Annotated in this window: 106 protein-coding genes, 1 tRNA gene and 2 pseudogenes (2 of these 109 cut by a window edge); 63 read left to right on the plus strand and 46 right to left on the minus strand. The window is 69.7% G+C overall.

Annotated elements, in window-relative coordinates:
- From FZN60_RS13495 to FZN60_RS13545, 11 genes are all read left to right on the plus strand, one after another.
- On the plus strand, positions 1-328 hold the 3' portion of the coding sequence (locus FZN60_RS13495) for a phage late control D family protein (RefSeq protein ID WP_158874013.1). Its footprint begins 734 nt before the window's first position; 328 of the gene's 1,062 nt are visible here — the last part of the coding sequence; its start codon lies beyond the left edge, outside the window; the stop codon is at positions 326-328.
- Between the two features lie 103 nt (positions 329-431).
- On the plus strand, positions 432-743 hold the full coding sequence (locus FZN60_RS13500; RefSeq protein WP_158874014.1) for a hypothetical protein: 312 nt from the start codon (positions 432-434) through the stop codon (positions 741-743).
- Positions 740-2,260, plus strand: a complete 1,521-nt coding sequence (locus FZN60_RS13505) for a hypothetical protein (RefSeq protein WP_158874015.1) — start codon at positions 740-742, stop codon at positions 2,258-2,260. Before FZN60_RS13500 ends, FZN60_RS13505 begins: the two co-directional genes overlap by 4 nt.
- A complete protein-coding gene (locus FZN60_RS13510) occupies positions 2,257-2,598 on the plus strand; it encodes a hypothetical protein (protein ID WP_158874016.1) in 342 nt (113 codons plus the stop codon). Before FZN60_RS13505 ends, FZN60_RS13510 begins: the two co-directional genes overlap by 4 nt.
- 46 nt (positions 2,599-2,644) lie before the next feature.
- Positions 2,645-3,427, plus strand: a complete 783-nt coding sequence (locus FZN60_RS13515; protein WP_158874017.1) for a phage tail fiber protein — start codon at positions 2,645-2,647, stop codon at positions 3,425-3,427.
- 97 nt (positions 3,428-3,524) lie between these two features.
- Positions 3,525-4,247 (plus strand): peptidoglycan-binding protein, encoded by a 723-nt coding sequence (locus tag FZN60_RS13520; RefSeq protein ID WP_158874018.1) that lies wholly within the window; start codon positions 3,525-3,527, stop codon positions 4,245-4,247.
- Positions 4,248-4,249: 2 nt separating this feature from the next.
- The gene (locus tag FZN60_RS13525) at positions 4,250-4,603 is read left to right on the plus strand and encodes a ubiquitination-like system serine protease family protein (protein ID WP_158874019.1); all 354 of its coding nucleotides are present in this window, start codon (positions 4,250-4,252) and stop codon (positions 4,601-4,603) included.
- Between the two features lie 57 nt (positions 4,604-4,660).
- A complete protein-coding gene (locus FZN60_RS13530; RefSeq protein ID WP_158874020.1) occupies positions 4,661-5,350 on the plus strand; it encodes a hypothetical protein in 690 nt (229 codons plus the stop codon).
- Positions 5,351-5,352: 2 nt separating this feature from the next.
- Positions 5,353-5,493: a hypothetical protein gene (locus FZN60_RS13535; protein ID WP_158874021.1), complete on the plus strand. Its 141-nt coding sequence runs from the start codon at positions 5,353-5,355 to the stop codon at positions 5,491-5,493.
- Entirely contained in the window at positions 5,490-5,717 is a 228-nt protein-coding gene (locus tag FZN60_RS13540; protein ID WP_158874022.1) for a hypothetical protein, read from the plus strand. Before FZN60_RS13535 ends, FZN60_RS13540 begins: the two co-directional genes overlap by 4 nt.
- A gap of 2 nt (positions 5,718-5,719) precedes the next feature.
- Entirely contained in the window at positions 5,720-6,235 is a 516-nt protein-coding gene (locus FZN60_RS13545; RefSeq protein WP_158874023.1) for a hypothetical protein, read from the plus strand.
- 46 nt (positions 6,236-6,281) lie between these two features.
- Here the strand turns inward: FZN60_RS13545 and FZN60_RS13550 are convergent, their stop codons facing one another.
- On the minus strand, positions 6,282-6,599 hold the full coding sequence (locus FZN60_RS13550) for a helix-turn-helix domain-containing protein (RefSeq protein ID WP_158874024.1): 318 nt from the start codon (positions 6,597-6,599) through the stop codon (positions 6,282-6,284).
- A gap of 477 nt (positions 6,600-7,076) precedes the next feature.
- Here FZN60_RS13550 and FZN60_RS13555 point away from each other — a divergent pair, with 477 nt between their 5' ends.
- From FZN60_RS13555 to FZN60_RS29285, 4 genes are all read left to right on the plus strand, one after another.
- Positions 7,077-7,454: a response regulator gene (locus tag FZN60_RS13555; protein WP_158874025.1), complete on the plus strand. Its 378-nt coding sequence runs from the start codon at positions 7,077-7,079 to the stop codon at positions 7,452-7,454.
- Positions 7,455-7,600: 146 nt separating this feature from the next.
- Positions 7,601-8,080: a MarR family winged helix-turn-helix transcriptional regulator gene (locus FZN60_RS13560; protein ID WP_158874026.1), complete on the plus strand. Its 480-nt coding sequence runs from the start codon at positions 7,601-7,603 to the stop codon at positions 8,078-8,080.
- A 67-nt stretch (positions 8,081-8,147) separates the two neighbouring features.
- Positions 8,148-8,345 carry a hypothetical protein gene (locus tag FZN60_RS13565; protein ID WP_158874027.1) on the plus strand — a complete coding sequence of 66 codons (198 nt, stop codon included), beginning with the start codon at positions 8,148-8,150 and terminating at the stop codon, positions 8,343-8,345.
- Between the two features lie 163 nt (positions 8,346-8,508).
- Positions 8,509-8,706, plus strand: coding sequence for a DUF3572 family protein (locus tag FZN60_RS29285; RefSeq protein WP_369413042.1), 198 nt, complete (start codon positions 8,509-8,511; stop codon positions 8,704-8,706).
- 189 nt (positions 8,707-8,895) lie between these two features.
- Here the strand turns inward: FZN60_RS29285 and FZN60_RS13575 are convergent, their stop codons facing one another.
- Positions 8,896-9,333, minus strand: coding sequence for a hypothetical protein (locus tag FZN60_RS13575; RefSeq protein WP_158874028.1), 438 nt, complete (start codon positions 9,331-9,333; stop codon positions 8,896-8,898).
- Between the two features lie 352 nt (positions 9,334-9,685).
- On the opposite strand from FZN60_RS13575, the gene FZN60_RS13580 reads away from it, so the two are divergent.
- Positions 9,686-10,480 carry a Crp/Fnr family transcriptional regulator gene (locus tag FZN60_RS13580; RefSeq protein ID WP_158874029.1) on the plus strand — a complete coding sequence of 265 codons (795 nt, stop codon included), beginning with the start codon at positions 9,686-9,688 and terminating at the stop codon, positions 10,478-10,480.
- A 130-nt stretch (positions 10,481-10,610) separates the two neighbouring features.
- On the opposite strand, the gene FZN60_RS13585 is transcribed toward FZN60_RS13580, so the two are convergent.
- The 5 genes from FZN60_RS13585 to FZN60_RS13605 all read right to left on the minus strand — a co-directional run bounded on the left by FZN60_RS13585 (position 10,611) and on the right by FZN60_RS13605 (position 13,608).
- Entirely contained in the window at positions 10,611-10,928 is a 318-nt protein-coding gene (locus FZN60_RS13585) for a GntR family transcriptional regulator (protein WP_158874030.1), read from the minus strand.
- A 29-nt stretch (positions 10,929-10,957) separates the two neighbouring features.
- Positions 10,958-12,094, minus strand: coding sequence for a polysaccharide lyase family 7 protein (locus FZN60_RS13590; protein ID WP_158874031.1), 1,137 nt, complete (start codon positions 12,092-12,094; stop codon positions 10,958-10,960).
- A 124-nt stretch (positions 12,095-12,218) separates the two neighbouring features.
- Positions 12,219-12,695: a DUF995 domain-containing protein gene (locus FZN60_RS13595; RefSeq protein ID WP_158874032.1), complete on the minus strand. Its 477-nt coding sequence runs from the start codon at positions 12,693-12,695 to the stop codon at positions 12,219-12,221.
- 421 nt (positions 12,696-13,116) lie between these two features.
- On the minus strand, positions 13,117-13,374 hold the full coding sequence (locus FZN60_RS13600; RefSeq protein ID WP_158874033.1) for a hypothetical protein: 258 nt from the start codon (positions 13,372-13,374) through the stop codon (positions 13,117-13,119).
- Positions 13,375-13,392: 18 nt separating this feature from the next.
- Positions 13,393-13,608, minus strand: coding sequence for a hypothetical protein (locus FZN60_RS13605; RefSeq protein ID WP_158874034.1), 216 nt, complete (start codon positions 13,606-13,608; stop codon positions 13,393-13,395).
- 118 nt (positions 13,609-13,726) lie between these two features.
- On the opposite strand from FZN60_RS13605, the gene FZN60_RS13610 reads away from it, so the two are divergent.
- Complete coding sequence (locus FZN60_RS13610) at positions 13,727-14,047, plus strand: DUF3572 domain-containing protein (protein WP_158874035.1); 321 nt, start codon at positions 13,727-13,729, stop codon at positions 14,045-14,047.
- A 102-nt stretch (positions 14,048-14,149) separates the two neighbouring features.
- On the opposite strand, the gene FZN60_RS13615 is transcribed toward FZN60_RS13610, so the two are convergent.
- The 8 genes from FZN60_RS13615 to FZN60_RS13650 form a co-directional block, all read right to left on the minus strand.
- A tRNA-Gly gene (locus FZN60_RS13615) sits at positions 14,150-14,224 on the minus strand.
- 80 nt (positions 14,225-14,304) lie between these two features.
- Positions 14,305-14,490, minus strand: a complete 186-nt coding sequence (locus FZN60_RS13620; RefSeq protein WP_158874036.1) for a hypothetical protein — start codon at positions 14,488-14,490, stop codon at positions 14,305-14,307.
- Positions 14,487-15,179, minus strand: coding sequence for an acyl-homoserine-lactone synthase (locus FZN60_RS13625; protein WP_158874037.1), 693 nt, complete (start codon positions 15,177-15,179; stop codon positions 14,487-14,489). Before FZN60_RS13625 ends, FZN60_RS13620 begins: the two co-directional genes overlap by 4 nt.
- Before the next feature lie 90 nt (positions 15,180-15,269).
- On the minus strand, positions 15,270-15,992 hold the full coding sequence (locus FZN60_RS13630; protein ID WP_158874038.1) for a LuxR family transcriptional regulator: 723 nt from the start codon (positions 15,990-15,992) through the stop codon (positions 15,270-15,272).
- Positions 15,993-16,152: 160 nt separating this feature from the next.
- Entirely contained in the window at positions 16,153-17,265 is a 1,113-nt protein-coding gene (locus FZN60_RS13635; RefSeq protein ID WP_158874039.1) for an FAD-binding oxidoreductase, read from the minus strand.
- Between the two features lie 34 nt (positions 17,266-17,299).
- Positions 17,300-18,547 carry an aromatic ring-hydroxylating oxygenase subunit alpha gene (locus FZN60_RS13640; protein ID WP_158874137.1) on the minus strand — a complete coding sequence of 416 codons (1,248 nt, stop codon included), beginning with the start codon at positions 18,545-18,547 and terminating at the stop codon, positions 17,300-17,302.
- Between the two features lie 163 nt (positions 18,548-18,710).
- Positions 18,711-19,523: a polyphosphate kinase 2 family protein gene (locus FZN60_RS13645; protein ID WP_246726780.1), complete on the minus strand. Its 813-nt coding sequence runs from the start codon at positions 19,521-19,523 to the stop codon at positions 18,711-18,713.
- Positions 19,520-21,499, minus strand: a complete 1,980-nt coding sequence (locus FZN60_RS13650) for a glycosyltransferase family 2 protein (RefSeq protein ID WP_158874040.1) — start codon at positions 21,497-21,499, stop codon at positions 19,520-19,522. The genes FZN60_RS13645 and FZN60_RS13650 overlap by 4 nt, the downstream gene beginning before the upstream one ends.
- A 33-nt stretch (positions 21,500-21,532) precedes the next feature.
- Here FZN60_RS13650 and FZN60_RS13655 point away from each other — a divergent pair, with 33 nt between their 5' ends.
- Positions 21,533-22,399: a transporter substrate-binding domain-containing protein gene (locus tag FZN60_RS13655; RefSeq protein WP_158874041.1), complete on the plus strand. Its 867-nt coding sequence runs from the start codon at positions 21,533-21,535 to the stop codon at positions 22,397-22,399.
- A gap of 86 nt (positions 22,400-22,485) precedes the next feature.
- Positions 22,486-24,129 (plus strand): lysine--tRNA ligase, encoded by a 1,644-nt coding sequence (locus FZN60_RS13660; RefSeq protein WP_158874042.1) that lies wholly within the window; start codon positions 22,486-22,488, stop codon positions 24,127-24,129.
- Positions 24,130-24,145: 16 nt separating this feature from the next.
- Here FZN60_RS13660 and FZN60_RS13665 read toward each other — a convergent pair whose 3' ends face one another.
- From FZN60_RS13665 to FZN60_RS29420, 3 genes and pseudogenes are all read right to left on the minus strand, one after another.
- Positions 24,146-24,838, minus strand: coding sequence for a thermonuclease family protein (locus tag FZN60_RS13665; RefSeq protein ID WP_158874043.1), 693 nt, complete (start codon positions 24,836-24,838; stop codon positions 24,146-24,148).
- A gap of 42 nt (positions 24,839-24,880) precedes the next feature.
- Positions 24,881-25,255: pseudogene (locus tag FZN60_RS29415) on the minus strand (S24 family peptidase); the annotation flags it as partial.
- Between the two features lie 75 nt (positions 25,256-25,330).
- Positions 25,331-25,561: pseudogene (locus FZN60_RS29420) on the minus strand (helix-turn-helix domain-containing protein); the annotation flags it as partial.
- Between the two features lie 201 nt (positions 25,562-25,762).
- On the opposite strand from FZN60_RS29420, the gene FZN60_RS13675 reads away from it, so the two are divergent.
- Both FZN60_RS13675 and FZN60_RS13680 read left to right on the plus strand, forming a co-directional pair.
- A complete protein-coding gene (locus tag FZN60_RS13675) occupies positions 25,763-26,818 on the plus strand; it encodes a YihY/virulence factor BrkB family protein (RefSeq protein ID WP_158874045.1) in 1,056 nt (351 codons plus the stop codon).
- A gap of 82 nt (positions 26,819-26,900) precedes the next feature.
- Complete coding sequence (locus FZN60_RS13680; RefSeq protein WP_158874046.1) at positions 26,901-28,280, plus strand: L-serine ammonia-lyase; 1,380 nt, start codon at positions 26,901-26,903, stop codon at positions 28,278-28,280.
- A gap of 108 nt (positions 28,281-28,388) precedes the next feature.
- On the opposite strand, the gene FZN60_RS13685 is transcribed toward FZN60_RS13680, so the two are convergent.
- Positions 28,389-29,597, minus strand: coding sequence for a hypothetical protein (locus FZN60_RS13685; protein WP_158874047.1), 1,209 nt, complete (start codon positions 29,595-29,597; stop codon positions 28,389-28,391).
- A 319-nt stretch (positions 29,598-29,916) separates the two neighbouring features.
- The gene (locus FZN60_RS13690) at positions 29,917-32,121 is read right to left on the minus strand and encodes a 3-hydroxyacyl-CoA dehydrogenase NAD-binding domain-containing protein (protein ID WP_158874048.1); all 2,205 of its coding nucleotides are present in this window, start codon (positions 32,119-32,121) and stop codon (positions 29,917-29,919) included.
- Between the two features lie 179 nt (positions 32,122-32,300).
- Here FZN60_RS13690 and FZN60_RS13695 point away from each other — a divergent pair, with 179 nt between their 5' ends.
- Positions 32,301-33,056, plus strand: coding sequence for an EAL domain-containing protein (locus tag FZN60_RS13695; protein WP_199266560.1), 756 nt, complete (start codon positions 32,301-32,303; stop codon positions 33,054-33,056).
- A gap of 26 nt (positions 33,057-33,082) precedes the next feature.
- Here the strand turns inward: FZN60_RS13695 and FZN60_RS13700 are convergent, their stop codons facing one another.
- The 3 genes from FZN60_RS13700 to FZN60_RS13710 all read right to left on the minus strand — a co-directional run bounded on the left by FZN60_RS13700 (position 33,083) and on the right by FZN60_RS13710 (position 36,706).
- Positions 33,083-34,291, minus strand: a complete 1,209-nt coding sequence (locus FZN60_RS13700; protein WP_158874049.1) for an acetyl-CoA C-acetyltransferase — start codon at positions 34,289-34,291, stop codon at positions 33,083-33,085.
- Positions 34,292-34,372: 81 nt separating this feature from the next.
- Complete coding sequence (locus tag FZN60_RS13705; protein WP_158874050.1) at positions 34,373-36,166, minus strand: acyl-CoA dehydrogenase C-terminal domain-containing protein; 1,794 nt, start codon at positions 36,164-36,166, stop codon at positions 34,373-34,375.
- A gap of 123 nt (positions 36,167-36,289) precedes the next feature.
- Positions 36,290-36,706, minus strand: coding sequence for a MerR family transcriptional regulator (locus FZN60_RS13710; RefSeq protein WP_246726782.1), 417 nt, complete (start codon positions 36,704-36,706; stop codon positions 36,290-36,292).
- 292 nt (positions 36,707-36,998) lie between these two features.
- On the opposite strand from FZN60_RS13710, the gene FZN60_RS13715 reads away from it, so the two are divergent.
- The 4 genes from FZN60_RS13715 to FZN60_RS13730 all read left to right on the plus strand — a co-directional run bounded on the left by FZN60_RS13715 (position 36,999) and on the right by FZN60_RS13730 (position 43,048).
- The gene (locus tag FZN60_RS13715; RefSeq protein WP_158874052.1) at positions 36,999-40,661 is read left to right on the plus strand and encodes a peptidoglycan-binding protein; all 3,663 of its coding nucleotides are present in this window, start codon (positions 36,999-37,001) and stop codon (positions 40,659-40,661) included.
- Positions 40,662-40,786: 125 nt separating this feature from the next.
- Positions 40,787-41,710 carry a sulfite exporter TauE/SafE family protein gene (locus tag FZN60_RS13720; protein WP_158874053.1) on the plus strand — a complete coding sequence of 308 codons (924 nt, stop codon included), beginning with the start codon at positions 40,787-40,789 and terminating at the stop codon, positions 41,708-41,710.
- Positions 41,707-42,543, plus strand: a complete 837-nt coding sequence (locus FZN60_RS13725) for a TIGR02186 family protein (RefSeq protein ID WP_158874054.1) — start codon at positions 41,707-41,709, stop codon at positions 42,541-42,543. The genes FZN60_RS13720 and FZN60_RS13725 overlap by 4 nt, the downstream gene beginning before the upstream one ends.
- 4 nt (positions 42,544-42,547) lie before the next feature.
- Complete coding sequence (locus FZN60_RS13730; RefSeq protein ID WP_158874055.1) at positions 42,548-43,048, plus strand: DUF3429 domain-containing protein; 501 nt, start codon at positions 42,548-42,550, stop codon at positions 43,046-43,048.
- Here the strand turns inward: FZN60_RS13730 and pdeM are convergent.
- From pdeM to FZN60_RS13750, 4 genes are all read right to left on the minus strand, one after another.
- Positions 43,045-43,767, minus strand: a complete 723-nt coding sequence (gene pdeM / locus FZN60_RS13735) for a ligase-associated DNA damage response endonuclease PdeM (protein ID WP_158874056.1) — start codon at positions 43,765-43,767, stop codon at positions 43,045-43,047. The two genes, FZN60_RS13730 and pdeM, sit on opposite strands and share 4 nt — an antisense overlap.
- 84 nt (positions 43,768-43,851) lie before the next feature.
- Positions 43,852-46,449, minus strand: coding sequence for a ligase-associated DNA damage response DEXH box helicase (locus tag FZN60_RS13740; protein ID WP_158874057.1), 2,598 nt, complete (start codon positions 46,447-46,449; stop codon positions 43,852-43,854).
- A 31-nt stretch (positions 46,450-46,480) separates the two neighbouring features.
- Positions 46,481-47,131, minus strand: coding sequence for a YitT family protein (locus tag FZN60_RS13745; RefSeq protein ID WP_422570305.1), 651 nt, complete (start codon positions 47,129-47,131; stop codon positions 46,481-46,483).
- A gap of 141 nt (positions 47,132-47,272) precedes the next feature.
- Positions 47,273-48,187, minus strand: coding sequence for a class I SAM-dependent DNA methyltransferase (locus FZN60_RS13750; RefSeq protein WP_158874058.1), 915 nt, complete (start codon positions 48,185-48,187; stop codon positions 47,273-47,275).
- Between the two features lie 79 nt (positions 48,188-48,266).
- On the opposite strand from FZN60_RS13750, the gene FZN60_RS13755 reads away from it, so the two are divergent.
- Complete coding sequence (locus tag FZN60_RS13755; protein ID WP_158874141.1) at positions 48,267-49,295, plus strand: ligase-associated DNA damage response exonuclease; 1,029 nt, start codon at positions 48,267-48,269, stop codon at positions 49,293-49,295.
- A 160-nt stretch (positions 49,296-49,455) separates the two neighbouring features.
- Here the strand turns inward: FZN60_RS13755 and fae are convergent, their stop codons facing one another.
- The 7 genes from fae to FZN60_RS13790 all read right to left on the minus strand — a co-directional run bounded on the left by fae (position 49,456) and on the right by FZN60_RS13790 (position 56,044).
- On the minus strand, positions 49,456-49,965 hold the full coding sequence (gene fae, locus FZN60_RS13760; protein WP_158874059.1) for a formaldehyde-activating enzyme: 510 nt from the start codon (positions 49,963-49,965) through the stop codon (positions 49,456-49,458).
- Between the two features lie 256 nt (positions 49,966-50,221).
- A complete protein-coding gene (locus FZN60_RS13765) occupies positions 50,222-51,085 on the minus strand; it encodes a triphosphoribosyl-dephospho-CoA synthase (RefSeq protein ID WP_158874060.1) in 864 nt (287 codons plus the stop codon).
- Positions 51,082-52,002, minus strand: a complete 921-nt coding sequence (locus tag FZN60_RS13770) for an ATP-grasp domain-containing protein (protein ID WP_158874061.1) — start codon at positions 52,000-52,002, stop codon at positions 51,082-51,084. Before FZN60_RS13770 ends, FZN60_RS13765 begins: the two co-directional genes overlap by 4 nt.
- Positions 52,003-52,005: 3 nt before the next feature.
- The gene (gene mch / locus FZN60_RS13775; protein WP_158874062.1) at positions 52,006-52,980 is read right to left on the minus strand and encodes a methenyltetrahydromethanopterin cyclohydrolase; all 975 of its coding nucleotides are present in this window, start codon (positions 52,978-52,980) and stop codon (positions 52,006-52,008) included.
- The gene (locus FZN60_RS13780) at positions 52,977-54,107 is read right to left on the minus strand and encodes an ATP-grasp domain-containing protein (protein WP_158874063.1); all 1,131 of its coding nucleotides are present in this window, start codon (positions 54,105-54,107) and stop codon (positions 52,977-52,979) included. The genes mch and FZN60_RS13780 overlap by 4 nt, the downstream gene beginning before the upstream one ends.
- The gene (locus FZN60_RS13785) at positions 54,104-55,000 is read right to left on the minus strand and encodes a methylene-tetrahydromethanopterin dehydrogenase N-terminal domain-containing protein (RefSeq protein ID WP_158874064.1); all 897 of its coding nucleotides are present in this window, start codon (positions 54,998-55,000) and stop codon (positions 54,104-54,106) included. The genes FZN60_RS13780 and FZN60_RS13785 overlap by 4 nt, the downstream gene beginning before the upstream one ends.
- 54 nt (positions 55,001-55,054) lie before the next feature.
- Positions 55,055-56,044: a beta-ribofuranosylaminobenzene 5'-phosphate synthase family protein gene (locus FZN60_RS13790; protein ID WP_158874065.1), complete on the minus strand. Its 990-nt coding sequence runs from the start codon at positions 56,042-56,044 to the stop codon at positions 55,055-55,057.
- A 70-nt stretch (positions 56,045-56,114) separates the two neighbouring features.
- On the opposite strand from FZN60_RS13790, the gene FZN60_RS13795 reads away from it, so the two are divergent.
- The 8 genes from FZN60_RS13795 (at position 56,115) to FZN60_RS13830 (ending at position 62,500) form a co-directional block, all read left to right on the plus strand.
- Complete coding sequence (locus FZN60_RS13795; protein ID WP_158874066.1) at positions 56,115-56,483, plus strand: 4a-hydroxytetrahydrobiopterin dehydratase; 369 nt, start codon at positions 56,115-56,117, stop codon at positions 56,481-56,483.
- 77 nt (positions 56,484-56,560) lie between these two features.
- Positions 56,561-57,607, plus strand: coding sequence for a molybdopterin-binding domain-containing protein (locus FZN60_RS13800; protein ID WP_158874067.1), 1,047 nt, complete (start codon positions 56,561-56,563; stop codon positions 57,605-57,607).
- Positions 57,604-59,241 (plus strand): formylmethanofuran dehydrogenase subunit A, encoded by a 1,638-nt coding sequence (locus tag FZN60_RS13805; protein WP_158874068.1) that lies wholly within the window; start codon positions 57,604-57,606, stop codon positions 59,239-59,241. The genes FZN60_RS13800 and FZN60_RS13805 overlap by 4 nt, the downstream gene beginning before the upstream one ends.
- Positions 59,229-60,149: a formylmethanofuran--tetrahydromethanopterin N-formyltransferase gene (gene fhcD, locus FZN60_RS13810; protein ID WP_246726793.1), complete on the plus strand. Its 921-nt coding sequence runs from the start codon at positions 59,229-59,231 to the stop codon at positions 60,147-60,149. Before FZN60_RS13805 ends, fhcD begins: the two co-directional genes overlap by 13 nt.
- Entirely contained in the window at positions 60,146-60,955 is an 810-nt protein-coding gene (locus FZN60_RS13815; RefSeq protein ID WP_158874069.1) for a formylmethanofuran dehydrogenase subunit C, read from the plus strand. The genes fhcD and FZN60_RS13815 overlap by 4 nt, the downstream gene beginning before the upstream one ends.
- A gap of 165 nt (positions 60,956-61,120) precedes the next feature.
- Complete coding sequence (locus FZN60_RS13820; protein WP_158874070.1) at positions 61,121-61,330, plus strand: hypothetical protein; 210 nt, start codon at positions 61,121-61,123, stop codon at positions 61,328-61,330.
- A complete protein-coding gene (locus FZN60_RS13825; RefSeq protein ID WP_199266564.1) occupies positions 61,273-62,151 on the plus strand; it encodes an urease accessory protein UreD in 879 nt (292 codons plus the stop codon). The genes FZN60_RS13820 and FZN60_RS13825 overlap by 58 nt, the downstream gene beginning before the upstream one ends.
- A gap of 46 nt (positions 62,152-62,197) precedes the next feature.
- A complete protein-coding gene (locus tag FZN60_RS13830; protein WP_158874072.1) occupies positions 62,198-62,500 on the plus strand; it encodes an urease subunit gamma in 303 nt (100 codons plus the stop codon).
- Positions 62,501-62,509: 9 nt separating this feature from the next.
- On the opposite strand, the gene FZN60_RS13835 is transcribed toward FZN60_RS13830, so the two are convergent.
- Positions 62,510-62,770 carry a hypothetical protein gene (locus FZN60_RS13835; RefSeq protein WP_158874073.1) on the minus strand — a complete coding sequence of 87 codons (261 nt, stop codon included), beginning with the start codon at positions 62,768-62,770 and terminating at the stop codon, positions 62,510-62,512.
- A gap of 335 nt (positions 62,771-63,105) precedes the next feature.
- Here FZN60_RS13835 and FZN60_RS29150 point away from each other — a divergent pair, with 335 nt between their 5' ends.
- The 4 genes from FZN60_RS29150 to FZN60_RS13850 are packed head-to-tail and all read left to right on the plus strand — an operon-like array spanning position 63,106 to position 64,848.
- Positions 63,106-63,231 (plus strand): hypothetical protein, encoded by a 126-nt coding sequence (locus FZN60_RS29150; protein ID WP_255475985.1) that lies wholly within the window; start codon positions 63,106-63,108, stop codon positions 63,229-63,231.
- A 25-nt stretch (positions 63,232-63,256) separates the two neighbouring features.
- Positions 63,257-63,565 carry an urease subunit beta gene (locus tag FZN60_RS13840; protein WP_158874074.1) on the plus strand — a complete coding sequence of 103 codons (309 nt, stop codon included), beginning with the start codon at positions 63,257-63,259 and terminating at the stop codon, positions 63,563-63,565.
- Between the two features lie 30 nt (positions 63,566-63,595).
- On the plus strand, positions 63,596-64,438 hold the full coding sequence (locus tag FZN60_RS13845) for a cyclase family protein (RefSeq protein WP_158874075.1): 843 nt from the start codon (positions 63,596-63,598) through the stop codon (positions 64,436-64,438).
- Positions 64,439-64,449: 11 nt separating this feature from the next.
- Positions 64,450-64,848 (plus strand): carboxymuconolactone decarboxylase family protein, encoded by a 399-nt coding sequence (locus FZN60_RS13850; protein WP_158874076.1) that lies wholly within the window; start codon positions 64,450-64,452, stop codon positions 64,846-64,848.
- 18 nt (positions 64,849-64,866) lie between these two features.
- Here the strand turns inward: FZN60_RS13850 and map are convergent, their stop codons facing one another.
- The 4 genes from map to FZN60_RS13870 all read right to left on the minus strand — a co-directional run bounded on the left by map (position 64,867) and on the right by FZN60_RS13870 (position 67,183).
- Positions 64,867-65,646 carry a type I methionyl aminopeptidase gene (map, locus tag FZN60_RS13855; RefSeq protein WP_158874077.1) on the minus strand — a complete coding sequence of 260 codons (780 nt, stop codon included), beginning with the start codon at positions 65,644-65,646 and terminating at the stop codon, positions 64,867-64,869.
- 1 nt (position 65,647) lies between these two features.
- On the minus strand, positions 65,648-65,854 hold the full coding sequence (locus FZN60_RS13860; protein WP_158874078.1) for a ParD-like family protein: 207 nt from the start codon (positions 65,852-65,854) through the stop codon (positions 65,648-65,650).
- A gap of 175 nt (positions 65,855-66,029) precedes the next feature.
- Entirely contained in the window at positions 66,030-66,623 is a 594-nt protein-coding gene (locus FZN60_RS13865; protein WP_158874079.1) for a hypothetical protein, read from the minus strand.
- 86 nt (positions 66,624-66,709) lie between these two features.
- On the minus strand, positions 66,710-67,183 hold the full coding sequence (locus FZN60_RS13870) for a hypothetical protein (protein WP_158874080.1): 474 nt from the start codon (positions 67,181-67,183) through the stop codon (positions 66,710-66,712).
- Between the two features lie 139 nt (positions 67,184-67,322).
- Between FZN60_RS13870 and ureC the strand changes: the two genes are divergently transcribed.
- From ureC to FZN60_RS13900, 6 genes are all read left to right on the plus strand, one after another.
- On the plus strand, positions 67,323-69,035 hold the full coding sequence (gene ureC, locus FZN60_RS13875; RefSeq protein WP_158874081.1) for an urease subunit alpha: 1,713 nt from the start codon (positions 67,323-67,325) through the stop codon (positions 69,033-69,035).
- Positions 69,036-69,045: 10 nt separating this feature from the next.
- Positions 69,046-69,510, plus strand: coding sequence for a DUF29 domain-containing protein (locus FZN60_RS13880; protein ID WP_158874082.1), 465 nt, complete (start codon positions 69,046-69,048; stop codon positions 69,508-69,510).
- 74 nt (positions 69,511-69,584) lie between these two features.
- The gene (locus FZN60_RS13885) at positions 69,585-70,088 is read left to right on the plus strand and encodes an urease accessory protein UreE (RefSeq protein ID WP_158874083.1); all 504 of its coding nucleotides are present in this window, start codon (positions 69,585-69,587) and stop codon (positions 70,086-70,088) included.
- Positions 70,003-70,752, plus strand: a complete 750-nt coding sequence (locus FZN60_RS13890) for an urease accessory protein UreF (protein WP_246726794.1) — start codon at positions 70,003-70,005, stop codon at positions 70,750-70,752. Before FZN60_RS13885 ends, FZN60_RS13890 begins: the two co-directional genes overlap by 86 nt.
- Entirely contained in the window at positions 70,749-71,381 is a 633-nt protein-coding gene (ureG, locus tag FZN60_RS13895) for an urease accessory protein UreG (protein ID WP_158874084.1), read from the plus strand. Before FZN60_RS13890 ends, ureG begins: the two co-directional genes overlap by 4 nt.
- Positions 71,382-71,389: 8 nt before the next feature.
- Positions 71,390-72,724, plus strand: a complete 1,335-nt coding sequence (locus FZN60_RS13900) for an 8-oxoguanine deaminase (RefSeq protein WP_246726795.1) — start codon at positions 71,390-71,392, stop codon at positions 72,722-72,724.
- Positions 72,725-73,037: 313 nt separating this feature from the next.
- On the opposite strand, the gene FZN60_RS13905 is transcribed toward FZN60_RS13900, so the two are convergent.
- The 3 genes from FZN60_RS13905 to puuE all read right to left on the minus strand — a co-directional run bounded on the left by FZN60_RS13905 (position 73,038) and on the right by puuE (position 77,730).
- The gene (locus FZN60_RS13905) at positions 73,038-75,695 is read right to left on the minus strand and encodes a PQQ-binding-like beta-propeller repeat protein (protein ID WP_158874085.1); all 2,658 of its coding nucleotides are present in this window, start codon (positions 75,693-75,695) and stop codon (positions 73,038-73,040) included.
- A gap of 113 nt (positions 75,696-75,808) precedes the next feature.
- Positions 75,809-76,312, minus strand: coding sequence for an ureidoglycolate lyase (locus FZN60_RS13910; RefSeq protein WP_158874086.1), 504 nt, complete (start codon positions 76,310-76,312; stop codon positions 75,809-75,811).
- Positions 76,309-77,730: an allantoinase PuuE gene (puuE, locus tag FZN60_RS13915; protein WP_158874087.1), complete on the minus strand. Its 1,422-nt coding sequence runs from the start codon at positions 77,728-77,730 to the stop codon at positions 76,309-76,311. Before puuE ends, FZN60_RS13910 begins: the two co-directional genes overlap by 4 nt.
- 194 nt (positions 77,731-77,924) lie before the next feature.
- Between puuE and uraH the strand changes: the two genes are divergently transcribed.
- From uraH to glgB, 15 genes are all read left to right on the plus strand, one after another.
- Positions 77,925-78,299, plus strand: a complete 375-nt coding sequence (gene uraH, locus FZN60_RS13920) for a hydroxyisourate hydrolase (RefSeq protein ID WP_158874088.1) — start codon at positions 77,925-77,927, stop codon at positions 78,297-78,299.
- 7 nt (positions 78,300-78,306) lie between these two features.
- On the plus strand, positions 78,307-79,770 hold the full coding sequence (xdhA, locus tag FZN60_RS13925; RefSeq protein WP_158874089.1) for a xanthine dehydrogenase small subunit: 1,464 nt from the start codon (positions 78,307-78,309) through the stop codon (positions 79,768-79,770).
- Positions 79,770-82,166, plus strand: coding sequence for a xanthine dehydrogenase molybdopterin binding subunit (xdhB, locus tag FZN60_RS13930; protein ID WP_158874090.1), 2,397 nt, complete (start codon positions 79,770-79,772; stop codon positions 82,164-82,166). Before xdhA ends, xdhB begins: the two co-directional genes overlap by 1 nt.
- Positions 82,167-82,374: 208 nt before the next feature.
- Positions 82,375-83,280, plus strand: coding sequence for a xanthine dehydrogenase accessory protein XdhC (xdhC, locus tag FZN60_RS13935; RefSeq protein ID WP_158874091.1), 906 nt, complete (start codon positions 82,375-82,377; stop codon positions 83,278-83,280).
- Positions 83,264-84,805 (plus strand): ABC transporter ATP-binding protein, encoded by a 1,542-nt coding sequence (locus tag FZN60_RS13940; protein ID WP_158874092.1) that lies wholly within the window; start codon positions 83,264-83,266, stop codon positions 84,803-84,805. The genes xdhC and FZN60_RS13940 overlap by 17 nt, the downstream gene beginning before the upstream one ends.
- Entirely contained in the window at positions 84,805-85,932 is a 1,128-nt protein-coding gene (locus FZN60_RS13945; protein WP_158874093.1) for an ABC transporter permease, read from the plus strand. The genes FZN60_RS13940 and FZN60_RS13945 overlap by 1 nt, the downstream gene beginning before the upstream one ends.
- The gene (locus FZN60_RS13950) at positions 85,929-86,855 is read left to right on the plus strand and encodes an ABC transporter permease (protein ID WP_158874094.1); all 927 of its coding nucleotides are present in this window, start codon (positions 85,929-85,931) and stop codon (positions 86,853-86,855) included. The genes FZN60_RS13945 and FZN60_RS13950 overlap by 4 nt, the downstream gene beginning before the upstream one ends.
- A 68-nt stretch (positions 86,856-86,923) precedes the next feature.
- Positions 86,924-88,015 carry a BMP family ABC transporter substrate-binding protein gene (locus tag FZN60_RS13955; RefSeq protein WP_158874095.1) on the plus strand — a complete coding sequence of 364 codons (1,092 nt, stop codon included), beginning with the start codon at positions 86,924-86,926 and terminating at the stop codon, positions 88,013-88,015.
- Between the two features lie 68 nt (positions 88,016-88,083).
- The gene (locus FZN60_RS13960) at positions 88,084-88,731 is read left to right on the plus strand and encodes a YdcF family protein (RefSeq protein WP_158874096.1); all 648 of its coding nucleotides are present in this window, start codon (positions 88,084-88,086) and stop codon (positions 88,729-88,731) included.
- A 220-nt stretch (positions 88,732-88,951) separates the two neighbouring features.
- On the plus strand, positions 88,952-90,205 hold the full coding sequence (locus FZN60_RS13965; protein WP_158874097.1) for a urate hydroxylase PuuD: 1,254 nt from the start codon (positions 88,952-88,954) through the stop codon (positions 90,203-90,205).
- Positions 90,202-91,626: a guanine deaminase gene (gene guaD, locus FZN60_RS13970; protein WP_158874098.1), complete on the plus strand. Its 1,425-nt coding sequence runs from the start codon at positions 90,202-90,204 to the stop codon at positions 91,624-91,626. Before FZN60_RS13965 ends, guaD begins: the two co-directional genes overlap by 4 nt.
- A 117-nt stretch (positions 91,627-91,743) precedes the next feature.
- The gene (locus FZN60_RS13975) at positions 91,744-92,592 is read left to right on the plus strand and encodes a fumarylacetoacetate hydrolase family protein (protein ID WP_158874099.1); all 849 of its coding nucleotides are present in this window, start codon (positions 91,744-91,746) and stop codon (positions 92,590-92,592) included.
- Positions 92,593-92,728: 136 nt separating this feature from the next.
- Positions 92,729-94,765 carry an alpha-1,4-glucan--maltose-1-phosphate maltosyltransferase gene (locus FZN60_RS13980; protein ID WP_158874100.1) on the plus strand — a complete coding sequence of 679 codons (2,037 nt, stop codon included), beginning with the start codon at positions 92,729-92,731 and terminating at the stop codon, positions 94,763-94,765.
- 18 nt (positions 94,766-94,783) lie between these two features.
- On the plus strand, positions 94,784-98,122 hold the full coding sequence (gene treS / locus FZN60_RS13985; protein ID WP_158874101.1) for a maltose alpha-D-glucosyltransferase: 3,339 nt from the start codon (positions 94,784-94,786) through the stop codon (positions 98,120-98,122).
- Positions 98,122-100,383 carry a 1,4-alpha-glucan branching protein GlgB gene (gene glgB, locus FZN60_RS13990; protein ID WP_158874102.1) on the plus strand — a complete coding sequence of 754 codons (2,262 nt, stop codon included), beginning with the start codon at positions 98,122-98,124 and terminating at the stop codon, positions 100,381-100,383. The genes treS and glgB overlap by 1 nt, the downstream gene beginning before the upstream one ends.
- On the opposite strand, the gene FZN60_RS13995 is transcribed toward glgB, so the two are convergent.
- From FZN60_RS13995 to FZN60_RS14010, 4 genes are all read right to left on the minus strand, one after another.
- Positions 100,325-101,542 (minus strand): GGDEF domain-containing protein, encoded by a 1,218-nt coding sequence (locus FZN60_RS13995; RefSeq protein WP_158874103.1) that lies wholly within the window; start codon positions 101,540-101,542, stop codon positions 100,325-100,327. The two genes, glgB and FZN60_RS13995, sit on opposite strands and share 59 nt — an antisense overlap.
- A gap of 68 nt (positions 101,543-101,610) precedes the next feature.
- Complete coding sequence (locus FZN60_RS14000) at positions 101,611-102,552, minus strand: transglutaminase family protein (protein ID WP_246726799.1); 942 nt, start codon at positions 102,550-102,552, stop codon at positions 101,611-101,613.
- Positions 102,549-104,996 (minus strand): circularly permuted type 2 ATP-grasp protein, encoded by a 2,448-nt coding sequence (locus tag FZN60_RS14005; RefSeq protein WP_246726801.1) that lies wholly within the window; start codon positions 104,994-104,996, stop codon positions 102,549-102,551. Before FZN60_RS14005 ends, FZN60_RS14000 begins: the two co-directional genes overlap by 4 nt.
- Before the next feature lie 16 nt (positions 104,997-105,012).
- The gene (locus tag FZN60_RS14010; protein ID WP_158874104.1) at positions 105,013-108,435 is read right to left on the minus strand and encodes a transglutaminase family protein; all 3,423 of its coding nucleotides are present in this window, start codon (positions 108,433-108,435) and stop codon (positions 105,013-105,015) included.
- Between the two features lie 328 nt (positions 108,436-108,763).
- Here FZN60_RS14010 and FZN60_RS14015 point away from each other — a divergent pair, with 328 nt between their 5' ends.
- The 3 genes from FZN60_RS14015 to malQ all read left to right on the plus strand — a co-directional run.
- Positions 108,764-109,921 carry a zinc-binding metallopeptidase family protein gene (locus FZN60_RS14015; RefSeq protein WP_158874105.1) on the plus strand — a complete coding sequence of 386 codons (1,158 nt, stop codon included), beginning with the start codon at positions 108,764-108,766 and terminating at the stop codon, positions 109,919-109,921.
- A gap of 313 nt (positions 109,922-110,234) precedes the next feature.
- On the plus strand, positions 110,235-112,142 hold the full coding sequence (gene treZ, locus FZN60_RS14020) for a malto-oligosyltrehalose trehalohydrolase (RefSeq protein ID WP_158874106.1): 1,908 nt from the start codon (positions 110,235-110,237) through the stop codon (positions 112,140-112,142).
- Positions 112,135-112,233, plus strand: partial view of a 4-alpha-glucanotransferase gene (gene malQ, locus FZN60_RS14025; protein ID WP_158874107.1) — the start only. 1,770 nt of this gene lie beyond the right edge of the window; the window shows 99 of its 1,869 coding nt (coding positions 1-99); its start codon is at positions 112,135-112,137; its stop codon lies beyond the right edge, outside the window. The genes treZ and malQ overlap by 8 nt, the downstream gene beginning before the upstream one ends.

A 112,233-nucleotide genomic window follows, 5' to 3' on the forward strand; every position in this document is an offset into this window, starting at 1 on the left:
CGGCGAGCCCTTCGCCGACGAGAAGGAAGCGCGCCGCGCCGCAAAGGCGAAGGCGCGCGACCTGAAGCGCAACGGCGGATCGTTCTCCTGCCAGATCGTCGGCAACCCGCAGGCTCGCGCCGGGGCGCCTTTGACTTTCGCGGGCGTGCGGCTCGGCGCAGACGGACGGCCGTTCATCATCGAGAGCGCACGGCACGCCTTCTCGAAGAGCGGCTACACGACCTATCTCGACGGCAAGCTGCAGGCGGATCCGGCCGGCGACGCCCGCGCGATCGAAGCGGCGCGAACGACCGGCAGCGTGCCGGTGCCGACGACCGCGCCGCGCTAATCCACAAGCCTTCCACCGGCTCTCCACCGTCCGATCACAAGCTTTCCACCGAGCCCGCCCGGCAGCCGCCGCGGTGGGCTTTTCATTTCGCGAGGGACCGTTCGTGGTCGCATACAGCAAGACGACCGATCGCCTGTTCCGCGGCAGCGACTTCTCGATCGAGATCACCTACCAGCCGCCGGAGGGCGAGAGCCGGGACGGCATGGCGATCTCGGCCGCACTGGTCGCGCCGCGGCTGACGCCGACGCCGGCGAGCTCGGTCACCTTCGATCCGGCCTCAGGCGCGATCGTCGCCATCTGGGAAGAGGCGGCGACCGCCAAGCTCTCGGCCGACATCGTCTACGAGGCGCGCTTCACTCGCGCCGTCGATGGCGCGACGCGCGTCTTCTACGTGCGCCGGGTGCAGGTCCAGTGAGCGTTGAGACCGTCCTCGAGACGATCGTCGTCTCGGAAGTTTTCCGCGAGGCGGGTGCGCCGGAAGCGGTGGTCGAGCAGCTCGTGCGGACCGAGGTCGTCACCGAGACGTCCGGCCGGCCCGGCGAGCCCGGCGTGTCGGTGGTCGACGTCGACGCCGTGCAGGCGGGCGACGGCACCGTGACGCTCACCTTCACCATGTCGGACGGCGAGACGCACGTCGTCACGTTCCGGGCCGGTGAAGGCGGCACCCTGCCGGATGAGCTGCAGCTTGCCGGACAGGCATTCGGGCGCGCTCTGGCGGCTGCGGCGCTCTCGGCCTCGTTGGACCTGTCGGGACGTGCGGCGGCTTCCGCGATCGCGACGGCGCCGGTCTCGGTCGAGCTGGCGCTGGCCGGAACGGCTGCGGGAAAAGCGGTGACGACCGCGCCCCTCGCCGCCTCGCTCGCGCTCTCCGGCGCCGCAGCAGGGCGGGCGTCGGCTCAGGCGCAGGCTACCTCCGCGCTGGAACTCTCCGGCTCCGCCGCCGGCCGTGCGCAAGCCTCCGGCGGGCTGACGATCGGCGACGAGCTGACGCTCGGCGGCGCTGCCGTGGGCCGGGGTTCGGCGACGGCTGCCGCACTCCTCGAGCTGACGGTTGCCGGCACGGCCCCGGGGCGAGCTGGCGCGTCGGGCGCGCTCGCGGCGGCGCTCGACGTATCCGGCACGGCAAGCGGGCGCGCCGCGGCCGTGGGCGCGCTGGCCGCCTCGATCGCGCTCGCCGGCGCGGCGACGGGGCAGGGCAGGGCGACCGGCGCGGCAACGCTCACCGCGCCGGCCACCTTCAACGTCCTGGCGCTCGGCCCCTCCATGTGGATCGACGCGTCGGATGCCGCCTCGCTCTCGCTCGTCGACGGCAAGGTTCAGCAGGCCTCGGACAAGAGCGGCAACGCTAGGCACGCCATGCAGGCGACGGCCGCAAACCAGCCGAGCTATTTGGCGAGCCATACCGTCGCGAACAACAAGCCGGCCTTCTTCAACACGTCTGCCACCGGTCGACTGGAAAATGATGCCGGCATCACTGTCCCGATTGAGGAAATCTACATCGTTGCGGCGTTCGCGACCGGAGCGGAAGCCGTCTTCAACACCTCGTCGGTCGGCTGGGGCGACGGGTACGCGGCGCTTTTCTCCGGCTACGGCTCCAACGGCATGCCGCGGCAGATGGGCCTCGTCAACACGGGCGACTTCATCAGCTCGAATGCCTTCGCCATGGGCGGCTTCCGGAACCGGGAAACGACGGTTCGCGGAACCGGCGGCACAGGCGTCCCGTCCATGTTGCCGCTTCCCCTTTCCGTCTTGCGCTTCCAGCGTCAGGCGAGTGCGCCGCTTGATAGCCGCCGCTGTCTGATGGCGCAGGGTGCGCAACGCGCCTGGAACGGCCCCTACTGCGAGGCCGTCGCCTTTCCGGCTGCGCTCTCGGATGCCGATCGAGGCCGGCTCATCGAACACCTGATCGCTAAATGGGGGATCGTGGCGTGACGCTCTTTCTGGTGTTCGACACGCTCGCCGCGGCCGATGCCGCCGAGCGCATCGTCTTTGAGCGCGGCGCGCAGATCGCGGCCTTGAACGGCTACACCCTCGATGAGGCCGGCGGCATCGTCGGCATGACCCCCGCCGGCGAGGTCGCCCTCGAGGCAGCGCGCACGACGCGCTGGGACGTGCCGCGCCAGCGCCTCGACGGGCGGTGGGTGTTCACCCACCCGCAGCACCATCCAGCGGCGCGCGAGCCCGCCTGGCTCTTCTTCGTCATGCAGGGGCTCGACGCTCCGGCCGAGCAAGAGGCGGCCACCTGGTGGCCCGTCACCGACGAGGCGTGACGCCTCGATCTCGATCCCCCTCGACCCCACCAAGAAAGGGTTCCGCATGTCCGCCTTCTCGAACTACATGGAGCAAGCCATCTGCAACTGGCTGCGCGGCACGGCCATGCCGGCGGCGCCGGCCGCCCTCTACGTCGGCCTCTTCAACGGCAGCCCGATCGACACCGGCTTGGGCGGCAGCGAGGTCACGACGCAGATCCGCGCGGCAGGTCGCCTCGCGGCCGCCTTCTCCGCGCCGGCCAACAGCGAGATCCGCAACTCTGCCGTCGTCAACTTCGGCAGCACGGCGAGCGGCACGACGATCTCGCACTTCGGCGTCTTCGACGCGGCCTCGGGCGGCAACCTCCTGATGCACGGCGCGCTGACGGACGGGGCGATGACCGTTGGCGCGCAGACGGGCGTGAGCTTCGCGGCCAACATCCTCGCGATCACCCTGTCCGGCTTCTCGGACTTCCTGAAGGCCGCCATTCTCAACTGGATGCGCGGAACGGCCATGCCCTCGCCGCCGGCATCGATCTATGTCGGCCTCTTCAACGGCAACCCGACCGATGCAGGCTCGGCCGGGACCGAGGTCACAACGCAGATCCGCGCGGCGGGGCGCGTTCTCGGCGCCGTCTCCGCGCCGACCGACGGCGTCATCCGGAACACGGCCGCTGTCGACTTCGGCAAAGCCGCCAACGCCACGCCGCTCTCGCACTTCGGCATCTTCGACGCGGCATCCGCCGGCAACTTCCTCATGCCCGGCCCGCTCGACGGCGGCGCCAAGACGGTCGGTGCGCAGACTGCCGTGAACTGGCCGGCCAACAGCCTGACCCTCTCCGTCGAGTAAGCGCCGCCGCACCTCACGCGTCCCTGTCCCCATCCACTGCGATCCCAAGCCCGCCCGGCAGCCGCCGCGGCGGGCTTCGCTTTTCCAGGAGCACACCATGACGTTCGAGAAGTGGCTGCAGAGCCGCCTCACCGCCCACGGCTTCCCGTGCGGCCTCATCGACGGGAACATCAGCCCCGTCACCATCGCGGCGCTGAAGGCCTTCGAGAAGGCCAAGGGCCTGAAGGTCGATGGTGTCGCCGACCCGCTGGTGGTTGAGGCTCTGCGCGCGTCGTCCTCGACCGTGCCGGCCGCGATCGCGGCAACCCTCCCGCCGCGCGACGTTGCCGAGGGCGTTGCGGCGCCGGCGGCCGCGCAGGTCTGGCCGCGGCAGAAGGACTGCCTGTCCTTCTACGGCCCGGTCGGCGAGAGCCAGGTGCGCGTGACGCTGCCGTTCGAGATGAAGCTCGCCTGGGACAAGGGCACGCGCGTGCGCGCCATGACGCTGCACTCGAAGGTCGCCGACAGTGCCGAGCGCGCCTTCGTGCGGATCGCCGCGACCTATTCCGAGAAGGAGCGCGCCGAGCTCGGCATCGATCTCTTCGGCGGCTCTCTGAACGTGCGCCGGATGCGCGGCGGCTCGGCCTACTCGATGCACTCGTGGGGCATCGCGATCGACTTCGACCCGAAGCGCAACGGGCTGAACACGCCCTTCGCGAAGGCCCGGCTCGGCCAGCCGGACGCGGTGCCGTTCTGGGAGGCCTGGGAAGCGGAGGGGTGGGTCAGCCTCGGCCGAGCCTGGGGTCGCGACGCGATGCACGTGCAGGCCGCAAGGCTCTGACGATGGCCGCGCGCGGCGTCCTGCGCACGACCGACGACGGGCGGCTGTTCTTCCACTGCCCGGGCTGCAGCGCGCTGCACGGCGTTGGGGCCGGCGAGGGCGCTGGCCCGCGCTGGATGTGGAACGGCTCCTTCGACAAGCCGACCTTCACGCCGTCCGTCATGGTCGAGGGTGTCCAGCCGCTCACCGACGAGGAGCACGCCCGCGTCATGGCGGGCGAGACGATCGAGCCGCGCCCGCTCGTCTGCCACTCCTTCGTGATGGTCGGGCGCATGCACTTCCTCGACGACTGCACCCACGCGCTGGCCGGCGAGATCGTCGACCTGCCGCGCCTCGACATCGGCCAAGACGGCTGATCATCCGCCGGCGCGCCGCGCCCGTCTCCATCCCCCTCAGAAACCAGGAACCATCCCATGCACGTCTCCCGCCTCGCGGGCGCGCTCGCGCTCGCATGCCTTCTCGCCGCTGCGCCTTCAGTCGCGCTCGCCGCCGAGATAGACCTCACGCCGATCGCCTCCTACGGCCTCGACATCCTCTTCGGCGTCCTCGCCACCGCCGCGGTCGGCGCCTTCGGTATCCTTGCCGCGCTGATCCAGAAGAAGACCGGCATCGACCTCGCCATCCTCCAGACCCGCGACAACGCCACGCTCCACGCTGGCATCGCCCGCGTCGTCGAGGCGATCGAGACGAGCGCCCGCGAGCGCCTCTTTGGGCCGGACGGGCGCATCACCGTCGACGTCCGCAACCCGATGGTGGCCGAGGCCGCCGGCAAGCTCGCCGCCCGCTCGCCCGACCTCCTCAAGCGCATCGGCGTCGATGAGGCAACCCTGCGCGAGCTCGTCGCCGAGCGCATCAACGCCTCCGGCTGGATGTTCGATCAGCTCGTCGTCGGCGAGACGGAGACGCTGAAGCCGGCCGTTGACACCGGCGCCATCGACGCGGCGATCGAGAAGGTCGGCCGCCTCGGCGACGAGCTGCGCAAGCTGCCGCCCCTGCCGCTGACCGCTGGCGAACTGCAGGATCCGGAAGAGCAGACCGCGCGCCTCGTGCGCCAGGCGCCGCCGCTCCCGGCCGGTGCTGCCGTCGGCATGCCGGGCGTCTGATCATGAGCGCCGGCCGCCTCGCGACCTGCGCCGTCGCGCTCCTTCTCACCTCGACCGGGCTGGGGCTCGCGATCGTGCATCCCGGAGCGGCCGTCGCCTGGACGCTGTCCACCACCATCATGTCCGTGAGGCGCCTGCCGTGACCGTCGAAGCCGTTCTCCGCGTCCTGGCGCTTCTCGCGCTCGGCGCCCTCTACGTGTCCGACCACGGCATGAACCTGTGGGCCAAGCCCGTCGGCTCCGAGGTCTACCTGATGCTCATCGCCGTCGCGCTCGGCGTCGACGTGAACTGGGCGCGCTCCGTCTTCAAGGCCGTGATCACCGGCATGCTGAAGGTCGGACCCGTCGACGAAGGGAAGGGGGAGTGACCATGCCCGCTATCCTCCGGTCGGTGCGCCGCGCCGCCGCGCGCGCCTCGGCGACGTTCTTCCGCATCCTCGTGATCTTCTCACTTCTGCTCTTCTGCTGGGACGCCTTCTGGCGCTTCGCCGTCCAGGTCGCGCCGGCATCGTTCTGGTTCGAGATCGATCGCGTCGAAATCCTGCCGCCCGGCGACGTCGTCATCGTCTGGCGGCGCAGCCACGTCGGCGACTTGCCGGTGGTGTCCGTCGTCGAGCTGCTCGGCGAGGATGGATCGCAGCCCTGCGCTTCGAGCGGCCGGCGCGTCATCGAGCGCGACACCGACCGCGCCGTCGTGCCGATAGACCGTCTCCTGCCGGATTGCCGTTGGGATCAGCTGCCCGATGGCGCCTACAGCCTGATGGTGACGGCAAGCCTTCCGGCCGGCAGCGCGACCGACAAGTCGATCACCGTCCAGTCGGCGAACGCCGTCCTCGTGCAGGGCGGTGCGATCGTCGGTGCGACGTCGCCAGCATCATCTCCGTGATCTCGCGATCCTGCTGAGGGTTGCGAGCGGCTTCGCAAGCCCTCGGCTAAGCCGATCTCGCCATCGCTATGACCAGTTCGCGGAAGGCTTTTGCGAAATTTGGAGGAAGCGAGCGGAACGCTGCCACGATCAGGTGCTCGTCGTGATCTATCGCCTGCGGTGAACGGCCGCGCTCTTCGATGGAGAAGAACGCCAACACGGGCAGGTCGAGCGCACGAGCCAATTTGGAGAGCCGAGCCACGGCTATGCGGTTGTGCCCGCTCTCGTACTTCTGCAGCTGCTGGTAAGTGACACCGATTTCGTCGGCGAGAGCGATCTGGCTGAGGCCCTTGGAGATGCGAGCCTCGCGTACTCGCGTTGCCATAGCTCGATCCAGGTCGGACGCCCGCGAATTCGTTGTTGTACCGTCAGAGCGCAAGAGACATCCATCTTAGTTCGCGAGTCGCAAATGCCATGGCGCTTCGATGGCCGTCCATCATCCAATGGGTAGGTGAATGCCGATCCCCGCACGCGACGTGCGACCTGATGACCTCCCGCTCGCGCGACCGTTCCAGCAGCATGGTGACGCGGCTGCGTGCTTCGTCTGAGATCCCGCCCAGCCTTCCTCACCGGCAGCGAAGCCCGGTAGGTCCCTTCCGCTCTGTGGATTTCGTCAGCTCGCCTCGCCGTGACGCTTGGAGTGCTTCTCGCAGGATCAGCCTGCCGGTCGTTCCAACCAGGCGGCAGCTGCGGAACGACGGAATGCCAACCTCGTTCGCAGCGACGTCAGTGAGGTGTCTCGTTCAAAGAAGTGCACTAAGTAGCTTCGCGCCCACGGTTTCTTGAAGGATCGGGAACGTCATTGGCCTTCGAAGCCCAAAACCTTGAAGGTAAGCGCATTCTCGTGGTGGAGGACGACTACATCCAAGCCACGAGCTTGGCCGAGGCCATCCAGCACCGAGGCGGCCATGTGATCGGACCTGTTTCTGACGTCGCGACCGCTCTCGAGATCATCGCGAAGGAGGGGCTTCCCGATGTCGCTGTCCTAGACATCAGCCTCGGAGACGAAGCGTCTTTTCCTGTCGCGGCCCGTCTGCGCGAGCATGGCGTACCGATGCTGTTCGTCACCGGCTATGATGACTGGTTTATGCCGGATGACCTCGACGACATCGCTGTGTATCAGAAACCGATGGACGCGGAGAATGTTGTACGGTTGCTGCTTCCGCTTCGGCGGGGCTGACAGTCGAGGCAAGAAAGCCATGATCAACCAGCGGCTCAGAAAGAAGTCGCGAGTTGAATATTGACGAAGTCCGGCTAGCTGGCTCATTATCAGCCAGCGGAAGCAATACGCTGAAGCCTTATTGGTGGTCGCCGTCGGAGGCGCCTATGCGTAAGCATGTCAAAGCCGGCAGCCAGGATGTGCCAGGGGGACCTGACAGTGTCGTGGCGGTGCTTCTATCCATGTCGCGCTCCTTTCGGCAACTCATGCAGTTGAAGCTGGCCGCGATCGACGTCGTGGTCGGGCAGGACTCGCTCCTGGATCTCCTGAGGCTGGAGGACACCATGACCGTCACCCTCGTGGCGCGAACGCTCAACGTCCGGCCATCCACGATCTCGAAGATGGCCGATATAATGGTCGCTCAAGGATGGGTCGTGCGGGAGTCTGATGACGACGATGGAAGACGAACCCGCCTGCGGCTGACGCCGATTGGCCTGGAGAGGCAGGCCAAGGTTCGTGAGATCCGGACGGATCTGGAGGCTGAGGTGTTAGCTGGACTGAAGACATCGAACGTGCAGGCGGATGTAGCAGCGACGCTCGATCTAGTGGCCGCGGTTCTCAGCGGACGCTTGTCGCGGCTTCGTTGACGATCTCCGACGATTTCATCGCTTACAGCTCTGCGCATCCAGCACCTGGCGCAACACCGATCGCGCCGTGGTGCCGATCGACCGGCTGCTTCCCGATTGTCGGTGGGACGCTCTACCGGACGGCGCCTACAGCCTGATGGTGACGGCGAGCCTGCCGGCCGGCAGCGCGACCGACAAGTCGATCACCGTCCAGTCGGCGAACGCCATCCTCGTCCAGGACGGCGCGATCGTAGGCGCGACGGCGCCGGCCGAGGACCGGCTGTAGACCGTCGCGGGCGCATCGTTCATGTCTTGTTCTGGGTCGGATACTCCGAGATCATTCCGGCCCCAACGGTGATTCGAGGTGGACGATGCTGGAACTGACGAACCTGAAGAAGGCGAGTGCTGGCGTCGACCCGCAGGCGGTCGGCATCTAGGCGCTGAACTTTATCGCCGAGGACCCGAAGCTCTTCAAGCGCTTCCTCGACCTGTCAGGCCTGGAGGTCGGCCAGCTGCGCGCCGAGGCGACGAAGCGGGCCTTTTTCGCCGGGTTACTCGACTTCATCCTCTCCTACGAGCCGACAACGATGGAACTTCGCCAGCCGCGCCGGGCTCGACCCCGCTTCCGTGCAGATCGCGCGCGATAAGTTGACTCTAGCCGGGCGCGAGGCCGATGTCGGCTAATTTGCCGGGCGACAGGGTGCTCTTCTTCTGAGGCGAGCTTTCGCGGGATGTGTGATGGGAAGGACGAGGTCAGGCGCCGGTCAGCCGCGCCAAGCCCTTATCTCCTGGTTATCCACAATTCTGTTGGGCTTCTGGTGTGAATCAGTGCAAATCTATGTCTGGCTTCTGGATGACGAATGCTGCTCAGGTGCGTCTTTCTGACGGTTGTGACTTGATGTCGCGAGCAGATGAACGACGATCCCTGCCTTTCGCGAAAGACCGATAAGATCAAGGCTGCTTGGATTGCCGACGAAAGCAAGTACTACGTCGGGACGCCCAAGCTCGATTATGTTTTCATTGCGTTCCAGACCAGCGGGCATCCACTCGAACGAGAACTCTTCTGTTGACACCTTGTTTGCCACGGCCCAGCCGTCCGCATAGCTACCGACGTCGGAGCCCCGACCTTCGTGGATGATGGTCAGATGAAGTTCGTTGTTCAGCAGGGCTGCCTCCTGCCGAAGATTGGCTGCAAGCTCGTCAAGGGCGTCCAAAACGGCTGCCCAAGGCGTATTGTGGCTGCCACCACAGACAAGCACACGCTTGAAGATCATCGGCCGTGCGCTCCGTCCTTGCCGCTCGGTCTGAGCCAAGCTCCATCCAATCACAATGCGGAGAGAATGTGTTTGATCGGAATTGATGGGGTGTGCCAAATTGGAACGGGCAGCGATGATAATGCGCCGTCCCGGTCATTTTTTCTTGTATTTGAACGCGATGACGGGAGAATCACCGTTAGGCGTATTGTGGCTGCCAACGCAACTGCCCAAACGGTATCGTTGATCTTTTCTAAGTTTGGTGAGCAAATCATTAATTGAGATCAACCCGTGCAGCCGATTACCTTCGAGCACGTTCGTAGCTGGGGACATCAAACGGCGGCCGGGCCCCTGAGCCGGGCGAGGGGTTATCATGCTAACGGAAGCTGCAAGGCTCCTTACGGGAAGGCTGGAGCGCCTCGGCACCTTGAGTGTTGCCGACAAGCAAGCCGTTCAAATGCTCGTTCAGCATCCCGCCGTGCATGAAGCAAGAACGGACGTCTTTTGCGATGGGGATCAGCGTCGAGAGCTTCACCTCGTCCTGTCAGGCTTCTTCTGCCGATACAAGCTTTTAGCAGATGGTTCGAGGCAAATCCTCGCGATCCTTCTCCCAGGCGATCTGTGCGATCCAAACCTGTTTTCGAATGCGCCTTACGACTTCAGCGTGGGAGCGTTGGCTCGCGGTTGTACAGCGGCTCTGTCGCGGCCTCCGCTGCATGAACTGTTTCGCCGGCCGGCCCTCGCTCGAGCGTTTTCCTTGACGAGACACTTCGATGACGCGCTGTCGCGCGAATGGCTTGTTAACGTTGGGCGCCGCGGCACAGAGCAGCGTCTCGTGCGTCTCCTAAGTGAACTTACGTGGCGCTTGGAGGCTTTTGGGTTGTCGACGGGCAATAAGGTCACGCTTCCGCTGGTACAAGCTGATCTAGCTGATTCCATCGGCGTCACGCATGTCCATCTTTGCCGCACCTTGAAGCAGCTGCAGTCGGAGGGGCTTCTCCGAACCGAGCGTGGACGAATCGTCATCAGCGACGTTGCTGGCTTGAGGAAGGCAGTTGGCGAATGGCCATCCTACTTAGCTGGCTTGATCAGTGTCGCGACGCCTTTGCAAGAGCCGGTCGCGCCCCGAAGGCAATTGGAAGCCTTCGTCGAGCCGCTGGCGATCTGAGAGAGAGGTAGGCTCCGAATTTCTTGGCGCACTTGCTTCCCTCAAGCGGGGGGGGGGCAGCGCAATGAGCAGGCGACCAAGGCGGTTGATGTCGGCGTCGGCGGTCCGATGCGCCGCCATTATCGCGGCTTCAACCTCCAGCGCGCGGCAAACGTCGAGCGTGGTGCGGCGAGCGGCTCGCCGGATCCGGCTCGATCGAGAGCGGCAGATGGATCGTCACAGCCGACACGGGCTTGAGAAGAAATGAGCCCGAGCCACGCCGCGTTTCGACGACGCCGAGCGCCTGGAAGTGGCGCATGACCTCGCGCACGGTGGAGCGGCCGATGCCGGACGCCCCCATCACCTCGATTGCCCCGCGCATGTGGCTCGTCGGCGCCGTGCTCCTCGCGTTCGCGCCCGTGCTGGTGCTCGCTGCCGCGGCCTTGTCGGCGTCGACCAGAGGCTGCACGAGTGTGCCCGCTTTAAACGTGCCGACGCTCAGGTAAGGTCGAGGAGGGCAGAGACGGCGTGACGGTGCTCGGGCGACTCGGAGAAGCCGATCAGCACGTCGCCGCGGTCCGCCGGCCCGTCTAGGACGTTCAGCCAGTAAGCCTTCCCCGCGGCTTCCGCGTTTCGCCCAAGAACGTTGCGGTAGAGAAGGCCGATGAAGGCGTCGTCCGTCAGGCCGCCATAGGTCGCCGAGAATTCCGGCGACGCAACGAAGCGATCAGCGACATCGGCCGCCGCCATGCCCCGATCCATCGCGGCGGTCCAGAATGCGAGTCCCGCAGCTTCAGGCGCCCGGTCGAAGGTGGCGTGATAGAGGCGCGTCGTAATGTCAGCATGAATGCCGGACCGCGGCGGGGACGGCGGAGATGAGGGAGGCGCATCAGTGAGACCTCCGAGGCCCTTGCCGTCTTGGTGGCTGAAGTCGAGGCCGTGGAAGGAGGCCTGGCCGATCCCCGAGCCCTGCGTCTCGTTGACGCCGAGATAAACGCCAGCCTTGAAGTAAAACGCGTCGGACTGCCAGACCGGGTTGATGCGGCTGACCGAGGTGTAGATGTCGCCGTCTGCGAAGATCGACACCTCGAGCTGGTCGCCCTGCGCGTCGATCTTGTAGGAGAAGGTCTCGCCCAGGCTGATGCTGGGTGCCTTGCCCGCCGCATTCTTGAACAGGAACGTCGTCTCGGCGTTGCCGGAGCCGGCCTGGTCGTTGACGAAGTGGACGCTGTTCTTCTCCCAATATAGGCGCACGAGCTCGTCGTCCTGCCCATGGATCTGGCCCACCACCACGCGCCCCGCCGAGCCGTCCGCCCGGGTCGGCACGGCATCCACCGACAGGGTGGCGGTCATTGTGCCGCCTTCGGCAAGGCTCCAGGCGGCGCGCTCGGAGCCGTTCATCTCGCGAAGCTCGGAGCGGGCATATTTTGAGCCGCTCGTCGTCGCTCCCTCCGCCATAGCGCGGAACACCATGGCGCCGTCCGCCCGGTCGAAAAAGTAGTTCGCATTCTCGTAGCCGATGAGGCTCTTCACCTCGACTGCCGTGCCGGTAATGCCTCCCTTCGAGTCCACGGGAAGCGTCAGCTTCCAGTTGGCGAGGTCGAAATGTGCGCTCGGGACAGTGTCGGTACTCAACGGAATCCAGCCGATCCGACCTGGGGAATGCCCGCGAGCGGTGGATTGGGGCAGGACGTCGAGCTCGGGGCTGCAGGTCACCCCGACAGTGGCAGAGGCGCGTTAACGCGTGGTGAAGTGCTCGTCAGCGCCGCGCGAGGGCGCGCTCGATGACTGGGCTTATCCGATTGCCAACGGACACACGGCCCGCCTCCTTTGAGCCGCCAAAGACGCTGTACCACTCGCTGCGGTCGTCGTGCTGTTTCCAGATCACGCTGCCGACGCGGCGATGACTCCAGCATGAGCGATGCCTGCTTGCGCCGCCAGCGATCCGCTGCCAGCGGATGTCAACGCACAGACGACCCTTGCCATCGATGCGCCAGCTTCCGGTGCCCACCCGCTCGTCTGGTGCGTTCTCATATGCCTGGAGCGCACCGGACGGAGCAAAGTAGATTCCGGTCGGCCGCTCCTTCCACGCCCAGGTTCTGCCGGCGTAGATCTGGCGAATCTCTGCCGGATCAACGGCACGAGACAGGTTGGGCAACTGTGCCGACCAAGCTGAGGCCGACAAGAGCGCTGACGCAAGGAAGCTCGTTCCAGCAAGGTAACCCGCGAAGCTCATATGCATCCTCCTATTCGCTTCCGATCAGAGGGAGCGCCAGGGGGCGGCAAATCAATCGTCCAAGTTAATCCAAATCTATCCATCCGCGAAAAAGTCTTCTTTGCCGCCCTCAGCTCGGCACGGCCCTGATACGGTATCGAACCCGCGGCAGCAGGCCGCACCACGGTCGCTCGTAACGATCCGTCGTCTTCGGCTCGCACCGGGTCGCTTCATCCTCAACTAATCTGCTCGCCGCCGGCGCGAAACTCGGGCGCCTGTGGGTGTGGCGGAATGCGTGAAGGACGACGCGGTTTGAACGCTCAAAAGCCCCGCTATCCCGTGATCTTGGGCTTCGGTCGCCATCCGGGCATCGCCGCTGAGAGCGGTTCCGCCGAGGCGATGTTGGGCAGCGCGAGTGCCAAGCATAGGAGAGCGGCGCGGATCATTCGTCCGAGAACTCCTTCGGCAACTCGCCGAACTTGGCGAGGAGCACGGGTTCGTTCTGCAGCTCGCCGCTCTCGTCGTCCAGGTCCATCTGCAAGGCGATGAAGCCGACGATCTTGGCGTTGAAGTTGTCGCGACCGCGCTCGGCGCGACGGCGAGCATCGTCGGCCGTCTTGAACGGGAAGGGCGTGCCCGGCCGGAAGCCCTTGCCCTTCTTCTCGAACCCTTGCGCCATGTAGACGGTCTTCGTGGCCATGCGATCCTCCCTTTTGTGTCAGCGGTGCGCGGGCAGGCCGCGGCGGGCGTAGCCGTACGAGACGGCGCCGTTCAGCCGCTCCACCTCGCCCTCGAGCCAGGCGTTGCGGATCAAGAGCTCCCAAACGGCCGCACGCACGTCGCCGCCACAAGCCTGCGCCGCCGCGTCGATGCTGGCCCCAACGTCGATGTCGGCGGGCGGCGGGCTGGAGGAGCGGACGGCAGCGTTCGACATGGGGCAGGGCTCCTGATTCGGCCCGGACATCATGGCACGTCCGCCGTTGATGTTCACGTCTTGTTCTTGTCGTCGCTTCCGACCATCATCACGCGGAGACGGCGATTCGAGGTGTGCCATGCTGGAATTGACGAACATGAGGAAGGTCGCCGGCGCAGGTGTGGACCCGCAGGCGGTCGGCATCGAAGCGCTGAACTTTCTCTCCGAGGACCCGAAGCTCTTCCAGCGCTTCCTCGATATGTCGGGCCTGGAGGTCGAGCAGCTGCGCGCCGAGGCTGCCAAGCCTGCCTTCTTCGCCGGGCTCCTCGACTTCATCCTCGCCTACGAGCCAACGACGATGGACTTTGCCGGCCGCGCCGGGCTCGACCCCGCTGCCGTGCAGATCGCGCGCGATAAGCTGGCGCCGGAGAGGGGGCAATTGGACGGATTGGACGGATGACGATTGTTCGCGGTGGTTCGTGGCTGCCCAGCCTTATCCGTCCAATATCCGTCCAATTTTCGGGACGGTTGGATCAGGAAGCCAGCAAAGCCTTGATTTTGTTGGAGCGGGCGATGGGAATCGAACCCACGACATTCAGCTTGGGAAGCTGACGTTCTACCTCTGAACTACGCCCGCATCCCGAGGTGGGCAAACCGTAGCGGAGCCCGCCTGCTCATGCAAGCGGGCTCCGGCGCAAAGATACGGGCGGATCGGCGTCAGGCTTCGGGCAGCTTGGCCCGGGCCGCGCGGATCGTATCGGCCAGCCCCTGCAGGTCCAGTCGTTCGGCTTCGGCCATGAGGTAGCTCAGCATCACGCCCATGGCGTGGAGGTCCGCGTCGCGGTTTCCCTGCTCCAGAGTCGAGGGCTCCGCACGGAGCTTGCGCGGGAACTGAAGGATCACAGAAAGGCCTCCGGAACGGGATGTTGGTCGATGCGGCGCGGCTGGGATGCAGGGGCCGGATCCGTGTCCACGAAGCGCAGAACGGGTCCGCGGCGGCGGATCTGCGTCCCTTCGATGCCCGTCGCCGCCCGGACGCCTTCGAGAGCCTCCGGGGCGCAGCGAAACATGGCGGCCACGCAACTCGTTCCGGCGATGGTCTGCGGCAGGCCGAGGACCTCGACGTCCCAGCCGAAATCCGCCCATCGCGGCAGCCAGTAGGTTTCCTGAACGCCGCCGATGGCGCTGATGCCCTCGTCGAGGCAGTATTCCATCACGGCCGCCACCATCGCGCCCGCGACGCCCTGATGGCCGCGGCGGCGGCTGGCGGGCACCACGAACATGCGCGTCCAATCCGCCTGGTGCCGAGCGCCGGGCAGGCCGCGCGAGGCAAGGGTCGGAAAAACCTCCGACAGGAGATTGGGCCGATGGCAGGGCACGAGGCGGGTGCCGGCGACGAGGCTTCCCTCGTGGTACCCGAGGAGGTGGAAGGCGTCGTCCGTGTCGAACTGGTCGGTCTCGAGACCGAGCTCGTTCGGGGGGAACCAGCCCTTCTCCAGCGTGTAGCACCGGTAGCGCCACCGGAAATAATCGTCGAGCGCGCTTTCGTAGAGGTGGCGGTTGGTCGCGCAAACAACATGGACGTCCAGCATGGTCGGCCTCCGCGGCTTTGCTTGCCGCGAAGGTGACCTAGAGGCACGGGAGCAGCCACTCCCCCGAACGGGGGAGTTGCCCGCCGCCGGTCAGCTGGCGATGATGCCGAGGCGACAGCCTTCGGCCACCGCCTGCGCCATGGTCGCGACGTCGAGCTTGGTCCGCAGCGTTCGCCGGTAGGTGCGCACCGTTTCCAGGCCGATGCCGAGGATTTGCGAGGTTTCCCAGGCCGACTTGCCCGCCGCCGCCCAGTGCAGGCACTCGCGCTCGCGCGTCGTCAGCTCCGGAAGGTCCCGAAGCGGCTGAAAGGCCGCGCGCGCGGCGCCGGCCGCGAAGACGCTCATGACGTGAAGCGCCGCCAGTTCCCGGTCCGAGGATTGCGCCGGCCGGTCGGTGGCGAAGGCGCAGGCCTGCTGCCAACTGTCCGACGAGAACATCGGCACGATGAAGCCGTCCACGAGACCGCAGCTCTGCGCCTCGTCCATCACGCGCAACGCAGAACGATCCTCCGCGCCGATCGCCAGATCGCTCCAGCGATAAGGCTCGGTGGTGCGCATCGCCGCTTGGCCGACGCGATCGTGGTGGAAGTGCTCTTCGGCCGTGTAGCGCTCGTACCAGGCCTCCGGCCAGGCGTTGAGCATCACGAAGGGCTCCAGCCGCTGATTGGGCAGCGGCAGGCCGGTCAGGATGAAATAGGGATAGCCGAGCGAGGCGCTGGTGATCCGCAGCCGGTCGAGAATGGCGGACGGGTCACGCAGCCGCTTCACGTCGTCGATGAAGTCGAAGGCGACATGCTCGATCTGCAAGGTCAAAGTACCGGTCCTTGGTTCGACGAGCGCGATTCGAAGACGCCTCCGCCTTTACAAGCCTTTACCCGATGACCGAGGAGGGAAGGAACCGCCCTGCGCTGGCAGGTCTGCAACCTTGAGTATACTTATATTATAACGTATTACTTATAGTTTCGCGATCGTCTCAGGCGTCCACCGAAATCGCGCCGGTCGGGCGCGAGCAGCAGGCCAGGATGTAGCCTTCCTCGATCTCCTCGTCGAGGATGCCGCCATTGTGGCTCATCTCCACGGGACCGGCGGCCATGACCTTGCAGGTGCCGCAAAGGCCGGACTCGCAGGCGGCGGGAATGCGAACGCCGGCACCGCGCGCGGCCTGGAGCACGGTCTGGCCGGGTATGGCGCGTGCCTCGCGATCGCTGAGGGTGAAGCGGATCGGCGCGCCGGCCGGGGCGGCCTGCGCTTGCGCGGCGGTGACCGGCGCGGGCTCGCCGGCACCCGTCGCGCCGAAGCTTTCCTGATGGTAGCGAGCCATGGGAAAGCCGCGCGCTTCGAGGAGCGCGCGCACCGAATCCATGAAGCCTTCCGGACCGCAGCAGAAGACGTCGCGGCCGTCGAGGTCGGGCGCGAGGAGCGACAAGCGCGTGTCGTCGAGCCGGCCGACCGGCCCCGCCCAGCCGCGTCGGCCGCCGCCCTTGGGACCCGCGCCCTGCGAGACCAGGAAGCCGAGGCGCAGGTTCGGCATGCCGGCGTCGATCAGCTCCAATTCGTGGTGGAAGAGGATGTCCTCCGGCCGGCGGGCGACGTGGAGGTAGACGACGTCGGCCTCCGGCGCGCAGTCGGCGAGCCAGCGCAGCATCGACATCATCGGCGTCGCGCCGGAGCCGGCCGACACGAAGAGGTAGCCGCGGGCAGCGGGATCCGCCGCCGAGAGCGTGAAACGACCGGCAGGGGCGAGCGCCTTCAGTGCCATGCCGGGCCGCAGATGCTCGATCATCCAGCGCGAGGCCTGGCTCGCGCCCTGAGCCTTGACGGTGACCTCGACCGCGAAGGGGCGCGAGGGCGTCGAGGAGAGGGTGTAGGTCCGGTGGAGCGGCCCCGCGGCAAGCGGCAGTTCCAGGGTGACGAACTGGCCCGGCTCGTAGGCGAAGAAGCCGCCGCCCTCGGCGCGGAACAGGAAGCTCGCCGCATCGGCCGAATGGGACGTGCGGCCCATGCAGACGAGGCGCTGCGCCCTCGCATCGAACGGCTTGGCTCGGTCGAGCCGAAGGGCGCCGGGGGCGATCGTCGTCGCGGTCATGACAAGCGGCTCCGCCGGTTTTCGGGCGCTGGGATCAGGCGACGCTGCGCAGCGCCGGCGCGGCGCCTTCGGTGAGGCGGTCCTGCGCGAAGCGCGCGTACCAGTCGACGAACTGCATCACCGCGCCTTCGTGGACCGGCGAGTAGGGGCCGGGCTGGTAGGCGGGCGAGCGGATGCCGAAGGCGTTCTCCTCGACGATGCGCCGGTCCTGGTCGTTGGTCTCGGTCCAGACGTGGATGAGGCGCTCGAGGTCGTAGTCGACGCCTTCCACCGCGTCCTTGTGGACGAGCCACTTCGTGGTGACGGCCGTCTCGTTGGCCGAGAGCGGCAGGACGCGGAAGGTGACGGCGTGGTCGGTGAGGACGTGGTTCCAGGTTCCCGGATAATGGTAGAGGAGGAGCGCGCCGATGTTCTTCGCCGTGACCGTGTCCGAGAGGAGGCGGTTGACCGCCTCGGTGCCCTCGATCGTGTAGCTGACGGCGTCGCCGAGAAGCGGCGTGCGCGTGGTGCGGAACTGGCCGTCCGGGTCGATGCGGAAGCGGGCGGGCAGCCCTTCCGCCTCGCAGGCTTCCCAATGGGCGAGGATTTCAGGGTCGGATTCGGCGCTCTGGACGCCGGTGGCGACGGGCGCCTCGGGGAAGGTCTTGCAGAGCTCGGGGTGGTTGCCCGCGCAGTGATAGCACTCGCGGTTGTTCTCCCAGACGAGCTTCCAGTTGCCCTTCTCGATGATGGTCGACTCGTAGGCGATCTTGGCCTCGGTGAGGCGGTGGGGCGCGAAGTAGGGCTCCATCGCGGCGCGGAAGGGCGCAAAGTCGGCCGGCTGATCGGCGAGGCAGATGAAGATGTAGCCGGCGACGCTCTCGCAGGCGATCGGCTTCAGGCCGAAGCCGGACGGGTCGAAGTCCGGCCCCATCTGGCGGGCGAAGAGGAGGCGGCCGTCGAGCTCGTAGGTCCACTGGTGGTAGGGGCAGACGAGCCGGGCGGCGGTGCCCTTGTGTTGCGTGCAGACGCGGCTGCCGCGGTGGCGGCAGGCGTTGTGGAAGGCGCGGATGCCGCCCTGGCGGTCGCGCACGATCACGACCGGGTAGTCGCCGACCTGGAGGGTCATGTAGCTCCCCGCCTTGGGCAGCTCGCAGTCGTGGCCGGCGAACAGCCAGTCGCGATACCAGATCAGCTCGAGATCGAGCTTGTAGAAGTCGGCATCGACGTAGAAGGGCCGATCGAGGCTGTAGCCCTCGCGCCGATCGCGAAGCCGCTTCAGCATGTCGTCGCGCGCGTCCACCATCTCGATCAATCCCTGCTGTTCTCGTGCGGAGCGTCCGGGGCGCGGGGGGCTTCGTCGCCGCCGGCCGCCACGTCCCTCGGACGAGCCGGATCAAACCACCAAGGCCGCACCTCGGCGCGCGGGAAAGCGACACGCCTTGACGCGGTGCGACATGGCGCCGTCAGTCGCCCCCGCGCTCCTTCTCCTTCAGCTTCTCGAAGCGCTCCACCAGCTCCTCGTCGCGCGGGCGCGGTGACAGGTCGAGGCCCTCCGACAGGCGGTCGGCGATCGCGGAAAGGGCGGTGACGCGGGCATAGTTCTTGCTGTTGGCTGGGATCACGAGCCAGGGCGCGTTGTCGGTGTGGGTCTTCTCCAGCATCTCGTCGGCGGCGGCCTCGTAGTCGTCCCAGCGCTCACGGTTGCGGAAGTCCTCGTAGGACAGCTTCCACCGCTTCAAGGGGTCGTTGAGGCGCTTCTCGAAGCGCTTCATCTGCTCGTCGGGCGTGATGGCGAGGAAGATCTTGGCCATGCGCGCCCCCGCGTCGGTCAGGAGCTTCTCGAACTCGGCGATCTCGCGATAGGAGCGCTTCCACTCCTCCTTCGTGGCGAAGCCCTCGACGCGCTCGACGAGCACGCGGCCATACCAGGAGCGGTCGAAGACGCAGATCTCTCCCTTTTCCGGCAGGCGCTCCCAGAAGCGGGCGAGATAGTGGCGCTTGAGGTCGCGCGGCTCGGGCGCGGCGATCGGCCAGACGCGGAAGCCGCGCGGATCCATGACGGCCGACATGCGGCGGATGGTGCCGCCCTTGCCGGCGGCGTCCCACCCTTCCATCACGACCACGCCCGTCGCGCCGTGGCGCAGATAGGCCTGCTGGATCTTCTGGAACTGCTCCTGGATGGCGGCGATCTTCGGCTCGCTTTCCTCGGACGACAGGCGCTTGTCCATGTCGAGGTCGGCGAGCTTGGGCGGCGATGTGGTCTTGTTCTTCGTCACGGCGCGGCTGTCTCCTCGGATGGATGCGGCCTTCTTATCTGCCGCAGCCGCGACGCCCGCAAAGGGCGCAGGCGCCCGGCGGCGCCGTGCGGCGTCTTTTCCCAGCGATGCGGCGCGAAGACGAGCTGTCCCGCGGCGCGAGCCGTGACGAGGCCGACGAGCAGCCAGTAAGCCGGAAGGAGAAGGATGCGCCGGACGAAGCCCATGCGCCCCGCCGGCGGCAAGGAACGCCAGGCGAGAAGCCCGAAGGCGAGCGGGGCGCCGACGATGTTGGCGATGTCGAGAAGGAGAAGGGCGAGCTGCAGTCCGTCCAGCGCTTCGCCCGACAGGAGGTCGCGCAGCCCGAGCCCGACGAGGAGCAGCGAGAGCGGCTGGATCAGGGCCGAAAGCAGCATGCCGACGAAGAGCAGGACGAAGACGGCGCTGCCGCGCGGGCCGAGGTCGACGAAAAGGCGGCTCGGGGCGCGCAGGTGGACGAGCAGCGTCTGCATCCAGCCCTTCATCCAGCGGGTCCGCTGGTTGCGCCAGACCGGCCAGGATTCGGGCGCTTCCTCGTCGGTCGGGGTCTCGATCACGCCGATCCGGTAGCCGGCCCGCGCGATGCGGATGCCGAGGTCGGCATCCTCAGTGACGTTGTGCGGGTCCCAGCCGCCGACGGCGTCGAGGACGACGCGGCGAAAATGGTTCGAGGTGCCGCCGAGCGGCAGCGGCAGGCCGCGCCGGGCGAGAAACGGCAGGAGGCCTCGAAACAGCGCGGCGTATTCCAGCGCGAAGAGGTCGGCGAGCCAGCCGCGTCCCCGGACCAGGACGGCGAGCGGCGCCTGGAGGCAGGCGAGCTCGGACGGCCCCGCATCGAAGGCGGCGAAAGCGGCCCGCAGCTGGGCAGGATGGGGCCGGTCCTCCGCGTCGAACACGGTGACGAGGCTGCCGCGCGCGAGCGGCAGGGCGAAGCTCAGCGCCTTCGGCTTGGTGCGCGGCTCGCAAGGTGGAACGGCGACCAGCTCCATGTGCGGGCGGCGGGCGATCGCCCGGCGCACCGCCTCGACGGTCTCGGCATCGTCGGCCTCGCAGATCAGCTTCACGTCGAGGCGCGTGCGCGGCCAGTCGAGGCGATCGAGGGCGGCAGCCAGCGCGGCGACGACGCCGGCCTCGCGGTAGAGCGGCACGAGAACGCTGTAGATCGGGGGCGCCGGCGGGAGAGGCGGCAGCCGCGGCGGCCTGCGGGAGGGCGGCTTCGCCTCCATCGCGGCCTTGAAGCGCAGGAGGATGGTCGCGCAGAAGAGGAGGGACAGCGAGGCGTGGAGGGAAAGGAGCGCGGGACCGGGCGCATGGACGGCGGCGAGGGCAACGAGGCCGGCGGCAAGCGTCAGCGCCGCGGCCTGGGACGCGCCGACGACCGTTCGCGCCGACTGGTGCGGCCGGTCGGCCGAAAGGCCGAGCCAGGCATCTCGCAGGCGATGGGCCTGCGTATGCCTGCCCTGGGCCTCGGCGATCTCCGCGCGGCTCGCCAGGGCAAGGCGGTCGCGAAGGGCCGGGTCGCGGCGGATCGCGGCGTCGAGCTCGTCGAGGGTTTCGAGGAGCGGCATGCAGACCATGCGCGGGGCGAGGCTTCGGCTGCAGAGGCGCAGGAGCCGCAGCGGCTGCGCTCCGACGGGCAGGGGCTCGAAGGCGACGATGTCCTCGCCCGGTCCCGGCGGCGCGACGGAGCAGCCGAGGCGTACGGCGCAGGCGGCGAGGTAATCCGCCTCGCCGATCGTCTCGTCGGCGATCAGCTCGGCCGCGGCGTCGCTGCCGTTGCGGCTGGCGCGGCCGAGCGCGGTGAGATAGGACCGCTTGTCGATGCCGAGCGCTGCCAGGACGTCGGCCCGCGCCGAGGACGGGACGGCCGGGCTCGAGCCCGCGGGCGCGCCGGCCAGGGCGCCGAGCCATTCGAAGGATGGAGCGGAGCCGCCGGTCAGATCGCGCACGCCCGGCATGCTAGGCGGCGCTTGTCGGGGAGCAACGAACCCATGGGCGACAGACTCGCGTCCTGGTTGATGGCGGTCGTGCTGGCCGCGGGCCTCGTCGGCCCCGCCGCGCCGGCGCTCGCGCAGGCCCAGGCGCAGGACGTGCCGCTGCCCAATTTCGTCGACCAGCGCCAGCGCGCCACGCGCCCGCCTCTCCCCGAGCGCGAGCGCTACCGCTTCCTGACCAGCAGCGACTTTCCGCCCTTCAACTTCATCGACGGGCGCGGCCGGCTGACCGGCTTCAACGTCGACCTCGTGCGGGCGCTGTGCGAGGAGCTGAACATCCTCGACCGCTGCCAGATCGAGGCCAAGCCCTTCAACGAGCTGGTGGACGCGCTGAACAAGGGGGAGGGCGAGGCGATCGTCGCGGGTCTCGCGGTCACCGCCGCGAACCGGCAGACGCTGGCCTTCACCGATTCCTACTTCCGCTTTCCCGCCCGCTTCGTCGCACGCAAGGACACGGCGCTCGTCGAGCCGATGGCCGACGCCGTGGCCGGCAAGCCCGTGGCGGTGGTGGCGGGAACGGCCCATGCGGCGATGCTGCGCACCTTCTTCCCCGAAGCCGAGGCGAAGGCCTTCGACACGCGCGAGGCGGCGCTGGACGCGCTCAAGCGCGGCGAGGTCGAGGCCATGTTCGGCGACGGGGTGAGCTTGTCCTTCTGGCTCGGCAGCGACGCGGCGGCGAACTGCTGCGCCTTCGCCGGCGGGCCGTACCTGTCCGACCGCTTCCTCGGGGAAGGGCTCGCCATCGCGGTGAAGCGCGAGAACGCCGACCTGGCGCGGGCGATGGACTACGCGATGGGACAGATCGTGGGGAAGAAGGTCTTCTCCGAGCTTCTCCTGCGCTACTTCCCGATCAGCGCCTTTTGACGCCGAGGGGCGAGGTTCGTTGACGCAGGGAGCGTGAGTGCCTACCGAGGGCCCGTCCGGTCCGTCGAATTCGGTTGCGCCCTGCCATGTCCCAGTCCTCCGTTCTCCTCGATCCCGCCCTCGTCGAGGCCGCCCGCGCGTCCAACGCCTGGCCCTTCGAGGAAGCGCGCAAGATCGTGGCGCGGCTGGAGAAGCATCCGAAGGACACCGTCCTCTTCGAGACCGGCTACGGCCCCTCGGGCCTGCCGCATATCGGCACCTTCGGCGAGGTGGCGCGCACGACCATGGTGCGCAACGCCTTCCGTATTCTGACGCAGGACCAGGTGCCGACGCGGCTCCTCTGCTTTTCCGACGACCTGGACGGGATGCGCAAGATCCCGGACAACGTGCCGGACCGGGCTGCCCTCGAGCCCTTCCTCCACAAGCCGCTGTCGGCCGTGCCGAACCCCTTCGGCGGGGATTATGCGAGCTTCGCGGACCACAACAACGCGATGCTCTGCCGCTTCCTCGACACCTTCGGCTTCGACTACGAGTTCGCCAGCGCGACCGACTACTACCGGAGCGGCCGCTTCGACGCGGTGCTGCTGCGCGCGGCCGAGCGCTACGACGACATCATGGCCGTGATGCTGCCGACGCTCGGCCCCGAGCGGCAGGCGACCTACAGCCCCTTCCTGCCGATCTCGCCGACGACCGGCCGCGTGCTCTACGTGCCGATGCGGGCCGTCGACGCGAAGGCCGGCACCGTCACCTTCGAAGACGAGGACGGCACGGAAACGACGCTGCCGGTGATCGGCGGCCACGTGAAGCTCCAGTGGAAGCCGGACTTCGGCATGCGCTGGGCGGCGCTGGACGTCGACTTCGAGATGTTCGGCAAGGACCACCAGACCAACGCGGTCATCTACGACCAAATCTGCGCGATCCTCGGCGGGCGCCCGCCCGAGCACTTCGTCTACGAGCTCTTCCTCGACGCGGAAGGGGCGAAGATCTCGAAGTCCAAGGGTAACGGCCTGACGATCGAGGAATGGCTCGCCTACGCCTCGCCCGAGAGCCTGAGCCTCTACATGTTCAACAAGCCGCGCGCGGCCAAGCGCCTGCACTTCGACGTCATCCCGCGCGCCGTCGAGGACTACTACGCCTTCGCCGGCGCCTTCGACCGGCAGGACGAGAAGGCGCGGCTCCAGAACCCGGTCTTCCACATCCACGGCGGCGAGCCGCCGGTGAAGGGCATCGCCGTGCCCTTCGCGCTGCTCCTCAACCTCGTCTCGGCGTCGAACGCGGCCGACGCCAAGACGCTCTGGGGCTACATCTCGCGCTATGCGCCCGGCACCACGCCGGAAAGCGACCCGGAGCTCGACCGGCTGGTCGGCTACGCGCTGCGCTATTTCAAGGACTTCGTCCTGCCCGCCAAGCGCTTCCAGTCGCCGGACGAGGTCGAGCGGCAAGCACTGGAAGCCTTGGACGCCAAGCTTGCGAGCCTGCCGGAGGGCTCCAGCGCCGAGGCGATCCAGGATGCGATCCTCGACGTCGCGCGCCCCATCCCGCGCTACCAGGATCCGAAGAAGACCGGACCGGACGGCGGACCGGGTGTCTCGGGCGAGTGGTTCTCGGCGCTCTACCGGACCCTGCTCGGCCAGGAGAAGGGCCCGCGCTTCGGCTCCTTCGCGGCGCTCTACGGGATCGGGAACACGCGGGCCCTGATCCGCGACGCGCTGGAGGGGCGGCTCGGCTGAGGCGCCGCCGCTCCGCCTAGCGCCACATCCCCGTTCGCGCCTCGCGCGCCTTCGCTTCGGCCTCGGCATAGGGGCCGTCGGGGGCGGCCTCGGCCCAGCCGTTGCGCACCAGCCAGTCGCCGATGTCCTCGCCGGCGCCGACGGTGCAGGCGCTGGTGAGGTCCTCCTCGGCGGTGCCGAAGCCGTCCGGAGCCTCGCAGCGGATGGCGCGGCCGCGAAGAAACGCCCGCAGCGAGGTCAGCGCTTGGCGGCCGCAGGGCCAGGCCTCGCCGCCGGCCGAGGTGCAGGTGCGATCGAGCGAGGGCGGCGCGATGTCCGGCAGGGTGACGGTGCCGCGTCCGACGCGGATCGTGCCGACATCCACCGCGACCGGCCGGCTGAGAAGGCGCAGGCGCACCTCGCGGTCGGTCTCCTCGGGCTTTTGCGGGGCGGTCTCGGGCAGGCGGGGCGGCAGGCGCACCAGCGCACCGCCGGCCTCCGGCGTGCGCTGGACGCCCTCTTCGGGCGAAACGTTCCGGCCGGCGGGCGCTGCTGTCTGTGAAGCCTCCGGACTCGGCGCGGCCTCGGGTGCCGGCGCGAGGGCGGCGAGGCGCTCGGCTTCGGCCTGGAGGCGCGCCTCGCGGGCGAGATGGTTGGCGATTCCGGCGAAAACGGCGACGAGCACGAGGACGCCCCCGAGAGCGGCGAGGCTCTGGCTGATCCTGTTCACGCGTCCCTCCGCTGGCGTCCCCGGCCGCCAACTAGCGCGAAATTACTGGCTTGCCCACAGGACCCGGGCCAGCCATTCGACGTCTTCCGCCGCGAAGAGGCGGGGCGGGAAGTCCGGGTTGACCGAGGACAGCTCGATCGTCTTGGCGGTGCGGCGCTCCAGCGTCTTCACCATGACCTCGCCCGAGCGGACCCGGGCCACCACACGGTCGCCGCGCCGCACCGAAGCGCCGGGGGCGACGATCAGGATGTCGCCCTCCTTGTAGAGCGGCTTCATGGACTCGCCCGCGACTTCGATCGCGTAGACCGGCTCGCCGCCGGTGGCGGGCAGGGTGATCTCTTCCCAGCCCTGTCCGGCAGGAAAGCCCGCATCGTCGAAGTAGCCGCCCGATCCCGCCTGGGCGAGACCGACGAGCGGCACCGTGACGGCCGGCCCGCCGCGAAGCGCGGCGAGCGGCAGCGCGGCAGGGGAGGCGGGAGCGGTATCGCGGCCCTCGCCGCGGATCAGGGCGGAAAAGTCGTCGAGCGTCGCGCCCGTCGATTCCATCACCTTGTGGATCGACTCGGTGGAGGGCCAGCGCGGACGGCCGTCATTGCCCGTGCGCTTGGACTTGTTGAAGGTCGTGGGATCGAGGCCGGCGCGGCGGGCGAGGCCGGAGGGCGACAGGCCGTGACGGTCGGCCAGGGCATCGAGCGCGGCCCAAATGCGATCGTGGGAGAACATCGAGCCTGTCCGTGGGTGCGCGCCGACGCGGCGGAAGGAATATTATCCTGTTGCCGTTTTAGGTCGACCACATCTTTCTGTCCAGCGCCGCGACCCGAAGGGTTGGCGGGATTGTGTTGAAAAGGCGGCACGCCACCTTTCTCGGCAGCGCTTCGCCTTTATCTCAGCGCGTGCGGCGACAGTTCGGGACGATTGGCGACGATGGCCTTGCGGTTTGCACCCTATACCTCGGAGGAAACGCGCAAGCGCGCGAGCGAGCCCGGGCGCGGCCGGGACGCGGAGGGACCCTTCGACATCCCCCTGAGGGGATGGAAGGACATCGCGATGCGGCTCTACTCGTCCTTCTTCGAGGACCGTGTGATGCTGATCGCGGCGGGGGCGACTTTCTACCTCCTCCTGGCGCTGTTTCCCGCGCTCGCCGTGTTCGTTTCGCTCTACGGCTTCGTCAACGATCCCGCGACGATCTCCGACCACATCGCCTTCATCGGCCAGTTCCTTCCCCAGGCCGGCACCGAGCTCCTGGAGCAGCAGCTCGACAAGCTGGTGAGCCAGGATCCCGCCTCGCTGTCCGTCGGCTTCGTCAGCGGCCTCCTGTTCGCGCTGTGGAGCGCCAACAACGGCATCAAGACGCTGTTCGAGGCGATGAACGTCGCCTATGGCGAGCAGGAGCAGCGCTCCTTCCTGAAGCTCAACCTCGTCGCCTTCTGCTTCACGATGGCCTCGATCTTCGTCGGCATCGTGCTCATCACCACGGTCGGCGTCGTGCCGGCGATCATGTCGGTCCTGGGGCTCCAGACCTTCACGGACTCGCTGATCGCCGCCTTCCGCTGGCCGGTCGCCTTCGCGCTCATCGTGGTGGCGATCGCGATGATCTACCGATACGGGCCGAGCCGGCGGCGGGCGCGCTGGTCCTGGGTGATCTTCGGCGCGCTTCTCACCTCGGTCGTCTGGCTCGCGGCCTCGATCGGCTTTTCCTGGTACCTGCGCTCCTTCGCCAACTACAACGCCACCTACGGCTCGCTCGGGGCGGTGGTCGGCTTCATGATGTGGGTCTGGGTGTCCTCGTTGATCTTCATCATCGGCGCCGAGATCAACGCCGAGATGGAGCACCAGACGGCCGTCGACACGGTGAACAAGCCGGAGCAGCCGATCGGCTCGCGCGGCGCGCGCGTCGCCGACACGATCGGCAAGAGCACGCGTAAGGACAAGGCGCCGACCGCCGAGCGGCGCGGGCTCTTCGGCAAGCGTCGGCACTGAACGCCCTGGCGACGTCGCAAACGCGAAACCGCGCGGAGGCGAGACGAGGATAGGATCGCGGGCGAGCTCCAGGGGAGACCCCATGTCCGTCAGCGCCTTCGACCTCTTCAAGATCGGCATCGGCCCGTCCTCCTCCCATACCGTCGGACCGATGTGGGCGGCGCGGCGCTGGCTCGACCGGCTCGCCGCACGCAGCGTCAAGGGACAGGTCGCACACGTCTCGGCGCGGCTCTACGGCTCGCTGGCGCTGACCGGCAAGGGCCACGCGACGGACAAGGCGGTGATCCTCGGACTCGCCGGCCTGCGCCCCGACACGCTCGACCCGGACGATGCCGAGGATCTCTACGGCTTCATCCGCGACAAGGGCGAGCTGCAGCTCGACCGGCAGCAGCGCGTGCCCTTCCGCGAGGGGCAGGAGCTTCTCTTCCTCATGCGCGAGAAGCTGCCGCACCACCCCAACGGCATGCGCTTCTCGGCCTTCGACAAGGATGGCCTGCTTCTCGACGAGGCCGATTACTACTCGGTCGGCGGCGGCTTCGTGGTCTCGGCGGAGGATGCTGCAGGGGAAGCGCCGGTGCTGTCCAACGCGCGCGCGCCCTACGAATTCCGCTCGGGCGCGGAGCTCCTGGCGATCGCGGAGCGCGAAAATCTGTCGATCGCGCAGATCGTGCTCGCCAACGAGGAAACCTGGCGCTCAAGGACGGAGGTGCGCGAGGGGCTTCTCGCGATCCGCCAGGCGATGTTCGACTCGATCGAGCGGGGATGCCGGATGGACGGCATCCTTCCGGGCGGCCTGAAGGTGCGCCGGCGGGCGAAGCAGCTCCACACGGAGCTGCTGAAGCGCCCCGAGCAGGCGCTGCGCGATCCCCTGACGACGCTCGACTGGGTGAACCTCTACGCGCTCGCCGTGAACGAGGAGAACGCCGCCGGCGGACGCGTCGTGACGGCCCCGACCAACGGCGCGGCCGGGGTCATCCCGGCGGTGCTGGCCTATTACGAGCGCTTCGTCCATGGCGCGAGCGAGACGGGCGTCGTCGACTTCCTCGCGACCGCCGCGGCGCTCGGCGCGCTCTACAAGCAGAACGCCTCGATCTCGGCGGCGGAGATGGGCTGCCAGGGGGAGGTGGGGGTCGCCTGCTCGATGGCGGCGGGAGCGCTCTGCGCCGTTCTCGGCGGGAGCCCCGCGCAGGTCGAGAACGCCGCCGAGATCGCGATGGAGCACAATCTCGGCCTCACCTGCGATCCGATCGGCGGTCTCGTCCAGATTCCCTGCATCGAGCGCAACACGATGGGGGCGGTGAAGGCGATCAACGCGGCGCGCCTGGCGCTGCGCGGCGACGGCACGCACTTCGTCTCGCTCGACAGCGTCATCGAGACCATGCGTCAGACCGGCGTCGACATGAGCGAGAAGTACAAGGAAACGGCGCTCGGCGGCCTCGCGGTGAACGTGACCTTGTGCTGACCGGGCGAGGCGCGGCGCGGCGCCAGGTCAGCCCGCGGCCGTGAGCCTTCCGTTTCGCCGCCCTTGCGGATGGCGGCGAAAAGGCGCGGTTCTGAGCGAGGCTCCGCGCTATTGCGACGTCGAAACGAAGTCCTTGAAGACGAAGCCGCGGCGGCCGTCCGGGGTGACGACCTCGCACCACAGCTCGCAGGCGATCACCTGAATCGCGCTGCCGCCGGCGACGGTGCCGAGGATCGCCGCGCCCCGCTCGCCGCTCGCCCGCAGGTTCACCGGAGAAACGATGCGGCCCGACCGTCCGCCTTGAGGCGGGGGGAGGGACGCCGTCTCGGTCGCCTGCGCCGGGGCATCCGCCGGCGGCTGCGGCTCGGAAACAGGTGCCGGCGCGGCGACGAGTTCGTCCGCGGCGGGCGCCGGGGGCTCGGAATCCGCCGCGGTGGAAGCGGGGGCGGGCTCGGGCTCGACAGGTGCAGCGACGCTCGGCGCGGGCGGCGGCGCGGCCGGCGCGGTCGCGACGACCGGCGGGGGCTCGACGCGGGTCGGCGCCGGCAGGGGGGCGGTCTCGGTCTCATCGTCGGCCGGGCCCGTATCGATCACCCGCATGGCGGGCGCGGCGGGGTGCTCAGGCGCGGCGGTCACCGGGGCCGGCGCTTGGCTGGCTGCAACCGGCTGCGAGGCCGCGGGCGGGGGAAGGCTCTCGCGCAGCGCGTCGGCCAGCTCGGCGTCGTCGTCGGCCGGGGCGGCGGACTGCGCCTCGGGAGCCGCGTCGGCCGTCCAGCGCTCCATCCAGCGGGCCTGTGGAGCGGTGCCCGTGGTGGTGGCGTCGACCGCTGGATTGCTCGGGGCGGGGAGAGGCGACGGCGTGGCGGGTGCTTGCGGAGCGGGTGTCTCGGTGCCTGACGCGCGCACGGGCGCTGCATCCGGCGAGGCATCGCTGGCCGTTTCCATCGTCGCGTTCACGGCCGGCTCGACGGACGCCACCTGCTGCTCCACCGGCGCGACGCTCTCGCCGCCCGGCATGAAGAGGAGCGCGAGTACGCTGCCGCCGGCGATCAGCGATACGGCCGCGACCGTGCCGTAGAGCGCCATTCGCAGGCGCGAAGGGCGGGCATCGGCGGGAAACAGGTCGGCATGGGTGATCGGCTGGCGCTGCGTGACGTGGGCCACGCTGTCGGACAGCCGGCCGTCGGCCTGCCGCCAACGGTCCGCCGCGGCCCGGGCGAGACCGGACTCGATCTCCGGGGGCGCGCTAGAGTTGCGGTCCCCCTTTGTCGAATGCGGTTCGGATTCGAACCGCACCGATCCCTTCCTCTCTGCCATGTCGACCTTCCCGCCTCGACGTCGTCGCCAATCGACGCCAAAAAATCCCCTATCTCCGCAACAACATCACGAAGAGGGAAATTTGGTGGCGACCCTTTGCCTTCGACGCATTCTGTCCCAGATCGGCACGGATTCGCCAGGACGTTCTCTGCCTTATGCGCGAGCAGGCGAGATACGCGCAAGGCTTCCTTCAAGTTGCCCATCCCGGAAGCAGATTGTGGAGCGATCCGCCACGTTCCGGTGGTAGGTCGCACCCTGCGGTAGCGGAACCGGATCCGATGGTCCCGCCGACGGCAGGGCAGCCATGCTGCAGTGCGGTTCAGGCGGCGCGGGCCTCCTCCCGGGCGCCGAATCGGCCGTAGAAGGTCTCGTCGCGCTCCGCCATCTCCCGCAGCAGCGGGATCGGGCGGAAGTGCTCGCCGTGCTTGTCGGCCAGACGATCGCAGAGCGCGACGAAGCGCCTCAGCCCCATCCCGTCGATATAGGACAGCGTGCCGCCGGTATGGGGCGCGTAGCCGAAGCCGAGGATGGAGCCGACGTCGGCCTCGCGCGGATCGGTGACGACGCCTTCCGCGACGGTGCGGGCCGCCTCCAGCGCCATGGTGACGAGGAAGCGTGATTTCAGCTCCGCGAAGTCGACCTCCTCCGGCTTCTTCTGCGGGAAAAGGTCCTTGAGACCGACCCAGAGGTGCTTCTTGGCCGGCTTCTCGGGATAGTCGTAGAAGCCCTTGCCGGCCTTGCGGCCGAGACGACCTTCGTTGACCAGCCGTTCCACCAGGGCGAAGTGACGCGGATCGACGGCGTCCTTGCCCAGGTCGCGCATGGTCGCCTTCATGATCTTGTGGGACAGGTCGACCGCCGTCTCGTCGTTGAGGGCCAGAGGGCCGACCGGCATGCCGGCGAACTTGGCGGCGTTCTCGATCATCGCGGCCGGCACGCCCTCGACCAGCATGTCGTAGGCCTCCGAGATATAGCGAAGGAAGCAGCGGTTGGCGAAGAAGCCGCGGGTGTCGTTGACGACGATCGGCGTCTTCTTGATCGCGCGCACGAAGTCGAGCGCGACGGCGAGGGCCTCGTCGCCCGTTTCCTTGCCGAGGATCACCTCGGTCAGCATCATCCGATCCACCGGCGAGAAGAAGTGGATGCCGATGAATCGGGCCTTGTCGGGGACGGTTTCCGCGAGGCTGGTGATCGGGATGGTGGACGTGTTGGAGGCGTAGATCGCGCCCTCTTTCAGGACCGCCGCGACCTGCTTCGTCACGGCGTTCTTCACCTCGCGGTCCTCGAAGACGGCCTCGACCACGAGGTCGCAGGCCGAGAGCGCGGCGTAGTCGGGCGTGGCGGTGATGCGGCCGAGAAGCGCGCGCGCCTCCTCCTGCGTCATGCGCCCCTTGGCGACGAGCCCTTCCGCGAGCGTCTGGGAATGCTGGCGACCCTTGTCGGCGGCGGCCTGATCGCGGTCGAGGAGAACGACGTCGAGGCCGCTCTTGGCCGCCACATAGCCGATGCCGGCGCCCATGAAGCCGGCGCCGACGATGCCGACGCACCTGAGCTTGGTCGGGGGAACGTTCGCGGGACGTCGCGCGCCCTTGTTGAGCGCCTGCATGGAGACGAAGAGCGAGCGGATCATCATCCGCGCTTCCGTCGTCTGGATCACTTGCGTGAAGTAGCGCTGCTCGACGCGCAGCGCCGCGTCCATCGGCAGCAGAAGGCCCTCGTAGACGCACTTCACGACCGCGCGTGCGGCCGGGTAGTTGTCGGCGGTTTCCTTGCGGTAGAGCGAGGCGACGGCGGGCCAGACCTGGGCCCCGGCCGGCGAGTAGACCGGGCCGGAGGGCAGCTTGAAGCCCTTCTCGTCCCAGGGCTTGACCGGCGAGAGGCCGGCCTTGAGGAGCGCCTTCGCCTTGTCGACCAGCTCGCCCGCCGGCACAACAGCGTCGACGAGCTTCATCTTCAGCGCCTTGTCGGGCGAGAGCGTCGTGCCCTGGAGGAGGAGCTGCAGCGCTTCCTGCGTGCCGGTCATGCGCGCGACGCGCTGCGTGCCGCCGGCGCCGGGGAAGATGCCGACCTTGATCTCCGGCAGGCCCATGGCCGCGGTGTCGCTGACGACGCGGGCGTGGCAGGCCAGCGCCAGCTCGAAGCCGCCGCCCATGCAGGTGCCGTTGATCGCGGCGACGAAGGGCTTCCCGCAGGTCTCGATCTTGCGCCACAGCCAGGACATGCGACCGACGCCCTCGAAGAGCGCCTTGATCGCCTCGTCCGGGTTGTCGCGCTTCTTCGCCTCGAAGGCGGCGAACATGCCCGACAGCATCTTCAGGTCCGCGCCGCCGGTGAAGGAGCCTGTCTTGCCGGAGGTGAAGACCGCACCAGTTACCTTGCCGTCGGCGACGAGCGCGTCGACGATGCCGTCGATCTCGTCCATCACTTCGGCCGTGAAGACATTCATCGACCGGTCCGGCATATCCCAGACGACCAGAGCAACGCCGTCGCCATCGATCTCGACGGAAAGGTTCGTCGTGTTCATTTCACTTCTCCCATGGGCGCGATTCGTAAGCGATACTTTGCGTCGCGCGGGCCGGCGTAGTCGCGACGCGATTTTTCGTGGCCGGCCATTTCGGCTAGGATGCCGCGATTAAAGGGCCGATAAGGTTCTAAACCTAAAGTGGGGTCCGATTTTCTCTTCAACCCGACGGACCTGCCCCCATGGATCGAACCTGCCCCGGCTGCCAGGACGGCGCCAAGCTCGACTTCGACTTCTCCATGGCTTTCCAGCCGATCTTCGACGTCGGCGAGAACCGCATCTGGGGTTACGAGTCGCTCGTGCGCGGCCTGAACGGCGAAGGCGCGGGCGCGATCCTGTCGCGCGTGGCCGACAGCCAGAAGTACCGCTTCGATCAGGCCTGCCGCATCAAGGCGATCGAGCTCGCCTCGCGCCTGTTTCCGGCCGGCGAGCAGCGCCAGCTCTCGATCAACTTCCTGCCCAACGCCGTCTACGAGCCGGCGGCCTGCCTTCGCGCCACGCTCGCCGCCGCCAAGCGCTCCGGCTTCCCGAAGAGCTCGATCATGTTCGAGTTCACCGAGAACGAGATGGTGCAGGACACAGCCCATCTCAGGAACATCATCGCCGAATATCGCCGCCACGGATTCATCACGGCGATCGACGACTTCGGCGCCGGCTATGCCGGGCTCGGGCTTCTCGCCGACTTCCAGCCGGACCTCATCAAGATCGACATGAAGCTCGTGCGCGGCATCGACACGAGCCGGGCGCGCCAGTCGATCGTCGCCGGCATGATGCACGTCGCGCGCGACCTCGACATCCGCGTGCTGGCGGAGGGCATCGAAACCGAGAACGAATACCGGGTGCTGCGCGCGGCCGGCGTCAACCTGTTCCAGGGCTACTGGTTCGCCAAGCCCGCCTTCGAGGCCCTGCCGGACCTCGACATGGCGAAGGCGGCGTGAGGCCCGCCGGCGCATGAGACGGGGGCTCACACCCGCTCGATGATCGTCGCCGTGCCCATGCCGGCGCCGATGCACAGGGTGACGAGGGCGGTCTGCTTGTTCGTGCGCTCCAGCTCGTCGAGGACGGTTCCGAGGATCATCGCGCCCGTCGCCCCCAGCGGATGGCCCATGGCGATGGCGCCGCCATTGACGTTGATCCGGTCGGACGGGATGTCGAAGGCCTGGATGTAGCGCAGCACGACGGCGGCGAAGGCCTCGTTCAGCTCGAAGAGGTCGATGTCCGAGAGCGCCATGCCCGACCGCTTCAGGAGCTTCTCGGTGACGTCCACCGGCCCGGTCAGCATGAGCGCCGGATCGGAGCCGATCGAGGCGAAGGCGCGGATGCGGGCGCGCGGCTTCAGGCCGAGGGTCTCGCCGCCGGCCTTGGAGCCGAGAAGCACGGCCGCCGCGCCGTCGACGATGCCCGACGAGTTGCCGGCATGGTGGACGTGGTTGACCGCCTCGATCTCGGGATGGGCCTGGCTCGCCACGGCGTCGTAGCCGCCCATCTCGCCCATGACGGCGAAGGAGGCGTTGAGCGAGCCGAGCGACTGCATGTCGGTGCCCGGGCGCATGTGCTCGTCGCGGTCGAGGATCAGGAGGCCGTTCTGGTCCTTGACCGGCACCACGGAGCGGGCGAAGCGGCCCTCGCTCCAGGCGGCGGCCGCGCGCTTCTGGGACTCGACGGCATAGGCGTCGACGTCGTCTCGGCTGAAGCCGTACTTCGTGGCGATGAGGTCGGCCGAGACGCCCTGCGGCATGAAGTAGGCGGGAATGCCGACCGAGGGGTCCATCACCCAGGCGCCGCCCGACATGCCCATGCCGACGCGCGACATGGACTCGACGCCGCCCGCGATCACCAGCTCGTCGGAGCCCGCCGCGATCTTCGCCGCGCCGAGGTTGATCGCGTCGAGGCCCGAGGCGCAGAAGCGCGAGATCTGCATGCCGGGCGCGGCGAAGGCGTAGCCCGCCTCGAAGGCGGCGGCCTTGGGGATGACCGAGCCGGCCTCGCCGACGGGATCGACGCAGCCGAAGATGATGTCGTCGACTTGGCTTGTCGGGATGCCGTTGCGCTCGCGCAGGGCTTCGAGGACCTTGGCGCCGAGCCGCACGGCCGGCACCTCGTGCAGCGAGCCGTCTTTCTTGCCGCGCCCGCGCGGCGTGCGCACGTGATCGTAGATAAAGGCGTCGGTCATGGGCTTGGCCTCCCGGTCGGTCGGATGTCGTGGTGCGGCGCGCGGCTCGACCCGTCAGGGTAAGGCGCCCGCGCGAAAAGTTCAGAACGCCTCGGCGTCGAGCGCCATGAGGGAGCCGGCTCCCGACGCGATGCGGGCGAGGTGGGCGCCGGTCTCGGGCATGATGCGATCAGCGAAGAAGCGGGCGGTGGCGAGCTTGGCCCGCATGAAGTCGGCGTCGCCCCGGCCTTCCTCGAGGGCGTTTCCGGCAGCCTGGGCGGAGACGGCCCAGACGTAGCCCAGCGCCACCAGGCCGAAGAGGTGCATCATGTCGTTGGAGGCGGCGCCGGCATTGTCGGGATCGACCTTGGCGTTCTCCATCAGCCAGCCGAGCGCTTGTCGGAGGTCGCCCATGCCGCGCTTCAGGCTCTTCAGGAGCGGAGCCAGACGCTCGTCGTTCGCGTGCTCCTCGCAGAAGCCGGCGGCGAGCCGGAGGAAGTCCTGGACGGCGCGGCCGTTGTTCAGCGTGAGCTTGCGGCCGACGAGGTCGAGGGCCTGGATGCCGTTGGCGCCCTCGTAGATCTGGGCGATGCGCGCGTCGCGCACGAACTGCTCCATGCCCCATTCACGGATATAGCCGTGGCCGCCATAGACCTGCTGGGCCATCACGGCGTTCTCGAAGCCCTTGTCGGTGAGGACACCCTTGATGATCGGGGTCATCAGCCCCATCCAGTCGTCGCCGTCCTGCCGGACGCCCATATCCGCGGCACGATGGGCGAGGTCGCCCTGGAAGGCGGTCCAGAGGATCAGCGCCCGGCCGCCCTCGTTGAAGGCGCGCATGGTCATCAGCATGCGGCGGATGTCGGGATGGACGATCAGCGGGTCGGCGGGCTTGTCGGGCGCCTTGCGGCCGGTGAGCGAGCGGCCCTGCAGACGGTCGCGGGCATAGGTGACGGCGTTCTGGTAGGCGATCTCGGAGACCGCGAGCCCTTGCAGGCCGACGCCGAGGCGGGCCTCGTTCATCATGGTGAACATGGCCTTGAGGCCGCTGTTCGCCTCGCCGACGAGCCATCCGACCGCCCCGTCATAGTTCATGACGCAGGTGGCGTTGCCGTGGATCCCCATCTTCTCCTCGATGGCGCCGCAGGAGAGGGCGTTGCGCGCGCCCGGATTTCCGTCGGCGTCGGGGAGGAACTTCGGCACGACGAAGAGCGAGATGCCCTTCACGCCCGCCGGCGCGCCCTCAATGCGGGCGAGGACGAGGTGGACGATGTTCTCCGCGAGGTCGTGCTCGCCGGCGGAGATGAAGATCTTCTGGCCCGTGACGCGGAACGAGCCGTCCTCGGCCGGCACCGCCATGGTGCGCAGGAGGCCGAGATCCGTGCCGCAATGGGGCTCGGTGAGGTTCATCGTGCCGGTCCACGAACCCTCGATCATCTTCGGAAGGTAGAGCGCCTTCTGCTCGTCGCTTCCGTGGCTCTCGATCGCCGCGACCGCGCCGCGGGTGAGGCCGGGATACATGGCGAAGGCCATGTTGGCGGCGGAGAAGAACTCGTTGACCGCGGTGCCGATCACGTGGGGCAGGCCCTGGCCGCCGAACGCCTCCGATGCCGACAAGCCGCCCCAGCCGCCCTCGCGGAACAGGGCGTAGGCCTCGCGGAAACCGGCGGGTGTCGTGACGGAGCCGTCGGCGTGGCGGGTGCAGCCCTCGCGGTCGCCGATCTGGTTGAGCGGTTGAAGGACGTCCGAGGCGATGCGGCCGGCCTCGGTCAGGATCGCCTCGACGACGTCGGCGGTGAGATCGGAGGCGCCGGGAAGGCCGGCCTGCCCGGGCAGGCCGATGACCTCGTTCAGCACGAACAGCGTGTCGGCGACGGGCGCGGCGTAGGTCGGCATGGTCTCGCTCTCCCCAACGATGCGGCTGATGTAGATGCCTTTGACGTAAACGTCAACGAGGCGGTGCGCGCATCCGCCGGGCGCCACATCTTCTGCCGCGCCCGGAACCATCGTTCGGGTCGATCAGTTCGTCTGGGCGAGCCGCTCGCGAAGGAACTCGATCGAGGTTTCCATCGCCTGGATCGAGGCTTCGATCTCGCGCTGCTGGTCGACGAGGATCTGCTGCTGTTCCTCGAAGCGCTCCAACGCCACTTCGAGCTGCCGCCGCTTGCCGTTCGGCTGGTCGTAGATCTCGATCATCTGCTTGGCTTCGGTCAGCGAGAAGCCGAGAAGCTTGGCAAGCAGCACCATGCGAAGCCGCGCCCGGTCGCGGCGGGAATAAAGACGGGTCGTGCCGCGGCGCTCGGGATTGAGCAGTCCGCGATCCTCGTAGAAGCGCAGCGTGCGCAGGGTCACGCCGAACTCTCGCGCGAGGTCGCCGATCTTGAAGACCTCCCGCGTTTCGCTCTCGTCAACGCCTCGGCCCAGGAGGAAATCCACGTCGACGGATTCGGATAACTCAGCTTCCTCGACCGCTTGTGCTCGAGACATTCTTTTTGACTCCACCATGTTGGGGGGTGGTTGGACGAGCGAGATTCGCTCGTCGTGGGATTGGTTAAGGATATTGCTCGTCCTCCCCTCGTTGCAAGCCGCTACGTCAGCCCCCGCTCCAGCCTCGCTCCCGGTTCCCTTTCTAAATCGTAAACACGCATCGGCTCTGTTTATCGACCGTTAACCCTCTGGATCGGGGTTCGGGTTCGCGACGGGCCAACTACGGATCACGGGGGTCGGCATGGGCGAACGAACGGCACTGAAGCGCGGCAGCGCGCTCGCGGAGGGCGATGCCGGATCCTCGCTTGAAGCTTTGAGCCGGACCCTCGAAGCCCTCGAGTCGCGCCTCGCGGGCGCGATGCGCCCGCGCCCCGCATCCGTCGAGATGCGCGGTCTCCCCGTCGAGGCGCCCGCGCCCGCGCGGCCCTCGCTCGCCGATGCCGTGTCGCAGATCGTGATGCGCCGGCAGATGCTCGACGGCGTCGGCGCGCCCGAGCCGGAAGCGCCCGCGCGCAGCTTCGCCGCCGAGGTCGACGAGCTCCGCCGGGAGGACGCCTCCCTCACGGCCGCTGCCGACATCGCCGAGGAACTGCGGGAGCTGCGGGGGGAGATCCAGGCCCAGCGCGCGGCGCTGCGCCCCTCCGACATGCGCCTCGACACGCTGCGCCAGGGCTATAACGGCCTGCGCGAGGCGGTGGGCGGGCCCTCGGCTCCGACCGGCGCCCAGCGCGAGATCGCCGTTCTGGAGGCCGCGCTCGCCGAGCTGGCGGCCGAGGGAGCGGACGAGGGCACCATCTCGGCGCTGCGCTCGGAGCTGTCGGGCATCCGCGAGATCGTGTCCGCTCCGCCTGCCGCTTCGACGCCCGCGGCCGTGCGCCCCGCCGACGAGAAGCGCAGCGTGCCCCAGGAACTGGAGCGCCTGCGGGCATCCTTCGGGGGCGATCCGGCCGTCCGCGCCGCGGCGACCGAGGAGCGGCTGTCCTCGCTCCTGACGTCCGAGATGAACCAGCTGCGCGAGAAGATCGAGACGCTGGCCAGCGAACGCAGCCTGCGCGCCGTCGAGGAGCGTTGGCAGGCGATGGAGGGCCGCTTCGCCTCGCGCGACATCGAGGCGACGATCACGGCCATGGCCGAGCGCATGGCGCAGCTCGAGACCGCGCTCGCCCGCCTGCCGGAAACCCTGCCGATCGGAACCCTGCAGGCCCGCATCGAGAGCCTCGCCGCGGCGATCGACACCGCCCTGCTGCAGCCCCAGCCCGAGCCCGACGACGCCCATTTCGTGGCCCTCGAAGAGCGGCTCGAGGAAATCTCGCGCGCGATCGTCGCCGTCGGCCAGCGCCCGGCGCCGATGCTCGACATGGCGCCGATCGAGCGCATCGAAACGCGCATGTCGGCGCTCTCGTCGCGGCTCGACGCCCTGTCCGACTCCGTCGGCACGGGCGAGCTGTCGGAGCGGGTCGAGGAGATCGCCCTGCGCCTCGACGCCATGGCCGCCGAGGACCGCTCGGCCCTGCTGGCCGAGCGGCTGGAGCGCTTCGGCGAGGCGATGCAGCGTCTCCTCCATGAGCAGGAGCAGGCCAAGGCCGGCTCGGCGGCGATCGAAGAGCGGCTGTTGAGCCTGTCCGAGCGCCTCGACCAGGAGATCGCCGAGCGCGTCGATCCGGCGCTGGTGCGCTCGCTGGAGGACCAGATCTCGCGCCTGTCGATCCAGCTCTCGACGGTCGGCGAGATCGGCGTGGTGCCGAGCGCCATGGACGAGCAGGTCGACGAGCGCCTGTCCGCGATCGAGCGGCGGCTCGACGAGAACCGCGACGCGGTGATCGCGACGGCGCGCGCCGCCGCCGACGAGGCCGTCGCACGTCTGATGGAGGCCGGCGAGCGGCGGCAGAGCGAGCACGTCGCCCAGCTCTCCGAGGCGCTGCGGTCCCTGGAGGCGCTGTCCGTCCAGAACGACAAGCGCATGGCCGGCGTCGTGGACGCGGTTCACGAGACGCTTCTCAAGATCGTCGAGCGCCTCGACCAGATCGAGGACGAGATGGCGGGCGCCATGCGCGCCGTCGAGGAGCCTGCTCCCGTCGAGCAGGCGCCCTTCGTGCTGGCCCACCCGCCGGAAACCGCGCGCCCCGCCGAGACGTCCTTTGGCCCCGCGGCCGAGGACGAGCCGGCCACCGGTGGGCTCATGGGCGCCTTCTCGCGCCGCTTCTCCTCCATGCGCAACGCTTCGGCGAGCGAGATCATCGCCGCCGCGCCGGCGCCCGAAAGCCCGCGCGGTCCGGTCGACTTCGCCTCGACCGACGCCGACGACGCCGACGACGAGCCGCTGAGCCCGGCCGAGGCCAACCGTCCGCTGGATATCGGCTCCGGCACGCCCGACATCGCGGCGCTGATCAGCCGGGTTCGCGCCCAGCAGCGCGCCGCCGACACCGTACCGGAACAGACGGGGGGCAAGGCCGACTTCATCGCAGCCGCGCGCCGCCACGCCATGGCCGCCGCCGCCGAGGTCGACAGCCTGCGCTCCGACGAGCAGCTCTCGCGCCTCGGCTACGGCCGGGTGGGCGACGTCGTGTCGCGCCGGCGCAAGCCGATCCTCATGGCGGTCGGCGCGGTCCTGCTCGCGCTGATGGCGATGCCGCTTGGCGTCAAGCTGATCCGCGATCTGTCGACGGCGCCCGCCGGCGAGCGGATCGCCGAGGTCGCGGCCGAGGCCGAAGGCAAGGCGGTCGCCGAGATCGCGCCGCCGGCCGCCCCCGAGACTCCCGCGGCCGAAATGCCCGCGCCGGCCGAGACGACCGTCGCGGCGGCGGAGCCCGCGGCGCCCGTCGCCCCGGCCGCCGAGCTGATGCAGCCGACCGCGTCGCGCCCCGCCGAGGTGGTCGCGCCCGGCTTCGACCTGACCGAGGGGCCGGCTGCCGACGCGCCGTTGCCCGCCGAGCCCGCCGCGGTCGCGCCTCCGTCCGAGGTCGCCGCTGCCGCTGCTGCCGAGCCGGCCGCGGTCCCCACCCGGCAGGGACCTGACCTCGCCGCGCTGGCCGCAGCGCCGCTGCCCGCCATGCCGGAGAAGATCGGCCCGGCCGCGCTGACCGCGGCCGCTGAGAACGGCAATTCGGTGGCGATGTTCGAGATCGGCCTTCGCCTCATGGAAGGCGCCACCGGCGAGCCGAAGCCGGCCGAGGCTGTGCGCTGGTTCGAGCAGGCGGCGGGCCGCGGCTTCGCCCCGGCGCAGTACAGCCTCGGCACGCTCTTCGAGAAGGGCAACGGCGTCGCGCGCGACACGGTCGCGGCCCGCGACTGGTACACGCTTGCGGCGGACCAGGGCAACGTTCGCGCCATGCACAATCTCGCCGTGCTCTACGCGACCGGCGTCGACGGCGTGTCGCAGCCGGAAACGGCGGCCAAGTGGTTCGCGCAGGCTGCCGATTACGGCATGCGCGACAGCCAGTACAATCTCGGCATCCTCTACGCCCGCGGCGCCGGCGTGCCGCAGGACATGGTGCAGTCCTACAAGTGGTTCGCCATCGTCGCGGCGAGCGGCGACAAGGACGCCGCCGACAAGCGCGACGAGGTTCACCAGTCGCTGAGCCCCGAGCAGCGCACGCAGGCCGAGGCGGCCGTCGCCGCCTGGTCGCCGAAGAGCCGCGTCGAGTCCGCCAACACGGTGGACGTGCCGCAGGAGTGGAGCGAAGCCTCGGTGGACACCACCGCCTCCGTCGACATGACGCGGGCCGTTCGCAACATCCAGATCATCCTCGGCAAGCTCGGCTACGACGCCGGCTCGCCGGACGGCAAGGTCGGCGTCCGCACGACGGAGGCGATCCGCTCCTTCCAGTCCGACAGCGGCCTGGAGGCGACGGGCGAGATCGACGAGACGCTGATCCGCGCTCTTCTCGCCCGCAAGGACGCCTGACGGCCGAGCGATCGTCGGAATACACGGAAGGGTCGCGAATTTCGGTTCGCGGCCCTTCTTTCGTTTGACTCGGCGCGACGCTTCGGGCCAATCGGAAGCTGCCTCGCCGGAAGCCGAGATCGCCCGTGAACCTCTATCTCCCGATCGCGGAACTGTCGGTCAACGTCTTCGTCATCATGGGAATGGGCGCGGCCGTCGGCTTCCTGTCGGGGATGTTCGGGGTGGGCGGCGGCTTCCTGATCACGCCGCTCCTGATCTTCTACAACATCCCGCCCGCGGTCGCCGTGGCAACGGGCGCCAACCAGGTCATTGCCTCCTCCTTCTCGGGCGCGCTCGCCTATTACAAGCGCCGGGCGATCGACTTCCGGCTCGGCTCGGTGCTCCTCGCGGGGGGGCTCGCGGGATCCGGGGCGGGCGTCTGGCTCTTCACCGCGCTCCGGCGGATCGGCCAGCTCGACCTCGTCGTGTCGATCACCTACGTCGTCTTCCTGGGCGGCGTCGGCGGGCTGATGCTGGTGGAGAGCATCCAGTCCATGCGCCGCTCGAAGGGCGGCGGATCGGGAGACGTGCGCCGGCCGGGCAAGCACAACTGGATCCACGGCCTGCCGCTGAAGATGCGCTTCCACGCGTCCAAGCTCTACATCTCGGTGATCCCCGTCCTCGGCCTCGGCTTCCTGATCGGCATGCTGGCGGCGGTGATGGGCGTCGGCGGCGGCTTCATCATGATCCCGGCGATGATCTACCTCCTGCGCGTGCCGACGAACGTCGTGATCGGCACCTCCCTATTTCAGATCATCTTCACCGCCGCGGCCACCACCATCCTCCAGGCCGGCACCAACATGACGATCGACATGGTGCTGGCCTTTCTCCTGATGGTCGGCGGGGTCGTGGGCGCGCAGTTCGGCGCGCAGGCGGGGCGCAAGCTGCGCGGCGACCAGCTGCGGCTGCTTCTCGCGCTTCTGGTTCTCGGCGTCGGCGCGCGCCTCGGCTTCGAGCTGTTCATCCCGCCCGACGAGCCCTTCTCGATCACCCGTCCGGTGGCGCTGTGAGGCGCGGCTTCCTTCTCGCCGCGGCGGCGGCGCTCGCCGTCCTCGCCGCGCCGGGCGCGCGCGCGCAGGCGCCCGCTCCCAATGCCCCGGCGGCGCCTGCCGCGCCGGTCGTCAACAACACCGAAACCTTCGAGATCGGCCTCTCCACCGACCGGATCGGCATCGACTCCGCCTTCACCGGCACGCGGCTCGTGATCTTCGGCGCGCTCGACAACGTCGATTCGCGCATCCTGCGCGAGCAGCGCTACGACATCGTCGTGGTGCTGGTGGGCCCGCGTCGGCCGGTCGTCGTGCGCGAGAAGGAGAGCTTCTTCGGCCTGTGGCTGAACCGCGGCTCGGAAGCCTTCAACGCCGCCCCGATGTCCTACGCGCTCGCCTCCTCCCGGCCGCTCGGCGACATCGCGCCGGGCACGGTCCTGGAGCGGCTGGGGCTCGGCATCGACAACCTGCGCCTGCAGATCGATCCGGACGGCGAGGAGGTCGACCGCACCAATCGCGACCGCTACGCCGAGGCGCTGCGCCGGGTGAACCGCTCGACGGGCCTCTACAACCAGTCGAGCGGCACGATCGAGTTCGTTTCCTCGACGCTGTTCCGCGCCGAGCTGTCGCTGCCGGCCGACCTGCCGACCGGGCAGCATACGGCGCGCGCCTTTCTGTTCCGCCAGGGCGCGCTGATCCGCGAGGATTCCGAGACCCTGTTCGTCGTGAAGACGGGCTTCGAGAGCGTCCTCTCTACCTTCGCGCTGCGCCAGGGCTATCTCTACGGCGTCGCGGCCGTTCTTCTCGCCATCGTCACGGGCTGGTTCGGGCGCATCATCTTCAAGCGGGACTGACCCCATGGCTTCACGCGCGACCGGCACCCTGGACGAAGCGCGGTTCCGGGAACCGGATGCGCCGCGCTCGAGCCTGGAGCGCGCCGCCTGGTGGCTCGGCCTCGCGGGGCTGATCCCCTTCTTCGGCATGGCGGGGCTGCTGCTTTATGCCGGCCGCGACTTCATCGCCTTTCCGCAGCTGGTGCTGGCGCTGTCCGGCTACGGCGCGACGATCCTCGCCTTTCTCGGCGGCATCCGCTGGGGCGCGGCGATCGCGACCGGACACCCAACTGGCGGCGGCGTGCTCGCTCTCTCGGTGCTGCCCTCGCTCGCCGGCTGGCTGATCCTCTTCGCGCCGGCGCCCTGGAGCTTCATCGCCTTCGCTGCGGTCTTCGCGTGCCAAGGCGCCTGGGACATCGCCGCCGCGCGGCGGGGCACGCTGCCGCCCTGGTTCGGCCGGCTGCGGCTGGTGCTGACCGCCGGCGCGGTGCTCGCGATGCTCGTCGCCGCGGCGCGGACCTTCTAGCCGCGGCTGAGGCTCGAGAAGGGGATCGGGTAGATCCGCTCGCGCCCGATGACGTGGGCCAGCGCCGCCCCCTCCTGAAAGAGGCCGGCAAAGGCCTTGTCGAGGACGTTGAGCCCGCCCGTGGTGACGCCGAAGGAGGGCATCACCATGCGCTCGCCATCGCCCGCGAAGCAGGCCGCTCGAACGCCCCGACCGCCACCGGTGACCCGCGCGACGGGGTGGAGGTGGCCTGCGACCTCGCCGGGGCAGGCGCCCGGCGTCGGCTCGTGGCGGAAGACGAGGCGGCCGATGACGGCTTCGGCCGACGATTGGCCGCCGAGGCCTTGCGGCGGCGGCTCGGGATCGTGGTTGCCGGCGATCCAGATCCAGGCGCGGTTGCGCATGAGGTCGGCCAGCATCTCCAGGAAGACCGGCGGCATCAGCGCGGCGCCGCGGCGGTCGTGGAAGCTGTCGCCCAGGCACAGGACGGCGCGCGGGGCATGGCGCTCCACGGCGGCTTTGAGGAGCTGCAGCGTCGCCAGGGTGTCATAGGGCGGCAGCAGCGCGCCCCGGCGAGCGAAGGCCGCGCCCTTTTCCAGGTGCAGGTCGGACACGACGAGGAGGCCCTGGTCGGGGGCGTAGAGCACGCCCGACGGGTCGAGCCGCACCGTCTCGCCGTTGATCTCCGTGTCCACGCAAGTCTTCTCCGCCGCGAGGAAGCGCCGCCGCAAGCCGCTCATGCCCGTCCGTTCTGATTCCGCTTTTGTTCGCTCTACCGGAATCGCGGATTCATGGCGACCGCAAGGCGGCGGAGGGCCGCAGGCTCACGTCCATTTGGTCGAGTAGAACTTGTTCTTTTCGCTCAGCGCCTTCTCCACCAGAGCGGCTTCGGCTGCGACCGACAGGAGCTCGTCCGAGCCTTCGCCGTCGATGCGCTCGCGCCCGGCCTCCAGCATGATCGGGACGGCGAGGGGGGAGATCTCCTCCAGGTCCTGGTGGCGGATGTGGTGGCGGATGCGGGCGAGGAGGTCGGACACGCGCGCGACGTCGAGGAGGCCCGTCGCCGCATCCGCCCAGGTCGCTTTCAGGAGGACGTGGTCGGGCTCGTGGGCGCGCAGCACGTCGTAGACGAGGTCGGAGGAGACCGTGACCTGCCGGCCGGTCTTTTCCTGGCCGGGAAAGCGCTTCGGCACCAAGCCGGCGATCACGGCGCACTGGCGGAAGGAGCGCTTCAGCATCCAGGAATCCGCCATCCAGGCTTCCAGGTCGTCGCCGAGCATGTCCTCGTCGAACAGCGCGTCGAGCGAGATGCGATCGCTCGCGATCATCGCGCCCATGTCGCCTCGGCCCCAGATCGACAGCGCGTAGTCCGTCGCGACGAAGCCGAGGGGCTTGGCGCCCGCGCGCTCCAGGCGGCGCGTCAGCAGCATGCCGAGCGTCTGGTGGGCGAGGCGGCCCTCGAAGGGATAGGCCACCATGAAGAAGCGGTTGCCGACCGGGAAGGTCTCGATGAGGAGCTCGTCCGCGCCGGGGATCGCGGACTTGCGGCTCTGGATGGCGAGCCAGTCGCGCACCTGATCCGGCAGCGCGCCCCAGCGCGCGGGATCGGCGAGCATCGCGCGCACCTGGGCGGCGAGGTAGGTGGTCAGCGGGAACTTCGAGCCGCCGTAATAGGGGACCTTCGCCTCGTCGTCCTGCGTCTTGGTGACGAGGCATTCCATCTCGTGGATGCCCTGGAAGGCGAGAACCTGTCCCGCGAAGAGGAAGGTGTCGCCGGGCGACAGCGTTTCGAGGAAGTTCTCCTCGATCTTGCCGAGCACCGGCCCGCCGCGCTTGATCGCCGACGTCGTCTTACGGCGGATGAGGCGCACGGACAGGGTTTCCGATTCGATGATCGTGCCGGCGTTCATCCGGTAGTTCTGCGCAATCCGCGGATGGGTCACGCGCCAGGTGCCGTCCTCGGTGAGACGGATCTTGGCGTATTGCTCGTAGACCCGCAGCGCGTAGCCGCCGGTCGCGACGAAGTCGATCACCTGGTCGAAGGTCGGCCGGTCGAGGTCGCGATAAGGGAGCGCCGTGCACACCTCCGCGAAGAGGTCGTCGGCGCGGAAGGGCTCGGCCACCGCCATGCCGAGGACGTGCTGGGCGAGGACGTCGAGGCAACCCGCCCGCATCGGCGGCGAGTCCTGGTGGCCGAGATAGTTGGCGTCGAGCGCCACCTGGCACTCCATGACCTCGAAGCGGTTGGCGGGGACGAGGATCGCCTTGGAGGGCTCGTCCATGCGGTGGTTGGCGCGCCCGATGCGCTGCGCGAGCCGCGAGGCGCCCTTGGGCGCGCCGACATGGACGACGAGGTCGACGTCGCCCCAGTCGATGCCGAGGTCCAGCGTCGAGGTCGCGACCACCGCGCGCAGCTCGTTCCTCGACATCGCCGCCTCGACGCGCTTTCGTTGGCCAAGATCGAGCGAGCCGTGGTGGAGCGCGATCGGCAGCGTGTCCTCGTTGATCCGCCACAGCTCCTGGAACAGGAGTTCGGCCTGGGAGCGCGTGTTGACGAAGAGCAGCGTCGTCTTGTGCGCTTTGATCGCCTCGTAGATCTCGGGCATGGCGTAGCGCGCCATGTGGCCCTGCCAGGGCACGCGCGCTTCCGATGCCAGGATCGAGATGTCGGGCTTGGCGCCGCCCTCGACGGTGATGAGGTCGGAGAGCGGCTGGACGAGTTCGCCGTGTTCGTCGGCCTCCTCCGTCTCGGCCATCGAGACCTGCGGCACCAGCCAGGCGCGCAGCTCGTCCGGGTCGGACACGGTCGCGGAGAGGCCGACGGTCTTCAGGCCCGGCGCGAGGCGGCGCAGGCGCGCGAGACCGAGCGCGAGGAGGTGCCCGCGCTTGGACGCGACGAGCGAGTGCAGCTCGTCGAAGACGACGGTTTCGAGATCGGCGAAGAAGTCGCGCGCGTCCTTGGCGGCGATGAGGAGCGCGAGCTGCTCGGGGGTCGTGAGCAGGATGTCCGGGGGTTTGAGCTTCTGGCGCTGGCGGCGAACCTGGGACGTGTCGCCGGTGCGGGTCTCGACTGATATCTTCAGGCCGATGCCGTCGACGGGCGTCTGCAGGTTGCGCTCGATATCGGCGGCAAGGGCTTTGAGCGGCGAGACATAGAGCGTGTGGACGCCGCGCGGGCGCGTGCCTGGGGCGGCGCGCTTGCGGCGCGCGAGCGAGACGAGCGAGGGCAGGAAACCGGCGAGCGTCTTGCCCGCTCCCGTCGGCGCGATGAGGAGAACGGAGCGCCCGGCCTCGGCTCGGGCCAGGAGGTCGAGCTGGTGGTCGCGTGGCGCCCAACCCTTCGCCTCGAACCAGGCCCGAAAGCGCGGCGGCAGGATGTCGGAGGCGGTCGCCGGAGAAGGGGGGCGGTCGAGGACGTTCACGCAGGAGAAGTAAGTCGCGAGGGTGCGTCCCTCAAGCCGCGAGGTAGCGGTCGGTGCGGTGGTTGATGGCCAGGAAAAGGTTGAGGACGAGCGCGCCGAGCACGGAATAAGCGACCGCGCGGGGCGAGACGGCGGCGAAGGCGGTGACGAGGACGACCATGTCGACGGCGAGCTGGGTCAGGCCGGCGCGCCAGCCGAACTTGTCCTGGAGAAAGATCGCGAGGATGCCGACGCCGCCCGCCGAGGCCCGGTGGCGGAAAAGGGCGAGGAGGCCGAACCCGAGAAGCAGGCCGCCGAGGCATGCCCCGAAAAGCGGGTCGATATAGGCGAGGCGCAAAAGGTCGGCGGACAGGCCCGTCATCAGCGAGAGGAGGGCGACCGCGAAGGCGGTCTTGATCGTGAAGGCCCGGCCCATGCGGCCGATCGCGAGGGCGTAGAAGGGCAGGTTCAGGACAAAGAAGACGAGGCCGAAATTCCAGCCGGTGAGGTAGTGGGCGACGAAGGCGAGGCCGGCCATGCCGCCGGTGAGGAAGCCGAGCGAGCCCAGGATCGCGATGCCGACGGCGGTCAGCGTCACGCCCGCGACGACGCCGAGCGCGTCTTCCCAGGGGCTGTGGCGCGTGGCGGTCGCGGCCCAGTTGCCGAACCGGTGGGCGCGGCGCGTGGCGCGCAGGTCCGCCACTTCGCTGGCGTCCGGCCCGGCGACGGGCGTGGCCCGCGCGGCATCCTCGGTGCTGATCGACACCAATGCTTCGTCCTTCTCGCAGATGCGAAGATGATATCGCGGGGCGAAGGCCGCGCAAGCGCGACTTCGCGGGGGCTGCTATGCCTTGGCGAAGAGCATGACGGCGCCGCCGACGGGCTCCCCCCGGTCGCGGCGCAGGGTCTCGCGGACGTCGGACAGGAGGCGGAGCCCCCGTTCGGCCGCCCGTTCGGCAAGGCGGGCGGGCGCGTGGGCGTAGCGGAGCGAGGGTCGGAGCTCGAAGGACTCGGTTCCGGCCGAGGCCTCCACGGTGCAGGCGAAGAGGCCGGCGGGCGCGAGAAGGGAGCTCGCGCGGGCGAGAACGGGCGCGAGGTCGCCGAGATAGGTGAGGACGTCCGCCGCGGCGACGAGGTCGAAGGGGCCGGGCTCGTGCGCGATCGGCTCGGCGATGTCGCCGAGATGGAGGGCGTCGTAGATCGCCTTGCGGCGCGCCTCGGCCAGCATGCCGGCGGACAGGTCGACGCCGACGAGGCGGGTGCAGAGTGGGCGCAGGCGCTCGCCCATGAGGCCGGTGCCGCAGCCGAGGTCGAGCGCGGCGGCAAAGCGCGCGTCGGGTCGAGCGGCGCGGATGGCGTCGAGGAGGAGGTCGGGGGCGCGGTAGCCGAGCTTGCCGACGAGCGAGTCCTCGAAGCGACCGGCATACTGGTCGAAGAGCCCGGCGACGAAGGCGGGCGGCGGTGCGGCGGGGGCCTCGCGATAGCCCAGGGCGGCGAGCTTGAGGCCGGCGCCGTAAGCGTCGGCAGGGTGGGCGGCCAGAACGGTCTCGTACTCGGACGCCGCCGCGTCCCGCTCGCCGGAGCGCTCCAGCCACTCGCCGAGGCGCATCCGGCCGGCATGCCAGCCGGGCGCGATGTCGATCGCCTGGCGCATCAGGTCGGCGGCTGCCGCGAAGTCGCCCTCCGCCGCGAGCCCTTCCGCGTAAGCCGCGCGGCGGTCGGCGAGGGGGTCGTCGGGGCGGTGGCTGTCGGCGGGCATGGAACGGGCGGCTCGGCTGCGGGAACGTGCCGCTCCCATGCGCCTTGGGGGCGCGGCGGACAAGCCTATCTTCACGCCCATGCGCTTCGAAGACCTTCTCCGTCCGACCCCCAAGGGCCTCTACTGCCCGCCCGGCGACTTCTTCATCGACCCCGTTCGGCCGGTGGAGCGCGCCCTCGTCACCCATGGGCACGCCGACCACGCGCGGCCCGGCAACGAGAAGGTGCTCGCCACGCGCCGGACGCTCGACATCATGGGCATCCGCTACGGCGCGGACTTCGCGAGGGAAAGGCAGGTCGCCGAATGGGGCGAGCGGATCTCGATCAACGGCGTGACGGTGAGCTTCCACCCGGCGGGGCATGTGCTGGGCTCGGCGCAGATCCTCGTCGAGAAGGGCGACGTGCGGATCGTCGCGAGCGGCGACTACAAGCGCCGACGCGACCCGACGGCGGAAGGCTTCGAGCCGGTGCCCTGCGACGTCTTCATCACCGAGGCGACCTTCGCGCTGCCCGTCTTCCGCCATCCGGCGACGCACGAGGAGGTGCAGAAGCTCATCCGCTCGGTGAAGCAGTTTCCCGAGCGCGCCCACCTCGTCGGCGCCTACGCGCTCGGCAAGGCGCAGCGGGTGATCGCGCACCTGCGCGAGGAAGGCTACGACCGGCCGATCTACATCCACGGCGCCCTGAAGAAGCTCTGCGACTATTACGAGAGCGAGGGCATCGACCTCGGCGAGTTGCGGCCCGCGACGATCGCCAGGGGCAAGGCGGAGGAAGGCGAGGCGAAGAGCGCCTTCGCCGGCGCCATCGTCGTGGGGCCCCCGTCCGCCTTCGCCGACAAGTGGGCGCGGCGCTTTCCCGACCCGGTCTCGTGCTTCGCGTCAGGCTGGATGCGCGTGCGCCAGCGGGCCCGCCAGCGCGGCGTCGAGCTGCCGCTGGTGGTGTCGGACCATTGCGACTGGGACGAGCTGATCGAGACGATCCTGGAGATCGGCCCGCAGGAGGTCTGGGTGACGCACGGGCGCGAGGAAGCGCTGGTGCGCTGGTGCGGCTTGCGCCAGATCCGGGCCCGGCCGCTGCATCTCGTGGGATACGAGGACGAGGCGGAATGAAGCGCAGAGCAGCGGGAGCCCGAAAACGCGAAAAAGGGGCCGGAGCCCCTTTCCCGCTCGATGCGGCGGCGTCCTACTGGAAGCCGAACTTGGCGGCCAATCGCCGGAGAAGGCCAGCGGGCATCGCCGGCTTCTCGTCCTCCCCGGGATGGTTTCGTGTCTAGGCGCCGGCGAAGGGGTGGGCGACGGAGCCCTTCTTGGCAACGACTTCCGCGGCGGTCGGCGTGCCCTTGATCGCGCGCTCCAGGGCCTCGTAGGTGGCCTGGTAGTTGTAGTCGCGGATCTTGGCGTCGTCCTCGGCTTCCCAGTGGATGAAGACGCCCACGCAGATGAACAGGTCGTCGGCCTCGGCGGCGGGGATGACGCCCTTCTCCACGGCGTCGGCGACGGCGCGCGCGACGGCCGTCTGGGCGGGGCCGAACATCTGGACCGCCTGCTTGGCGCCCTTGATGGTGACCTTGTTGAACATCACCGTGTTGGGCTTGCAGGGCAGGTTCGGCGCGACCACGGCGAGGAGGGTGGTGAAGCCGTCCTTGTTGTTGGTCAGCGAATTGCAGAAGGCCGCCTCGGCCGCCGAACCGCGCGGGCCGATGATCAGGTCGATGTGCGCGACCTCGTTGCCGTCGCCGACGAGCGACTCGCCGACCATCACCTTGTTGATTGTCGCCATGGAATATCCTCCGTTCTTGTTCCGAGACGAGCCCGCCCTCTCCCGGGGCGGGGATGTTTCGATCGATCGGGTTCGGACGAGGCGAGCGGGCGCGGCCGTGCAACAGGAATGCGCCGCCGCGATCAGGCCCTTCTCCCCGAACGCCGGACGTGCATCGCGCCCGACTGACGGCTACCCTTGTTGGCGGCATCCCTTGGAAGCGGGACCGGTTGGCCAGATAGCAGCGGGGCCTTTGCGAGGCCCCGATGGCGGACAGTCAACCATCGGCGCACCGGTTCCGCAAGTGAGCCGAACGGCCGGCGCCGAGATAATGGGCGAAAAGCGCCGCGACGGTGAGATCGGCGCTGGTTCCCGGGTTCAGGCCCTCGGCCTTCAGCGCCGCGTCGAGCGCCAGAAGGGCCGCGAGAGCCTCGCGCTCCGGCTTGCCGGCGATTCGCGCGCGAAGCGCGGCGATCCGCTCGCGCACCGCTTCGGCGGCGACCGGGCCGAACTTGCGGGCGACATGGCTGTCCGGATAGCGGCTCGCGAAGGCGAGGAAGACGTCGGTCGCGGGCCGCCAGGGCTCCGGCCCGCTGGGACCTGCGGCGAGGGCGTCGAGGCCCGTGCCGAAGATGTCGGCGAAACCCTCGGCATATTGCCGGGCGACGAGGTCGCGGTGGGCGGCGAGGCGCATGGCCTCGACGAGAGGGATCGCGGGAGGCGCGCGCACGTCCGCCTCGGGCGCGGCGCCGAGGCCGCCGGGCGAGGCGAGAGCGATGGCCGCGAAGACGTCGGCGGCGTCCGCCGCGTCGAGCCCCGCGAGCACCGGTTCGACGCCGGCCCTGAGGTCGTCCGGCGACATCTCGGCGGCCATGGCGAGGGGCGCGCAGAGAAGGAGAATGCCGAGATTGGCGTTGACGCCGACCGCATCGAGGCTGGCCTGGACGGCGCCGAGGATGCGGGAACCGAGGCGCGCGCCCGGTGCCGCGACGTGGGGGCCGGCAGCCGCGGCGGCGGCCTCGAAGGTCGCGACCGTCATGCCGTGGCCGGGCGCGAAGCGGTGGACGTTTCCGGGCTTGGGCGCCTCGATCTCAGCCCGGCAGGCGGCGACAAAGGCCTCGGCGATGCGCCTTTCCGTCATTCGGCCGCCTGGGCCGGCGCGAGGGTCCGGCGCTCGGCGAGGCGGGCGAGGAGGTCTTCGGCGCGGCGGCGGGCGACGTCGACGCCGCTCGCGCGCCTGAGGCCCGTCCAGGCGGGCATGGAGTTGACCTCGATCACGAGGGCGCGGCCGCTCGCGTCCCGCAGGAGGTCGACCCCGGCGAAATCCGCGCCGACCGCGCGGGCGGCGGCGATGGCGAGGGTTTCGAGCTCGGGATCGGCGGGCGCGGGCAGCGGCGTGCCGCCCCGGTGGACGTTGGTGATCCAGTCCGGCGCTTCGCGGCGCATCGCGGCGACGAGGGCGCCGTTCGAGACGAGGTAGCGAAAGTCCGCGTAGCGGCCGTTTCGCCCGTGGTCGTGGAAGCGCTGGAGGTAGTAGGCGCCCTTCACGGCGGCGGGTTCAGGCAGGTCGCCGGGCCCGCGGACGAGGCGCAGACCCTTGCCCTGCGCGCCGAAGAGCGGCTTCAGGACGAGGGGGCCACCGTCTGCGGCCGCGATGCGGCGGGCCTCGTCGAGGCTCTCGACGCACCAGGCGCGGGGGGTCGGCAGGCCGGCCTGCGCGAGGCGCTCGCTCGTCGCCGACTTGTCGACGCAGATCTCGATCGCCCGGGCCGCGTTGGACACGAGGAGGCCGCGCGCTTCGAGGGCGTGAAGGGCGCCGAGCCGGCGCGTCACCGCCTCGAAGCTGCCGCCGTCCATCGTGCGCACGAGCACGGCGTCGGGCGCCGCGTCCTCGAAGCCGGGAATGCGGACGCCGAGCGGCGAGCCGGTGTCGAAGGCGATGGCGGCGAGGCGCACGGGCCTCGCCTCCGCGCCGAGATCGGCGAAGGCGGCGAGGAGCTGGCGCTCGTGACTGTCGCTGTCGGCCGAAACGAGCGCGATGCGGGGGCGGGTGCCCAAGCTTCAGGCTCCGAAGGAGGCGTCGACGAGGGCGGGCTCCAGCCGGCCGCCGCGGAAGGTCTCGCCGGTTTCCAGCGCGACAACGGACACGGCCGCGGGCGAGAACAGCGAGGCGTCGATCTTGTAGAAGTCGCCCTCGTAGGCGCGGAAGATCTCGGCGAAGGGGCGGCCGTGATCGGCGCAGGTGCTGCTCGGCAGACCTTCCGCGAGAGCCCGCGCGTCGGCGGCCGGGCCGGACACGTAGAGGACGACCTCGCCGCCGTAGATCACGGCGTCGTTGGTGCGGCCCATGGCGGTGACGAAGTCCGGATGGGGCGGGGGAAGGGGCGCCGTGCCTACTCCTTCGCGGATCCGGGCAAGGTCGAAGTGGAGGGTGTGCGCCTTGTGGAGGGCGACTTCCACGATGCGGCCGACGATCTGCACCGTGCCGGCGAGGCTCTGGGTCGGGGCGAACAGGATCGTGAGGTCGGCGGGATCGACGTCGCAGTCCTGCGCGACGCGGCGGACCAGCTCGGCAGGCGGCGCCGTGCCGGTCTCGAGAACGAGCACGGCGGCGTCGGAGCGGTCGGCATAGCCGATGTCGGCGAAGATGTGCTCGAGGCCGGCGAGCGCGCGCGCCGGGCCCGATCCCATGGCGAAGTAGCTCGCCTCGCCCTCGCCGGAGGCGAGCTGCCAGCCGGCATATTGGCTGCCGAGGCAGGCGACCACGGGCTGCGAGGAGCGCACGGTCAGTCCGAACGGCCAGCGCGGGAAGGCGGCGGACGGGCCGACCGAGACGTGGCCGAGGCCGCCGAGACAGGCCTCGGCGAGGAGGCGGCCGGACTCGATGCCGCCGGGCGAGGCGGCGCCGCAGTCGATCAGCGTTTCGCCGGCCGCCCCTTCGGACACGGCGATGCCGAGCTCGGCGGCGCAACGCTTCATGTGGTCGACGATGCGGGCGGCGCCCTTGTTCACGCTGAGATGATGGGTTCGGCTCATGCGGCTCTCCTCGATGCCGAATGAAGGATGGATCGGGTGCGGTCGCGGAACAGGGCCTCGGCCGCGTCCGCGGTGTCGCCCTCCGCCCGCACCGTGCAGAGCGGCGCACCGGCGGGAAAGGCGGCGGGCGGGCGGCTGCGGTCGCTCGTCCAGTCGGGCCAGCGGAAGCCGGGCGGGAGGCTGACCGGCTCGGCGGCCCAAGCGAGGCCGCAGGCGCGGATCGCTCCGGGCGGCGTCCAGAAGGCGGGAAGCTCCCCGCGGCAGGCGGCAAGGTGCAGCGCCATCAGCGGCGCCGCCTCGGTGTCGAAGACGTCGACCGTGGCGCCGAAGCGCTGGTTGATCTCCAGGAGCACCGGCCCGTCCTCGGCGAGAACGAAGTCGGCGCTGCCAAGGCCGACCAGCGGGAGAGTGCGGGCGAAGCGGGCGATGGCCGCGCGCATGAGGGCGCCCGCCGGCTCGGGGGAGACGAGCGGGCCGACCGCGCCGCCGTAGCGAAAGGGCTCCTCGGGCGAGGGGTCGCACCATTGCCGGGTGAAGCCGAGTATGCGCGTCTCGCCCGCCGGCGTGCCGAGAAAGGCGGCGGACCACCGGGGGCCGGGCACGAGGCGTTGGTGGTAGCGGCCGGGCTCCGGCGGGGCGTCGGCCACGTGCCGGACGTGGCTGCCGCCGGCACCGCCAACCGCCTTGGACAGCCAGCCGGCCGAATCAGGCGGGGCGTCGCGGCGGATGGCTGGATGATCAACGCCGGCCGCCGCGCAGAGCGCGGCGAAGCGCTCGGGGTCCTTCAGGACCCGCAGCATCGCGGCGTCGGCGCCGAGGATCGGCCAGCGCGCCGCGATGCGGTCGAGAAGCTCGGGCCGATCCTCGAAGCCGGCGCCGTGGGCGAAGCCGAGGATGGTCGCGGAGCCCGCGAGCTCGTCCAGCGCCGCCATCAGCTCGTCGGCGGAGAAGCCGTCGGGATAATGGCCGCGCAGCGTCCGGGCGGCGCGGGCGGTGTCGTGAAGATCGAGGTCTCCGAAGAAGTCGACGGCGAGCGCGTCGAGGCCGGCGCGGCGCGCGCTTTCCGCCATCTGACGCGCGGAAAAGGCGGCGACGAGGATCGTCGGGCGGACGCCGGCGCCGCTCACGGAACAAGCGTCCGGGCAAGCGCGAAGGCGTCGCGAAAGTCGAGGACGAGCGGGTTCTCGGCCTCGATCATCCGCTTGAAGAGGCCGGATTCGGTGCCGTACTTGACGTTGCCGATGGCGAGCGCGCCGATGCCGAGGGCGGCGCTTCCGCCGATCGGCTTGCCCATGTCGAAGACGTCGATGCCCTCGATGCCGGCGGGCGGCACGGCGTTGACGTCGGCCGCGACGAGGAGGTTCGCGGCGCCTGCGACCTGCTCGGCCGAGAGGACGCGGATGCCGGCCTTGGCGGCGGCGAAGACGAGCTGCGCTTCGGCGAGCACCGCGCGCTTGGCCTCGTCGCTGGAGCCGTCCGCGGCGGCGACCGCCACGCCGAAGCGGCTCTTCATCTCGTCGGCGCGCTTCTGAACGCGCGGCACGCCGCTGTGGCCGACCAGCGTGACCTCGGCGCCTTCGAGGGCGGCGATCACCGCCGCGCAGTAGCCGACGACGCCCGTCGCCCCGAACACGGCGACGCGCGCGCCCTTCAGGTCGCGCCCGGCCTTCGTCTTCAAGACCTTTTCGGCGCAGGCGACCATGGCCGCGGCGGTGGTGAAGGATCCCGCGGGATCGGCGACGATGTTGGTGCCGAAGGGCGGCACCAGCGCCTGCTTCGCCGCCTCGATCATGTCGAGCGCCAGCACGGCGTCGTCGCCGCCGAAGAACACGGCCGAGGCCGTGCCGTGATCGGGCGGGCGCGAGAAGATGACGTCCTGGACGAGGTCGGCGACCTCGTCGAGCCCGACCCCTTCGTAGGGGAGCACCGCGTCGTAGCCGGCGTCGAGCGCCATGTTCACGTCGAAGGGGCTGACATGCTTGTGGGGGGTCAGCATGTGCAGGATGTTCTTCTTCGCCATGGACGGGTCTCCTCTCCCAAGAGAAACGGTCGCGGGGTGCCGAAGCGGCGGAACTCAGACGGCGCGGGCGAGACGGGCGCCGGCGGGCGGCGCCTCGATCGTCGCGCCCTCGTTGCGGCCGCGCGCGACCGCGAGGACGAGACCCTCGTCGCGCGCCTGGCCGCCGGCCGCCTCGACGATGCGCGCGGCCTCCGCCTCGCTTCCGGCGAAGGCGAAGCCGGTCGGGCCCCAGGAACTCTGGCCGACGCCGCGGGCGCCGAGGCTCTTCAGCCGGGCCGCGAGGCGGGCGACGGCGGGACTCGCGAAGACGCCGCCCTGCGCCGGCGCGAAATGGGTTCCGACGGCGGTCTGGATCGTCTCGACGGCGTCGCCGAAGCCGGCGACGTCGCGCTCGGCGAGCGCGGGCAGCGCCTGCATCAGGACGAGGCGGCAGTTCTCGGCCGTGGCCTCGCGCGGAAACGGCGGAAGGGCGGCGAAGGCCGCGAGTTCGTCGGCGCCGTGGAAGCCGGCGGCGGACGGCTGAAGGATCAGAAGAACGCGCCAGGCCTCGGGGAAGGGGAGCTGCGCGACGACCGGCGCGGGCCGGTCCCGGCCCTCGTTCCGGCCGCCGTCGACGACGACGCCGCCACCCGTGAAGAAGGCCGCGCCGACGCCCGAGCGCGCGCCGCGCCCCAGGCGCACGGCATCGCCGCCGACGTCGAGCGGCAGTCCGGCGAGGGTGCGAAGGCCGGCGGCGAGGGCGAGGGCGAGCTGCGTGCCGGAGCCGAGGCCGGCATGGGCGGGAATCGCCTCGGAAGCATGGACCGCGAAGGCGCCGGGCAGTCCGAGGGCGGCCGCCGCCTCGGGCAGGAGGCGGGCGAGTCGCGCGCGTTCCGCACCCTCCGCCGAGAAGGCGGGCGCGCGGCGCAGCGTGAGGCTGGTGGCGGGCGCGTCGAGGGCAAGGCCGATGCCGCCGAAGCGGCGGGCGCCCCGGCCCCCGGGATCGAGGAAGCCGAGATGAAGACGCGCGGGCGCGCGGACGCGGACGACCTGTTCCGTCACCATCATTCCCGTGTCCATGCCGTGCCCGGGCGCTATTATCGCCGCCCTGAGCCGTGGAGCAAGGGAGAACAGCATGGCCGCGCGCACCTATTCCGACGCCGAGATCGAGGAGCGGCTGAAGGCCGAGCTGCCGACCTGGCGGCTGGAGGACGGCTGGATCCGCCGCACCTACAAGACCCATTCCTGGAAGGGCACGCTGATGGTGATCAACACCGTCGGGCACCTTGCCGAGGCCGCCTTCCACCACCCCGACATCACGGCGTCCTACGCCTGGGTCGAGGTGCGCCTGATGAACCACGCCGCCAAGGGCGTGACCGACCTCGACTTCGCGCTGGCCAAGAAGATCGAGGAGGTCGTGACCTGGCAGCCCGGCCGGGAGGGCGGGCCGCTGACCGGCACGCCGGACGATCCGCGCTTCGCCTACATCAAGTACGACAAGTGAGGTCGGACGGCGCCCTTCCCATCCCCGGCGGCGAGGATTAGGCTCGGCGTCGGGCACGGGAGGGGGACCTCTTGGGAATGGCATGGATCGAGGGGCGGGCGGCGGACGAGCGCGAAGCGCTGGACGCGGCGGCGCGGCTCCTCAGCGAAAGTCGGCTGACGGTCCTGACGGGCGCGGCGGCCGACGTCGAGACGGTGCGCGCCCTCCTGCAGCTCGGCGAGATCGTCGGCGGGATCGTCGATCACGACGGCTTCGAGGCGACGTCCTCGATGCTCTCCGCATTGCGCGAGGCCGGCATCATGCTGGGCGCGCCGGCCGAGATGCGCCGCCGTGCCGACCGCTGGCTGCTCGTCGGCGCCGATCCCTTCGCGGGCGCCGAGAACCTGCGGGACTGGCTGTTCGAGCGTGATGGGCCGGATCTCGGCCGCGGCGCGGGGCGAGCGCGCGAGGTGCTGCATCTCGGCGGCGCCGGCGCCTTCGAACTGGCGGAGCACCAGATCGGCGACGGGCTCGCGCAGCTCCGGGCCGGCCTCAACGGGCGGCGGCATCGGGACGCGCCGCTGTCGGACGCCCGCGTCGAGGAGGCCGCGGCCTTCCTCGATGGGGCGGCTTTCGGCTGCGTCGTCTTCGCACCGTCCGCCTTCGACGCGCTCGACGTCGAGCTTCTCTGCGGGCTGGTTGAGGACCTCAACCGGCGGACGCGCTTCGCCTGCCTGCCGGTTCAGGGCGGGGCGGGCGGCGCCTTCGCCGCGGCGCAGGTCGCGACCTGGCGGACCGGCTTTCCCCTGCGCACCGCCTTCGGCCGCGGCTTTCCCGAATTCGAGCCGGTGCTGAACGCGGCGGCTCGGCGGGTCGCGAGCGGCGAGGCGACGCTGGCGCTGCATGTCGGCGGATCGGCTTCCTTCGAGCCGGACTGGTCCGGCCGCCTGCCGGTGATCCGGATCGGCGGCGACGGCGACTGGACGAACCCGCCTCGCATCGCCTTCGCGCCGGACGGAGCCCCCGGCGGTCGGGTGGTCTGGGAGCCGCGCTTCGCCGGTTTCGTCGCCGAGGAGCGCGGCGCGGACGGGACCGCCGGCATCCTGGCAGCGCTCGCCGAGCGGCTCGGGAGCGTGATGGCATGAGCGCGACGATCCTGAAGAACGGGCGCGTGGTCGATCCCGCGAGCGGGCGCGACTCCATCGGTGACGTCGCGGTGGTCGACGGGCGCATCGCGGAACGGGCGCCGGCTGGAGCCGAGGTCGTCGACTGCACCGGGCTCGTGGTCATGGCGGGCGGGATCGACATCCACAGCCACATCGCCGGCGGCCACGTGAACACGGCGCGTCTGCTGCTGCCCGAAAGCCACCGCGCCTTCGCCGCCCGGCCGAAGGCGACGGCGCTGTCGCGCACGGGCTGGACCACGGAGGAGACCGGCACGGGCTACGCCCGCATGGGTTTCACCACCGTGGTCGAGCCGGCCATGGGGCCGTCCGCGGCGCTCCACGCCCATCTCGAACTCGCCGACATCCCGATCATCGACAAGGCGACGCTTGTCGTTCTCGGCAACGACGACATGCTGCTCTCGATGATCCGCGACGGGGCCTCGGCCGGGATGATCGAGGACTACGTCGCCTGGACCGCCTCGGCCACGAAGGCGCTCGGCGTCAAATGCATCAATGCCGGGGGCTCGGCGGCCTTCAAGGACAATGCCCGCGCCTTCTCGCTCGACGACGAGGTGCCCTCCTACGGCGTGACCTCGCGCCAGATCGTGAAGACCCTGCAGCGGGCGGTGGACGCGCTCGGCGTGCCGCATCCGCTCCACGTCCACTGCAACAATCTCGGGGTGCCTGGCCGCTCCGTGTCCGCCGTGCTCGACACGATGCGGGCGGCCGAAGGCGTGCCGATGCACCTCGCGCACATCCAGTTCTACGGCTACGGGGCGGCGGGATCGCGCGGCTTCTCCTCGGAAGCCCAGGCGCTCGCCGAGATGGTGAACGCCCGTCCCGAGATCACCGTCGACATCGGGCAGGTGATGTTCGGGCCGACGGTGACGGTCTCCTCCGACGAGCTGTTGCAGTTCGCGGGCCGGGCAACGGCGAGCCTGAAGAAGTTCGTGATCGTCGACGGCGACGCGAACGGGGGCGGGGTCGTGCCGATCAACTACCGGCAGGCGAACTTCCACAACGCGCTGCAATGGGCGATCGGGCTGGAGCTGTTCCTGATGATCGAGGACCCGATGCGGGTCTTCTTCACCACCGACCACCCGAACGGCGCGCCCTTCACGAGCTATCCCGACCTCTTCGCCCTCCTGATGAGCCGGGACCTGCGCGCCCGATGGCTGGAGGCGCTGCCGAAGGCGGTGCGCGAGGAAACGCGGCTCGCCGAGCTGACGCGGGAATATTCCTTGTCCGAGATCGCGACGATGACCCGTGCGGCGCCCGCCCTTCTCCTCGGACTGCCCGAGCGCGGACGGCTCTCGGCTGGGGCGGTCGCCGACGTCTCGGTCTACCGTCCGGGGGCGGATCTTGCCGCGATGTTCGGGCGGGCGGCCTATGTCTTCAAGGACGGGACACTGGTGGTTCAGGACGGCGAGATCGTCGCGCGGCCGCGCGGGCGCACGCTCTCGCTCGCGCCCCGGCAGGACAAGGCGATGGGCGCGCGGCTCGATCGCTTCTACGAGGAGAGCTACGGCCTGCCCGCCCGCTGGTTCGCCGTGCCGGACGGGGCCGTCGCGGACGGCGAGCAGCGCTTCGAGGCGGTGGCATGGACGCGATGACGACGGCGGCCACGATCAACGGCGTCGTCATCGACGACGGCTTCGCCGAGGCCTTCCCGATGCACGGGACGGCGATGCAGATCACCGCCGTTTCGCCGAAATGGGCGCTGGAGGCGGCCCGCGCGATGACGGGCTTCGCGACCTCGGTGATCGCCTGCGGCTGCGAGGCGGGGATCGACCGCGAGCTGTCGCCTCAGGAAACGCGGGACGGGCGACCGGGCGTGCGCGTTCTCCTCTTCGCCATGGACAAGAAGGGCCTCGCCACCCAGCTCGCGACGCGGCTCGGACAATGCGTGCTGACCTCGCCGTCCTCCGCCTGCTACGCCGATTTGGCGGGCGAGGGCCGGATCGATCTCGGCAATGCCATCCGTTACTTCGCCGACGGCTGGCAGATCTCGAAGCGGTTCGAGGACCAGCATTTCTGGCGCATGCCGGTGATGGAGGGCGAGTTCCTCGTCGAGGCGCAGACCGGCTACGTGTCGAACGGCGTCGGGGGCGGCAATCTCCTGTTCATGGGCGGCAGCGCCGCCCAGGCGCTGCGCTCGGCCGAAGCCGCGGTGGAGGCGATGCGCCGCGTGCCGGACGTCGTCATGCCCTTTCCCGGCGGCATCGTCCGCTCGGGCTCCAAGGTCGGCGGCAAGTACAAGGGCATGATGGCGTCCACCAACGATGCCTACTGCCCGACGCTGAAGGGCGTGACGAAATCCGCGCTGGGCCCGGAGACCGGCTCGGTTCTCGAGATCGTCGTGGACGGGCTGTCGAGCGCGGCGGTCGCCGACGCCATGCGCGTCGGGTTGAAGGCGGCGGTGGAGCTCGGGCCGCGGGAGGGGGCGAGCCGGATCGGTGCGGGCAACTACGGCGGAAACCTCGGCCCCCACCACTACCACCTGAAGGACCTCCTGCCGTGAGCGCGCTGACCTTCACGCTGCGAGCCGAGCCGGACCAGCGGCTCGACCTGTCGATCCTGACGCCGTCCCATCTTGCGGGCCTCGGCGAGGCGGAGATCGCGGCCCTGCCGATCGGCACGACGCGGGAGCTGCGGACGGTCGGCGAGGTCTTCGCGGTGGCGATGGGCGATCTCGGCGAGATTCGCTTCGTCGGTGGCTCGGAGCGCTTCGACCGGATCGGCGAGGGCCTGGCGTCCGGCGCGATCCTCGTCGAGGGCGCGGTCGGCTCGCGCGTCGGGCGGCTGATGAGCGGCGGGCGGATCGAGGTGCGGGGGCATGCCGGCCTTCACGCCGGCTCGGCCATGTCCGGCGGCTTCCTGCGGATCGAGGGCGATGCCGGGGACTTCCTCGGTGGACCGCTCGCCGGCGAGATGGCGGGCATGACCGGCGGCACGCTGCACGTGCGCGGCTCCGTCGGCAAACGGGCCGGCGACAGGATCCGCCGCGGCACGATCGTCGTCGGCGGCAACGCGGGCGCGGATGCCGGCAGCCGGATGGTGGCCGGGACGCTGATCGTCAAGGGCCGCGCAGGCGCGACGCCGGGGCGGCTGATGCGCCGCGGGACGATCGTGGCAGGCGGCGGGGCGGAGCGCGTCGGGGCGACGTTTCTCGACAACGGCGTCCACGATCCCCTGATCTTCCGCCTGATGGCGCGCGCCTTCGCGGCGGGGCCGCTCGGCGAGCCGGTGCTCGACGGCGCGCCGATGCGGCGCCTCGGCGGCGACACGGCGGCGCTGGGCCTTGGGGAACTCTTCGTCCCGGCGTGAGGACGGCCGCGCGTGTTCTCCGCGTTCGAATCAGGCGTCCGGTTCAAGCGGGCATGCGGCAGCGTGTAGCGGCGGCTCCTGCATCCGTCGCGGCCCCTCGCGCGTATTGCCTGTCATCGCGGCTTGATCCGGGCGCCGTCGCTGGCCGCGGGCGGAGGAACGCGCATGGTGGTTGATCTCATCCTCACGGTCTGCATGCTCTCGGACCCGACGACCTGCCGCGAGGAGCGGCTGATCTACGAGAGCCGGGGATCGCTTGCCCAATGCATGATGCTGTCGACGCCCTACGTGGCGCAGTGGGCGGGCGAGCACCCGAAGTGGATGGTCAAGAGCTGGACCTGCAACTGGCCGGAGGACCGTCGCCAGGGCATCTGAGCGAAGCGGTCGCCCAGCGGACGGCTCCCCGGCTCCAGCGCGCGGCGGGGCTTGCCCGAGCGAGCGTCGGGCCGGTCGGCGCGCGCACGGCGCTGCGCCGGCTGCACCAGGCGGGCTGCGCCAAGCTGCGCTTTCCCCGCGCGAGCGGCCCGGGCATGGAGGCGGTTCTCGTCAACACGGCGGGGGGCCTCACCGGCGGCGACCGGATCGACGTCGAGCTCGACGTCGAGGCGGGTGCGGCCCTGACGCTGACGAGCCAGGCCTGCGAGCGCGTCTACCGCTCGCTCGGCGGCGCGGCGCAGGTTCTCGCCCGGCTGCAGGCCGGCGAGGGGGCCGCGCTTGCCTGGCTCCCTCAGGAAACGATCCTGTTCGACGGTGGAGCGATCGCCCGGAGCCTGGAGGTCGAGGCGGCGGCCTCCAGCCGCCTGCTTCTGTGCGAAAGCGTGATTCTCGGACGGCAGGCCATGGGCGAGAGCGTGCGCGACGGGCTGTTCCGCGATCGCTGGCGCGTGCGCCGCGGCGGGCGGCTCGTTTTCGCGGACGATCTGCGCCTGGAGGGCGACATCGCCCGCATCGCGGCGGAGCCGGCGCTTCTCGGTGGGGCCCGGGCCTTCGCGACGGTGCTCTACCAAGGCGAGGCGCCGGAGGACCGGCTCGCGTCGGCGCGTCGCATCCTCGGCGAGGCGGGAGGCGCGAGCCTCGTCGACGGCTTCGTCGTGGCGCGGCTGGCCGTGGCGGACGGGCTGGCGCTGCGGCGCCGGCTGGTGCCCCTGCTCGGCGCTCTGGCCAGCGGCCCGCTTCCGCGGATATGGTCGATGTGAGGGCGGCGCCGCGCTGCCCCCCACGACCATCAGGGGATAATCGCCGATGCAGCTCACGCCGCGGGAAAAGGACAAGCTTCTCGTCGCCATGGCCGCCGAGGTCGCGAGGAAGCGGCTGGCGCGCGGGGTCAAGCTGAACCACCCGGAGACGATCGCCCTCATCACCGACTTCGTCGTGGAGGGCGCGCGCGACGGGCGCAGCGTCGCCGACCTGATGGAGGCGGGCGCCCACGTCGTCGGCCGCGATCAGGTCATGGAGGGGATCGCCGAGATGATCCACGACGTCCAGGTGGAGGCGACCTTCCCGGACGGCACCAAGCTCGTCACCGTCCACCAGCCGGTTCGCTGACGGCCGCGCTCAGCGCGCGACGTTGCCGTCCGCGACCGTGCCGACCGCCTCGACGTCGGTCGCGGCGTGGGTGACCTGCGCCGCGGCCTGCAGCGAGGCACGGTCGAGGAAGATGTAGCGGCGCTCGATCACCGAATAGTAGGCCATGTTGCTCGCGCCATCCATGGTCACGACGCGCAGGATCGTCGGCGCCGAATCGCCGATGGCCACGGAGGTGGCGCCGAGAATCAGAAGGGCACCGGCCAGGATGGCCGGAAGGCGGGCGGTCATCGTCGTCGTCTCTCCAGCATGCGCCGGTGGTTCCGCGCCTGCCCGTCCGCTTGCGTGCGGCTTCGGGCGACAGGGACCGGCGTCGTGCTACCTGTTGTGTCGAAGAACTTGCACGTCTCCTGTTTCCGCATAATGACGCGGAGAATTCTTTTGTTTCCGAAAGGTTTGCCGGCCTGCCTCTTCGGTTCGACCGGTATCCCGTCCTGGAACAGGATCAACTTGCCGGAAACGGGTGAAGATCGCCTTCACCGCCGCTTTGACAGGCTCGCGAATCCTCCGCATAGTTTCGCAAGACTTGACGACGCGCCGGGCGGATCGGCGATGCGGGGGGCGACATGCTCGACCGGTGGGCGACGGCCGCGACGATGCTGATTGTCGGCGCGAGGCCGCTTCCTGCCCATCTCGGCCAGGGCTCTGACGGCTCGCTTCTCGCCGGCCCGCCGCGCCCGCTCCTCGGCTGAACCGATTTCGGGAAGGATACGCGCGATGATACCGGGCGAGATGTTCGTGAAGGAGGGCGAGATCGTCCTCAGCGAGGGGCGCGAGACGGTGACGCTGACCGTCGCCAACGCCGGCGACCGGCCGGTGCAGGTCGGCTCGCACTTCCACTTCGCCGAAACCAACCCGGCACTGTCCTTCGACCGCGCGGCGGCGCGCGGCATGCGCCTCGACATCGCGGCGGGAACGGCGGTCCGCTTCGAGCCGGGCCAGTCGCGCGAGGTGACGCTGGTCGCGGTCGGCGGCGGGCGCGAGGTCTACGGCTTCAACGGACAGGTCATGGGCCCGCTCGGCTGAAGCCGGCGGCGGCAAGAAAAGGACGCATCCATGTGCGACGCCTGCGTGATCGACGAGGTCAAGCGCTCCATGCTGAGCCGCCGGGGGCTCCTCGGCCTCGGCGCCGCAGCCGGTGCGGCGGCGGTGATGCCGGCGGGCGCGGCGCTCGCCCAGACCCAGACGGCTGCGCCCGCCGCGACGCGCGAGGTGCGCGGCACGGCGCTCGCCGACCTGACGCACACGCTGGATCCGGAGTTTCCGACCTTTTCCGGCCAGCAGCAGTTCTTCATGGACCAGCGGTACCGGGTCGAAAAGGACGGCTACAACCTCTTCGACCTGCGCATCGACGAGCACACCGGCACGCACATGGACGCGCCGCTGCATTTCTCGCCCGACGGCCTGTCGGTGGACCAGCTGCCCGTCGCCGACCTCATGGCGCCGTTGGCGATCGTCGACATCCGCGCCAAGGCCGCCGAGAGCGCCGACGCGCAGGTCACGCCGGACGATATCAAGGCCTGGGTGTCGGCGAACGGCGAGCTGCCCGAGCGCTGCGTCGTCGCGATGAACTCCGGCTGGGCCGCCCATGTCGGCACGCCCAAGTTCCGCAACGCCGATGCGTCCGGCACGATGCACTTTCCCGGCTTCCATCCCGACGTCGCGGCCATGCTGCTGGAGGGTTCGGCGGTCGGTATCGCCGTCGACTCGCTGTCGCTCGATTTCGGCATCTCGGCCGATTTCGCGACCCACATGGCCTGGCTCTCGGCGGGCCGCTGGGGCCTCGAATGCTGCGCGGGGCTCGATGCCCTGCCGGCGAGCGGCGCGACGATCATCCTCGGCGCACCCAAGCATCGCGGCGGCACCGGTGGTCCGGCGCGCGTCTTCGCGCTGGTTTGAGGGGGCGCGCGATGGCGACGGTGCGGCTGATCGCGGATGAGGAAGCGAGCGAGGCGGTGCGCGCCGTCTTCGACGATATCCGGACGACCCGCGGCTCGGATTTCGTCAACAACTTCTGGCGGGCGCTCGCCTGCGACCCCGTGCAGCTCGCGAGCGTCTGGGCGGAGGTGAAGGCGGTGATGGTGGCGCCGGGCACCCTCGACCCGCTGACGCGCGAGATGCTCTACATCGCCGTGTCGGTGACGAACGGCTGCTCCTACTGCATCCATTCCCACACGGCGGCGGCGCGGGCCAAGGGCCTCACCGACGCCGCCCATGGCGAGATGCTGGCGGTGATCGGCCTCGCGGCGAAGACCAACCAGCTTGTCAACGCGCTGCAGGTTCCGGTGGACCCGGAGTTCCAGGCCTGACGGTCCCGCGCGCGGTGCTCAGACGCCGCGCGCACGCGCCTGCGCCTCGTCGCGGCGCAGCGTCAGGACCTCGACGCCCGTCCGCGTCACCGCGACGGTGTGCTCGAACTGAGCGGACAGCTTGCCGTCGTCGGTGCGGACCGTCCACCCGTCGTCGTCGGTCGAGACCTCGCGGGTGCCCTGGTTGATCATCGGCTCGATCGTGAAGACCATGCCCTCGCGCAGCTTCATGCCCGTGCCCGGCCGGCCGAAATGGACCACCTGCGGCTCCTCGTGCATGTCGCGCCCGATGCCGTGGCCGCAATATTCGCGTACGACCGGATAGCCGGCGGCCTTGGCGTGGCGCTCGATGGCGGCGCCGATGTCGCCCAGATGCGCGCCGGGCCGCACCTGGCCGATTCCCTTCCACAAGGCTTCGCGGGCGACGCGAACGAGGCGCCGGGCCGCAGGCGACGCGTCGCCGACGATGAAGGTCTTGCTGGAATCCGCGATGAAGCCGTTCTTCTCGAGCGTGACGTCGAGGTTGACGATGTCGCCGTCGCGCAGGATCTCGTCGGCGCTCGGCACGCCGTGACAAACCACGTCGTTGATCGAGCAGTTCAGGACGTGCCGGAAGCCGTACTGCCCCTTGCTCGCCGGGCGGGCCGCGAGATCCACGGTGATGAAGCGCTCGACGAGGTCGTCGATCGCCAGGGTCGACAGTCCCGCGAGTTGGATCCCTTCGAGCATCTCGAAGACGGACGCCAGCATCCGGCCGGAGAGGCGCATGAGCGTGAGCTCGTCCGGGCTCTTCACCATGTCACGCGACTGCCCGCGGCGCCGGGAGGGCCTGCGCGGCCTTCAGCTGGCTCCTGACGATGTCGTTGAAGGACAGGGTCGGATTCGACTCGGCGAGCATGCCGATCTTCATCCAGAACTCGGCCTGCGCGTTGATGGAGCGGCACATCACGGTGCTGGCCCTCCGGACGTCCTCGTGAAGTTGGTCGTCGATCTTCACGATGCCCATGATGGTCTCCGGGTGCGGGAACATATGAAACGTATATGCTATGTAGCCTGGAGTGACAATCCGAGCAATGTCGCGGGCGGGTGTCAGGGCTCGAACATGCGAAGGGCCGCGAGCGACGTACGCGCTCGCGGCCCTTCGGAGGCGGATGGCCGGCAGCGCCGCCGGCCTGGCGGGATCAGAACTCGCCGGCGGTAAGACCCCGGCGGATCTGAGACAGGTCGACGCCCACCGGGGGCAGGCGGATGTCGTAGTCGGCATTGGGGCCGGCGCCGGGCAGAGAGCCGCCACCGATCGGAGCGACGCCGGTGCCGCCGATGGTCGTGGCGGCCGTCTGGTTGCCGGTGCGGGCGATGGCGTCGACGTTGGTCGAGTTGATCGAGGTGTCGCCCTCGGTCGCGGTGAGCGCGGTGCTGTCGGCCGGGTTGCCCGCGTTCGCGCCGCCCGTACCGGACACGGAACTGGTGGAGGAGGCGGAGCCGACCGCGTCGTCGCCGATCGCGGCGCCGCCCGTGCCACCAAGGCCGCTATTGGTCGTGGAAAGGCTGGAGCCTCCCCCGATGCCGCTGCCGGCACCGCCGCTCCCGACGCTGCCGCCGACGATGCTGCTGCCGCCGACGCTCGAGCCCGTGGCCGAGCCGCTGCCACTGATGCCGCCGGACGAGCCGCCGACATTGCCGCTGCCTCCCGAGCTTCCCGAAATCTGGGCACTGGCCGGCGCGGCCAGGGCGAGCGCGCAGACGGCGGCGAGACTGAAGGCAAGGCGGCTCATGACGAACGTCCCGTTCTGCCCGGGCGGGGCCCGGAATCCGATGATCCTGAAATCAATGCGCCTCGACCGGCCGGAGTTCCGCTTCTCTACCTGCGGATGCGGGCGCGCCCCTCGGGCGCGACGATGCGCCGGCCGCCGAGGCTCGGCCGGGTGACGGAGCTGGTGCCGATATCGGCCTGACCCCGCGCGAAGGCCCCGGCATTGACGCCGTTGAGCTCGGAGCGCCCCTCGGTCGCCCGAAGCTCGATCGGCGTTTCCGATCTTCCGCGCGGGACTTCGGGCGTGAGGTAGCTGTCGTCGAAGGCGCGGCCGTAGGTGCGCTCCTCCACCGTGTCGCCGAAGACTTCGGCGCCGGGAATGCGCGGCGCCGGCGGAGCGCGGCCGGCGCCGATCCGCGCGCCGGACATGGAGGAGCCGACGGCCGTGCCGGCGGGACCCGGATCGAAGGGCTGCGCGGCGGCAGGCCCGCCGACGAGCAGGGCGGCGATCAGAAGCGCCCCCGGCAGGCTCGCGGCAGGGATGCGGATGAGGGACGTTTTCTCGACGGGGCTCGGGGACATGCCCTCTATATGGGGCGTTCCGGCGCCGGGCGCGAGATCGGCCGAGACAAGCCTTTGAGAGCCGCTTATGGTTTCGTTGTGCGCCTGCGAAACGGTTCGCGGGCGGTTCGAACACCCAAGCGGAGCAAGAGTTCTCGCCATGGCCGCACGCATCGCCCGCTCCTCCTACGCCGCCATGTTCGGCCCGACCACCGGGGACCGGCTGCGGCTGGCCGACACGGACCTGATCGTCGAGGTGGAGCGCGACCTCACGACCTATGGCGAGGAGGTGAAGTTCGGCGGCGGCAAGGTGATCCGCGACGGCATGGGCCAGTCCCAGGCAAGCCGAGCCGAGGGCGCGGTCGACACGGTCATCACCAACGCGCTGATCCTCGACCATACCGGCATCTACAAGGCGGATGTCGGGCTCAAGGACGGCCGCATCGCGGCGATCGGCAAGGCCGGCAATCCGGACATGCAGCCGGGCGTGACGATCGTCGTCGGGCCGGGCACGGAGGCGATCGCGGGCGAGGGCAAGATCCTGACCGCCGGCGGCGTCGACAGCCACATCCACTTCATCTGTCCGCAGCAGATCGAGGAGGCGCTGTTCTCCGGCGTCACCTGCATGATCGGCGGCGGCACGGGGCCGGCGCACGGCACGCTGGCGACGACCTGCACGCCCGGCCCCTGGCACATGGCGCGCATGCTGCAGTCGCTCGACGCCTTTCCGATGAACGTGGTCCTGTCCGGCAAGGGCAACGCGTCGAAGCCCGCGGCTCTGGAGGAGATGATCCGGGCCGGCGCCGGCGCGCTGAAGCTCCACGAGGACTGGGGCACGACGCCGGCGGCGATCGACTGCTGCCTGTCGGTGGCGGACGACTTCGACGTCCAGGTGATGATCCACACCGACACGCTGAACGAATCCGGCTTCGTCGAGAACACGGTCGCGGCCTTCAAGGGGCGCACCATCCATGCCTTCCACACGGAAGGAGCGGGCGGCGGCCACGCGCCGGACATCATCAAGGTCTGCGGCCTGCCGAACGTCCTGCCCGGCTCGACCAATCCGACGCGGCCCTACACGGCGAACACGCTGGAAGAGCATCTCGACATGCTCATGGTCTGCCACCACCTCGACGCCTCGATCCCCGAGGACATCGCCTTCGCCGAATCGCGCATCCGGAAAGAAACGATCGCCGCCGAAGACATCCTCCACGACATCGGCGCCTTCTCGATCATCGCGTCCGACAGCCAGGCGATGGGGCGCGTCGGCGAGGTGATCATCCGCACATGGCAGACCGCCGACAAGATGAAGAAGCAGCGCGGGAGCCTCTCCGGCGAGACCGGCGACAACGACAACCTGCGCGTCCGCCGCTACGTCGCGAAGTACACGATCAACCCGGCGATCGCGCAAGGGTTGTCGAAGGAGATCGGCTCGGTGGAGGCGGGCAAGCGCGCGGATCTCGTGCTCTGGGACCCGGCCTTCTTCGGCGTGAAGCCGGCCATGGTCCTCCTCGGCGGCACCATCGTCGCCGCGCCCATGGGCGACCCCAACGCCTCGATCCCGACGCCCCAGCCGGTGCACTACCGCCCGATGTTCGGCGCCTTCGGCAAGGCGGTGGGCGCGAGCGGCGTGTCCTTCGTGTCGCGCTTCGCCGCAGAGGACGGGCTTCGCGAGCGGCTCGGCTGCGAGAAGGCGTTCGTGGCGGTTGAGAACACGCGCTCCGGGATCTCCAAGGCCTCGATGATCCTCAACGACCTGACCCCGCACATCGAGGTGAACCCCGAGACCTACGAGGTGCGCGCCGACGGCGAGCTCCTGACCTGCGAGCCGGCGACCGTGCTGCCGATGGCGCAGCGCTACTTCCTGTTCTAGGCTGACGGGCATGGCCAAACCCAAGCCTGCTTCCGAGCCCGACGACCTCTACGAGCGCGACTTCTACGCCTGGACCCAGGACCAGGCGGCGAAGCTGAGAGCGCGGGCGCACAACGCGATTGATTGGGACAATGCCGCCGAGGAGATCGAAAGTTTGGGGTCGAGCCAGAAGCGGGAGATCCGGAACCGGCTTCGCGTGCTCCTCGCGCATCTTTTGAAATGGCAATACCAAGCAAGCCGACGGAAGGTGGGTTGGCGACAGACGATCCGAGAGCAGCGACGGCAAATCGAGTCGGTGCTTGATGATAGTCCGAGTCTGAAAGCTCTTCCTGGCGAGATTCTCGCCGAAGTCTACGACAAGGCGATCGAGGATGCGGTCGACGAGACCCGTCTGCCGAGCAGTGTTTTCCCTGCCGCATGCCCGTGGACGATCGACGAGATCATCGATACGGCCTTCTTGCCCGGCGACGCGTGACTGCAGCGGCCGGCCGCTGGTGGCATCCTTTCCGATGCCGTATTTGAGCGAGCGGCAGTTCGCGGGGGTGCATCATGATCGTCGGAAGCAGCGTCAGGCATCGGGGCGACTGGGACGAGGCGGCGGACACGATCACGCTGGACGAGGAGATGCGCCACCGCCGGCGCATGGCCATGGTCTCGGACGGCGGCATCGCCTTCCTTCTCGACCTGCCCGAGGCGCGGCTGCTGCTCGACGGCGACGCCATCGAGCTGGATGACGGGCGACTGGTAGCGGTGAAGGCCAAGCCTGAGGAGCTTTACTCCGTGTCGGCCGCGAGCCCGCGGGCGCTCCTGGCGCTCGCCTGGCAGATCGGCAACCGGCACCTGCCGGCGGCGATGGGGGAGGGCACGATCCTGATCCGCCGCGACCGGGTGATCCGCGACATGCTGGAAGGGCTCGGCGGCCGTGTCGAGGAGATCGAGGCGGTGTTCGACCCGGAAGGCGGCGCCTATGCCGGCGCGAACCTCGCTGGCCACGGCCATGCGCACGATCACGGCCACCACCATCATCACGGGCATGACCACGACCACGACTGAAGCGGCCGGCGAAGCGGACCGCCGGGCGGCGCTGCTGCGGCTGTTGACGTGGCTGTCGCCGGCCTTTCCGGTGGGAGCCTTCGGCTGGAGCCACGGGCTGGAAGCGGCGATCGCGGAGGGGCGCCTGAGCGACGCGGCATCGGTGCGCGGCTGGATCGCGGCGCTGGTGACGCGCGGCAGCGGCTGGAACGACCTCGTGCTGTTCGCCGTGGCCTACCGGTGCGCAGCGGCGAGGGACGAGGCGGGCTTGGCAGAGGTCGGCGAACTGGCGCTCGCGCTTGCCGGCAGCGCCGAGCGGCGGGCCGAAACGGCGGCGCTGGGCGAGGCCTTCGCGGCGGCGGCCGCGCCCTGGAGCGAAACGGACGCCGCGCCCTATCCGTTGGCGGTGGCGCGGGTGGCGGCGGCGAACGGCGTTCTGCTCGGCGATGCGCTGGTTGCCTTCGCCCACGCCTTCGCCGCCAACCTCCTATCGGTGGCGGTGCGGCTGGTGCCGCTCGGGCAGAGCCAGGCCGTGGCCGTGTCGCGCGAGCTGGAGCCGGCGCTGCTGGCCGCAGCGCGGCAGGCCGAGGCGGCGAGCCTGGACGATCTCGGACAGGCGGCGCTATGGTCGGATATCGCCGCGATGCGGCACGAAACGCTCCAGCCGAGGCTCTTCCGATCATGACCAGCAGACACGGCCCCCTTCGCGTCGGCATCGGCGGCCCCGTGGGCTCGGGGAAGACGACGCTGGTGGCCAAGCTTTCCCAGGCCGCCCGCGAGCGCTGGTCGATCGGCGTGGTGACGAACGACATCTACACGGTGGAGGACGCCGAGGCGCTGACGCGCATGCAGGTGCTCCCCGCCGATCGAATCATCGGCGTCGAGACGGGCGGCTGCCCGCACACGGCGATCCGCGAGGACGCTTCGCTGAACCTCGCTGCGATCCGCGAGCTGAACCGGCGCCATGCCGGGCTCGACCTGATCCTGGTGGAATCGGGCGGCGACAACCTCGCCGCGACCTTCTCGCCGGACCTCGTGGACCTGTCGATCTACGTCATCTCCGTCTGCCAGGGCGACGACATCCCGCGAAAGGGCGGGCCGGCGATCACGCGCTCGGACCTCCTGGTGATCAACAAGACGGACCTCGCGCCTTACGTCGGCGCGGACCTCGAGCGCATGGCGCGCGACGCGGCCAAGGGGCGGGGCTCGCGGGAGACGGTGTTCGCCGACCTGTCGCGCTCGGTCGGGGTGGAGGCGATCCTCGACTTCCTGGCGCGCCACGGCGGGCTGCGCGCCCTGTCCTCGGCCGCCTGAGGGAACCCGTGCGCCTCTTCATCGAAAGCCCGCTCGCGGTTCTCGCCGACGGCGCGGAGAACGGCATCGTCGTCGAGGACGGGCGGATCGCCGAGCTGGTCCCGAAGGGCGCGGCGCCGGTCGGGCCGGTGGATGCGCGCTTCGACGCGCGCGAGCACGTGCTGCTGCCAGGGCTGATCAACACGCACCATCACTTCTACCAGACGCTGACGCGGGCGCACCCGCAGGCGATCGACAAGGAGCTGTTTCCCTGGCTCCAGGCGCTCTACCCGATCTGGGCGCGGCTCGACCCGGATGCGTTCCGCCTGTCGGTGCGCCTCGCCCTGACCGAGCTCCTGATGTCCGGCTGCACGACCGCCGCGGACCACCACTACCTCTTCCCCGAGGGGCTGGGACACGCCATCGACATCGAGGCGGAGGAGGCGCAGGCGCTGGGCATGCGCGTGACGCTGACACGCGGCTCGATGAACCTCAGCGTCAAGGACGGCGGACTGCCGCCGGATTCGGTGGTGCAGGACGAGGACGAGATCCTCGCCGACTGCGAGCGGCTGATCGGGCGGCATCACGACCTCTCCGAAGGCGCGATGGTGCGGATTGCCCTCGCGCCCTGCTCGCCCTTCTCGGTGACGAAGAGCCTTATGCGGCAGAGCGCCGAGCTGGCCGAGCGCCACGACTGCCGGCTCCACACGCATCTCGGCGAGACGGAGGACGAGAACCGGTTCTGCGAGGAGGTGTTCGGGTGCCGGCCGGTGGACTACCTGGAGGAGGTGGGATGGCTCGGCACCCGCACCTGGCTCGCGCACGGCATCCACTTCACCACGGAGGAGTGCCGGCGGCTGGGCGCGCACAAGGTCGGCGTCTGCCACTGCCCGGCCTCGAACGCGGTGCTCGCCTCCGGCTTCTGCCCGGTGAATGAATTGCGGGCGGCCGGCTCGCCGGTGGGGCTCGGCGTCGACGGCTCGGCCTCCAACGACGCGTCGAACCTCATTGAGGCGGCGCGGCATGCGCTGATGGTGGGGCGGCTGAACTACCGCTCGGCCGAGGCCGTGACGGCGCGCGACGTGCTGCGGATGGGCACGGAGGGCTCGGCGGCGTGCCTGGGGCGCGACGACATCGGACGCATCGCGGTGGGCATGCAGGCCGACCTCGCATTGTTCCGGCTGGACGAGCTGCGCTTCTCGGGGGCGCACGATCCGATCGCCGCGCTGGTGTTGTGCGGAGCGACACGGGCGGACCGGGTGATGGTCCGAGGTGATTGGCGGGTCGTGGACGGGCTGCCGGTGGGCGTGGATGTCGAGCGGCTGAGACGCGAGCACGGGGCGGCGGCGCTGCAGTTCGCGTGACATTTCGCGGCAGGACCGGAAGAGGCGCCGAACCCTCTCCCGTTTCGGGAGAGGGTGGCTGCGATGCGGAGGCATCGCGGCCGGGTGAGGGCTTCGTAGGGCGCAGGCGGGTCCGCGGACGAAGTATGCCAGCGGTTCAGCTGCGTGGCGCCGCAAACGGTCGAGCCAGCTGGATACCCTCATCCGCCCCTACGGGGCACCTTCTCCCGGAACGGGAGAAGGGGGCGGTGGACGCGTCGCGACCTTCGAGCCCTCATCCGCCTGCCGGCACCTTCTCCCCGGAGGGGAGAAGGGAGCAGCGTCGCCGCCCCGCCTACTGCGGCAGGGCGTAGGCGATCACCGCGTCGCCGCGCTTGGTGCCGAGCGAGCCGTGGCCGCCTGCCGTCACCACTAGGAACTGGCGGCCGCCCTCTTCGTAGGTCATCGGCGTCGACTGGCCGCCGGCGGGAAGGCGGGCCTTCCAGACCTCGGCACCGGTCGTCACGTCGTAGCCGCGCACGTAATAGTCGATCGTGCCGGAGTAGAAGGCGAGACCGGACGCGGTGAGGACCGCGCCGCCGAGGCCCGGGACACCCATCGGAATGGGTAGCGGCACCGGCGTCAGGTCGCGGACCGTGCCGTTCTTGTGCATCCAGCGGATCTCGCCGGTGGAAAGGTCAGCGCCCGCGACGTAGCCCCAAGGCGGCGCCTGGCAAGGAACGCCGATCGGCGACATGAACGGGCCCATCTCGACGGCATAAGGGGCTCCGAAGTTCTCGTTGAGGGCCGGCAGCGGGCCTTCCGGCGCGCCGTCGGTGACCACGAGCGCGTCGGGGTTCGGGCGCGGGATCAGCTTGGAGGTGAAGGCGAGATAGGTCGGCGTCGCGAAGACCATCTGGCGCACTGGGTCGACGGCGACCGAGCCCCAGTTGAAGACGCCGAAATTGCCGGGATAGATGATCGAACCTTCCAGGCTCGGCGGCGTGAAGCGGCCCTCGTAACGATGCTGATGGAAGGCGATGCGGCAGGCGAGCTGGTCGAACAGCGTCGCGCCCCACATGTCCGTCTCGGTCAGTGCCGGCGGGTTGAAGGACAGGGCCGAGTGCGGCTGCGTCGGTGCCGTGAAGTCGCCGGGGACGGCGCCCTGGGGCGCTGGCTCCTCGCGCACGGGCAGGATCGGCTCGCCGGTTTCGCGGTTGAGCACGAAGAGCTCGCCCTGCTTGGTCGGCTGGATGAGGGCGGGGACCCGCTGGCCGTCGCGCTCGATGTCGAAGAGCGTCGGTTGGGAGGGAACGTCGTAGTCCCAAAGGTCGTGGTGGACGGTCTGGAAGTGCCAGGCCACTGTGCCGTCGCTGATGCGCAACGCGACGACCGACGAGGAGAAGCGCTCGACGTTCTCGGAGCGGTCGCCGCCGAACTGGTCCGGCGGCTGGTTGCCGAGCGGCACGTAGACGAGCCCCAGCGCCTCGTCGACGCTCATGATCGACCAGGAGTTCGGCGAGTTCGGCGTGTAGGCCTCGCCCGGCTGGAGGGGGGCGGTGTCTACCGGATTGCCGGAATCCCAGTTCCAGACGAGGTCGCCGGAGGGGATGGAATAGGCGCGGATGACGCCCGAAGGCTCGGTGGTCGACACGTTGTCGAGAACGGTGCCCCCGACGATCACCCGGTCGCCGAGGACGATGGCCGGCGAGGTCGAGTAATAGGAGCCGGGATTGATGTAGGGCATGCCGTTCCACAGATCGACCTGCCCGTCGCCGCCGCCGAAATTGGCGCAGACCGAGCCGGTCTCGGGATCGAGCGCGACGAGGCGGCCGTCGGCGGTGGCCATGAACAGCATGGCGTCGCAGAAGGGCACGGTGCGCTGGACGCTGGCCGCGAGCGGCAGGTTGCCGACCGGCGAGCGCGGGTCGGTGGGCGGCAGCGTGCCGCTGTCGGGGAGCGGCGGGGTTTCCTGGAAGGTTGAGGGCTCGTTGCTGCGCTGCGCCTCGGCCGGAGACTCGGACGAGCCGGTGGTGGCGGTCGCGGGCGGCGAGGTCTCGGATCCCGGCGTCTGGGGCGCGACGGCGGCCTGAGCGACCTGCGTGGCGGCGGCAGGTGCGTCGAGGGCGGCACTCGGCGCGGGCGGGGCGAGGCCCGTCGGCGGCTTGTAGGACACGCCGCGGCAGGTGAGGTGTTGGAGCGCCAGCTCGCCGCGGATCTGCAGGTCGGTGCGCCACACCTCGGCGCCCGTGCCCGCGTCGAGGGCGACGATGGCCTGGTGCGGCGTGCACAGGAAGAGCCGGTTGCCGACCTTCAGGGGCACGGACTGGAAGGTCGTCTCCTCCGGATCGTTGGGCTGGGACACGTCACCGGTGTTGTACTGCCAGGCGACCTGGAGATCGGACACGTTCTCGGGGGTGATCTGGCCGAGCGGCGAGTAGCGCTGACCGTCCGAGGTGCGGCCATAGGCCTGCCAGCCCTCCGCTGGAACGCCGCGCGGGTCGGGTTGCGGACCGTTCGCCGTTTCGATGCGGCCCTCGATGCGGTGCTGGTCGAGGAAGAGGCTGGCGAGCGCGCCGACGAGCGCCACGGCGAGAACGGCGGTGAGCGCGAGGCCGGCGCCGCGGAAGGCGGAGGGTTGGGGCGTGCGGCCGTCGAGGGCGTCGGCGACCGTGGTGATGCCGAGGCGCCGGGTGACCGGCGGCGTGATCAGGAACAGGCCGATGAGGACGACGACGCCGCCGCGCGCGGCGAGCGGCCACCAGTCGAGGCCGACCTCCCACAGCGCCCAGACGAAGGTGCCGAGCACGAGAAGCGCGTAGACCAGAAGGGCGGCGGGGCGGCGCGCGATGAGGAGCGCGCCGGTCAGCACGAAGCCGATCCCGGCCGCGAGGTAGTAGAGCGAGCCGCCGAGCCAGGCGAGCCAGCCGCCGCCGGCCAGCAGGACGAGGCCGAGAACGGCCAGGATGACGCCGACGGTGCTCGTCAGCGCGGTGTGTCGTACCGGTGCCATGGTGCCCTTCGCATGTCCCTGTCCGGCCGTGACATGCCGCGATGCGAAGAGCGATCAAGAGGCGAATGCCCCGAGCGGCCCACAATCCTCCTGGGGATCGATGTTTGCGCGGCTCACGCCTCCAGCGCGAAGGGCTCCGGCAGGTCGAACTCCTGCAGGTTGTCGCCCGCGCCACCGCGATCGACGACGAGGAAGTCCGACACGTCGCCGAGGGCGATCAGCGGATGGTGCCAGGTGCTGCGCGCGTAGGAGACGCCCTGGCCGTCGGCGGCGAGGAAGGCGAGCGGAGCGCCGGGACGGCCGTCCTCGTCATGTGCCACGACGACGAGGTAGGGGCGGGGCGACAGCGGCACGAAGGCCTGGGAGCCGAGGGGATGGCGCTCCAGCATGGTGATCGTGACGGGCAGCGTGAACGGCTTGCCGCGGAAGATCGAGATGAGCGGACGGCCGCCTTCGGACGACACGTCGACGGGGGCGATGTCGTGGAAGCGGGTCGTTGTGCCCTTGTTGATTAGGCGGATCTCGGAGGCGTTGTCGGTCTCGATCACCTCGCCGAAGGGGCGGAAGGCGTCGGCGGTGAGGGGAACGGCGCGCAGGAGCTTCACGGGCGTGCTCACGCGCCGAAGATCGCGCGCACGCGGAAGGCCGCGATCGTCTCGACCTCGCGCGCGGCGGTGGCGAGCTCCGTCTCGCGGTCGTTGGGAAGGCGGCGCTCGAAGGCGGCGAGGATGTCGCCCTTCGTCAGGCCCTTGACCGCGATGATGAAGGGGAAGCCGAACTTCTCCTGATAGGCCGTGTTGAGTTCGGTGAAGCGTGTCAGCTCCTCGGGTGTGAGGCGGTCGAGCCCGGCGCCTTTCTGCTCGGCGGAGGAGTCGGCGGTGAGGTTGCCGGCCAGCGCCATCTTGCCCGCGAGGTCGGGATGGGCCTTGAGAACGCCGAGACGCTCCTCGGGGCTGGCTCGGCGGAAGGCTGCGTTGAGCGCGCCGGAAAGGCCGGCGGGCGAATCGTGGCCGTCGTGGAGACCGGCGGCGATGGCGCGCGTCGCGATGAAGGGCGAGTGCTCGAAGACGCCGCCGAAATATTCGACGAACTCGGTCTGCGTCATGCGGCTGGGCTTGAGGGCGGGCGCATAGGGGAAGTGCTCGCGCCAGTGGCGGGCGATGTCGGCGCGGGTCGCGACCCAGATGTCGTCGTGCGACAGGACGTAGTCGAGGAAGCGCTCCAGCGCCGCGGCCCGGCCCGGACGCCCGACGAGCCGGCAGTGAAGGCCGACATTGAACATCTTCGGCGCGCCGGCCCGGCCCTCGGCGAGGAGCACGTCGACAGAGTCCTTGAGGTAGGTGAAGAACTGCTCGCCCGTGTTGAACCCTTGCGGCGTCGCGAAGCGCATGTCGTTGGAGTCGAGCGTGTAGGGCAGGATCAGGAGCGGCCCGGCTTCGCATTCCTGCCAATAGGGCAGGTCGTCGGCATAGGCGTCCGACGAATACAGGAAAGACCCGTTCTCGGCGGCGAGCTCCAGCGTGTGCTGCGAGGAGCGGCCGGTGTACCAGCCGAGCGGCGCCTCGCCGGTGACCGCCTTGTGAATCTCGATCGCCTCCTCCATGTGGCGGCGCTCGTCCTCGCGGCTGTAGTCGCGATAGTCGATCCACTTCAAACCGTGGCTGGCAATCTCCCAACCGGCTTCGATCATCGCCGCGACCTGCTCGGGCGAGCGCTCCAGGGCCGTCGCGACGCCGTAGACGGTGACGGGCATCTGGCGGGCCGTGAACATGCGCCAGAGCCGCCAGAAGCCGGCGCGCGCGCCGTATTCGTAGATCGATTCCATGTTCATGTGGCGCAGCGCCGGCCAGGGCGCGGCGCCGACGATTTCCGACAGGAAAGCTTCCGACGCCGCGTCACCGTGGATCACCGCGTTCTCGCCGCCCTCCTCGTAGTTCACGACGAACTGGACGCAGAGCTTGGCGCCGTTCGGCCACTTGGGATCGGGCGTGGTGCGGCCGTAGCCGCGCAGGTCACGGGGATAGCGGGAGGTCATGGAAAGCAGCCTCGTGGGACGCGTGTCGGGCGAGGGGTATGGCAAATGCGAAAAAGCGGCAAGCACGCCGTGCCGCCCGTTTTTCGCATCACCACCGCCGGTTGGAACGGGTCCAGCCTTTCCGCTGGACGGGGCGAGGCCCGGCGGTGCAGAGTGGTTGACCGGATGGTCAAAAAGCAAGGGAGCGCGCCGACATGGCCGACTCGACCGCCGGTTCCGGCCGGCTGACGACCCACGTTCTCGACACCGCGCTGGGCGTGCCCGCGCGGGGCCTGGGCGTGGAGCTGTTCCGCATCGAGGCGAACGGGGCGCGCACGAGCCTGAAGGCAACCGAAACGAACGCGGACGGCCGGGCGCCCGAGCCCCTGCTGTCGGAGGCAAGCTTCGCGCACGGGGTCTACGAGCTGGTGTTCCAGGCCGGAGCCTATCTCGACGGCACGGGGCAGAGCCTGCCGAGCCCGAAGTTCCTGGACGAGGTGGTGATCCGCTTCGGCATCGCCGAGGACCGGCACTACCACGTGCCGCTGCTCCTCTCGCCCTTCGGCTATTCGACCTATCGCGGGAGTTGAGCGAGGCATGATGGCGCACGAGAAGGGGCCGATCCGCTATCTCCTCAACGGGCGCGAGCGCGTGATCGAGGGCGTGAAGCCGACGACGACGATCCTGGAGCACCTGCGCCGCGCCGAGCGGCTGACGGGCACGAAGGAGGGCTGCGCGGAAGGCGACTGCGGCGCCTGCACCGTGATGCTGTCGGAGCCCGACGGCGCGGGCGGCATCCGCCGCCGGGCGGTGAACGCCTGCATCCAGTTCGTGCCGGCGCTGCACGGGCGCTCGGTCGAGACGATCGAGGCGATCGGCGGGCAAGGGCTCGCGCCCGTCCAGGCGGCGATGGTGAACAGCCATGCGAGCCAGTGCGGCTTCTGCACGCCGGGCTTCGCCATGCAGCTCCACGTCGGCTGGCTGAACGGCGAGATCGCCGATCGCCAGTCGGTGAAGGACCTCGTTTCCGGCAATCTTTGCCGCTGCACGGGCTACGGGCCGATCGTGGACGCCGGGCTGTCGCTGGCGGGACAGGCCCCGCCGCTGGACGCCGCGGCGGACGCGGCGCTGGCGGAGCGGCTGGCGGCGCTCGGCGGCGAGGCGATGCTCGCCTACGAGGCGCCCGGCGGGCGCTGGTTCGCGCCGCGCGACGTCGACGAGCTGGCGGACACCTATGCCGCCCATCCCGATGCCGTCCTGATCTCCGGGGCGACGGATGTGGGCCTGTGGGTCACGAAGCAGCAGCGGGAACTGCCGCTCCTCATCGACGTGTCGCGGGTCTGGGACCTGCGCCAGGTGGAGGAGGCGCCGGGGCGCACGATCTTCGGGGCGGGCGTCAGCCACGCGGCGGCGATTTCCGCGCTGACGCGCATCCATCCCGATCTCGGCGAGGTGATGCGGCGCTTCGCCGGCCATCAGATCCGGGCGATGGGAACGCTGGGCGGCAACATCGCCAACGGCTCGCCGATCGGCGACCTCGCGCCCTGCTTCATCGCCCTCGGCGCCGGGCTGCACCTCCGGATGGGCGATTCCATGCGGGGGCTGCGGCTGGAGGACTTCTTCCTCGACTACGGCAAGCAAGACCGGCGGCCGGGCGAGTTCGTCGCGGCGATCGACGTGCCGGACCTGGGAAACAACGAGGCGTTCTTCGCGCGCAAGATCTCGAAGCGCTTCGATTCGGACATCTCGGCCGTCATGGCCGCTTTCCGGCTGAAGATCGAAGGCGGAATCGTCACGGACGCCGCGCTTGCCTTCGGCGGCATGGCGGGGACGCCGAAGCGCGCCAAGGCGGCCGAAGCGGCGCTGATCGGGCAGGCGTTCGGGGCCGAAGCTGCAGGCCGCGCCGCGGCGGCGCTTGCGAAGGACTTCGCGCCGCTGACGGACATACGGGCATCGAGCCGCTACCGGCTGGAGGCGGCGGGCAACCTCATCCGGCGCTTCGCGGCCGAGCACGAGGGCGGGCGCAACGACCTCTTCGCGGTCACGGCGGAGGTCGCGTGATGCAGGAAACGCGTATCCAGGATCGCGGCGAAGCCGGCACGATCGACCCGGCCGAGGCGCCCGGCGAGAAGGCGCCGGTTCTCGAGGCCCGCATCCGCGGCGGCGTCGCCGCGGAGCTGCGCCACGACAGCGCGGCCAAGCACGTGACGGGCACGGCCCGCTACCTCGACGACGATCCCGAGCCGCCGGGCATGCTGCAGGTCTTCATCGCCATGAGCCGGCACGCTCACGCGAGGATCGTCTCGATGGACCTGTCGGCCGTGGAGGCGGCGCCGGGCGTCGTCACCGTCCTGACGGCGGCGGACATTCCGGGGCAGAACGATTATTCGCCGGTCTTCGGCGACGATCCGATCTTTCCGACCGACAAGGTGGAATATGTCGGCCAGCCGCTATTCGCGGTGGCGGCCGAGACGATCCATCAGGCGCGGGCGGCGGCCAAGCTCGCGCGCGCCGACTACGAGGCGCTGCCGCACGCGGTGGATTTCGACGCGGCGCTCGCCGCCGCGGACGCGGCGGGCGAGGACCTTTTGCCGCCGCACGAGATGCGCAAGGGCGACGCCGACGCGGTGCTCGGCCGTGCCGGCCGCCGCGTGCGCGGCCGGCTGGAGATGGGCGGCCAGGACCACTTCTACCTCGAAGGCCAGATCGCCTACGCGCTGCCGGGCGAGGACGGCGACGTGCTCGTGCGCTCCTCGACGCAGCATCCGAGCGAGGTGCAGCACAACGTCGCCAAGATGCTCGACGTGCCCGACCACGCCGTCACGGTCGAGGTGCGGCGCATGGGCGGCGGCTTCGGCGGCAAGGAATCGCAGCCGGCGCTCTTCGCGGCCGTGTGTGCGCTCGCCGCCCACAAGACGGGACGGCCCGCGAAATGCCGACTCGACCGCGACGACGACATGGAGATGACCGGCAAGCGGCACGAGGCGCGGATCGCCTACGACCTCGCCTTCGACGCGGACGGGCGCGTCGAGGCGGCGGCGTTCGACCACCTCATCCGCTGCGGCTATTCGCGCGACCTGTCCGGGGCCATCGCCGACCGGGCGATGTTCCACGCCGACAACGCCTACGCGCTGCCGGCGGCGCGCATCACCTCGCGGCGTCTGAAGACGCACACGGTCTCGAACACAGCCTTCCGAGGCTTCGGCGGCCCGCAGGGCATGCTCGGCATGGAGCGCGCGATGGACCGCGCGGCCTTCGAACTGGGGCTCGACCCGCTGGACCTGCGCAAGCGCAACTTCTACCCGGCGGAGGGGGCGGAGACGACGCCCTACGGCATGCCGGTGACCGACAGCGTCATCGGGGAGATCGTGGAGGAGCTGGAGGAAACGTCGAACTACCGCGCGCGGCGGGAAGCGGTGAAGCGCTTCAACGAAGGCAACCCGCACCTGAAGAAGGGGCTGGCGCTGACTCCCGTAAAATTCGGCATCTCCTTCACGACGACGCACCTCAACCAGGCCGGCGCGCTCGTCCACGTCTACAAGGACGGCTCGGTCGCGCTGAACCACGGCGGCACGGAGATGGGGCAGGGGCTCTTCACCAAGGTGGCGCAGGTCGTCGCCGAGGAGTTCCAGATCGACGTGACCCACGTGAAGATCACCGCGACGACGACGGCCAAGGTGCCGAACACCTCGGCGACGGCGGCGTCGTCGGGCTCCGACCTCAACGGCATGGCGGCGCTGAACGCGGCGCGCACGATCAAGGACCGGCTGATCGCCTATGCCTGCGAGCGCTATCAGGTGCCGCGCGAGCAGGTGGTCTTCCTGCCGAACCGGGTGAGGATCGGCAATCAGGAAAAGCGGTTTCGGGACCTGGTGGGGGAGGCTTATCTCGCCCGGGTGTCGCTGTCCTCGACGGGCTTCTACGCGACGCCGGGCATCTCGTACGACCGCGAAACGGCGAGCGGCAAGCCGTTCTACTACTTCGCCTACGGGGCGGCGTGCTCGGAGGTCGTGATCGACACGATGACCGGCGAGAACCGGCTCCTGCGCGTCGACATCCTCCACGATGTCGGGCGCTCGCTGAACCCGGCGCTCGACCGCGGCCAGATCGAGGGCGGGTTCGTGCAGGGCCTCGGCTGGCTGACCACCGAGGAGCTGTGGTGGGACGGAGCGGGGCGCCTGCGCACCCACGCGCCCTCGACCTACAAGATCCCGACCGCCAACGACCGCCCGGACGACTTCCGCCTGGCGCTCTGGACCAAGGGCGAGAACCGGGCCGAGACGATCTTCCGCTCCAAGGCGGTGGGCGAGCCGCCCTTCATGCTGGCGATCTCGGCATTTTCCGCCCTGACGGATGCTGTGATCGCGGCCGGGAAGGGGCGGCGCTTCCCCGAAGCGCTCGACGCCCCGGCCACGCCCGAGCGCGTGCTGGCGGCGGTGAACGAGGTGCGGGGGTGAGCGGTATCGCAGGAGGTGCCGCCGTCGAAGAGCTTCCTTCTCCCGTTTCGGGAGAAGGTGCCGGCAGGCGGATGAGGGTCTCCAGCCACAGCACCTTCTGGAAAAACCCTCATCCGCCCCTTCGGGGCACCCTCTCCCATGGACGGGAGAGGGCTAGGGCCTTTTCCGATGCGATCCGCGGAGCGTCGCTCGCTCCCGGAGGGGCGAGGTGACCGACCTCCTCCCCCTCCTGCGCACCGCCCTGTCCGCCCGCTCGCCCGCCGTGCTCGTCACCATCACCCGCGCCGAGGGCTCCACCCCACGCGAAGCCGGCGCGCGCATGCTCGTGACGGCGGACGATGCGGCCGGCACGGTCGGCGGGGGGCGGCTGGAGTTCGAGGCGGTGCTTCGGGCGCGGGGGATGATCGCGAAGGGCGAGGCCGTCGCGCAGATGGACGTGCCGCTGGGGCCGCGGATCGGCCAGTGCTGCGGCGGGCGGGTGTGGCTCGCGCTGGAGGCGGTGGATGCCGGCCTGCTGGCGCGGCTCGAGGCGAAGGAGGCGGCCGAGCGCGCGGCGCGGCCGCACGCCTACGTCTTCGGGGCAGGGCATACGGGGATCGCGCTGGCGCGTGCCCTGGCGCCGCTGCCGCTGCGGGCGGTCCTCGTCGACAACCGGGAGAACCTTCTGGCCGACGCGCCGGCGGGCGTCGAGGCGGTGCTGGCGGCGATCCCCGAAAGCGTGGTGGCGGACGCGCCCCCGGCCTCCGCCTTTCTCGTGATGACGCACGACCACGGGCTGGACTTCCTGCTGGCCTCCGCCGCTCTAGCGCGTGGCGACGCGGCCTATGTCGGGATGATCGGCTCGAAGACGAAGCGGGCGCGGCTCGTTTCGCAGCTTCGCGCCGAGGCGCGAGAGGCCGACGCCGAGCGCCTCATCTGCCCGATCGGCGGCTCGCGGCTGCGCGACAAGCGGCCCGCCGTCATCGCGGCGCTGGCAGCCGCGGATGTGGCCTTCTGCCTCTTTTCCAATCAGGGGGAAAAGCTGAACGAAGGCTTGGCAGGGCGAGAGGCCGAATGCCATAGTGACCCGAACCATTCCAGGAGCGAACCGCCCGCCCATGCCCGCGCGTCTTGAGCTTTCCGGCATCACGAAGCGGTTTCCCGGCGTCGTCGCCAACGAGGCCGTTTCCTTCGCCGTCCAGCCCGGCACGATCCACGCGCTGCTCGGCGAGAACGGTGCCGGCAAGTCGACGCTGGTGAAGATCATCTACGGCGTGCAGCGGGCCGACGAGGGCACAGTCTCGATCGACGGGCGAGCCGTCGACATCGGCTCGCCCAAGGCCGCACGGGCGCTCGGCGTCGCGATGGTGTTCCAGCACTTCTCGCTGTTCGAGGCGATGACGGTCCTGGAGAACATCGCGCTCGGCATGGACGACCCGCCGCCGGCGAGCGCCCTCGAGGCCGAGGTGCGGCGCGTCCTCGACACCTACGGCCTGTCGCTCGACCCGCATCGCGACGTGCACACGCTCTCCGTCGGCGAGCGCCAGCGCATCGAAATCGTGCGCGCGCTCCTGCAGCGACCCAAGCTCCTGATCATGGACGAGCCGACGAGCGTGCTCACCCCGCAGGAGGTGGAGCAGCTGTTCGGCACGCTGCGCCAACTGGCCGACAGCGGCTGCTCGATCCTCTACATCTCGCACAAGCTCAACGAGATCAAAGCGCTCTGCGCCTCCGCCACGATCCTGCGCGGCGGCAAGGTGGTGGCGCAGTGCGACCCTCGGGCCGAGACCGCGCGGTCCATGGCCGAGCTGATGATCGGCGGTTCGCTGAAGGACCTGTCGGTGAAGGCCGGCCGCAGCTTCGGGTCCGAGCGCTTCGCCGTGTCGCGCCTGTCGGCCCCGGGCGAGCCGCCCTTCGGCACGAGCCTGAAGGACATCTCCTTTTCCGTGCGCTCGGGCGAGATCTTCGGCATCGCGGGCGTCGCCGGCAACGGGCAGAACGAGCTTCTGGCGGTGATCTCTGGCGAGCGGCGCGAGGGCGTCTCGGGCGAGATCCGCCTGGAGGGCAGGCCGATCGAGGGCCTGTCGGTCTCCGACCGGCGCCGGGCGGGGCTCGCCTCGGTGCCCGAGGAGCGCAACGGCCACGCCGCCGTGCCCGGCATGACGCTGACGGAGAACGCGCTTCTCTCGGCGCGGGCGAAGAAGGGCCTGTCGGCGAAGGGCATCCTGCGCTTCGGCGCGGCGAGGGACTATGCCGGCGCCGTCATCAAGGCCTTCGGCGTCAAGGCGACCGGGCCGGGGGCGACTGCCGGGAGCCTTTCGGGCGGGAACCTGCAGAAGTTCATCATGGGCCGCGAGATCTGCCAGGAGCCGGCGGTGCTCGTCGTCTCGCAGCCGACCTGGGGCGTGGATGCGGGCGCGGCCTCCTTCATCCGCCAGTCGATGATCGATCTCGTGGCCAAGGGCGCGGCGATCGTGGTGGTGAGCCAGGATCTCGACGAGCTGCTGGAGCTCTGCGACCGGCTGGCGGTGCTCAACGAGGGGCGGCTGTCGGAGCCGATGGCGGTGCAGACCATCTCGGTGGAGCGGGTGGGCCTCCTCATGGGCGGCGTCCACGGCGCGCACGATGCGGATGCCGACACGGCTCCGAGGGCGGCCTGATGGCGCTTGTGCTCCAGCCGCGGCGCGAGCCGTCGAAGGCCATGGTCTGGGCCGCGCCCGTGATCGCGGTGCTCGCGACGCTGATCGTCGGCGCGCTGCTCTTCACGGCGCTCGGCTATGACGGCTTCGGCGCGGTGAACGCGATCTTCATCCAGCCGCTGCTGAACTCGAATCGCTGGCAGGACCTCCTGGTCAAGGCCGCGCCCCTGACGCTGATCGCGACCGGGCTCGCGGTCGGCTTCCGGGCGAACGTCTGGAACATCGGCGCGGAAGGGCAGTACGTCTTCGGCGCGCTGGCCGCGACAGGCATCGCGCTGCTCACGCTCGACATGCAGGGGCTGTGGATCCTGCCCGCCATGGTCGTCGCGGGCGTCCTCGGCGGCATGGTCTACGCGTCCGTTCCGGCCTTCCTGCGGGTACGGCTCGGGGTCAACGAGATCCTGTCGAGCCTGATGCTGAACTACGTCGCGGTTCAGCTCCTGTTCTACCTGATGCGCGGGCCCTGGCGCGACCCGATGGGCTTCGGCTTCCCGCAGACGGCGATGTTCTCGCTCGACCAGACGCTGCCGCGGGTGATCCCGGGAACGCTGATCCACCTCGGCGTGCCTGTGGCGCTCGCCGCCGCCCTCACCATGTGGTTCCTGATGGCGCGCACGCTCGCGGGCTTCCAGGTGCGCGTCGTCGGTGCGGCGCCCCAGGCCGCGCGCTTCGCCGGCTTCCGCGAGACGCGGGTCGTGTGGATGTCCTTCCTGATCGGCGGCGGGCTGGCGGGGATGGCGGGCACCTTCGAGGTCTCCGGGCCGTTCGGGCAGATGGTGCCGACCTTCCCCGTCGGCTACGGCTTCACCGCGATCATCGTCGCCTTTCTCGGGCGACTCCACCCGCTCGGCATCGTCGCCGCGGCGCTTGTCCTGGCGCTCACTTACGTCGGCGGCGAGAGCGCGCAGACGACGGTCGGCCTGCCGGCCGCGGCGGTCGGCGTCTTCCAGGCGATGCTGCTGTTCTTTCTGCTCGGCTCCGACATTCTCGTGCGCTACCGGCTGGTGAGAAAGGGCGCGCCGCCGGCGAGAGCCCTCCCGGTAACCGCGTCACCTGCGACCCGCGCCGTTCCCGGAGCTGCCGAATGACGCCGGAACTCGCGGTATCCATCCTCATGGCCGTCGTCGCGACGTCGACGCCGCTCCTCATCGCGGCGCTCGGGGAGCTCGTGGTCGAGAAGGCCGGCGTCCTGAACCTCGGCGTCGAGGGCATGATGCTGATCGGCGCCGTCACCGCCTTCATCGTGGCGAGCGCGACGGGCGTGCCGAGCCTCGGCGTCCTCGCCGCGGCGCTTGCTGCGGCGCTGTCCTCGATGGTCTTCGGCTACCTGACGCTGACGCTCACCGCCAACCAGGTGGCGACCGGCCTGGCGCTGACGATCTTCGGCACCGGCGTATCGGCGCTGCTGGGCGCCTCCTTCGTCGGCATCACCACGGGCACGCTCGGGCTCGTCTTCCCGGCGAACCTCGCAACCGACCCGATCCTGCGCATCCTCTTCGGCCACTCGCCGCTGGTCTACTTCTCGCTGCTGATGACGCTCGGCGTCTGGTGGTTCCTGTCGAAGAGCCGGGCCGGGCTGATCCTGCGGGCGGTCGGCGAGTCCGACAGCTCCGCCCACTCGATCGGCTACCGCGTCATCGGCGTGCGCTACCTCGCGGTGCTGTTCGGCGGAGCGATGGCAGGCATCGCCGGGTCCTACTACTCGCTGGTGCTCACCCCGATGTGGGCCGAGCGGCTGACGGCGGGGCGCGGCTGGATCGCCATCGCGCTCGTGGTCTTCGCCGCCTGGCGGCCCGGGCGGCTGTTGCTCGGCGCCTACCTCTTCGGCGCGGTCATCACCTTCGAGCTTCAGGCCAAGGCCGCGGGCTGGAGCTTCCTCGCGCCGGAAGTCCTGACCAGCCTGCCGTACCTCGCCACCATCCTCGTTCTCGCGCTCATCTCGTCCCGCCGGGCGAGCGCGCGCCTCGCCGCGCCCGCCTGCCTGGCCAAGCCCTTCCGGGCGAGCGCGTGATCCTCACCTTCAAGCCTTTCATGCCGGCGCGCCATCGCCGCGCCATCGACCCCAAGGAGCAGTCTCGAATGTCCACCCTCAACCGCCGCCAAGTCATCGCGGGTGCCGGCGCCCTGGCGCTCGGCACGGCCTTCATGCCGCGCGGCGCGAGTGCCCAGGTCTCCGGCCGCCCGGTCAAGGCCGCCTTCGTTTACGTCGGCCCGGTCGGCGACTTCGGCTGGACCTATGCCCACGACCAGGGCCGCAAGTATCTCGAGGAGCAGCTCGGCGCCGACAAGGTGACCACGAGCTTCGTCGAGAACGTCGCCGAGGGACCGGACGCCGAGCGCGTCATCCGCCAGCTGGCGCAGGACGGCAACGACATCATCTTCACGACCTCGTTCGGCTTCATGAACCCGACGCTGCGCGTCGCCCGCGAGTTCCCGGACGGCCGCTTCGAGCACTGCACGGGCTACCAGGCCGGCCCGAACATGGGCCTCTACAATTCGCGCTTCTATCAGGGCCGCGCCGTGCTCGGCACGATCGCCGCGATGATGTCGAAGTCGGGCAAGGCGGGCTACGTCGCCTCCTTCCCGATCCCCGAGGTCGTGATGGGCATCAACGCCTTCACGCTCGCCGCGCGCAAGATCAACCCGGAGTTCACCACGCAGGTCGTCTGGGTGAACTCCTGGTACGACCCGGCCAAGGAAGCGCAGGCGACCGGCGCGCTGCTCGACCAGGGCGCCGACGTCATCACCCAGCACACCGACTCGCCGGGCCCTCTCCAGGAAGCCGAGAAGCGCGGCGCGATCGCCTTCGGCCAGGCCTGGGACATGACGAGCTTCGCGCCGAACGCCCACATGACCGCGATCGTCGACAATTGGGGCCCGTACTACGTGAACCGCGTCCAGGCGGTGATCGACGGCTCCTGGAAGCCGGAAAACGTCTGGCTCGGCATGAAGGAAGGCGAGGTCGCCATGGCCCCCTTCAACGAGAAGATGCCGGCCGACGTGAAGGCTGCGGCGCAGAAGATCATCGACGACACCAAGGCCGGCACCTACGAGGTCTTCACCGGCCCGATCGCCGATCAGAGCGGCGCCGAGAAGATCGCGGCGGGCGTCGTCGTGCCGGACGAGGATCTCCTCAAGATGGACTGGTACATCCAGGGCGTTCAGGGCTGAGGACCGCCTGAATCGGGGAAGGGCGCGGGTCCGACCCGCGCCCTTCCGCTTGTCCGGCGGGAGGCCGCATGAACCCGACCATGGCGCACGCGCTCCGCCTCTGGCGCTTCATGGGCGAGGGGCGGCGGATCGTGGAGGGCGACCTCCTCGTCGTCTGCGGGTCCTACGACGTGCGGGTCTGCGAATATGCCTGCGACCTCTTCGACGCGGGCGGGTTCGAACGGATGCTCCTCACCGGCGGCACGGGGAACTGGACGAAGCATCTCTGGGACAAGGCGGAGGCGGAGGTTTTCGCGCGGATCGCGCGGGCGCGGGGTCTGCCGGAGGCGCGGCTGATCGTCGAGCCGCGGGCGTCGAACTTTGCGGAGAACGTCGCCTTCGCGCGCCGGCTCGTGCCGCAGGCGCGGGCCGCGACCTTCGTCACCAAGCCGAACTCGGTGCGGCGGCTGGCGACGACGATCCCCGTGCAGTGGCCGGATCTGGAGGCGGGCGTGGCCGCGCCGGCCTTCGAATTTCCGGACGGGGTGTCGAACCAGATCGGCGTCCTCGGGATCGTCGAGGAACTGGTCGGGGACATCCACCGGATGCTCGCCTATCCCGGGAAAGGCTTCCAGGTGCCGGTCGACGTTCCGAAGGACGTTCTCGCGTCCTGGCGCGTCCTGATCGGGCAGGGCTTCGACGGGCACCTCCTGCCGGAGCGCAACTTTTTGGATTGAGGCGCCGATGCGCCTCTTGGGTTCGCGGGCGTTTGCCCGTATCCATGGACGGGAGCCCATGCGTTTCGCGGCTCCACCCATCAGGCCCGCCTTCCCAACCGTCTCCTGAACGGCGGAGGGCTCACGAGCGCCGCGCGTGTCATCCGCCGCGCTCGGACCGGGGCGGATCGACCGGCATCGGAGGTTGCGCGACAAGGGGGCGCGCCTCGGGGGACTTCCCATGTGGACTTATTTTTCCGAGTGGCTGCAGTTCGGCGTGCGCTGGCTGCACGTCGTGACCGCGATCGCCTGGATCGGCTCGTCCTTCTACTTCATCGCGCTGGACCTCGGGCTCCGCAAGCCCAGGGGCGTCGCACCGCACGGCGTCGGCGGCGAGGCCTGGCAGGTCCACGGCGGCGGCTTCTACCACATCCAGAAGTACATGGTGGCGCCCGACGGGATGCCGGAGGACCTGACCTGGTTCAAGTGGGAGAGCTACGCGACCTGGCTCTCGGGCTTCGCGCTCCTGTTCCTTGTCTACTATCTCGGGGCCGAGCTCTTCCTGATCGACCGCGAGAAGGCCGACCTGCCGGTCTGGGGCGCGAGCCTGATCGGCATGGGCGGCCTTGCCGTCGGCTGGCTCGTCTACGACGCGCTGTGCAAATCGCCGTTGAAGAGGAACGACACGGCGCTCCTCGCGGTCCTCTTCGTCTACGTCGTCGCGGCGAGTTTCCTGTTCTCCCAGGTCTTTTCCGGGCGCGGCGCGATGCTGCACACGGGCGCGATGATCGCGACGATCATGACGGCCAACGTGTTCTTCATCATCATCCCGAACCAGAAGATCGTGGTCGCCGACCTCCAGGCCGGCAAGGTGCCGGAGCCGCGGCTCGGCATGGAGGCCAAGCAGCGTTCGCTCCACAACAACTACCTGACGCTGCCCGTCATCTTCCTGATGCTGTCCAACCACTACCCGCTCGCCTTCGCGACGGAGTGGAACTGGGTGATCGCCGGGCTGGTGCTCCTGATGGGCGCGGTGATCCGGCACTACTTCAACACCCACCACAAGACGGGCCGGAATCTCTGGTGGTGCTGGGTCGTGGCGGGCGTTCTCTTCGCGGCGGTGATCACGCTGTCGGGCTCGCCCGGCTGGCGGGCGGGCGAGCCGGCGGAAGCCGCGGAAGCGGTGCGCTGGAGCAAGGATCCGCAGGTGGCGCTGGCGAGCTCCGCGCACATGGACGAGGTCGAGGGCATCGTGCTCTCGCGCTGCTCCATGTGCCACGCCAAGGCGCCGCTCTATCCCGGCATCGGCGTCGCGCCCAAGGCCGTGCTTCTGGAAACGCGCGACGAGATCGTCGCCAACGCGCCGCTGATCGAGCGCCAGGCGGTGCGCTCGCACGCCATGCCGCCGGGCAACGTCACGGGGCTGGAGCCGGCCGAGCGCGAGGTGCTGGCCTCGTGGATCGCCGACGGCGACGCGCCGGGTCTCAACCGATGAGCGCGGCGGCGACGTCCGTCGCGCCGCTCGCGATCCGCGGGCGGGTGCTGTCCTTCGACGCCGACCCGGCGCTCGTCCCGAGCGGCGGGCGGGGGGCCGTGCGCTACATCGAGGACGGGCTCGTTCTCGTCGAGGACGGCCTGATCAAGGCGGTCGGCGAGGCGCCGGCCATGCTGCGGGAGCTGTCGGCGCAGGTCATGGTGGCCGACCACCGGCCGCATCTGATCCTGCCCGGCTTCATCGACCCGCACCTCCACATGCCGCAGACGCAGGTCGTCGCCTCCTACGGCGCCGAGCTGATGGAATGGCTGCAGAAGTACACCTTTCCCGAGGAAAGCCGCTATGGCGATCCGGCCGTGGCGGCGGGCGCCTCGCGCTTCCTGCTCGACGAGCTGCTCGCCAACGGCACGACGACGGCCGCCGTGTTCTGCACGACGCATCCGGGCTCGGTCGACGCCTTCTTCGCGGAAAGCCTTTCGCGCGGCCTGCGCATGGTCGCGGGCAAGGTGATGATGGACCGAAACGCCCCGCCGGCCCTCCTCGACGCGGCCGAGGAAGGCGCGGCGGATTCGGAAGCGCTGATCGCGCGCTGGCACGGGCGCGGACGCCTGGAATACGCGATCTCGCCGCGCTTCGCCCCGACCTCGAGCGAGGCGCAGCTGGAAGCGACGGCGGCGCTGGCGCGGGCGCATCCGGACCTTCACGTCCAGACGCACCTGTCGGAGAACCTCGGCGAGATCGACTTCGTGAAGCAGCTGTTCCCTTGGGCGGCGGACTACACGGCGGTCTACGAGCGCTACGGGCTGGTGCGGCCGAAGGGATTGTTCGGGCACTGCATCCATCTCGGCGACCGGGAATGGCGGGCGATGGCGAGGGGCGGGGCGACGGCGGTGTTCTGCCCGACCTCGAACCTGTTCCTCGGCTCGGGCCTCTTCGACCTCGCGCGGGCGCGGGTCGAGGGCGTGAAGGTCGGTCTCGCGACCGATATCGGCGGGGGAACGAGCTATTCCATGCTGCGGACCGCGTCGGAGGCCTACAAGGTGCTGGCCCTGCGGGGCCAGACGCTGCCGGCCTTTGAGGCCTTCCACATGATGACGGCGGGCAACGCCGCCGCCATGGGGCTGGAGGAGCGCATCGGGCGGATCGCGCCGGGTCTCGAAGCCGACATGGTCGTCCTCGACAGTCAGGCCACCACCGCGCTGCGGCGGCGGATGGAGCGGGTCGACAATCTCGCGGACGAGCTCTTCGCGCTGCTCGTTCTGGGCGACGAGCGCTCGACGGTCGCGACCTACGCGGCTGGGCGGCGGGTCTTCGATCGGCGCTCGGGCCCGGCTCGGCCGGCCCATGCCGCGCGCGCGACCATGCCGGACGCGCAGCTCGGCCCGCAGGCGGGCGAGGCGGCGGCCGCGCAGCAGCAATAGGTCGGCCTATCGCGCGACGACGGGGGTGCTTCGGTGCTCCCTCGCGCGGACGGGGGCGACAAGTTGTGGTCGGCGCCTATCTGCCTTCGCGGTTCAACGCGAGGACGGAGACGGGCGATGCGGCTGGTGCGGTACGGCGAGGCGGGGGCGGAGAAGCCGGGACTGATCGATGCGGAGAACGTGCTTCGCGATCTGTCCGAGGAAATCGACGATCTGGCCGGGGATCACCTGTCGCGGGCGACGATGGACCGGCTGCGCGCGCTCGACCCGAAGAGCCTTGCCAAGGCCGACCCCTCGCACCGCATCGGACCGCCGGTCGGGCGGCTCGGCAACTTCATCGCGATCGGGCTGAACTATGCCGACCACGCCCGCGAGAGCGGCGCGGAGATCCCGAAGGAGCCGGTGGTCTTCAACAAGGCGCCGTCGAGCCTGTCCGGCCCGATGGACGAGATCCCTCTGCCGTCCGATTCCAAGAGCCTCGACTGGGAGGTCGAGGTGGCCGTCGTCATCGGCGATCCCGCCTGGCGCATCAAGGAGGACGCGGCGCTCGCCCACATCGCGGGCTTCACGCTCTGCCACGACGTGTCCGAGCGCGACTGGCAGCGCGAGCGCGGCGGGCAATGGACCAAGGGCAAGAGCGCGCCGGGCTTCGGCCCGCTCGGCCCCTGGCTGGTGACGCCGGACCAGATCGACGATCCGCAGGCCATCGAGCTCTGGCTCGACGTCAACGGCGAGCGCATGCAGACGGGCACGACGGCGAACATGATCTTCGGCTTCTCGCAGATCGTGTCCTACCTCTCGAACTTCATGCGCCTGATGCCGGGCGACGTCATCACGACCGGCACCCCGGCCGGCGTCGGCATGGGCATGAAGCCGCCGCGCTACCTCAAGGACGGCGACATCGTCACGCTGGGATCGCCGCTGCTCGGCAGCCAGCGACAGGTCGTGCGCCTCTCCGGCGAATAGCCGGCCAACCCCTCGCCAGCGGGGCGGCGCGCCCCACTTCCCGCGAAACCCGGGGCGGGCCGGATCGTTTGTCCCTCGTCGAGGGCGAGGCCTTCGGCCGACCCGCTGTTCAGAACGACGCCGCGAAGGACGATTCATGGCCGACGTTGTCGAGATTGCCCGCAAGACGAAGAAGCCGGTCGCGCCGAGGCGCGACCCCGAAAGCGAGGCCCGGCTGCTCCAGCTCGCCGAGAGCCGGCTCGCCATCGAGGGCGTGGCGCCGGAGATCGACGCCGGCCGCTTCGCGGTGAAGCGCTTCGAGAACGAGCCTCTGGACATCGAGGCCGACGTCTTCTCCGACGGGCACGACAAGATCGCCTGCGCCGTGATCTTCGGCCCGGCGGGAGGCGAGTGGCAGGAGACGCCGCTCGTCTTCTGGGAAAACGATCGCTGGCGCGCGACGGTCTCGTTCCCGACGCCCGGCCCCTACCGCTACTCGATCATCGCCTGGCGGGACCTTCACGCGACCTGGCGCGACGAGGCGACCAAGAAGCGCGACGCGGGCAAGCTGACCGAGCTGGAGATGAAGGAGGCGAGAAACCTCCTCGTCGAGGCGCAAGGCTCGGGGCGCGGCTCCAAGAACGACGCCAAGGCCCTGGCGAAGCTCATCGCGAGCTACGACAAGCTGGAGGGCCGGGGCGACATGGACGGGCGCTACGCCCTCCTGACCGACCCGGAAACGGTGAAGCTGCTCTACGCCTGCGGGCAGCGCACCAACCTCACGCGCTATCCCATCGACGTGCCGGTCTGGGTGGATCGGGAAGCTGCGGCCTTCTCGGCCTGGTACGAGATCTTCCCGCGCTCGCAGTCCGGCGATCCGAACCGCCACGGCACCTTCGACGACGTGATCGCCCGCCTGCCCGACATCCAGGAGATGGGCTTCGACGTCCTGTACTTCCCGCCGATCCACCCGATCGGCAAGACCAACCGGAAGGGGAAGAACAACACGCTGACGCCCAGCGAGACCGATCCCGGCTCGCCTTACGCCATCGGCTCGCACGAGGGCGGCCACGACGCGCTGCATCCCGAGCTCGGCAGCTTCGACGACTTCGCCCGCATGGTCTCGGCCGCGAAGGATCACGGGCTGGAGGTGGCGATCGACTTCGCCATCCAGTGCTCGCCCGACCATCCCTGGATCAAGGAGCATCCGGAATGGTTCGACTGGCGTCCTGACGGCACGATCAAGTTCGCCGAGAATCCGCCGAAGAAGTACGAGGACATCGTCAATGTCCACTTCTATCGCGGCGCGCTGCCCTCGATCTGGTACGCTCTCCGCGACATCGTCCTGTTCTGGCTGAACAAGGGCGTGCGGATCTTCCGCGTCGACAACCCGCACACCAAGCCCTTCCCGTTCTGGGAGTGGATGATCGCCGAGGTGCGGAAAGTGGATCCCGGCGCGATCTTCCTCGCGGAAGCCTTCACGCGCCCGAAGGTGATGAAGCGCCTCGCCAAGGTCGGCTACAATCAGTCCTATTCCTACTTCACCTGGCGGAACGCCAAGTGGGAGCTGGAAGAGTACCTGAAGGAGCTGACGACCGAGGAGTGCGCCGAGTACATGCGGCCGAACTTCTTCGTCAACACGCCCGACATCAATCCGCGCTATCTCCAGACCAGCGGCCGACCGGGCTTCCGGACGCGGCTCGCTCTGGCGGCGACGCTGGGCGGGAACTACGGCGTTTATTCCGGCTTTGAGCTCTGCGAATTCCTGCCCGTTCCCGGCAAGGAAGAATATCTCAATTCTGAGAAGTACGAGCTGCGCGCCTTCGACTGGCGGGCGGAGGGCAACATCCGGGACGACATTGCCTTCTTCAACGATCTGCGTCGCGCCGAGCCGGCGATGCGCGATTTCCGCTCGCTCCAGTTCTTCAACTTCTGGAACGACCAGATCCTTTACTACGCCAAGCGCACCGCCGACCGGCGCTCCTACCTCCTGTTCATGGTCTGCCTCGACCCGTTCAACGCGCAGGGCGGGCACTTCGAGGTGCCGCTCTGGGAGCTCGGTCTGCCGGACAACGGCACGGTTCAGGTCGAGGATCTCGTTCATCGCCACGGCTTCGCCTGGCACGGCAAGATGCAGCACTGGTGGATCGACCCGAAGGAATGCCCGTATCGCGTCTTCAGGATCACCGATTAAGGAGCGAAGACTCACTTCATGAACGAGCTCGCCACGATCACGGTCGACCAGGGCGCGAACACGCCCGACCTAAACGCGCCCGACTGGTACAAGGACGCGATCATCTACCAGCTGCACGTCAAGACCTTCGCCGATTCCAATGCCGACGGCATCGGTGACTTTCAGGGACTGATCTCCCACCTCGACTACATCCAGCAGCTCGGCGTCACCGCGATCTGGCTTCTGCCTTTCTACCCGTCGCCCCTGCGCGACGACGGGTACGACATCGCCGACTACCACTCGGTGAACCCTTCCTACGGCACGATGGAGGACTTCGAGCGGCTGGTGGAGGAGGCCCACAAGCGGGGCCTTCGCGTCATCACCGAACTCGTGATCAACCACACCTCGGACCAGCATCCCTGGTTCCAGGCGGCGCGCAACGCCCCGAAGGGCAGTCCCGAGCGCGACTTCTACGTCTGGGCGGACGACGACAAGGGCTACGACCTCACCCGGATCATCTTCCTGGACACGGAAACCTCGAACTGGACCTGGGATCCGGTCGCCGGCCAGTACTTCTGGCACCGCTTCTATTCGCACCAGCCGGACCTCAACTTCGACAATCCGAAGGTCCTGGCCGAGGTGCTGGACGTCATGCACTTCTGGCTCGACAAGGGCGTCGACGGGCTGCGGCTCGACGCGATCCCCTATCTCGTCGAGCGCGACGGCACGAACAACGAGAACCTGCCGGAGACGCACCACGTCCTGAAGGCCATCCGCGCCGACCTCGACAAGCACTATCCCGACCGGATGCTGCTCGCCGAGGCCAATCAGTGGCCGGAGGATACGCGCCCTTATTTCGGCGAGGGCGACGAGTGCCACATGGCGTTCCACTTCCCGCTGATGCCGCGCATGTACATGGCGCTGGCGCAGGAGGATCGGCACCCGATCACCGACATCATGCGCCAGACGCCGGAGATCCCCGACAACTGTCAGTGGGCGATCTTCCTGCGCAACCATGACGAGCTGACGCTCGAGATGGTGACCGCGGAGGAGCGCGACTATCTCTGGTCGACCTACGCCGCGGACACGCGGGCGCGCATCAATCTCGGCATCCGCCGCCGCCTGGCGCCCCTGATGGGCAACGACCGGCGCAAGATCGAGCTTCTCGACGCGCTCCTGATGTCCATGCCGGGCACCCCCGTCGTCTACTACGGCGACGAGATCGGCATGGGCGACAACTATTATCTCGGTGACCGCGACGGCGTGCGCACCCCGATGCAGTGGTCGGCCGACCGCAACGGCGGCTTCTCCCGCGCCGATCCGCAGCGGCTCTACCTGCCCCCGATCCAGGATCCGGTCTACGGCTATCAGGCGATCAACGTCGAGGCGCAGTCGAACAGCTCGTCGAGCCTCCTCAACTGGGCCCGCCGCCTCGTCCAGGTTCGGCGCACGCGCCAGGCCTTCGGTCGCGGCACCATCACCTTCCTTTATCCTGCGAACCGCAAGGTCCTGGCCTACCTGCGCGAGCACGGCGAGGAGCGCATCCTCTGCGTCGCCAACCTGTCGTCGCGGGCGCAGGCGGTGGAGCTGGACCTGTCGGCCTACGCCGGGACGGTGCCGCTCGAGATGCTCGGCCTGTCGCGCTTCCCCGCGATCGGGCAGGGCACCTACACGCTGACGCTGCCGGCCTACGGCTTCTTCTGGTTCGACCTGACGCCCGGCGCCGACGGCGTCGCGGCACCGACGACGGAGCCTCAGCCGTTGCCCGACTTCACCACGATCGTCGTGACCGGCGACCTGCGGACCACGCTGAACGAACGCAACCGCCGCGAGGTCGAGACCGTGCTCACGGCCTTCGTCGCGGGGCAGCGCTGGTTCGCCGGCAAGTCCGACCGGCCGGGCCGCGCCCGTCTCGACGTTCTCGGAACGCCCGCCGGCAGCTCGCGCGGCCACGCCTTCAACGAGGTGACGGTGAACACGGCGGCGGGCGAGCAGCGCTACTTCCTGCCGCTCTCGGCCAAGTGGGGCGAGAACTGGCTGCATCGCGACGCCCCGACGCTGCCCTACACGCTGATGAAGATCCGTCAGGGGCCGCAGGTCGGCGCGATCCTCGACGGGTCGCGCGATCCCTCGCTGGTCAAGATGATGGTGGAGCTGATCCGCAAGGGCGACGCGACGCTGCCGCTGAGCGAGACCGGCCGCCTGCGCATCGAGACGTCGCAGGCCGCGGGCGACCTCCTGGCGGGGACGGCCGACGTGTCGGAAGACGGCGTCGCGCCGATCTCCGGCGAGCAGTCCAACACCACGATCCTGTTCGGCCAGCCGGCGATCCTGAAGCTCTACCGACGCCTTCGCGACGGGGTGCAGCCGGAGCTGGAGGTGACGCGCTTCCTCACCGAGAAGACTGCCTTCCGCAACACGCCGGCGCTTCTCGGCTCGATCACGCTGGAGCGGGCGGACGGCAGCGAAACGGCGCTCGCGGCGCTGTTCGAGCGGGTCGAGAACCAGGGCGACGCCTGGACCGCCGTCACCGACGCCCTGTCGCAGCACCTGCGCGACCACGCCTATACCTTCCAGCCGATCGCCGACGAGAACGGCTACGTCGGGGCCCTGTCCGAGCCGCGGCTGCAAAGCCGGATCGATGCGGGCGAAACGATCGGGCGGCGGACCGGCGAGATGCACGCCGCGCTCGCCACCGTGTCCGGCGACCCCGACTTCGATCCCGAGCCGCTCTCCAAGGAGCGCCTCGGCGCCGTGATCGACAAGGCGAAGGAGGAAGCGGAAGGCGCGCTCGCCATTCTCCAGCGCAATCCCGTCGACGCCGCCGACCCGCTGGCCGCGGAAGTCGCGCGCGTCCTGTCGGCGCGCGAAGCCATCCTCGGCTGGTTCGACGGCCTGCGGAACCTCGACGTCGACACGCCCGCCACGCGCATCCACGGCGACTACCATCTCGGCCAGCTCCTTGTTTCCAAGAACGACGTGGTCATCCTCGACTTCGAGGGCGAGCCGGGCCGCTCGCTGGACGAGCGCCGCGCCAAAACCTCGCCGCTGAAGGACGTGGCCGGCATGCTGCGGTCCTTCGACTACGCCGCCTTCGCCGCGCGCGACAAGGCGGGTCCGGCGGACGGGGGAACGAGCGAGCGCCTCGCGCGTATGGCGACGAGCTGGCGCGACGAGGTGTCCGAGACCTTCCTGGAGAACTGGTCGGACGCGGCGGGGATCGATCTCGACGTGCCGGGAACGGCCGAGCTTCTCGATCTGTTCGTGCTGGAAAAGGCCTTCTACGAACTCCGCTACGAGGCGGCGATGCGTCCCGCCTGGTTGTCGATTCCGCTGCGCGGGATCGTGTCTCTCCTCGAAAAGCATCGGGTCCTTTGATGAACGCCTTCTCGAACGACGCGTCCGGCGCCGCTTCCGTCGCCGGCAGCATCGATCACCGGCCGGACGAGCATCAAGCGCGTGACATCGCCGCCGGACGCCATGCCGATCCCTTCGCCGTCCTCGGCCGCTTCGTGGTGGAGGGCGGGGCGATCGTGCGTGCCTTCCGCCCCGGCGCAGAGGGCGCCAAGGTCGTCGACGGCGCGGGCGGCGCCGTTCTCGCCGAACTGGAGCGCTTCGGGCCGGAAGGCTTCTTTTCCGGTTTCGTGCCCGGCCTCGCGGGCGAGGGCGCCTACCGCTTCCGCTTCACCCATGACGGCGTGGACTGGGAGGAGGAGGACGCCTACCGCTTCGGTCCGATCCTGTCCGACCTCGACGCCTATCTCCTGGCCGAAGGGCGGCACTACAAGCTCTACGAGAAGTACGGCGCCCATCCCCGGGAGATGGACGGCGTTCAGGGCACGGCCTTCGTCGTCCTGGCGCCGAACGCCCGCCGGGTGTCGGTGGTCGGCAACTTCAACGCCTGGGACGGCCGGCGGCACGTCATGCGCCGGCGCTGGGAGTGCGGCTCGTGGGAGCTGTTCATTCCCGGTATCGGCCGGGGCGAGACCTACAAGTTCGAGGTGATCGGCCCGAACGGCGACCGCCAGCCGCTGAAGGCCGATCCGGTCGGCTTCCGTCAGGAGCTGGCGCCCTCCACGGCCTCGATCGTCGAGGGGCTCGTCGAGCACGAGTGGCAGGACGAGGCGTTCCGCGCGCAAGGGCAAGACTGGCAGGACGCGAACAAGCCGATCTCCATCTACGAGGTGCATCTGGGCTCGTGGAAGCGGGGCGAGGGCAACGTCTACCTCGACTACGACCAGATCACCGGTCAGCTCGTCGACTACGTCCGCGACATGGGCTTCACCCACGTCGAGTTCATGCCGGTGTCGGAGCACCCCTTCTACGGCTCCTGGGGCTACCAGCCGATCGGGCTCTACGCGCCGACCTCGCGCTTCGGCGATCCGGCCGGCTTCGCCCGCATGGTCGACACGTTCCACCAGGCCGGGATCGGCGTCCTTCTCGACTGGGTGCCCGGCCACTTCCCGACCGACGTGCACGGCCTCGGCCGCTTCGACGGGACGGCGCTCTACGAGCATCCCGATCCGCGGCGCGGCTTCCACAAGGACTGGAACACGCTGATCTACGACTACGGCCGGACGGAGGTGAAGAACTTCCTCGTCGCCAACGGCCTCTATTGGCTCGATCGCTTCCACGTCGACGGCCTGCGCGTTGACGCGGTCGCCTCGATGCTCTACCTCGATTACTCGCGCAACCACGGCGAGTGGGAGCCGAATATCCACGGCGGGCGCGAGAACCTCGAGGCCATGGCCTTCCTGAAGGAGACCAACGAGAAGGCCGGCGAGTATTATCCGAAGGCCACGACCCACGCCGAGGAATCGACGGCCTTCCCGAACGTGTCCCGGCCGACCTATGCGGGCGGGCTCGGCTTCCACTTCAAGTGGAACATGGGCTGGATGCACGACACCCTGCACTACATGCAGGAAAACCCGATAAACCGGCGCTACCACCAGCACCTGATGACCTTCGGGATGGTCTACGCCTTCTCCGAGAACTTCGTCCTGCCGCTCTCCCACGACGAGGTCGTCTACGGGAAGGGCTCGCTCCTCAACAAGATGCCAGGCGATCGCTGGCAGAAGTTCGCCAACCTCCGCGCCTATTTCGGCTTCATGTGGGCCCATCCCGGCAAGAAGCTGCTCTTCATGGGCGGCGAGTTCGGGCAGTGGGGCGAGTGGAACCACGACCAGTCGCTGGACTGGCACCTCCTGGAGGGCGACGAAGGCCGCGAGCATCGCGGCGTGCAGCGGCTCGTGCGCGATCTCAACACGCTGTATCGGGGCGTGCCCGCGCTCTACGAGAACGATTGCGACCCTACCGGCTTCGAGTGGATCGACACGGCGGACGCGGACCACTCGGTCCTGTCGTTCCTGCGCAAGGACAGGCACGGCGGAACGGCGGTGGTGGTTTGCAACTTCACGCCGGTGCCGCGCCACGGCTACCGCGTGGGCGTGCCGCATGGCGGGCGCTGGCGCGAGGCGCTGAACACCGACGCGGACATCTACGGCGGCTCCAACGTCGGCAACATGGGCGAGCGCGAGGCGGACGAGGGCTGGATCCAGGGCCGGCCCTATTCGCTGGAGCTCAGCCTGCCGCCTTTGTCGACCATGGTGTTCGTGCCGGACGAGTCGCCGCGCGGTTGAATCGCAGCGGCCGTTCGGGAAGCGGGGTGGCCGCGTCGATCTCGACGCGGTCGCGCCCCTCTGCCTTCGCCCGGTAAAGCGCGGCGTCGGCCGCGCGCAGCGCGTCGGCGAGGCTTCCGGAGCCGGAGGACAGGGCGGCAAGCCCGATGCTGACGGTGATTTCCGCGTCGAGCGCCTCGAAGCGCCGGGTCGCTTCGGTGAAGCGGGACGCGAGGCGGCGGGCGGTGGCGGCCACCGCCTCGGGCGTGCCCGGCAGGATCGCCGCGAACTCCTCGCCGCCCAGCCGCGCGATGATCGCGCCCGGCGGCAGCTCCGCCGCTGCGACGCGGGCGAAGAGCTTCAGCACGTGGTCGCCCGTCTCGTGGCCGTATCTGTCGTTGACGCGCTTGAAGTGGTCGAGGTCGGCGAGAAGCAGCGCGTGGGGCGCGTCGGCGGGCAGGCGGAGCGCCTCCTGGAACAGGGCGCGGCGATTGTCGAGACCGGTCAGGAAGTCGGTGCGCGAAGCGGCGACGAGCTGCTGCTCGCGCTCCTCGCGGATCGCGCCGATGAACAGAGCCGGCACGGCGACGGCGAAGAGGACCCCCTCGAAGACGGTCGCGACGGCCAGGCTATGGCGAACGGCCCCCGCGCTGTCGGCGGCGAGCAGGATCGGGAGCCGCACCAGGTAGACGGCGGCATGCACCAGAAAGGTCGCGGCGAGGAGTGGGCGCGCGCGCAGATCGGCGATGCTGCGCCCGCGCCAAACGAGCGCCGCGCCGACGAGGTTGATGCCCGCGATGGTCAGGGACGAGATCCAGAACCACGAGACGTTCGTCAGGAAGGGCGCGAGCGGCAGCCACACCGCGGCGTAGGCGGCGCAGAAGCCGAAGAGCGGCCAGCGCCAGGCGCGCCGCCCCGTCAGCGCGGCAACCGCGGCGATCAGCACGGCGTAGCCGCAGGCGATCATGACGTGGGACAGGCCGCGGCCGATCAGGATCGGCGTTTCGGACACCGCGGGAAGGAGCGAGGAGCCGAGGGCGAAGAGGACGTAGGCGGCGGCGCACAGGCGCAATTCCAGGTGGCGGCGGCCGGCCGATAGGCTCTCCCACAACGTCAGCGCCACCATCAGGACGGACGTGCCGACGAGCAGGTAGTAGAGCGTGAGCACGTCGAGGCGCATTCGACCCCCTGGTCCTGTTCGCAGATCCCCATAGCACTCGGAATCCGAACGTCACCTTGACGCGAAGGTCAAAGCCGCCCGCTGGTAAACGCTTTCTGAATTTCGGCTCGCGGCTCCTCGACGGGCACCACGTCGACGGAGTGCCCGGCGCTCTGCGGGCCGGCGGTGACGAGGACGCCGGAGATGGGCGCGACGTCGGCGTAATCCCGGCCGACCGCGACGAGGATGTGGTCCGGCCCGACGACGATGCCGTTGGTCGGGTCGAAGCCGATCCAGCCAGCATCCGTTCCGAGCCAGGCGAGAAACCAGGCGTGCATGGCATCGGCGTGGGCCCGGCGCGGCTGGCCGGGCGGCGGGTCGGTACGCAGGAAGCCGCTGGCATAGGCGGCGGGCACGCCGCGGTTGCGCAGGAGCGCGATCGACAGGTGGGTGAAGTCCTGACAAACGCCGGAGCGGGTGCGCGCGACGTCTGCGAGCGGCGTGTCGATGGCGGTGGTTCCGGGGCTGTAGCGGAAAGCCGCCTTGATGCCGGCCGCGAGGCCGAGAACGGCGTCGAAGGCGTCCTGCTGCCCGGGACCGAGGAGTTCGTCGCCGAGGGCTGGCAAAGCCGCCTCGGTGCCGTCGACCATGCGGCTCGGGCCGAGGAAGTGAGCGGGGGCCAGGGGAGCGAGGCTGTGGTCGGAGCGCGCTTGGGCGGCGAGGTCCGCGAGCGTCGGGCCGGCTTCCGGGCGCGTAGGCCGCGCGCCCACGACGACGCGGGCCTTCATCTCGATGCGAAGGCTGCGGTGTCCCCCGGCAAAGGCGAGGTGATCGGCGGGATTGCCGAAGAAGTCGCGCTCCTCGACGGCTTCCGACGGCTCGGGAGACAGGCGAAGCCGCACGCGTTCGACACGCTGGTTGAAGCCGTCGCGCGGACGGACGTGGAGCATCTGGCGCGCGTCCGAAACGGCGGCGGGATAATGGGACTCGATCGTCAGCGTCACGTCGTAGCGCATCGCGATGGCTTTCATTCCGTGTCGATGCGCGCGCCCTCGCGGCCCGGGCTGCCGAGGAGGTACTGCGCCGTGAGGAGGTCGGAGACGTCGGCGAGGTCGGCCGCGATCCGCTCCAGGAAGGCGGCATCGGCTTCCGCTGCGTCGGCCGTGCGCAGCCGCACGCCCAGCCGGGCGATGCGCCGGGCGAGCGGCGCCAGCGACTGACCCTCCGCGGAGCCCGGCAGTTCGGACACGAGGTCGCCGAGGCCGTTCACCTGATAGGCGATGGAGCGGGGGTTCAGCGGATCGAGCCCGACGAGGTCGAGAACGGTCAGGCGCGACAGCGAGACGGAATAGCGGCGGCGAAAGGTGACGCGGCTGTCGGCGAATTCGAGAAGAGCTTCGAGCGCCCCTTCGGGCGGGTCGTCGCTTCCGCCGAGCGCGGCGGTGATCCGCGCGGTCATCTGGCCGCGTTCCAGGCGCCGCCCGGCGGACAGGAAGCGCCAGCCGGCGAACTGGTACATGTTCTCGTTGACGAGGCCGGTGAAGCCGGTGAGGCGCGTGAGGCAGCGGCTGGTGAGCTTCATCAGCTCGTCCGGCGGCGCGTCGGCGGGCAGCGACTCGATCACTTCGACGAGCTCGGCGAGGACACGCCAGCCGTCCGGCGAAAAGCGCTCGCGGATGCGCGAGGCGGTGGCTGCCGCGGCGGTCGCGAGATCGGCGAGACCGCCGGCGGGGGCGTCGGAGAAGACGTCGATGCCGAGCGCCGACAGGAGGCGGGCGAGATGCGCGTCGAGCGGGCCGGAGCGCTCGGACGCCGCGCGGCGGGCGGCGTGGAGCCGCAGGAGGCGGGTGCCGACCTCGCAGCGCTCGACGTAGCGGCCGAGCCAGTAGAGGTTGTCGGCGGCCCGGGCCGGCAGGGCGCCGGGCAGGCGGCGCTGGAAGCGCTCGTCCGGGCGACCGATCAGCGTGACGGCGCGCTCCTCCGCTTCGCCTGGAATCCACACGTCCATCGAGCGCCCGCCGGCCTGCATGGACACGTTGCGCGGATCACCCGAACCCTGGTCGGCGACGCGCGCGAAGCCGCCGGGCATGACGTGCCAGCCGTCGGCGTCGCGGGCGAGAAAGACGCGCAGCGTGACGGGACGGGGCACGAGGCGGCCGCCCTCGAAGACCGGGGCGGTGGACAGCCGGGCGATCTCCTGGCCGACGATGCGGGCGCCGTCGAGCGCCAGCAGCCGCTCGGCCTCGTCGGGCGGGGCGGGCGGCGAGCCGGCGGGGCGGGGAAAGGCGGAGCCGAGCGCGAGCTCGCCCGCATGCCGGCGCACGAAGGCCGCGGCGCTCTCCTCGCCGCACCACCACGTGGCGATCACGGGAAGAGCGAGATCCTCGCCGAGGAGGCGGCGGGCCAGCGCCTGGCCGAAGGGAAGCAGGGCCTTGGCCTCGACGAGGCCTGAGCCGAGAGCGTTGACGATCTTGAGGTTGCCGGCGCGCACGGCGCGCACGAGGCCGGGCGTGCCGATGCGCGAGCCGGAAAAGAGCTCCAGCGGATCGGCGAAGTCGGCGTCGAGGCGGCGCCAGAGGATGTGGATCGGCTGGACGCCGTCGACGGTGCGCACCTCGGCCCGGTCGCCGTGGACCACGAGGTCGCCGCCTTCGAGGAGGAGCATGCCGAGATAGCGGGCGAGATAGGCGTGCTCGAAATAGGTCTCGTTGTGGGGCCCGGGCGTGAGGAGGCCGATGCGGCGTCCGGCCGATCCCGTGAGGTCGTAGAGCGCGTCGCGGAAGCGCGAGAAGAAGCCGGCGATGCGGCGGATGCGCATCTCGCCGATGAGGTCCGGGAAGGCGCGCGAGGTGGCGACGCGGTTCTCCAGCGCGAAGCCGGCGCCCGACGGCGCCTGCGTCCGGTCCCCCAGCACCCACCACCGCCCGTCCGGCCCGCGGCCGAGGTCGAAGGCGACGAAGTGGAGGAGCGACCCGCCCGACCGTCCCTGCGAGGCGAGGGGGCGGAGGAACTCGGGATTTCGACCGAGAAGCGCGGCCGGCAGCGTGCCGTCGGCGATCAGCGTCCGCTCGCCGTAGAGGTCCGCGAGCGCGGCTTCGAGGAGGCGCGCTCGCTGGACGAGGCCACGCTCCAGCACCACCCATTCCTTCTGCGCGATCACGAGCGGCGGCTGGGCGAGCGGCCATTCGCGCAACTCGCCGGCGCGCTCGGGATCGCCGTAGACGCGGTAGAAGACGCCGGCCTCGTTGAGGTATTGCCGGGCCGAGCGGAAGCGCGCGTCGCGTTCCCCGACGGGCAGGCCTTCCAGCCAGGAGATCAGCGGCCGATAGTGCGGCTGTACCGTACCATCCCGGCCCAGCATCTCGTCGTAGCCGCTGGAGATCGCCCGGTACCCGCCGAACAGCGCTTCGGGCGGACGGGCGCCGCCCCCCGCCGGATGAGCGGGGCGCGGCAGCGTCGGGACTGGGATCGACATCGGCGGCTTCTGCTCCTCAGCTCGCGAGGAAGGCCGGCCGGCGAAGGTCGAGCGTCATCGGGAAGTTCGGATCGGGCACCTCGGCGAGCGGGTGCGGGGCGGCGGGCGTGTGGCCGATGTCCTGGAAGCGGGCGAGGCGGCGCGCCTCGGCCTCGTAGGAATTGATCGGGAAGGTTTCGTAGTTGCGTCCGCCGGGGTGGGCGACGTGGTAGACGCAGCCGCCCAGCGAGCGTCCCGACCAGCGATCGAAGATGTCGAAGGTCAGCGGCGCGTGGACGGGGATCGTCGGGTGGAGACCGGACGCCGGCTGCCAGGCCTTGAAGCGCACGCCGGCAACCGCCTCCTTGGCCCGGCCGGTCGACTGCAGCGGCACGGGACGGCCGTTGCAGGTGACCATGTGGCGGGCGGGGTCGAAGTTCGAGAGCTTGACCTGGAGGCGCTCGACGGAGGAATCGACGAAGCGCACCGTGCCGCCGATCGCGCCCGTCTCGCCCATGACGTGCCAGGGCTCCAGTGCCTGCCGAAGCTCCAGCTCGACGCCTTCGTGGACGATCTTGCCGCAGAAGGGGAAGCGGAACTCCCACTGCGCCTCGAACCATTCGGGCCGCATGGGATAGCCGGAGCGGCCGAGGTCGGCGAGGACGTCGAGGAAGTCGGCCCAGACGAATTCGGGCAGCATGAAGCGGTCGTGGAGGCTGGTGCCCCAGCGGGCGAAGCGGCCCTCCTGGGGCTCGCGCCAGAACTTGGCGATGAGGGCGCGCACCAGGAGCTGCTGGGCGAGGCTCATGCGCGCGTCTGGCGGCATCTCGAAGCCGCGGAACTCGACGAGGCCGAGACGGCCGGTCGGGCCGTCGGGCGAGTAGAGCTTGTCGATGCAGATCTCGGAGCGGTGCGTGTTGCCGGTGACGTCGACGAGAAGGTTGCGGAACAAGCGGTCGACGAGCCAGGGCGGCGTCGCCGAGCCCTGCGCGTTCGAGACCTGCGCCATGGCGATCTCAAGCTCGTAGAGCTGGTCGTGGCGCGCCTCGTCGATGCGCGGCGCCTGGCTGGTCGGGCCGATGAAGAGGCCGGAGAAGAGGTAGGACAGCGAGGGGTGGCGCTGCCAGTGCAGGACCAGCGACTTCAGGAGGTCGGGGCGGCGGAGAAACGGGCTGTCGAGCGGCGTGGCGCCGCCGACGACGACGTGGTTGCCGCCGCCCGTGCCCGTGTGCTTGCCGTCCACCATGAACTTGTCGGTGCCCAGGCGCGACTGGCGCGCGTCCTCGTAGACGCCGGTGGTGATCGCGACGGCCTCGTCCCAGGACGCGGCGGGATGGATGTTGACCTCGATGACGCCGGGGTCGGGTGCGACGCGGATGACGTTGATGCGCGGATCGTGCGGGGGCGCATAGCCCTCGATCTGGACGGGCAGGCCGCGCGCCTCGGCGACCTCCTCGACCGCAGCCAGGAGGTCGAGATAGGCCTCGGTGGTTTCCAGCGGGGGCATGAAGACGCAGAGCTTGCCGTCGCGCGGCTCGATCGCGAGCGCGGTGCGCACGGCGCCGCGGATCTCCGGCACGCCGTCCGCCTCGACGCTTGCGCCGGCGGGACGGCCGAGCGTCTGCCCGGGCTCGAGCGGCGGGAGCGGCGGCAGGCTCTGGCTCATCGAGCCGAGCGTCTGGCTCATGCCGTTCTCGTTCGCCGTCTGCATGGCGATGCGGCTCGTCGGCTCGGACGGCTGCGCCTGGACGCGTCCCTGCGTCGGCAGCGGCGAAAACGGCTGCGTCGGATCCTGCGGGTAGCTGTGCGGATAGGCGGTGCCGGGCAGGTGCGGCAGGCCCGAAAGCGGCAGGCGGTAGCCGACGGACGAGTCGCCGGGAACGAGGAACAAGCGCTTGCGGCGCGTCGACCAGCGCTCCGAGCCCCAGCGCAGGCGCCGGTCGGCGCGCCCCTGCCAAGCCTGCAGCGGCAGAACGTAGCCGGTCGGATTGGACAGGCCGCGCGCGAAGACCTGGGCGATGCGGGCGCGCTCCTCCCGGTCCTCCAGCTTGGAATCGAGCGGGTCGACGTTCTCGGGCAGCTGGGCCTCGCGGGCGATCCAGTAGGCGGCGTCCTCGAAGGCGGGAAGCGCGTGGTCGGGATCGACGCCGAGGGAGGAGGCGACGTCGCGCAGCAGCAGGCCCGCCTCGTCGGGACCGAAAGGCGCGTCCGCCTCCTCACGGGCGAAGAGGTCGGGGTTGCGCCAGATCGGCACGCCGTCCTTTCGCCAGAACAGGGAGAAGGTCCAGCGCGGCAGGGTCTCGCCGGGATACCACTTGCCCTGGCCGTAGTGGAGGAAGCCGCCCGGAGCGAAGCGCTCGCGCAGGCGGCGGATGAGGTCGTCGGCCAGAGCCCGCTTCGTCGGGCCGGTGGCGTCGGCGTTCCATTCGGGCGATTGGAAGTCGTCGATCGACACGAAGGTCGGCTCGCCGCCGATCGTCAGGCGCACGTCGTTGCGGCGCAGCTCCTCGTCGACCTGCCGGCCGAGCGCGTCGAGCGCCTGCCAGCTCTCGTCGGAGAAGGGGTAGGAGACGCGCGGCCGCTCGGCGACGCGGTCCACCGTCATCTCGAAGGCGAAGTCGACCTCGGCATAGTCGACGCCGCCGGAGATCGGCGCGGCCGAGCGATAATGCGGCGTGGCGGCGAGGGGCACGTGGCTCTCGCCGGTGAGGAGACCGGAGGTCGGATCGAGCCCGACCCAGCCCGCACCGGGAAGGTAGACCTCGGCCCAGGCGTGAAGATCGGTGAAGTCGACGGAGGTGCCCGCCGGGCCGTCGAGAGCGACGATGTCGGGCTTGAGCTGGATGAGATAGCCGGACACGAAGCGCGCGGCGAAGCCGAGATGGCGAAGAACCTGGACGAGGAGCCATGAGGAATCGCGGCAGGAGCCGGACGCCTTTTCCAGCGTCTCGTCCGGCGTCTGGACGCCCGGCTCCATGCGCACGAGGTAGTCGATGCGCTGCTCGATCGTGCGGTTGAGGGCCACGAGGAAGTCGATCGTGACGCTCTTCGTGCGGTCGATGCTCTCGACGAGGCTGCGAAGGCGCGGGCCGGCGGGCTCGGGGTCGAGATAGGCGGCAAGGTCGGTCTTCAGCGCCTCGTCATAGGCGAACGGCCATTGCTGCGCGTACTCCTCCACGAAGAAGTCGAACGGGTTGTAGACCGTCATGTCCGCCAGGAGGTCGACCTCGATGCGGAACTCGGTGGCGGGATCGGGAAAGACGAAGCGGGCGAGCCAGTTGCCGAAGGGATCCTGCTGCCAGTTGACGAAGTGGTTCTCGGGCAGAACCTTCAGGGAATAGGAGGGGACGCGTGTGCGCGAGTGCGGCGCCGGGCGCAACCGGATCACCTGCGGGCCGAGCCGCACCGGCCGGTCGTAGCGATAATGCGTGACGTGGTGGAGCGCGGCGAGAATCGACATCGAATATCCCTGAGCCAGATCGCGACCGGCTGGGCGCGGCGGGGTGAGGCGAGTGTAAGTATCTTCCGCCGGCGAACAAGCGGCCTGACGCGCTTGCGAGACGCAAATGCGAAGCTCCGTCCCGATGGGTCGGCTGAGGCGGGAACACGTTCAGCGTTCATGCGTTGACGGGCAACATCGATGCGTGCGCCGAATGCGATCGGTTTTCGAGGGCTGCTTCAGCCATCGGAAGGCCGATCCGAGACGCGGGAACGATGACGCCATCAACCACGTCGAACCGGGGCCGGGCACAAGGTCGCCGGTCGTCGACGCGCGAGGACGCCGCCCCATGAAGCTCTTCTCCTGCCCCGCCTGCGACCAGGTCGTGTACTTCAACAACGTGAAGTGCGAGCGCTGCGGCCACGCGCTCGGCTACGAGCCCTATTCGAACCGCATGCTGGCGCTGGAGCCCGACGCGGACACCGGCTTCTGGCGTTCAGTCGGCAAGAAGGGCGCAGGCGACGCCTGGAAGTACGACGACAACTACCAGTACGGCGTGTGCAACTGGCTGATTCCGGCCGACAGCCCGGACACGCTGTCGCTGGCCTCCTCCTTCAACAACGTCATCCCCAACCTGTCGGACCCGGACAACGTCGCTCTCTGGCAGAAGATGGAATTCGCCAAGCAGCGACTGATCTACACGCTGATGCGCCTCGGCCTGCCGATGCCGAACCGCACCGAGCATCCCGAAGGACTCGCCTTCGAGTTCCTGGTGGACGATCCCAACAGCGCGCAGCACGTGATGACGGGCCACGACAACGGCCTCATCACCATCGCGCTGGTCGAAGCCGACGACGCCGAGCGCGAGAAGCGGCGCACGGCGATGAACGAGCCCTACCGCACGCTCCTCGGCCACTTCCGCCACGAGATCGGCCATTGGTACTGGGACCGCCTAGTGCGCGACGGCGGGGCGCTCGCCGAATGCCGCGCCCTCTTCGGCAATGACGAGGAGGACTACGGGCAGGCGCTGCAGAACCACTACAACAACGGTCCGAAGCCCAACTGGCAGGACGAGTACGTCTCGACCTATGCGGGCGCGCATGCTTGGGAGGACTTCGCCGAGACCTGGGCGCACTACCTCCACATCGTCGACACGCTGGAGACCGGCGGCTCCTGGGGCATGACGCTGCATCCGCGGCTCGACAAGGAAGGCATCCTGACCACCGACATCGACTTCAAGGTCTACGACAATTCGACGACCATGGAGCAGATCGCGGATGCCTGGCTGGCGCTCTCGTCGGCGCTGAACTCGCTGAACCGCGCCATGGGGCACCAGGACCTCTACCCCTTCGTGTTGGCGCCGCGCGTCATCGAGAAGCTCGGCTTCATCCACGACCTCGTTCACGGCCGCGTCGGCACGGCCGCCCGGCCGGCGGGAACCGGAACGGCGAACCCGACGGCCGAGGCCTACGTCCAGTCCCAGCAGGCGGCCCAGGCCGCCGAGTAGGCCTGCCTTCGACGTCCTTGATCCGCGCGACCGATCCGGGCTCCCACCGCTGGGTGGGGGCCTTTTTCGCGCCGAACGGGTCTGTCCTGGGGACATCCACGCAAAATTGCCGCATCGCACTCTGGAACGCTGCGATCCTGCTCCAATTACCAAGACCGAAGGGACGACGACCAAGGTGGATCGATTGCGCCGCGCAACCGAAGGCGCGGCGAGCCTGATCGCGCGTCCTGCCGTTCGATGACCACTCCGGGTGCCGGTTTCTTCGCGGTCGAGCCATGTGCCGGCTGCCCGGTTCAGGACAGAGGCCGCTGCCATGGACACGATTTCCGACACGACCCCGACCGAAGCCGCGAGCTTCGATACCACCTGGGGTACCCATATCAACGAGGATGGTCGCGCGACCTTTCGCCTTTGGGCGCCGAGCGCGGCCAAGATCGAGCTCGCCATCGGCGACGAGGACGGCAAGGCCAGCCGCTTCGAAGCCATGGAGAAGGCCGGCGACGGCTGGTGGACGCTGACGAGCGACGCCGTGAAGGTCGGCGGGGGCTACGGCTTCCGCGTCGACGGGGATCTCGTCGTCCCTGACCCGGCGGCGCGGGCGCAGATCGGCGACGTCCACGGCCTGTCGCGCCTCGTCGACCCGGAAGCCTTCGAGTGGAAGGTTCTGGAGTGGAAGGGGCGGCCCTGGCGCGAAACGGTGTTCTACGAGCTCCACACCGGCACCTTCACGCAGGACGGCACCTTCGACGCGATCATCGACAAGCTCGACCATCTCAAGGAGACCGGCGTCACCTGCATCGAACTCCTGCCGGTCGCCCAGTTCGCGGGCAATCGCGGCTGGGGCTACGACGGCGTGCTTCTCTACTGCCCGCACACGGCCTATGGCGGCCCGGAGGCGCTGAAGCGGCTGGTGGACGCAGCCCATGCCAAGGGCCTCATGGTCTTCATGGACGTCGTCTACAACCACTTCGGACCGGACGGGAACTACATCAACGCCTATGCCAAGGCGTTCTTCCACGAGGAGATCCACACCCCCTGGGGGCCGGCCATCGCCTATGACGAGCAGCCGGTGCGCGACTTCATGATCGAGAACGCGCTCTACTGGATCAAGGAATTCCGCATCGACGGGCTGCGGCTCGACGCGATCGATTCGATCAAGGACACCACCGACACGCCGCTGGTGAAGGAACTGGCCGCTCGCGTGCGCGCCGCCTTCCCCGACCGGCATGTCCACCTGACCACGGAGGACGACCGCAACATCACCTGGCACATCGAGCGGGGCGAGACCGGCCGGCCGCTCCTCGTGTCGGGCGAATGGAACGACGACTTCCACCACTGCGCCCACGTTCTCGCCACCCACGAGGACGAGGGCTACTACGGCGACTACGCCGCCAAGAGCGTCGAGCAGATGGCGAAGAGCCTGGCATCCGGCTTCGTCTTCCAGGGCGACTTCTCGACCAAGCGCGAGAAGAGCGTCGGGCACTCTTCCGCCCACCTGCCGCCGACGGCCTTCGTCAACTTCCTTCAGAACCACGACCAGATCGGCAACCGCGCCTTCGGCGACCGGCTGACCGACCTCGCCTCGCGCCGGGCGGTGGAGTGCCTCCAGGCGATCCTGTTCCTGTCGCCGCAGATCCCCTTGATGTTCATGGGCGAGGAATGGGGCGCCACGCAGCCCTTCTGCTTCTTCACCGACTTCCACGGCGAGCTGGGCGAAGCCGTGCGCGAGGGGCGTCGCAACGAGTTCAAGAAGTTTGCGGCCTTCCGTTCGGGCGAGGGGCGCAATCTCATCCCGGACCCCAACGCCGAATCGACCTTCACCGCCTCGCGGCTCGACTGGACGGCGGCGGATCGGCCGAACGGCAAGCGCCGCCTGTCCATGGTCCGCGATCTCCTCGCCAAGCGCCAGCACCACGTCGTGCCGCTGCTGCGCGACGTGCCGCCGAACTGCGGCAGCTTCCACGTGTCGGATTCGAGCCGAGCCTTCTCCGTGTCCTGGCGGCTGAAGGACGAGACGGTCCTCAACCTCTTCGCCAACCTCGACGACGAGCCCTGGACCGTGCCGACCGAGGTGCCGCACCGCGATTACGATTCGGGCGAACTCGTGCATGCCCACCCGCCGGAAGCGGCCGACATGCTGAAGGACGGCGTCCTGCCCGGCCCCTCGGTCGTGGTGCGCCTTTGCCGGCCGGCGCTGATCGGAGGACCGGCCGTTGCGTGAGGGCGAGGGGGAGAAGCTCGAGGCGCTGGCCGAGAGCCACGGCATCCAGACGGCCTATATTTCCGAACTCGGCGAGCGGCAGGTCATCTCC

It is taken from the genome of Antarcticirhabdus aurantiaca (genome assembly GCF_009765365.1).
Lineage (GTDB): Bacteria > Pseudomonadota > Alphaproteobacteria > Rhizobiales > Rhizobiaceae > Antarcticirhabdus > Antarcticirhabdus aurantiaca.

Excerpts from the sequence above, each read along its gene's own strand:
- FZN60_RS13695 (WP_199266560.1), top strand. The coding sequence starts at position 32,301 with ATGGATCGAACCTGCCCCGGCTGCCAGGACGGCGCCAAGCTCGACTTC.
- treS (WP_158874101.1), top strand. The coding sequence starts at position 94,784 with ATGAACGAGCTCGCCACGATCACGGTCGACCAGGGCGCGAACACGCCC.
- FZN60_RS13980 (WP_158874100.1), top strand. The coding sequence starts at position 92,729 with ATGGCCGACGTTGTCGAGATTGCCCGCAAGACGAAGAAGCCGGTCGCG.
- mch (WP_158874062.1), bottom strand. The coding sequence starts at position 52,980 with ATGAGCCGAACCCATCATCTCAGCGTGAACAAGGGCGCCGCCCGCATC.
- uraH (WP_158874088.1), top strand. The coding sequence starts at position 77,925 with ATGGCCGACTCGACCGCCGGTTCCGGCCGGCTGACGACCCACGTTCTC.
- FZN60_RS13715 (WP_158874052.1), top strand. The coding sequence starts at position 36,999 with ATGGGCGAACGAACGGCACTGAAGCGCGGCAGCGCGCTCGCGGAGGGC.
- FZN60_RS13635 (WP_158874039.1), bottom strand. The coding sequence starts at position 17,265 with ATGACCGCGACGACGATCGCCCCCGGCGCCCTTCGGCTCGACCGAGCC.
- FZN60_RS13545 (WP_158874023.1), top strand. The coding sequence starts at position 5,720 with ATGCCCGCTATCCTCCGGTCGGTGCGCCGCGCCGCCGCGCGCGCCTCG.
- ureG (WP_158874084.1), top strand. The coding sequence starts at position 70,749 with ATGACCAGCAGACACGGCCCCCTTCGCGTCGGCATCGGCGGCCCCGTG.
- xdhB (WP_158874090.1), top strand. The coding sequence starts at position 79,770 with ATGCAGGAAACGCGTATCCAGGATCGCGGCGAAGCCGGCACGATCGAC.
- FZN60_RS13685 (WP_158874047.1), bottom strand. The coding sequence starts at position 29,597 with ATGGCAGAGAGGAAGGGATCGGTGCGGTTCGAATCCGAACCGCATTCG.
- FZN60_RS13655 (WP_158874041.1), top strand. The coding sequence starts at position 21,533 with ATGGGCGACAGACTCGCGTCCTGGTTGATGGCGGTCGTGCTGGCCGCG.
- FZN60_RS13950 (WP_158874094.1), top strand. The coding sequence starts at position 85,929 with ATGACGCCGGAACTCGCGGTATCCATCCTCATGGCCGTCGTCGCGACG.
- FZN60_RS13650 (WP_158874040.1), bottom strand. The coding sequence starts at position 21,499 with ATGCCGGGCGTGCGCGATCTGACCGGCGGCTCCGCTCCATCCTTCGAA.
- FZN60_RS13885 (WP_158874083.1), top strand. The coding sequence starts at position 69,585 with ATGATCGTCGGAAGCAGCGTCAGGCATCGGGGCGACTGGGACGAGGCG.
- FZN60_RS13870 (WP_158874080.1), bottom strand. The coding sequence starts at position 67,183 with ATGTCCCCGAGCCCCGTCGAGAAAACGTCCCTCATCCGCATCCCTGCC.
- FZN60_RS13690 (WP_158874048.1), bottom strand. The coding sequence starts at position 32,121 with ATGAACACGACGAACCTTTCCGTCGAGATCGATGGCGACGGCGTTGCT.
- FZN60_RS13890 (WP_246726794.1), top strand. The coding sequence starts at position 70,003 with ATGCCGGCGCGAACCTCGCTGGCCACGGCCATGCGCACGATCACGGCC.
- FZN60_RS13800 (WP_158874067.1), top strand. The coding sequence starts at position 56,561 with ATGGCATGGATCGAGGGGCGGGCGGCGGACGAGCGCGAAGCGCTGGAC.
- FZN60_RS13730 (WP_158874055.1), top strand. The coding sequence starts at position 42,548 with ATGGCTTCACGCGCGACCGGCACCCTGGACGAAGCGCGGTTCCGGGAA.
- ureC (WP_158874081.1), top strand. The coding sequence starts at position 67,323 with ATGGCCGCACGCATCGCCCGCTCCTCCTACGCCGCCATGTTCGGCCCG.
- FZN60_RS13790 (WP_158874065.1), bottom strand. The coding sequence starts at position 56,044 with ATGGTGACGGAACAGGTCGTCCGCGTCCGCGCGCCCGCGCGTCTTCAT.
- map (WP_158874077.1), bottom strand. The coding sequence starts at position 65,646 with ATGGTGAAGAGCCCGGACGAGCTCACGCTCATGCGCCTCTCCGGCCGG.
- FZN60_RS29150 (WP_255475985.1), top strand. The coding sequence starts at position 63,106 with ATGCTCGACCGGTGGGCGACGGCCGCGACGATGCTGATTGTCGGCGCG.
- FZN60_RS13955 (WP_158874095.1), top strand. The coding sequence starts at position 86,924 with ATGTCCACCCTCAACCGCCGCCAAGTCATCGCGGGTGCCGGCGCCCTG.
- FZN60_RS13905 (WP_158874085.1), bottom strand. The coding sequence starts at position 75,695 with ATGGCACCGGTACGACACACCGCGCTGACGAGCACCGTCGGCGTCATC.
- FZN60_RS13610 (WP_158874035.1), top strand. The coding sequence starts at position 13,727 with ATGCTGGAATTGACGAACATGAGGAAGGTCGCCGGCGCAGGTGTGGAC.
- FZN60_RS13515 (WP_158874017.1), top strand. The coding sequence starts at position 2,645 with ATGTCCGCCTTCTCGAACTACATGGAGCAAGCCATCTGCAACTGGCTG.
- FZN60_RS13675 (WP_158874045.1), top strand. The coding sequence starts at position 25,763 with ATGGCCTTGCGGTTTGCACCCTATACCTCGGAGGAAACGCGCAAGCGC.
- pdeM (WP_158874056.1), bottom strand. The coding sequence starts at position 43,767 with ATGAGCGGCTTGCGGCGGCGCTTCCTCGCGGCGGAGAAGACTTGCGTG.
- glgB (WP_158874102.1), top strand. The coding sequence starts at position 98,122 with ATGAACGCCTTCTCGAACGACGCGTCCGGCGCCGCTTCCGTCGCCGGC.
- FZN60_RS13700 (WP_158874049.1), bottom strand. The coding sequence starts at position 34,291 with ATGACCGACGCCTTTATCTACGATCACGTGCGCACGCCGCGCGGGCGC.
- FZN60_RS14010 (WP_158874104.1), bottom strand. The coding sequence starts at position 108,435 with ATGTCGATTCTCGCCGCGCTCCACCACGTCACGCATTATCGCTACGAC.
- FZN60_RS13755 (WP_158874141.1), top strand. The coding sequence starts at position 48,267 with ATGCGCTTCGAAGACCTTCTCCGTCCGACCCCCAAGGGCCTCTACTGC.
- FZN60_RS13535 (WP_158874021.1), top strand. The coding sequence starts at position 5,353 with ATGAGCGCCGGCCGCCTCGCGACCTGCGCCGTCGCGCTCCTTCTCACC.
- FZN60_RS14000 (WP_246726799.1), bottom strand. The coding sequence starts at position 102,552 with ATGAAAGCCATCGCGATGCGCTACGACGTGACGCTGACGATCGAGTCC.
- FZN60_RS13600 (WP_158874033.1), bottom strand. The coding sequence starts at position 13,374 with ATGGCCACGAAGACCGTCTACATGGCGCAAGGGTTCGAGAAGAAGGGC.
- FZN60_RS13965 (WP_158874097.1), top strand. The coding sequence starts at position 88,952 with ATGTGGACTTATTTTTCCGAGTGGCTGCAGTTCGGCGTGCGCTGGCTG.
- FZN60_RS13520 (WP_158874018.1), top strand. The coding sequence starts at position 3,525 with ATGACGTTCGAGAAGTGGCTGCAGAGCCGCCTCACCGCCCACGGCTTC.
- FZN60_RS13840 (WP_158874074.1), top strand. The coding sequence starts at position 63,257 with ATGATACCGGGCGAGATGTTCGTGAAGGAGGGCGAGATCGTCCTCAGC.
- FZN60_RS13750 (WP_158874058.1), bottom strand. The coding sequence starts at position 48,187 with ATGCCCGCCGACAGCCACCGCCCCGACGACCCCCTCGCCGACCGCCGC.
- fae (WP_158874059.1), bottom strand. The coding sequence starts at position 49,965 with ATGGCGACAATCAACAAGGTGATGGTCGGCGAGTCGCTCGTCGGCGAC.
- FZN60_RS13945 (WP_158874093.1), top strand. The coding sequence starts at position 84,805 with ATGGCGCTTGTGCTCCAGCCGCGGCGCGAGCCGTCGAAGGCCATGGTC.
- FZN60_RS13805 (WP_158874068.1), top strand. The coding sequence starts at position 57,604 with ATGAGCGCGACGATCCTGAAGAACGGGCGCGTGGTCGATCCCGCGAGC.
- FZN60_RS13680 (WP_158874046.1), top strand. The coding sequence starts at position 26,901 with ATGTCCGTCAGCGCCTTCGACCTCTTCAAGATCGGCATCGGCCCGTCC.
- FZN60_RS13660 (WP_158874042.1), top strand. The coding sequence starts at position 22,486 with ATGTCCCAGTCCTCCGTTCTCCTCGATCCCGCCCTCGTCGAGGCCGCC.
- FZN60_RS13525 (WP_158874019.1), top strand. The coding sequence starts at position 4,250 with ATGGCCGCGCGCGGCGTCCTGCGCACGACCGACGACGGGCGGCTGTTC.
- FZN60_RS13705 (WP_158874050.1), bottom strand. The coding sequence starts at position 36,166 with ATGCCGACCTACGCCGCGCCCGTCGCCGACACGCTGTTCGTGCTGAAC.
- FZN60_RS13550 (WP_158874024.1), bottom strand. The coding sequence starts at position 6,599 with ATGGCAACGCGAGTACGCGAGGCTCGCATCTCCAAGGGCCTCAGCCAG.
- FZN60_RS13580 (WP_158874029.1), top strand. The coding sequence starts at position 9,686 with ATGCTAACGGAAGCTGCAAGGCTCCTTACGGGAAGGCTGGAGCGCCTC.
- FZN60_RS13765 (WP_158874060.1), bottom strand. The coding sequence starts at position 51,085 with ATGACGGAAAGGCGCATCGCCGAGGCCTTTGTCGCCGCCTGCCGGGCT.
- puuE (WP_158874087.1), bottom strand. The coding sequence starts at position 77,730 with ATGACCTCCCGCTATCCCCGTGACCTGCGCGGCTACGGCCGCACCACG.
- fhcD (WP_246726793.1), top strand. The coding sequence starts at position 59,229 with ATGGACGCGATGACGACGGCGGCCACGATCAACGGCGTCGTCATCGAC.
- FZN60_RS13845 (WP_158874075.1), top strand. The coding sequence starts at position 63,596 with ATGTGCGACGCCTGCGTGATCGACGAGGTCAAGCGCTCCATGCTGAGC.
- FZN60_RS13975 (WP_158874099.1), top strand. The coding sequence starts at position 91,744 with ATGCGGCTGGTGCGGTACGGCGAGGCGGGGGCGGAGAAGCCGGGACTG.
- FZN60_RS13795 (WP_158874066.1), top strand. The coding sequence starts at position 56,115 with ATGGCCGCGCGCACCTATTCCGACGCCGAGATCGAGGAGCGGCTGAAG.
- guaD (WP_158874098.1), top strand. The coding sequence starts at position 90,202 with ATGAGCGCGGCGGCGACGTCCGTCGCGCCGCTCGCGATCCGCGGGCGG.
- FZN60_RS14015 (WP_158874105.1), top strand. The coding sequence starts at position 108,764 with ATGAAGCTCTTCTCCTGCCCCGCCTGCGACCAGGTCGTGTACTTCAAC.
- FZN60_RS13880 (WP_158874082.1), top strand. The coding sequence starts at position 69,046 with ATGGCCAAACCCAAGCCTGCTTCCGAGCCCGACGACCTCTACGAGCGC.
- FZN60_RS13860 (WP_158874078.1), bottom strand. The coding sequence starts at position 65,854 with ATGGGCATCGTGAAGATCGACGACCAACTTCACGAGGACGTCCGGAGG.
- FZN60_RS13820 (WP_158874070.1), top strand. The coding sequence starts at position 61,121 with ATGGTGGTTGATCTCATCCTCACGGTCTGCATGCTCTCGGACCCGACG.
- FZN60_RS13575 (WP_158874028.1), bottom strand. The coding sequence starts at position 9,333 with ATGATCTTCAAGCGTGTGCTTGTCTGTGGTGGCAGCCACAATACGCCT.
- FZN60_RS13940 (WP_158874092.1), top strand. The coding sequence starts at position 83,264 with ATGCCCGCGCGTCTTGAGCTTTCCGGCATCACGAAGCGGTTTCCCGGC.
- FZN60_RS13625 (WP_158874037.1), bottom strand. The coding sequence starts at position 15,179 with ATGCTGGACGTCCATGTTGTTTGCGCGACCAACCGCCACCTCTACGAA.
- FZN60_RS13995 (WP_158874103.1), bottom strand. The coding sequence starts at position 101,542 with ATGCGCCTCGACGTGCTCACGCTCTACTACCTGCTCGTCGGCACGTCC.
- FZN60_RS13560 (WP_158874026.1), top strand. The coding sequence starts at position 7,601 with ATGCGTAAGCATGTCAAAGCCGGCAGCCAGGATGTGCCAGGGGGACCT.
- FZN60_RS13835 (WP_158874073.1), bottom strand. The coding sequence starts at position 62,770 with ATGACCGCCCGCCTTCCGGCCATCCTGGCCGGTGCCCTTCTGATTCTC.
- FZN60_RS13850 (WP_158874076.1), top strand. The coding sequence starts at position 64,450 with ATGGCGACGGTGCGGCTGATCGCGGATGAGGAAGCGAGCGAGGCGGTG.
- FZN60_RS13785 (WP_158874064.1), bottom strand. The coding sequence starts at position 55,000 with ATGGCGAAGAAGAACATCCTGCACATGCTGACCCCCCACAAGCATGTC.
- FZN60_RS13595 (WP_158874032.1), bottom strand. The coding sequence starts at position 12,695 with ATGAGCTTCGCGGGTTACCTTGCTGGAACGAGCTTCCTTGCGTCAGCG.
- FZN60_RS13605 (WP_158874034.1), bottom strand. The coding sequence starts at position 13,608 with ATGTCGAACGCTGCCGTCCGCTCCTCCAGCCCGCCGCCCGCCGACATC.
- FZN60_RS13865 (WP_158874079.1), bottom strand. The coding sequence starts at position 66,623 with ATGAGCCGCCTTGCCTTCAGTCTCGCCGCCGTCTGCGCGCTCGCCCTG.
- FZN60_RS13530 (WP_158874020.1), top strand. The coding sequence starts at position 4,661 with ATGCACGTCTCCCGCCTCGCGGGCGCGCTCGCGCTCGCATGCCTTCTC.
- FZN60_RS13830 (WP_158874072.1), top strand. The coding sequence starts at position 62,198 with ATGCAGCTCACGCCGCGGGAAAAGGACAAGCTTCTCGTCGCCATGGCC.
- treZ (WP_158874106.1), top strand. The coding sequence starts at position 110,235 with ATGGACACGATTTCCGACACGACCCCGACCGAAGCCGCGAGCTTCGAT.
- xdhA (WP_158874089.1), top strand. The coding sequence starts at position 78,307 with ATGATGGCGCACGAGAAGGGGCCGATCCGCTATCTCCTCAACGGGCGC.
- FZN60_RS13960 (WP_158874096.1), top strand. The coding sequence starts at position 88,084 with ATGAACCCGACCATGGCGCACGCGCTCCGCCTCTGGCGCTTCATGGGC.
- FZN60_RS14005 (WP_246726801.1), bottom strand. The coding sequence starts at position 104,996 with ATGTCGATCCCAGTCCCGACGCTGCCGCGCCCCGCTCATCCGGCGGGG.